At 56.1% G+C, this 114,729-nt stretch carries 106 protein-coding genes, 5 tRNA genes and 1 other annotated feature (2 of these 112 running past the window's edge); of the genes, 77 read left to right on the top strand and 34 right to left on the bottom strand.

Features of this window, described 5'->3' with window-relative positions:
- The 3 genes from ACL2XJ_RS02630 to rlmB form a co-directional block, all read left to right on the top strand.
- On the top strand, positions 1–863 hold the 3' portion of the coding sequence (locus tag ACL2XJ_RS02630) for an adenylosuccinate synthase (RefSeq protein ID WP_132925707.1). The gene continues 436 nt to the left of window position 1, outside the view; only the last 863 of its 1,299 coding nucleotides appear in the window; its start codon lies off the left edge, out of view; it ends in the stop codon at positions 861–863.
- Between the two features lie 461 nt (positions 864–1,324).
- Entirely contained in the window at positions 1,325–3,805 is a 2,481-nt protein-coding gene (rnr, locus tag ACL2XJ_RS02625) for a ribonuclease R (RefSeq protein WP_132925709.1), read from the top strand.
- 111 nt (positions 3,806–3,916) lie between these two features.
- The gene (gene rlmB, locus ACL2XJ_RS02620; RefSeq protein WP_132925711.1) at positions 3,917–4,654 is read left to right on the top strand and encodes a 23S rRNA (guanosine(2251)-2'-O)-methyltransferase RlmB; all 738 of its coding nucleotides are present in this window, start codon (positions 3,917–3,919) and stop codon (positions 4,652–4,654) included.
- A gap of 22 nt (positions 4,655–4,676) precedes the next feature.
- Here rlmB and bsmA read toward each other — a convergent pair whose 3' ends face one another.
- Complete coding sequence (gene bsmA, locus ACL2XJ_RS02615) at positions 4,677–4,985, bottom strand: biofilm peroxide resistance protein BsmA (RefSeq protein ID WP_413725542.1); 309 nt, start codon at positions 4,983–4,985, stop codon at positions 4,677–4,679.
- A gap of 147 nt (positions 4,986–5,132) precedes the next feature.
- Between bsmA and yjfP the strand changes: the two genes are divergently transcribed.
- The 5 genes from yjfP (at position 5,133) to rplI (ending at position 7,776) form a co-directional block, all read left to right on the top strand.
- Positions 5,133–5,882 (top strand): esterase, encoded by a 750-nt coding sequence (gene yjfP, locus ACL2XJ_RS02610; RefSeq protein WP_413725541.1) that lies wholly within the window; start codon positions 5,133–5,135, stop codon positions 5,880–5,882.
- A gap of 451 nt (positions 5,883–6,333) precedes the next feature.
- Positions 6,334–6,729, top strand: a complete 396-nt coding sequence (rpsF, locus tag ACL2XJ_RS02605; protein ID WP_132925717.1) for a 30S ribosomal protein S6 — start codon at positions 6,334–6,336, stop codon at positions 6,727–6,729.
- Positions 6,730–6,735: 6 nt separating this feature from the next.
- Positions 6,736–7,053: a primosomal replication protein N gene (priB, locus tag ACL2XJ_RS02600; RefSeq protein ID WP_165934299.1), complete on the top strand. Its 318-nt coding sequence runs from the start codon at positions 6,736–6,738 to the stop codon at positions 7,051–7,053.
- 4 nt (positions 7,054–7,057) lie between these two features.
- On the top strand, positions 7,058–7,285 hold the full coding sequence (rpsR, locus tag ACL2XJ_RS02595) for a 30S ribosomal protein S18 (RefSeq protein WP_048637617.1): 228 nt from the start codon (positions 7,058–7,060) through the stop codon (positions 7,283–7,285).
- A 38-nt stretch (positions 7,286–7,323) separates the two neighbouring features.
- On the top strand, positions 7,324–7,776 hold the full coding sequence (rplI, locus tag ACL2XJ_RS02590) for a 50S ribosomal protein L9 (RefSeq protein WP_132925721.1): 453 nt from the start codon (positions 7,324–7,326) through the stop codon (positions 7,774–7,776).
- 59 nt (positions 7,777–7,835) lie between these two features.
- Here rplI and ACL2XJ_RS02585 read toward each other — a convergent pair whose 3' ends face one another.
- Entirely contained in the window at positions 7,836–8,354 is a 519-nt protein-coding gene (locus tag ACL2XJ_RS02585; RefSeq protein WP_413725540.1) for an OapA family protein, read from the bottom strand.
- A gap of 319 nt (positions 8,355–8,673) precedes the next feature.
- Between ACL2XJ_RS02585 and ACL2XJ_RS02580 the strand changes: the two genes are divergently transcribed.
- On the top strand, positions 8,674–9,294 hold the full coding sequence (locus tag ACL2XJ_RS02580; protein ID WP_132925725.1) for a peptidylprolyl isomerase: 621 nt from the start codon (positions 8,674–8,676) through the stop codon (positions 9,292–9,294).
- Positions 9,295–9,469: 175 nt separating this feature from the next.
- Entirely contained in the window at positions 9,470–10,216 is a 747-nt protein-coding gene (gene cysQ / locus ACL2XJ_RS02575) for a 3'(2'),5'-bisphosphate nucleotidase CysQ (RefSeq protein WP_132925727.1), read from the top strand.
- Between the two features lie 6 nt (positions 10,217–10,222).
- Here cysQ and ACL2XJ_RS02570 read toward each other — a convergent pair whose 3' ends face one another.
- On the bottom strand, positions 10,223–10,789 hold the full coding sequence (locus tag ACL2XJ_RS02570; protein WP_413725539.1) for a YtfJ family protein: 567 nt from the start codon (positions 10,787–10,789) through the stop codon (positions 10,223–10,225).
- Positions 10,790–11,067: 278 nt separating this feature from the next.
- Here ACL2XJ_RS02570 and ACL2XJ_RS02565 point away from each other — a divergent pair, with 278 nt between their 5' ends.
- Entirely contained in the window at positions 11,068–11,274 is a 207-nt protein-coding gene (locus tag ACL2XJ_RS02565; RefSeq protein ID WP_132925731.1) for a DUF1107 domain-containing protein, read from the top strand.
- 119 nt (positions 11,275–11,393) lie between these two features.
- Here ACL2XJ_RS02565 and ACL2XJ_RS02560 read toward each other — a convergent pair whose 3' ends face one another.
- Together ACL2XJ_RS02560 and msrA are read right to left on the bottom strand one after the other, a co-directional pair.
- Complete coding sequence (locus tag ACL2XJ_RS02560) at positions 11,394–12,725, bottom strand: hemolysin family protein (RefSeq protein ID WP_132925733.1); 1,332 nt, start codon at positions 12,723–12,725, stop codon at positions 11,394–11,396.
- A gap of 303 nt (positions 12,726–13,028) precedes the next feature.
- Positions 13,029–13,667, bottom strand: a complete 639-nt coding sequence (msrA, locus tag ACL2XJ_RS02555; protein WP_413725538.1) for a peptide-methionine (S)-S-oxide reductase MsrA — start codon at positions 13,665–13,667, stop codon at positions 13,029–13,031.
- A 228-nt stretch (positions 13,668–13,895) separates the two neighbouring features.
- On the opposite strand from msrA, the gene tamA reads away from it, so the two are divergent.
- Genes tamA through ACL2XJ_RS02540 form a run of 3 tightly spaced genes read left to right on the top strand, consistent with a single transcriptional unit; the run spans position 13,896 to position 19,791 of the window.
- Entirely contained in the window at positions 13,896–15,632 is a 1,737-nt protein-coding gene (gene tamA / locus ACL2XJ_RS02550) for an autotransporter assembly complex protein TamA (protein WP_413725537.1), read from the top strand.
- On the top strand, positions 15,629–19,441 hold the full coding sequence (gene tamB, locus ACL2XJ_RS02545; protein ID WP_413725536.1) for an autotransporter assembly complex protein TamB: 3,813 nt from the start codon (positions 15,629–15,631) through the stop codon (positions 19,439–19,441). Before tamA ends, tamB begins: the two co-directional genes overlap by 4 nt.
- A gap of 2 nt (positions 19,442–19,443) precedes the next feature.
- The gene (locus ACL2XJ_RS02540; RefSeq protein ID WP_132925741.1) at positions 19,444–19,791 is read left to right on the top strand and encodes a gamma-glutamylcyclotransferase; all 348 of its coding nucleotides are present in this window, start codon (positions 19,444–19,446) and stop codon (positions 19,789–19,791) included.
- Positions 19,792–19,820: 29 nt separating this feature from the next.
- Here ACL2XJ_RS02540 and ppa read toward each other — a convergent pair whose 3' ends face one another.
- On the bottom strand, positions 19,821–20,348 hold the full coding sequence (ppa, locus tag ACL2XJ_RS02535; RefSeq protein ID WP_132925743.1) for an inorganic diphosphatase: 528 nt from the start codon (positions 20,346–20,348) through the stop codon (positions 19,821–19,823).
- A gap of 258 nt (positions 20,349–20,606) precedes the next feature.
- Here ppa and ACL2XJ_RS02530 point away from each other — a divergent pair, with 258 nt between their 5' ends.
- Positions 20,607–22,208 carry a methyl-accepting chemotaxis protein gene (locus tag ACL2XJ_RS02530; RefSeq protein ID WP_413725535.1) on the top strand — a complete coding sequence of 534 codons (1,602 nt, stop codon included), beginning with the start codon at positions 20,607–20,609 and terminating at the stop codon, positions 22,206–22,208.
- A gap of 171 nt (positions 22,209–22,379) precedes the next feature.
- Here ACL2XJ_RS02530 and fbp read toward each other — a convergent pair whose 3' ends face one another.
- Positions 22,380–23,384 (bottom strand): class 1 fructose-bisphosphatase, encoded by a 1,005-nt coding sequence (gene fbp / locus ACL2XJ_RS02525; RefSeq protein WP_132925747.1) that lies wholly within the window; start codon positions 23,382–23,384, stop codon positions 22,380–22,382.
- A gap of 183 nt (positions 23,385–23,567) precedes the next feature.
- Between fbp and mpl the strand changes: the two genes are divergently transcribed.
- On the top strand, positions 23,568–24,944 hold the full coding sequence (gene mpl, locus ACL2XJ_RS02520; RefSeq protein WP_132925749.1) for a UDP-N-acetylmuramate:L-alanyl-gamma-D-glutamyl-meso-diaminopimelate ligase: 1,377 nt from the start codon (positions 23,568–23,570) through the stop codon (positions 24,942–24,944).
- 225 nt (positions 24,945–25,169) lie between these two features.
- On the opposite strand, the gene yhcN is transcribed toward mpl, so the two are convergent.
- A complete protein-coding gene (gene yhcN / locus ACL2XJ_RS02515; RefSeq protein WP_132927999.1) occupies positions 25,170–25,433 on the bottom strand; it encodes a peroxide/acid stress response protein YhcN in 264 nt (87 codons plus the stop codon).
- A gap of 286 nt (positions 25,434–25,719) precedes the next feature.
- Positions 25,720–26,190: a transcriptional regulator ArgR gene (gene argR, locus ACL2XJ_RS02510; protein ID WP_132925751.1), complete on the bottom strand. Its 471-nt coding sequence runs from the start codon at positions 26,188–26,190 to the stop codon at positions 25,720–25,722.
- 443 nt (positions 26,191–26,633) lie between these two features.
- Between argR and mdh the strand changes: the two genes are divergently transcribed.
- Together mdh and ACL2XJ_RS02500 are read left to right on the top strand one after the other, a co-directional pair.
- Positions 26,634–27,572: a malate dehydrogenase gene (gene mdh, locus ACL2XJ_RS02505; RefSeq protein ID WP_132925753.1), complete on the top strand. Its 939-nt coding sequence runs from the start codon at positions 26,634–26,636 to the stop codon at positions 27,570–27,572.
- A gap of 481 nt (positions 27,573–28,053) precedes the next feature.
- Positions 28,054–28,443, top strand: coding sequence for a DNA-binding protein (locus ACL2XJ_RS02500; protein ID WP_413725534.1), 390 nt, complete (start codon positions 28,054–28,056; stop codon positions 28,441–28,443).
- A 41-nt stretch (positions 28,444–28,484) separates the two neighbouring features.
- Here ACL2XJ_RS02500 and ACL2XJ_RS02495 read toward each other — a convergent pair whose 3' ends face one another.
- Entirely contained in the window at positions 28,485–28,748 is a 264-nt protein-coding gene (locus tag ACL2XJ_RS02495) for a helix-turn-helix domain-containing protein (RefSeq protein WP_132928000.1), read from the bottom strand.
- A gap of 190 nt (positions 28,749–28,938) precedes the next feature.
- Here ACL2XJ_RS02495 and ACL2XJ_RS02490 point away from each other — a divergent pair, with 190 nt between their 5' ends.
- Positions 28,939–29,325, top strand: coding sequence for a DNA-binding protein (locus ACL2XJ_RS02490; RefSeq protein WP_413725533.1), 387 nt, complete (start codon positions 28,939–28,941; stop codon positions 29,323–29,325).
- Between the two features lie 50 nt (positions 29,326–29,375).
- Here the strand turns inward: ACL2XJ_RS02490 and ispB are convergent, their stop codons facing one another.
- Entirely contained in the window at positions 29,376–30,347 is a 972-nt protein-coding gene (gene ispB / locus ACL2XJ_RS02485) for an octaprenyl diphosphate synthase (protein WP_413725532.1), read from the bottom strand.
- A 264-nt stretch (positions 30,348–30,611) separates the two neighbouring features.
- Here ispB and rplU point away from each other — a divergent pair, with 264 nt between their 5' ends.
- The 4 genes from rplU to cgtA all read left to right on the top strand — a co-directional run bounded on the left by rplU (position 30,612) and on the right by cgtA (position 33,483).
- Complete coding sequence (gene rplU / locus ACL2XJ_RS02480; protein ID WP_132925761.1) at positions 30,612–30,923, top strand: 50S ribosomal protein L21; 312 nt, start codon at positions 30,612–30,614, stop codon at positions 30,921–30,923.
- A gap of 17 nt (positions 30,924–30,940) precedes the next feature.
- Complete coding sequence (rpmA, locus tag ACL2XJ_RS02475) at positions 30,941–31,204, top strand: 50S ribosomal protein L27 (RefSeq protein ID WP_132925762.1); 264 nt, start codon at positions 30,941–30,943, stop codon at positions 31,202–31,204.
- A 103-nt stretch (positions 31,205–31,307) separates the two neighbouring features.
- On the top strand, positions 31,308–32,288 hold the full coding sequence (locus ACL2XJ_RS02470; protein ID WP_132928001.1) for a DMT family transporter: 981 nt from the start codon (positions 31,308–31,310) through the stop codon (positions 32,286–32,288).
- Positions 32,289–32,304: 16 nt separating this feature from the next.
- Positions 32,305–33,483 (top strand): Obg family GTPase CgtA, encoded by a 1,179-nt coding sequence (gene cgtA / locus ACL2XJ_RS02465; RefSeq protein WP_203523954.1) that lies wholly within the window; start codon positions 32,305–32,307, stop codon positions 33,481–33,483.
- A gap of 53 nt (positions 33,484–33,536) precedes the next feature.
- Here the strand turns inward: cgtA and ACL2XJ_RS02460 are convergent, their stop codons facing one another.
- Positions 33,537–36,164, bottom strand: a complete 2,628-nt coding sequence (locus ACL2XJ_RS02460) for an ATP-binding protein (RefSeq protein WP_413725531.1) — start codon at positions 36,162–36,164, stop codon at positions 33,537–33,539.
- A 141-nt stretch (positions 36,165–36,305) separates the two neighbouring features.
- On the opposite strand from ACL2XJ_RS02460, the gene ACL2XJ_RS02455 reads away from it, so the two are divergent.
- The 5 genes from ACL2XJ_RS02455 to ACL2XJ_RS02435 are packed head-to-tail and all read left to right on the top strand — an operon-like array spanning position 36,306 to position 41,773.
- A complete protein-coding gene (locus tag ACL2XJ_RS02455) occupies positions 36,306–37,817 on the top strand; it encodes a sugar ABC transporter ATP-binding protein (protein ID WP_413725530.1) in 1,512 nt (503 codons plus the stop codon).
- Between the two features lie 9 nt (positions 37,818–37,826).
- Positions 37,827–38,816 (top strand): ABC transporter permease subunit, encoded by a 990-nt coding sequence (locus ACL2XJ_RS02450; RefSeq protein ID WP_132925768.1) that lies wholly within the window; start codon positions 37,827–37,829, stop codon positions 38,814–38,816.
- 23 nt (positions 38,817–38,839) lie between these two features.
- Positions 38,840–39,781 (top strand): ABC transporter substrate-binding protein, encoded by a 942-nt coding sequence (locus ACL2XJ_RS02445; protein WP_132925770.1) that lies wholly within the window; start codon positions 38,840–38,842, stop codon positions 39,779–39,781.
- A 50-nt stretch (positions 39,782–39,831) separates the two neighbouring features.
- Complete coding sequence (locus ACL2XJ_RS02440; protein ID WP_413725529.1) at positions 39,832–40,692, top strand: ketose 1,6-bisphosphate aldolase; 861 nt, start codon at positions 39,832–39,834, stop codon at positions 40,690–40,692.
- Positions 40,693–40,702: 10 nt separating this feature from the next.
- Complete coding sequence (locus tag ACL2XJ_RS02435) at positions 40,703–41,773, top strand: carbohydrate kinase family protein (RefSeq protein ID WP_413725528.1); 1,071 nt, start codon at positions 40,703–40,705, stop codon at positions 41,771–41,773.
- Here the strand turns inward: ACL2XJ_RS02435 and ACL2XJ_RS02430 are convergent.
- Positions 41,708–42,469, bottom strand: a complete 762-nt coding sequence (locus ACL2XJ_RS02430) for a response regulator (RefSeq protein ID WP_132925776.1) — start codon at positions 42,467–42,469, stop codon at positions 41,708–41,710. The genes ACL2XJ_RS02435 and ACL2XJ_RS02430 overlap by 66 nt on opposite strands.
- 123 nt (positions 42,470–42,592) lie before the next feature.
- Here ACL2XJ_RS02430 and ACL2XJ_RS02425 point away from each other — a divergent pair, with 123 nt between their 5' ends.
- Positions 42,593–43,591: a LacI family DNA-binding transcriptional regulator gene (locus tag ACL2XJ_RS02425; protein ID WP_413725527.1), complete on the top strand. Its 999-nt coding sequence runs from the start codon at positions 42,593–42,595 to the stop codon at positions 43,589–43,591.
- 19 nt (positions 43,592–43,610) lie between these two features.
- Here the strand turns inward: ACL2XJ_RS02425 and dacB are convergent, their stop codons facing one another.
- Positions 43,611–45,044 carry a serine-type D-Ala-D-Ala carboxypeptidase gene (gene dacB, locus ACL2XJ_RS02420; RefSeq protein ID WP_413725526.1) on the bottom strand — a complete coding sequence of 478 codons (1,434 nt, stop codon included), beginning with the start codon at positions 45,042–45,044 and terminating at the stop codon, positions 43,611–43,613.
- Between the two features lie 268 nt (positions 45,045–45,312).
- Between dacB and greA the strand changes: the two genes are divergently transcribed.
- Positions 45,313–45,789 (top strand): transcription elongation factor GreA, encoded by a 477-nt coding sequence (gene greA, locus ACL2XJ_RS02415; protein WP_132925781.1) that lies wholly within the window; start codon positions 45,313–45,315, stop codon positions 45,787–45,789.
- A 117-nt stretch (positions 45,790–45,906) separates the two neighbouring features.
- On the opposite strand, the gene yhbY is transcribed toward greA, so the two are convergent.
- Positions 45,907–46,200 (bottom strand): ribosome assembly RNA-binding protein YhbY, encoded by a 294-nt coding sequence (gene yhbY, locus ACL2XJ_RS02410; protein WP_132925783.1) that lies wholly within the window; start codon positions 46,198–46,200, stop codon positions 45,907–45,909.
- A gap of 146 nt (positions 46,201–46,346) precedes the next feature.
- Here yhbY and rlmE point away from each other — a divergent pair, with 146 nt between their 5' ends.
- The 18 genes from rlmE to ACL2XJ_RS02320 all read left to right on the top strand — a co-directional run bounded on the left by rlmE (position 46,347) and on the right by ACL2XJ_RS02320 (position 66,273).
- Positions 46,347–46,976: a 23S rRNA (uridine(2552)-2'-O)-methyltransferase RlmE gene (gene rlmE, locus ACL2XJ_RS02405; RefSeq protein ID WP_132925785.1), complete on the top strand. Its 630-nt coding sequence runs from the start codon at positions 46,347–46,349 to the stop codon at positions 46,974–46,976.
- A gap of 55 nt (positions 46,977–47,031) precedes the next feature.
- On the top strand, positions 47,032–48,969 hold the full coding sequence (ftsH, locus tag ACL2XJ_RS02400; protein WP_132928003.1) for an ATP-dependent zinc metalloprotease FtsH: 1,938 nt from the start codon (positions 47,032–47,034) through the stop codon (positions 48,967–48,969).
- Between the two features lie 161 nt (positions 48,970–49,130).
- Positions 49,131–49,976, top strand: coding sequence for a dihydropteroate synthase (gene folP, locus ACL2XJ_RS02395; RefSeq protein WP_413725525.1), 846 nt, complete (start codon positions 49,131–49,133; stop codon positions 49,974–49,976).
- Positions 49,973–51,310, top strand: a complete 1,338-nt coding sequence (gene glmM, locus ACL2XJ_RS02390; RefSeq protein WP_203523946.1) for a phosphoglucosamine mutase — start codon at positions 49,973–49,975, stop codon at positions 51,308–51,310. The genes folP and glmM overlap by 4 nt, the downstream gene beginning before the upstream one ends.
- A 209-nt stretch (positions 51,311–51,519) precedes the next feature.
- Positions 51,520–51,852 carry a preprotein translocase subunit SecG gene (secG, locus tag ACL2XJ_RS02385; RefSeq protein ID WP_132925791.1) on the top strand — a complete coding sequence of 111 codons (333 nt, stop codon included), beginning with the start codon at positions 51,520–51,522 and terminating at the stop codon, positions 51,850–51,852.
- A 154-nt stretch (positions 51,853–52,006) separates the two neighbouring features.
- Positions 52,007–52,093, top strand: a tRNA-Leu gene (locus ACL2XJ_RS02380).
- A gap of 310 nt (positions 52,094–52,403) precedes the next feature.
- A complete protein-coding gene (locus ACL2XJ_RS02375; RefSeq protein WP_413725524.1) occupies positions 52,404–53,513 on the top strand; it encodes a hypothetical protein in 1,110 nt (369 codons plus the stop codon).
- A 248-nt stretch (positions 53,514–53,761) separates the two neighbouring features.
- Positions 53,762–53,838: transfer RNA gene (locus ACL2XJ_RS02370), tRNA-Met, on the top strand.
- Between the two features lie 214 nt (positions 53,839–54,052).
- Positions 54,053–54,505 (top strand): ribosome maturation factor RimP, encoded by a 453-nt coding sequence (gene rimP, locus ACL2XJ_RS02365; protein ID WP_165934230.1) that lies wholly within the window; start codon positions 54,053–54,055, stop codon positions 54,503–54,505.
- A gap of 21 nt (positions 54,506–54,526) precedes the next feature.
- Positions 54,527–56,014, top strand: coding sequence for a transcription termination factor NusA (gene nusA, locus ACL2XJ_RS02360; RefSeq protein WP_413725523.1), 1,488 nt, complete (start codon positions 54,527–54,529; stop codon positions 56,012–56,014).
- Positions 56,015–56,039: 25 nt separating this feature from the next.
- Positions 56,040–58,754: a translation initiation factor IF-2 gene (infB, locus tag ACL2XJ_RS02355; protein WP_132925797.1), complete on the top strand. Its 2,715-nt coding sequence runs from the start codon at positions 56,040–56,042 to the stop codon at positions 58,752–58,754.
- 231 nt (positions 58,755–58,985) lie between these two features.
- Positions 58,986–59,390 carry a 30S ribosome-binding factor RbfA gene (gene rbfA / locus ACL2XJ_RS02350; protein ID WP_132925799.1) on the top strand — a complete coding sequence of 135 codons (405 nt, stop codon included), beginning with the start codon at positions 58,986–58,988 and terminating at the stop codon, positions 59,388–59,390.
- Positions 59,390–60,337, top strand: coding sequence for a tRNA pseudouridine(55) synthase TruB (truB, locus tag ACL2XJ_RS02345; RefSeq protein WP_413725521.1), 948 nt, complete (start codon positions 59,390–59,392; stop codon positions 60,335–60,337). The genes rbfA and truB overlap by 1 nt, the downstream gene beginning before the upstream one ends.
- 119 nt (positions 60,338–60,456) lie before the next feature.
- Complete coding sequence (gene rpsO / locus ACL2XJ_RS02340; RefSeq protein WP_074012496.1) at positions 60,457–60,726, top strand: 30S ribosomal protein S15; 270 nt, start codon at positions 60,457–60,459, stop codon at positions 60,724–60,726.
- A 302-nt stretch (positions 60,727–61,028) separates the two neighbouring features.
- On the top strand, positions 61,029–63,146 hold the full coding sequence (gene pnp / locus ACL2XJ_RS02335; protein WP_203523943.1) for a polyribonucleotide nucleotidyltransferase: 2,118 nt from the start codon (positions 61,029–61,031) through the stop codon (positions 63,144–63,146).
- 150 nt (positions 63,147–63,296) lie between these two features.
- On the top strand, positions 63,297–64,184 hold the full coding sequence (gene nlpI, locus ACL2XJ_RS02330; RefSeq protein WP_132925805.1) for a lipoprotein NlpI: 888 nt from the start codon (positions 63,297–63,299) through the stop codon (positions 64,182–64,184).
- A 104-nt stretch (positions 64,185–64,288) separates the two neighbouring features.
- Positions 64,289–64,348 carry a protein YrbN gene (yrbN, locus tag ACL2XJ_RS02325; protein ID WP_132928005.1) on the top strand — a complete coding sequence of 20 codons (60 nt, stop codon included), beginning with the start codon at positions 64,289–64,291 and terminating at the stop codon, positions 64,346–64,348.
- An 11-nt stretch (positions 64,349–64,359) separates the two neighbouring features.
- Entirely contained in the window at positions 64,360–66,273 is a 1,914-nt protein-coding gene (locus ACL2XJ_RS02320; protein ID WP_132925807.1) for a DEAD/DEAH family ATP-dependent RNA helicase, read from the top strand.
- A gap of 249 nt (positions 66,274–66,522) precedes the next feature.
- Here the strand turns inward: ACL2XJ_RS02320 and ACL2XJ_RS02315 are convergent, their stop codons facing one another.
- The 3 genes from ACL2XJ_RS02315 to ubiU all read right to left on the bottom strand — a co-directional run bounded on the left by ACL2XJ_RS02315 (position 66,523) and on the right by ubiU (position 69,557).
- On the bottom strand, positions 66,523–67,530 hold the full coding sequence (locus ACL2XJ_RS02315; protein WP_413725520.1) for a luciferase-like monooxygenase: 1,008 nt from the start codon (positions 67,528–67,530) through the stop codon (positions 66,523–66,525).
- A gap of 140 nt (positions 67,531–67,670) precedes the next feature.
- Entirely contained in the window at positions 67,671–68,549 is an 879-nt protein-coding gene (locus tag ACL2XJ_RS02310; RefSeq protein WP_132925811.1) for a U32 family peptidase, read from the bottom strand.
- Positions 68,550–68,561: 12 nt separating this feature from the next.
- Positions 68,562–69,557, bottom strand: a complete 996-nt coding sequence (gene ubiU, locus ACL2XJ_RS02305; RefSeq protein WP_203523941.1) for a ubiquinone anaerobic biosynthesis protein UbiU — start codon at positions 69,555–69,557, stop codon at positions 68,562–68,564.
- Positions 69,558–69,845: 288 nt separating this feature from the next.
- Here ubiU and ubiT point away from each other — a divergent pair, with 288 nt between their 5' ends.
- The gene (gene ubiT / locus ACL2XJ_RS02300; protein ID WP_132925815.1) at positions 69,846–70,370 is read left to right on the top strand and encodes a ubiquinone anaerobic biosynthesis accessory factor UbiT; all 525 of its coding nucleotides are present in this window, start codon (positions 69,846–69,848) and stop codon (positions 70,368–70,370) included.
- The gene (locus ACL2XJ_RS02295; protein ID WP_132925817.1) at positions 70,364–70,873 is read left to right on the top strand and encodes a GNAT family N-acetyltransferase; all 510 of its coding nucleotides are present in this window, start codon (positions 70,364–70,366) and stop codon (positions 70,871–70,873) included. The genes ubiT and ACL2XJ_RS02295 overlap by 7 nt, the downstream gene beginning before the upstream one ends.
- A 5-nt stretch (positions 70,874–70,878) precedes the next feature.
- Here the strand turns inward: ACL2XJ_RS02295 and ACL2XJ_RS02290 are convergent, their stop codons facing one another.
- Positions 70,879–71,178, bottom strand: a complete 300-nt coding sequence (locus ACL2XJ_RS02290; protein ID WP_132925819.1) for a GIY-YIG nuclease family protein — start codon at positions 71,176–71,178, stop codon at positions 70,879–70,881.
- 172 nt (positions 71,179–71,350) lie between these two features.
- Here ACL2XJ_RS02290 and ACL2XJ_RS02285 point away from each other — a divergent pair, with 172 nt between their 5' ends.
- Entirely contained in the window at positions 71,351–71,809 is a 459-nt protein-coding gene (locus ACL2XJ_RS02285; protein ID WP_413725519.1) for a YhbP family protein, read from the top strand.
- Between the two features lie 222 nt (positions 71,810–72,031).
- On the opposite strand, the gene ACL2XJ_RS02280 is transcribed toward ACL2XJ_RS02285, so the two are convergent.
- The 6 genes from ACL2XJ_RS02280 to rsmC form a co-directional block, all read right to left on the bottom strand.
- Positions 72,032–72,553, bottom strand: a complete 522-nt coding sequence (locus ACL2XJ_RS02280; protein ID WP_413725518.1) for a type 1 glutamine amidotransferase domain-containing protein — start codon at positions 72,551–72,553, stop codon at positions 72,032–72,034.
- 351 nt (positions 72,554–72,904) lie between these two features.
- On the bottom strand, positions 72,905–73,999 hold the full coding sequence (locus ACL2XJ_RS02275; protein WP_413725517.1) for a GGDEF domain-containing protein: 1,095 nt from the start codon (positions 73,997–73,999) through the stop codon (positions 72,905–72,907).
- Between the two features lie 240 nt (positions 74,000–74,239).
- A tRNA-Leu gene (locus ACL2XJ_RS02270) sits at positions 74,240–74,326 on the bottom strand.
- A gap of 62 nt (positions 74,327–74,388) precedes the next feature.
- Positions 74,389–74,475 (bottom strand) — tRNA-Leu (locus ACL2XJ_RS02265).
- Between the two features lie 36 nt (positions 74,476–74,511).
- Positions 74,512–74,598 (bottom strand) — tRNA-Leu (locus ACL2XJ_RS02260).
- Positions 74,599–74,759: 161 nt separating this feature from the next.
- Entirely contained in the window at positions 74,760–75,812 is a 1,053-nt protein-coding gene (gene rsmC / locus ACL2XJ_RS02255; RefSeq protein ID WP_413725516.1) for a 16S rRNA (guanine(1207)-N(2))-methyltransferase RsmC, read from the bottom strand.
- A 110-nt stretch (positions 75,813–75,922) separates the two neighbouring features.
- On the opposite strand from rsmC, the gene ACL2XJ_RS02250 reads away from it, so the two are divergent.
- From ACL2XJ_RS02250 to deoD, 10 genes are all read left to right on the top strand, one after another.
- Positions 75,923–76,327: a DNA polymerase III subunit psi gene (locus tag ACL2XJ_RS02250; protein WP_413725515.1), complete on the top strand. Its 405-nt coding sequence runs from the start codon at positions 75,923–75,925 to the stop codon at positions 76,325–76,327.
- Positions 76,305–76,748 (top strand): ribosomal protein S18-alanine N-acetyltransferase, encoded by a 444-nt coding sequence (gene rimI / locus ACL2XJ_RS02245; protein WP_203523935.1) that lies wholly within the window; start codon positions 76,305–76,307, stop codon positions 76,746–76,748. Before ACL2XJ_RS02250 ends, rimI begins: the two co-directional genes overlap by 23 nt.
- A gap of 145 nt (positions 76,749–76,893) precedes the next feature.
- Positions 76,894–78,483 carry a peptide chain release factor 3 gene (prfC, locus tag ACL2XJ_RS02240; protein ID WP_132925832.1) on the top strand — a complete coding sequence of 530 codons (1,590 nt, stop codon included), beginning with the start codon at positions 76,894–76,896 and terminating at the stop codon, positions 78,481–78,483.
- Between the two features lie 513 nt (positions 78,484–78,996).
- A complete protein-coding gene (gene osmY / locus ACL2XJ_RS02235) occupies positions 78,997–79,602 on the top strand; it encodes a molecular chaperone OsmY (RefSeq protein ID WP_132925834.1) in 606 nt (201 codons plus the stop codon).
- A 148-nt stretch (positions 79,603–79,750) separates the two neighbouring features.
- A complete protein-coding gene (locus ACL2XJ_RS02230; protein ID WP_132925836.1) occupies positions 79,751–79,912 on the top strand; it encodes a DUF1328 domain-containing protein in 162 nt (53 codons plus the stop codon).
- 64 nt (positions 79,913–79,976) lie between these two features.
- Positions 79,977–80,168, top strand: a complete 192-nt coding sequence (locus ACL2XJ_RS02225) for a CsbD family protein (protein WP_132925838.1) — start codon at positions 79,977–79,979, stop codon at positions 80,166–80,168.
- Positions 80,169–80,398: 230 nt separating this feature from the next.
- Positions 80,399–81,193, top strand: coding sequence for a TatD family hydrolase (locus ACL2XJ_RS02220; RefSeq protein WP_132925840.1), 795 nt, complete (start codon positions 80,399–80,401; stop codon positions 81,191–81,193).
- Between the two features lie 476 nt (positions 81,194–81,669).
- Complete coding sequence (gene deoA / locus ACL2XJ_RS02215) at positions 81,670–82,998, top strand: thymidine phosphorylase (RefSeq protein WP_413725514.1); 1,329 nt, start codon at positions 81,670–81,672, stop codon at positions 82,996–82,998.
- Between the two features lie 92 nt (positions 82,999–83,090).
- Positions 83,091–84,314: a phosphopentomutase gene (deoB, locus tag ACL2XJ_RS02210; RefSeq protein WP_413725513.1), complete on the top strand. Its 1,224-nt coding sequence runs from the start codon at positions 83,091–83,093 to the stop codon at positions 84,312–84,314.
- A gap of 65 nt (positions 84,315–84,379) precedes the next feature.
- Positions 84,380–85,099 (top strand): purine-nucleoside phosphorylase, encoded by a 720-nt coding sequence (deoD, locus tag ACL2XJ_RS02205; protein WP_132925846.1) that lies wholly within the window; start codon positions 84,380–84,382, stop codon positions 85,097–85,099.
- 26 nt (positions 85,100–85,125) lie between these two features.
- On the opposite strand, the gene ACL2XJ_RS02200 is transcribed toward deoD, so the two are convergent.
- Positions 85,126–85,794, bottom strand: coding sequence for a YtjB family periplasmic protein (locus ACL2XJ_RS02200; RefSeq protein ID WP_132925848.1), 669 nt, complete (start codon positions 85,792–85,794; stop codon positions 85,126–85,128).
- A 111-nt stretch (positions 85,795–85,905) separates the two neighbouring features.
- Between ACL2XJ_RS02200 and serB the strand changes: the two genes are divergently transcribed.
- The 3 genes from serB to nadR are packed head-to-tail and all read left to right on the top strand — an operon-like array spanning position 85,906 to position 89,529.
- A complete protein-coding gene (gene serB / locus ACL2XJ_RS02195; RefSeq protein WP_132925850.1) occupies positions 85,906–86,883 on the top strand; it encodes a phosphoserine phosphatase in 978 nt (325 codons plus the stop codon).
- Positions 86,884–86,898: 15 nt separating this feature from the next.
- Positions 86,899–88,284, top strand: coding sequence for a DNA repair protein RadA (gene radA / locus ACL2XJ_RS02190; protein ID WP_203523929.1), 1,386 nt, complete (start codon positions 86,899–86,901; stop codon positions 88,282–88,284).
- Between the two features lie 15 nt (positions 88,285–88,299).
- A complete protein-coding gene (nadR, locus tag ACL2XJ_RS02185) occupies positions 88,300–89,529 on the top strand; it encodes a multifunctional transcriptional regulator/nicotinamide-nucleotide adenylyltransferase/ribosylnicotinamide kinase NadR (RefSeq protein WP_132925852.1) in 1,230 nt (409 codons plus the stop codon).
- A 23-nt stretch (positions 89,530–89,552) separates the two neighbouring features.
- Here nadR and ettA read toward each other — a convergent pair whose 3' ends face one another.
- From ettA to ACL2XJ_RS02170, 3 genes are all read right to left on the bottom strand, one after another.
- On the bottom strand, positions 89,553–91,217 hold the full coding sequence (gene ettA / locus ACL2XJ_RS02180) for an energy-dependent translational throttle protein EttA (RefSeq protein WP_132925854.1): 1,665 nt from the start codon (positions 91,215–91,217) through the stop codon (positions 89,553–89,555).
- A gap of 138 nt (positions 91,218–91,355) precedes the next feature.
- A complete protein-coding gene (locus tag ACL2XJ_RS02175) occupies positions 91,356–92,876 on the bottom strand; it encodes a hypothetical protein (RefSeq protein WP_413725512.1) in 1,521 nt (506 codons plus the stop codon).
- A gap of 291 nt (positions 92,877–93,167) precedes the next feature.
- Positions 93,168–94,130 carry a glycosyltransferase family 2 protein gene (locus ACL2XJ_RS02170; protein ID WP_413725511.1) on the bottom strand — a complete coding sequence of 321 codons (963 nt, stop codon included), beginning with the start codon at positions 94,128–94,130 and terminating at the stop codon, positions 93,168–93,170.
- A gap of 410 nt (positions 94,131–94,540) precedes the next feature.
- Between ACL2XJ_RS02170 and sltY the strand changes: the two genes are divergently transcribed.
- Positions 94,541–96,460 carry a murein transglycosylase gene (gene sltY / locus ACL2XJ_RS02165; protein ID WP_132928006.1) on the top strand — a complete coding sequence of 640 codons (1,920 nt, stop codon included), beginning with the start codon at positions 94,541–94,543 and terminating at the stop codon, positions 96,458–96,460.
- A gap of 55 nt (positions 96,461–96,515) precedes the next feature.
- Positions 96,516–96,845 carry a trp operon repressor gene (gene trpR, locus ACL2XJ_RS02160; protein WP_132925860.1) on the top strand — a complete coding sequence of 110 codons (330 nt, stop codon included), beginning with the start codon at positions 96,516–96,518 and terminating at the stop codon, positions 96,843–96,845.
- 75 nt (positions 96,846–96,920) lie between these two features.
- On the opposite strand, the gene yjjX is transcribed toward trpR, so the two are convergent.
- Positions 96,921–97,457, bottom strand: coding sequence for an inosine/xanthosine triphosphatase (yjjX, locus tag ACL2XJ_RS02155; RefSeq protein ID WP_132925862.1), 537 nt, complete (start codon positions 97,455–97,457; stop codon positions 96,921–96,923).
- A 50-nt stretch (positions 97,458–97,507) separates the two neighbouring features.
- Here yjjX and gpmB point away from each other — a divergent pair, with 50 nt between their 5' ends.
- Complete coding sequence (gene gpmB, locus ACL2XJ_RS02150) at positions 97,508–98,155, top strand: 2,3-diphosphoglycerate-dependent phosphoglycerate mutase GpmB (protein ID WP_132925864.1); 648 nt, start codon at positions 97,508–97,510, stop codon at positions 98,153–98,155.
- Here the strand turns inward: gpmB and robA are convergent.
- Positions 98,152–99,021 (bottom strand): MDR efflux pump AcrAB transcriptional activator RobA, encoded by an 870-nt coding sequence (gene robA, locus ACL2XJ_RS02145; RefSeq protein WP_132925866.1) that lies wholly within the window; start codon positions 99,019–99,021, stop codon positions 98,152–98,154. The two genes, gpmB and robA, sit on opposite strands and share 4 nt — an antisense overlap.
- A gap of 382 nt (positions 99,022–99,403) precedes the next feature.
- Between robA and creA the strand changes: the two genes are divergently transcribed.
- Entirely contained in the window at positions 99,404–99,886 is a 483-nt protein-coding gene (creA, locus tag ACL2XJ_RS02140; RefSeq protein ID WP_132925868.1) for a protein CreA, read from the top strand.
- 64 nt (positions 99,887–99,950) lie between these two features.
- Here the strand turns inward: creA and arcA are convergent, their stop codons facing one another.
- Positions 99,951–100,667, bottom strand: a complete 717-nt coding sequence (gene arcA, locus ACL2XJ_RS02135; RefSeq protein ID WP_132925870.1) for a two-component system response regulator ArcA — start codon at positions 100,665–100,667, stop codon at positions 99,951–99,953.
- Positions 100,668–101,616: 949 nt separating this feature from the next.
- On the opposite strand from arcA, the gene thrL reads away from it, so the two are divergent.
- The 4 genes from thrL (at position 101,617) to thrC (ending at position 106,451) form a co-directional block, all read left to right on the top strand.
- On the top strand, positions 101,617–101,685 hold the full coding sequence (gene thrL / locus ACL2XJ_RS02130; RefSeq protein WP_132928007.1) for a thr operon leader peptide: 69 nt from the start codon (positions 101,617–101,619) through the stop codon (positions 101,683–101,685).
- Positions 101,624–101,741 (top strand) — a sequence feature (Thr leader region). It overlaps the preceding gene by 62 nt.
- A 26-nt stretch (positions 101,742–101,767) precedes the next feature.
- Positions 101,768–104,227 (top strand): bifunctional aspartate kinase/homoserine dehydrogenase I, encoded by a 2,460-nt coding sequence (gene thrA / locus ACL2XJ_RS02125; protein WP_413725509.1) that lies wholly within the window; start codon positions 101,768–101,770, stop codon positions 104,225–104,227.
- 1 nt (position 104,228) lies between these two features.
- Positions 104,229–105,158, top strand: a complete 930-nt coding sequence (thrB, locus tag ACL2XJ_RS02120; RefSeq protein WP_413725508.1) for a homoserine kinase — start codon at positions 104,229–104,231, stop codon at positions 105,156–105,158.
- 3 nt (positions 105,159–105,161) lie between these two features.
- Entirely contained in the window at positions 105,162–106,451 is a 1,290-nt protein-coding gene (gene thrC, locus ACL2XJ_RS02115) for a threonine synthase (protein ID WP_413725507.1), read from the top strand.
- Positions 106,452–106,716: 265 nt separating this feature from the next.
- Here the strand turns inward: thrC and yaaA are convergent, their stop codons facing one another.
- Entirely contained in the window at positions 106,717–107,502 is a 786-nt protein-coding gene (gene yaaA / locus ACL2XJ_RS02110; RefSeq protein ID WP_413725506.1) for a peroxide stress protein YaaA, read from the bottom strand.
- A gap of 24 nt (positions 107,503–107,526) precedes the next feature.
- On the bottom strand, positions 107,527–108,963 hold the full coding sequence (locus ACL2XJ_RS02105; RefSeq protein WP_413726839.1) for an alanine/glycine:cation symporter family protein: 1,437 nt from the start codon (positions 108,961–108,963) through the stop codon (positions 107,527–107,529).
- 143 nt (positions 108,964–109,106) lie between these two features.
- Between ACL2XJ_RS02105 and tal the strand changes: the two genes are divergently transcribed.
- The 5 genes from tal to dnaJ all read left to right on the top strand — a co-directional run.
- Positions 109,107–110,060, top strand: coding sequence for a transaldolase (tal, locus tag ACL2XJ_RS02100; RefSeq protein ID WP_413725505.1), 954 nt, complete (start codon positions 109,107–109,109; stop codon positions 110,058–110,060).
- 109 nt (positions 110,061–110,169) lie between these two features.
- Positions 110,170–110,757 (top strand): molybdopterin adenylyltransferase, encoded by a 588-nt coding sequence (mog, locus tag ACL2XJ_RS02095; RefSeq protein ID WP_132925882.1) that lies wholly within the window; start codon positions 110,170–110,172, stop codon positions 110,755–110,757.
- 163 nt (positions 110,758–110,920) lie between these two features.
- Entirely contained in the window at positions 110,921–112,231 is a 1,311-nt protein-coding gene (locus ACL2XJ_RS02090; RefSeq protein WP_203523921.1) for an MFS transporter, read from the top strand.
- A 344-nt stretch (positions 112,232–112,575) separates the two neighbouring features.
- Complete coding sequence (gene dnaK / locus ACL2XJ_RS02085) at positions 112,576–114,492, top strand: molecular chaperone DnaK (protein ID WP_132925886.1); 1,917 nt, start codon at positions 112,576–112,578, stop codon at positions 114,490–114,492.
- 109 nt (positions 114,493–114,601) lie between these two features.
- Positions 114,602–114,729 carry the 5' end (the start) of a molecular chaperone DnaJ gene (gene dnaJ / locus ACL2XJ_RS02080; protein WP_413725504.1) on the top strand. It continues 997 nt past the right edge of the window, so the window shows 128 of its 1,125 coding nt (coding positions 1–128); it begins with the start codon at positions 114,602–114,604; its stop codon lies beyond the right edge, outside the window.

The raw sequence follows: 114,729 nt of genomic DNA, 5'->3' as shown, positions 1-114,729 counted from the left end.
GATTACGCGTAGGCGATCTCTTCGATAAAAAAACCTTTGCCGTCAAGCTGAAAGAAATCGTCGATTATCATAATTTCCAGTTAGTGAATTATTATAAAGTCGACCCGGTGGATTATCAGACCATCCTGGATGATATTCTGGCGATTGCCGATATCCTTACCGGCATGGTTGTCGATGTTTCCGACCTGCTGGATAATGCCCGCAAGCGCGGCGAGCTCATCATGTTCGAAGGCGCGCAGGGCACGTTGCTGGATATCGATCACGGTACCTATCCCTATGTCACCTCATCCAACACCACCGCCGGCGGCGTTGCTACCGGTTCGGGCCTTGGACCGCGCTATGTGGATTATGTGCTGGGTATCGTCAAGGCCTATTCCACCCGCGTGGGTGCCGGCCCGTTCCCTACTGAGCTCTTTGATGACGTCGGCGAGTATCTGAGCATCAAGGGCAATGAATTCGGCGCAACCACCGGCCGACGCCGCCGTACCGGCTGGCTGGATGCGGTTGCCGTTCGCCGCGCGGTGCAGATCAATTCCCTGTCCGGTTTCTGCATGACCAAGCTTGACGTATTGGACGGTTTGAAAGAGGTGAAAATCTGCGTCGCTTATCGCATGCCGGACGGACGCGAAGTGAAAATCACTCCGCTGGCCGCCGAGGGCTGGGACGGTATAGTGCCTATCTATGAAACGCTGCCGGGCTGGAGTGAATCCACCTTCGGCGTCAAAGAGTTCGATAAGCTGCCGGAAGCCGCGCGACGCTACATTCGCCGGGTTGAGGAAGTGACCGAAGTGCCGGTGGATATCATCTCAACGGGGCCGGACCGGACCGAGACCATGATACTGCGTGACCCATTTGACGCATAATGGCAGTAAATCCGTCAAATTCTGAAAAACACGACAAACCGGGCAAGTCCCGGTTTGTCTATATTTATTATATGGTTAACCCACATAGCGGCTTTTTTGCCTGTACCGCCCGATGACAAGTCTTATAGCCTGTTCGGTTCCTAAAGGTTACTCTTATTACATCCGTTCCAAGTGCGTGTGGATATGTCGCCAATGCCGGCCAATCATATACCCATTGGATTTCGAGTTTCAGCAAGGCCAACGCACCAGCAACTTGAAGTATGACGGGCATAGCGCGGAATATTGTCCTCATCACTGCCTGCCGGTGGTTACAGGTATTGCTGCGGGCCTTTCGATATTTTTACAGGTCATTAATCATGCCGCCGGTCTGATTTGGTGGTGGAAAATCCACCGCTTTACTTATTATTGCTTGTTGAATGACATCGGCACAGCAACCTGTTTTAGACAATGGAGGTAGCGCAATGTCTCAAGATCCCTTTCTCGAACGAGAGGCGGAAAAATACGAATTCCCCGTGCCGAGCCGGGAATTTATCCTGGACCATTTGGCCAAACGGGAGACGCCGGTCAGCCGCGAAGAGCTGGCCCAGGATTTGGATATTACCGGCGAAGATCAAATAGAAGGTCTGCGCCGGCGTTTACGCGCCATGGAGCGCGACGGCCAGCTTATTTTTACCCGCCGGCAGTGCTACGCGCTGCCTGAGCGCCTGGATTTGCTACGCGGTACGGTCATCGGCCATCGCGATGGTTTCGGCTTTTTACGGGTCGAAGGCCGCAAGGACGATTTGTACCTCTCCGCCGAACAGATGAAAATGGCCATCCACGGCGACGTGGTGCTGGCGCAGCCGCTGGGAGCCGATCGTAAAGGTCGCCGCGAAGCGCGCATAGTGCGGGTATTGGTGCCCAAAACCAGCCAGATTGTCGGTCGTTATTTTACCGACGCCGGCAGCGCGTTTGTGGTGCCCGACGACAGCCGGTTGAGTTTCGATATCCTGGTGCCGCCGGAAAGCACCGGCGGGGCCCGTATGGGCTTCGTGGTGGTGGTGGAGCTCACTCAGCGTCCCACCCGCCGCACCAAGGCCATCGGCAAGGTGGTGGAGGTCCTCGGGGACAATATGGGGACCGGGATGGCAGTGGATATTGCCGTACGATCCCACGATATTCCCTACACCTGGCCGCCGGAAGTGGAAAGCCAGGTGGCGACGCTTGCGGAAGAAGTGCCGGAAGAGGCGAAGCGCGGCCGGGTGGATTTGCGTCCGCTGCCGCTGATGACCATTGACGGCGAAGATGCCCGCGATTTTGATGATGCGGTATTCTGCGAAACAAAACGCGGCGGCGGATGGCGTCTTTGGGTCGCCATCGCGGATGTCAGTTATTATGTCCGGCCGAATACCCCCCTGGACAACGAAGCCCGCAGCCGGGGAACGTCGGTGTACTTCCCCTCGCAGGTGATCCCCATGCTGCCGGAAGTGCTCTCCAACGGTTTGTGTTCGCTGAATCCGCAGGTGGACCGGTTATGCATGGTCTGTGAGATGACCGTCTCGGCCCAGGGCCGGCTTTCATCCTACAAGTTTTACGAAGCCGTCATGAACTCCCATGCGCGGCTGACCTATACCAAGGTATGGCAGATACTGCAGGGCAATGAGGAGCTGCGCGAGCAGTACCGGCCGCTGGTCAAACCGATTCAGACATTGCATGAAATGTATAAGGCGCTGGATCAAGCGCGGATGCAGCGCGGCGGCATCTCGTTTGAAACCGATGAAGCCAAGTTTATTTTTAACGCCGAGCGGCGCATCGATCGCATTGAGCCGGTGACGCGCAATGATGCGCATAAGCTGATTGAAGAATGCATGATCCTGGCCAATATCGCCGCGGCGCGGTTTGTGGAAAAGAATGAAGAGCCGGCCCTTTACCGGGTGCACGATCGTCCCAGCGACGATCATATTACCGCGCTGCGCAGCGTGCTGGGTGAGTTGGGGCTGACTCTGGGCGGCGGAGCGAAACCCGAGCCGAAAGATTACGCCGAAATGATGAATGTGGTGGCTAATCGCCCGGATCACGAAATGCTGCAGACCATGCTGCTGCGGTCGATGAAGCAGGCGATTTACGATCCTGAAAACCGCGGCCATTTCGGCTTGGCATTGCAGGCTTATGCCCACTTTACCTCGCCCATAAGGCGCTATCCGGATCTCTCTTTACACCGCGCCATCAAATATCTGCTGGCGAAACGGGATGGCGAGGCCGTCGGCCGTGCCACCGCCAGCGGCGGCTGGCATGCCGAAATGGCGGAAATGCTGCAATTGGGCCAGCAGAGCTCCATGAGCGAACGCCGGGCCGATGAGGCCACTCGCGACGTGGCGGATTGGCTGAAGTGTGATTTTATGCAGGATCACGTGGGCCAGGTATTTAGCGGCATCATCGCCAGCGTGACCGGTTTTGGCTTTTTTGTCCGCCTGAACGATTTATTCATCGACGGCCTGGTGCATGTTTCCACCCTGGATAACGATTATTACCGTTATGACAATATCGGGCAGCGGCTGATCGGCGAATCGGGCGGGCGGGTCTACCGTCTGGGCGACGTGGTGGAAATCAAGGTCGAAGCAGTCCATATGGATGAACGCAAAATCGATTTCTCCCTGATATCCAGCCGCCGTCAACCCCGTGGCGCGGGTAAAACCGAGCGCGTTCGGACGCAGCAGGCGGCGCGCGGCGCCAACGGCGCCGGCGGTGAGAGTAAAACTCCCCGCCGCCGCCGCTCCGGCAAAAAGCCGGCTAACTTCGAACCGGACAGCGCGTTTCGCGGCAGCGAACGCCAGGACGGCAAGGCTAAAAGCCAGCCCGCCAAGGCCAAGGCCAAGGCGTCCTCCGCCGGGGAACATGCCGCGGGCGGCGAGGCGGCTAAACCAAGACGCAGCAGGAAAAAAGCCGGCACCGCCGGTAAATAAAACAATACCGCGCCTCCAGCGCGCTGCAATCCGCCCCTGCCTTAAACCGGCGGGGCGGATGCCGGAATAAACCTCCGGGCTTGAACATGGCTACTTAACTAAAAGATCAACATGAGCGAAATCATTTACGGCATACACGCCGTTAAAGCTTTATTGGACCGCGACCCGCAGCGTTTTCTTGATGTCTATATCCTGAAAGGCCGCGACGACCGCCGCCTGCACCCCCTGATTGTCGAGCTGGAGGCGGCGGGGATCGTCATCCAGATTGCGAACCGGCAGTGGCTGGATGAAAAGGTCGAAGGGGCGGTACACCAGGGCATCGTGGCACGGGTCCAGGAAGCGCGCCAGCTACAGGAAAACGATTTGCCGGGGCTGCTGCAACAGCATGCCGCGCCGTTCCTGCTGGTGCTGGACGGCGTCACCGATCCCCATAACCTGGGAGCCTGCCTGCGCAGCGCCGACGCCGCCGGGGTGCATGGGGTGATTGTGCCGCGGGATCGGTCCGCCCCCCTTAGCGCCATAGCCAAAAAGGTCGCCAGCGGCGCGGCGGAAACCGTGCCCTTGATTCGCGTCACCAATCTGGCGCGGACCCTGCGTTTGCTGCAGGAACATAATGTGTGGATTGTCGGTACCGCTGGCGAGGCGGATCATGACCTCTACCAGAGCAAGCTTACCGGCCCGCTGGCCCTGGTAATGGGCGCCGAAGGCGAAGGCATGCGCCGTTTAACCCGCGAGCATTGCGATGAGCTGATCAGCATTCCGATGGCGGGTTCGGTATCATCGCTGAATGTCTCGGTGGCCACCGGCGTCTGCCTGTTCGAGGCGGTGCGCCAGCGTCAAATCGGTTGAACATAACGGCATGCCGGCGTCCTTAGCGATACAGGATGACGTCGGCGCGCCACTTGCCCGACGTTATCAGTTCTGATAAAGCGACAATCTGGTAATAGGTGGCATGAGCAGCATTGGCCTTGACGCGAACGACATGCTCAACATCCATGGGACTGCCGCGTCTTTCCACCGAGAATCGGTCGAGGACCTGCAGTGACCCGGTCTGATCGCGCTGGATTTCCTGTGCCTGATGGGTGGGCGGCGGCGGCGGGACCGGTTTGCCTTCCAGTACGCTGCAGCCTGCGAGGGCCAGCAAACCGAGGGCGGTAACCATCACGGATAGCGATTTCATGGGATATAAGCCATTGAGTTAAACACGACAAGTATATCCCAGTATGCGGCCCGGCGATCTTGATGCGCATTAAAAATCAAAAGGCTGCCTATCCATAAAAAACGGTGGTTTCGCCGGGTCGTCACGGGAGAGTGCTAAGGAGATTTTATGGTTGAAATGCATCAGGAAAACATCGGCGGCATAGAAGTGATACACGCGGTACCGGCCGGGCAATACGCGCAGCCGCTGCCGACGATTTTCTTTTATCATGGCTATACCTCCTCCAAAGACGTGTACAGCTATTTTGGCTATGCCCTGGCGAAATCCGGGTTTCGGGTGATTTTGCCGGATGCCCCCATGCACGGCGCCCGTTTTAACGGGGATGAACAGCAGCGTCTCGCGCACTTTTGGGATATCCTGCGCGCCAATATCGATGAGTTGCCGGCGCTGAAAGACTCCCTGGAACGGCAGGGGCTGATTGACCGGGGGCGTATGGGTATCTGCGGCGCATCCATGGGCGGTATGACCGCGCTTGGGGCCATGGCGCGTTATTCCTGGTTAACGGCGGTGGCGGAATTCATGGGCTCCGGCGATTATCTGCGGCTGGCCAGGACCCTCTTTCCGCCGGTCCCGCTGACCTCGTCCGCCCGGCAAAAGGAATTCGAGCAACGAATGGCTCCCCTGGCGGAGTACGAGGTGTTTCACCAATTGGATAAGCTTTGCGACCGGCCCCTGCTGCTTTGGCACGGCGACGCCGACCCGCTGGTGCCGGCAGAGGAGAGTCGCAGGCTGTACCAGGCTCTGGCGGCGCGGGGAAGCGCGGGCCGGGTGACTTATATTACCGAGCCCGGCGTCGGACATAAAATCACGGTGTCCGCCCTGGCGGCGGCGGTGCTGTTTTTTCAGCGCCATTTGTAATGCCGACGGCCTTCTGTGGACGACGGGCAGAAAAAAGCCCCTCTAGGGGGCTGAATACGAAAACATTTCTTTATTTTTGTATATCCCCTGGTGTTGGGATATCTGGCTAAAAGGGGGACGTCCAGCCGGCGTGAGCGCACCGCCGGTGGGAAGTTGAGTCAATGAGTATATGACAGACTGCGATGGCGAGAAATAACACTTTATTGATTAAGTTAATCAGTTTTTTTGATTAAAACCATGATTTTTAGATAGTTTATTTGCTAATTAATTATCATTGAAGTTATTACTCCGCCGCCGCCGGCTTTACCCCACAATCTGCCCTTGTATTCACGCCCCCATAAATGTAAGATTGCGCGTCATTTTTCGACCGCACAAATATCACGTTCCTTGCTTCCATGGGCCGCGGTTGACCCTGACAGGAGGCTGAATAATCCGTAAGGAGCAATTCTGTATGCGTCATTACGAAATCGTATTTATGGTACATCCTGACCAAAGCGAACAGGTTGCCGGCATGATTGAGCGCTACACCGGTGTTATCACCAATGCGCAAGGCATCATTCATCGTCTGGAAGACTGGGGCCGTCGTCAGTTGGCTTACCCGATCAACAAATTGCACAAAGCTCATTATGTTCTGCTGAACGTAGAAGCCACGCAGGAAGTGATCGATGAGCTGGAAACAAACTTCCGCTTTAACGACGCCGTTATCCGCAGCATGATCATGCGCGTTAAGCATGCCGTCACCGAAGCTTCACCCATGGTGAAAGCGAAGGACGAACGTCGCGATCGTCGTGAAGATTTCGCCACCGAAGTCAACGATGATAATGATGCTGGGGATTCTGAAGAGTAATTGATGATGGCGGAAAACCGACTGACGCTGTCCGGCACCGTGTGCAAGACACCGATTAGGAAGGTTAGCCCGTCAGGTATTCCTCACTGCCAGTTTGTGCTTGAGCACCGCTCGCAGCAGCTGGAAGCCGGTTTTTCACGACAAGCATGGTGCCGTATGCCCGTGGTGGTCAGTGGAAAGCAATCACAAGAGATTACTCAAAGTATAACGGTCGGTACGCAGCTCTCCATTCAGGGTTTCATTTGTTGCCATCAAGGCCGCAACGGATTGACCAAAATGGTGCTGCATGCCGAGCAGATTGAATTGATAGATTCTGGAGACTAGCCATATGGCACGTTATTTCCGTCGTCGTAAATTCTGCCGTTTCACCGCGGAAGGCGTAATTGAGATCGACTATAAAGACATCGCTACGCTGAAAAACTACATCACCGAAAGCGGTAAAATTGTCCCGAGCCGGATTACCGGTACTCGCGCCAAATACCAACGCCAGTTGGCTCGTGCTATCAAACGCGCGCGCTACCTGTCTCTGTTGCCGTACACTGATCGTCATCAGTAATCGGTCACTGTCCAATAAGACTTTGAGAGGATAAGGTAATGCAAGTTATTCTGCTTGATAAGATTGCCAACAAGGGCAAATTAGGCGATACGGTTGACGTTAAAGCGGGCTATGCCCGTAACTACTTGGTACCGCAAGGCAAAGCCGTTCCGGCCACCAAGAAAAACGTTGCTGAATTCGAAGGGCGTCGCGCCGAGCTGGAAGCTGAAGTGGCCAAGGTTCAGGCCGAAGCACAGGCCCGTGCCGATAAAATCACTGCCCTGGGCAGCGTCACCATCGCGTCTAAAGCAGGCGACGAAGGTAAGCTGTTCGGTTCCGTGGGTACCCGTGATATCGCCGAAGCCATCACCGCCGCCGGCGTTCCCGTCGCCAAAAGCGAAGTGCGCCTGCCCAACGGCGTTCTGCGTACTATCGGCGACCACGATATCTCCATCCAGGTTCATGGCGAAATTTTCGCTACCCTGGATGTGGTTGTGGTAGCTGAAGCCTGATCTAACGATTAAGCGAGCGACAGTAAAAAAACAACGCCGGCGAAAGCCGGCGTTTTGCATTAATTGCGTATATAGCTGCCGTCGGACTGGCGAATAAACCTGACGCTGGCGGTGGGGCCGGTTTCGATCTCCAGCGATGTCACCACCCCTTGGGCATTGACGTGGATATCCACCTGCTGGCCGGCATGTAAACTGCTGAGCGGCTTATCGTCTCCTTCCGCCTGCGCCATGGCAAAAACATCCGCCACCGGCAGATTGTGCTCGCGGAACAGCTGCGCCAGGGTTTGCCCCTCCGCTATCCGATAGCGCTGCAGCTGGCCGTTGGCGGGTGTTGCCGGGGCGGCGGGAGAGGGGGCGTTGTTGACGATTTCCGCCTGCATCACTCCCCCTTGCTGCCCGGTTTGGTTCGCGGCGACAGGCGGCGGCGGCGCGTTTTCGCTGGGTGAATAGGGCCAGAGTATCGCCAGCAGAATAATCGCGGCGCAAATCAGGATGGCGCGCCGATGGAACAGGGGTAAAGGCCGCATCCACTTGAACTGTTCCGGCAGGTACCATAATTTTTTCAGGGGAGTCAGCATCGGACGGCCTGCTTTGGGATTATCATCGGGTCGCGGGCGTCGTGGCCACTTCCATTTGATCTCGCTGAGCCCTGGCACGGAAAACGCCGGGTTCTTATTTTTCCCGGGCGCAATTCTGCCCATGATAACCTCTCTTGCAATGGTTTTTCTCTAACCCGGGGAAGTATAAAGCGGAGCACACTGAACCTCCATGCTTAATTAACCCTGACTGCGAAGCAATCCGCCGAGGCGGGACACATTATCATCATAGAGGATTTTACCCGAAACGCCCGCGCTGTTATGCTGCGCCTTTCGCTTTTTATCAATTCAAGGATAAATGATGACTACACCTTCTTTAGACAGCGTCGAAGCGCAGGCCAGTTACGGTATTGGCTTACAAGTGGGCCAGCAGCTGCAAGAGTCGGGGCTGGAAGGGCTGTTGCCGGAAGCTTTGCTGGCCGGGTTAACCGACGCCTTGGCGGGTCATGCGCCGGCGGTGCCGGTTGACGCCATCCATCGGGCGCTGCGCCAGATCCACGAGCGCGCCGATGCGGTGCGTCTGGAGCGGCAGCAGCATTTGGCGGTGGCGGGGCAGCAATTCCTCGAAGCCAATGCCAAGGAGGAAGGCGTCCGCCAGACTGAATCCGGCTTGCAGTTCAAAGTGCTGCAGCAGGGCGAAGGGGCGATACCGTCGCGCCAGGATCGGGTTCGCGTCCATTACACCGGACGCTTGCTGGACGGTACGGTATTCGACAGTTCGGTTCAGCGCGGCGAGCCGGCGGAATTTCCGGTCAACGGCGTGATCCCGGGGTGGATTGAAGCCCTGACCCTGATGCCCCTGGGCTCCCGCTGGGAACTCTATATTCCTCAGAACCTGGCCTATGGCGAACGGGGCGCCGGCGCCTCGATTCCGCCGTTCAGCGCCCTGATTTTCGAAGTCGAGCTGCTGGAAATCCTCTGACAGCCCCGGCGGGGGGATTAACATTCCCCCCGCCCCGGCAGGCCGTTAATGGAATAGCTTTTCGCGGTAAATAACACTAGTCTACTATTATGTATACCCATTAGCTTTCAAGCTGCAGCCAACATAGCCGCGGCTTGAAAGATGACGGGTATGGTGGACAAATTCGAGGTATGCAATGATAGAACAGATCAGCCGGCTGGCCCGTGACGCGGGAGCGGCTATTATGCAGGTCTATGCAGGGGATATGCCCCTTGAACTGACCCATAAGCAAGATGCGTCGCCATTAACCGCGGCCGATCTGGCCGCGCATCGGGTGATCGCAGAAGGGCTCGCCGCCCTGGCGCCCGACATTCCCATACTCTCCGAGGAAGATCCCCCCGCATGGGAGGTTCGTCGCGGCTGGGACCGTTACTGGCTGGTGGATCCCCTGGACGGCACCAAGGAATTTTTGCGGCGCAACGGCGAATTCACGGTCAACATTGCGTTGATTGAGGAGGGTTTTCCGGTGATGGGCGTGGTCTATGCCCCTGCTACCGATCTGCTGTACGCGGCGGACAAGGATCATGCCTGGAAAATCACCGCGGACGGCCAGCGACTGGATATCCACTGCAAGGAAGCCCGGCCGCCGCTGGTGGTGATAAGCCGCTCCCACAGCGACGATCGGGAGTTGCAGGATTATCTGGCGCAGCTGGGTGAACATCAGACGGTGTCCATCGGTTCATCGCTGAAATTTTGCCTGGTGGCGGAAGGCAGCGCCCAGCTCTATCCGCGTTTCGGACCCACCAACGTATGGGATACCGCCGCCGGACATGCGGTGGCCGCCGCTGCCGGTGCGCAGGTTAACGACTGGACCGGCCATGCGCTGGATTATCATCCCCGCGAGTCCTTTTTGAACCCGGGCTTTCGGGTATCGCTGTTCTAAAAGGCGTTACATTGCACCGCGGGGTAGCAAGCGGTGCAATAACTCAATAACCTGCTGTACATCCGGCAGCGTCAATGCCCCCTCCTTGATATACCGAACCCGCCCGCCGGCATCCAGCACCACAATTGCCGAGCTTTTGGCCCGTAACCCCCATGCCTGTCGCACGTCGCCGTGGACATCCAGGACAAACTGGGCGGCGGGGGACATTTTTTTATTGTTTTCCAGCCAGTTGCGCGAATAGGCTAGGCTGCCGAACAGGGCATCGTCTCCGTTGACGATGGTAGTCGTTTGGTAATATTTCCCCGGTAAACTGGCTTTCTTGATGGCTTCAACCATCGCGGCGTTCATTTCGCTGGCGGAGGTGCGGGCAGCCATATGCTGTACCAGATGTATTTTTCCTTTTAGCTGCGCGCTATTCCAGGATTTATAGCTAAACTCGTTATTCTGATAAAGCAGCTCTCCTTTATCGGCGACGCCCACTCTGGGCAAGGGCGCGCCGATACGGAGATTATGGGCCTGCAGACCGAACGAGAAAAACAGAGTGAACATCAGCAACAAGAGACGACGGCGCATGGGGCGTTTCCTTCAATTGACCGGGCAAGGCCCGCGGCGTTGAAGAGGCCTTGTCCGATGTCGCGCCCGCGGTCGGGGCGTCTTCAGAATAAAAGTACTGCTTCAAGTGATAGGGCTTTTATAGCGTTCTGTCAAATTATGTAAATCCAGCTCAGCGTCCTGAAACTGCGTGAACTAATGCACATATGGCCACTCTTAATAAGTGGTAGTGTCAGTACTCTTGCCAACTGGCGTTTCGCAGGGCAGGACGATGTTAATTACGGGAGCAACGTAAAAAAATGAGAATCTTCCATCGCTTTAACGCTATCAAGGTAGCAACTTACGTTAAGACCTTATTTCGCGGCAGAATCTACATCAAGGGGTTCGGCGCCTTTGAATTCGATAAAGGTAAGATCCTGGTGCCCAAGGTCCGCGATAAGCAGCACTTCCATGTCATGTCCGAAGTAAACCGGCAGGTTATGCGATTGCAGTCCGAGATGGCCTGACGGACTTGCCCCTGCGGGATGCCTTGCATCGGCAGGGGCAATCCTTCTCCCCCGGCGCTCGCCGTTATCCGCTTTGCCAAATCCCCCGGTCAATCCCTCGCTATGGCGGGCCGTCTTTCCTAGGCTACATGGGTCTTGTCGGAGGTAGGCGCCAGCACCAGGGCGGACTTCTCTTCCAGCCGGGTGACCAGTAATTGATCGATTTTATAGCTGTCGATATCCACCACTTCGAATTTGAAGCCGGCATAGCGGACAAAGTCGGTGCGCTTGGGGATCTTGCGCAGCATGAACATCATGAAGCCGCCGATGGTTTCGTAATTGCCTGCCTGGGGAAACTCATCGATATGCAGCACCCGCATGACGTCGTCGATGGGCGTACCGCCCTCGATAAGCCAGGAGTTTTCATCCCGGGTAACGATTTGCTCTTCCAATCCCTGGCCCACCAGATCCCCCATCAGGGTGGTCATGACATCGTTGAGGGTAATGATCCCCACCACCAGGGCATACTCATTAAGGATCACGGCGAAATCCTCGCCGGCGGTCTTAAAGCTCTCCAGCGCTTCCGACAGCGTCAGCGTATCCGGTACGATCAGCGCCGAGCGGATCTGCACGCCGCTGTTCAGCGCCAGGCTCTGATTGCCCAGCACGCGATTAAGCAAATCCTTGGAATCCACATAGCCGACGATATGATCGATATTGGCGTCGCACACCAGAAATTTCGAGTGAGGATGCGTTGAGATTTTTTCTTTTATACTGTCTTCGGTCTCGCGTAAATCGAAGTAGATAATGCTCTCCCTGGAGGTCATGGAAGAAGGCACCGTACGCGATTCAAGCTCGAAAACGTTTTCTATCAGTTCATGTTCCTGCTTGCGCAGCACCCCGGCCAGCGCGCCGGCTTCCACCACCGCGTAGATGTCGTCGGAGGTAATGTCCTCTTTGCGCACCATCGGCAGTTTAAGCAGGCGGAAGATAAGGTTGGCCAGGCCGTTGAATATCCATACCAGCGGACGGAATACCAGCAGGCAGAAGCGCATCGGGTTGATGATCCGGACGGCGCAAGCCTCCGGTGAAATCATACCGATGCGTTTCGGGGTCAGATCGGAAAAGAGAATAAACATGCTGGTCACCAGGGTGAACGAGCAGATAAAGCTGATTTGATCCGCCAGTTCCGGCGACATGAACCGCACCAGCAGGGCGGCGAAGGAGGGGGAAAAGGCCGCATCGCCCACGATACCGCCGAGGATGGCCACCGCGTTCAGGCCGATTTGTATCACGGTAAAAAATATACCCGGCGTTTCCTGGAGTTTCAGCACGCGTTGGGCATTGATATTGCCCTCGTCGGCCATAAGTTTAAGCTTGATTTTGCGTGACGCGGCCAGGGAGATTTCCGAGACGGAAAAAAACGCGCTCACCGCGATCAATAGTAAAATAAGCAGGATACTGTTTAACATAGTCTGGCCACCACGGGCTGACGTTTACACTCTTTATCTTTCAAGCTGCAGCGGTGTTGGCTTTGTTTCTCGGCTCATCCATGAGTCTCGCCCCATCGGGGCCGCTGCTCGCAGCGTCCGGATCCGATCCGGCGGATTCGTCGCTGCGTTGCCGCCTTGCCGCAACTCGAAATTTCTACAGGGTATTATCAGCGCGCCTTTGAAGGGCAATGTGTCGTGAAAAGATAACATGTTACAAACCGTTACCGTGCTGCACCGGCAGCCCGCATAGTATAACAGCAGCCCCTGCGGGGCTGCTAATGATTACGCTTGCGGCGGCATGCACACGCCGATCCCGCCCAGATTGCAATAACCCTCGGGGTTCTTGTACAAATATTGCTGATGGTCGTCCTCAGCGTAATAAAACGGCGTTGCCGGCTCAATCTCGGTGGTCACCTGGCGTTTATCCCCGGCCTCGGCCATTGCGCGCTGGAATTGCGCTTTACTCTCGAGGGCGGCGCTTTCCTGCGCAGGGGTCAAGACAAAAATCGCCGAGCGATATTGGGTGCCGATATCCCCGCCCTGGCGCATGCCCTGCGCCGGGTCGTGGTTTTCCCAGAACTGCTGCAGCAGTTCTTTATAGGAGATCACGGCGGGATCGAAGACCACCCGTACCGTTTCCGCATGGCCGGTTTTGCCGGTGCAGACTTCCCGGTAGGTGGGATTAGGGGTATAGCCGCCGGCAAAACCGGCCGCCGTGCTATAGACGCCGGGCAATTGCCAGAACAATCTTTCCACGCCCCAGTAGCATCCCATGGCGAATAATGCGACTTCCAGGCCGTCCGGGACTTGGGTCATGGAGTGTCCGTTGACCACATGGGTGGTGGCGACCGGCATCGGCGTAGTGCGGCCGGGTAGCGCGTCACTTTGTGGTACAAGCTCGGATTGGTTGAAAATGTGCATCAGAGTTGTCTCCTGTTTAGGCAAATAATCGTAAATATGGGGCATCGCCTGTTGTTTAACACCTCTTCTTTACAGACAATAATCTTCAATTTTACGTTAAGATAGGTGTAAGGCTGTTATTTTAGGGCAAAAAAAACAAAAACAACCCTAAGGCCGGCAGTTATCAGAATTGAAAGCGATTTTGCGCACAAGGAAGCTACTATCAGGAAAGCAGACTCGGGAGCCAGCTTGCTAAAAAATCGCCTTATATGCCTGGTTTGCATTCTCGCGGCAACGCCTGGGTCCAACGCTGCTAACGTGCGTTTGCAGGTAGACGGACTCAACGGCGAATTGCAGCGTAATGTCCGGGTGCGCCTGTCCACCATCGGCGCGGATGAAATCACCGCCGACGCGCGCTTTCAGGCCCGGGTTGACAGTGCCATCCGCGAAGGCCTCCGCGCACTGGGTTATTATGAGCCCAAAATCGACTTCACCTTTCGCCCGGCGGTCAAAGGCGGCCGCCCCGTACTGGTGGCCGCCGTCAGCCCGGGGCCGCCGGTTAAAATCGCCGCCGCTACCATTATCCTGCGCGGAGACGCCCGCCGGGATGCTTCGTACCAACGGCTGGTTCAACGAAGCCGGCCCGCCGTCGGCACCGTGCTTAATCATGGTGATTATACCGCTTTTATCGACGGCATGACGGGTCTTGCCGTGCGCAATGGCTATTTCGACGCCGAATTCCTGAAACGGCAGCTGGCGGTATCGCCGGCGCGGCGCGAGGCGTTCTGGAACGTGGATTTCGACAGTGGCCAGCGCTACCGCTTCGGGGAGATTCGCTTTCACGGCTCGCAAATCCGCACGGACTATTTGCAGAACATTCCTTCCATCCATCCGGGGGATGAATACAGCGCCACCGCGCTGGCGGAGCTGAACCGTCAGCTATCCGCCACCAATTGGTTCAACTCGGTGGTGGTTTCACCGGATTTAGTCGCCGGGAAAAAAAGCAAAGTCCTTCCACTGGATGCGGTGGTGACGCCTCGAAGCCGGAATATCATTGAAACCGGGGCGGGTTTCGCCTCGGACATCGGACCGAGGGTCAGGACCACCTGGAACCGGCCATGGCTCAATTCCATGGGCCACAGCTTTCAGACCGGCCTCAGCCTGTCGGCGCCTGAGCAGGCGCTGGATTTCAGTTACAAGATTCCGGTGCAGCGCAGCCCGCTGGAGCAATATTACCTGCTGCAAAGCGGTTTCAAACGGGAAGATCTCAATGATACCAAATCAGATTCCACCACCCTTAACGTGGCGCGTTTCTGGGATTTCTCCACCGGCTGGCAACGTTCGGTGAATTTACGCTGGAGCCTTGATCACTTTACCCAGGCCAATGTTACCGACACGACGATGCTGATTTATCCGGGCTTCACCATAAACCGGACCCGGCAGCGGGGCGGGGCGATGCCCACCTGGGGCGACTCGCAGCGTTACTCCCTGGACGTTTCCGATACAGCATGGGGATCGGATATCGATTTTTTCATCCTCCAGGCGCAAAACGTTTGGGTACGGACGCTGGAGGAAAAACACCGCTTTGTGGCGCGCTACAATCTCGGCTGGATTGAAACCAACAATTTTGAGCGCGTGCCCCCGTCGCTGCGTTTTTTCGCCGGCGGCGATCGCAGTATCCGCGGCTACCGCTTCCGCTCCATATCGCCCCGTGACGCCGACGGAAAATTGATTGGCGCCTCGCAAATGGCCACCGGATCGCTGGAATACCAATATAACGTCACCGGCCGCTGGTGGGGGGCCGCTTTTATCGATAGCGGCCAGGCGGTAAACGATATCCGGCACACCAATCTGAAAACCGGCGCCGGGATTGGGGTCCGGTGGCAATCGCCGGTGGGGCCGATTAAATTGGATATTGCCACGCCGGTGGGCGATCCCGACAATCATAGCGTCCAGTTTTATATCGGCTTGGGGACGGAATTATGAGCCGGGGAAGGAAAATCGGGCTGAGCGTGCTGGCGTTTATTATGCTGCTGGCGGGCACTCTGGTTTTTTTTATCGGCACCGCCGGCGGGTTGCATCTGCTGATCAAGGGCGCCGCGCGCTGGGTGCCGGGCCTGGAGATAGCCCATGTCAGCGGCGGCTGGCGGGATTTGACCGTCACCGGCCTGCAATATCGGATGCCCGGCATGACGGTGGGCGCCAAACAATTCCGTCTTTCGCTTAATCCCGCCTGTCTTCGCCACAGTGAATTATGCCTCGATAACCTGTCCCTGCAGGATGTGGATATCGACGTGAAAACGGCGGCATTGGCTCCGCCAGGGCCTGCCGCCGCCGAACCGCAGGATAGCGGCCAGACCGTCAGCACGCCTTATCCGCTTATTTTGCGCCATCTGGCCCTGAGCAATGTCCGGATTCGCATAGATGATACCCAGGTCACCCTCGGCAGTCTCGAAAGCGGCATTGATTTTCGCGCCAATAACCTGACGGTGGCGCCGACCCATATCGATGGTTTGCTGGTCGCGTTGCCCAAGGCTGTCGAGGTCGTGGCGGAACAGGCCGGCAAACAGCTGGTCCAAACCGAGCAGCAAAAGCAAGAGAGCGCCAGGGCAGCGCTGGAAAAGGCCCGGCGGCAGCCGTCGCCGGAAGCGGCATTCAAGGCCTTTTTCGCCCAACCGCTGCTGCCTGATTTGCCCGATGTCCATTTGCCGCTGAATGTTCGGCTGGAGGGGCTGCATGGGGAAAACCTACGCTTGACCGGCGATGTGGATTTCCTCATCTCGGCCATGGATTTGCGCGGCGCCGTACAGGACGGCCACGCCACCCTTGAACGATTGAACGTCAATTCGCCCCAGGGCCTGCTCAACGCCAGCGGTTCCGCGCAGCTGGGCGGCGGCTGGCCGCTGGCGCTGACCCTCAATTCTTCCGTGAACAGCGCGCCCCTGAGGGGCGAAAAAATCCGGCTGACCCTAGACGGAGGCCTGCGGGAAAATCTCAGCGCGGCGCTGAATTTTTCCGGGCCGGTAAAAGCGCAGATAAAGCTGCAAACGCGTCTGGCCCAAACCGGCCTGCCGCTGTCGCTGACCGTCGACAGTCCCGGCGTGCAATGGCCTCTCGTCGGACCGCCGCAGTATCAGGCGCGTAATCTGTCGCTGAGCATGACCGGCAAGGCGGTGGATTACACCCTGTCCATGGCGGCATCGTTAAGCGGAGAAGGCCTGCCGCCGGCGGAGCTGTCATTGGCGGGTAAAGGTACTACCGCACAGTTTATCTTGTCTCGTTTGCACATTGCGGCCCTGCGGGGCCAGGCGGATATCACCGGTCTGGCGGACTGGAGCAATGCCGTCAGCTGGCGCACCGAGCTGACGCTCTCCGGCATCGATACCGCCGGACAATGGCCAGACTGGCCCGCCCGTCTCGACGGCAAGTTATCGGTGCTGGGCAGTTTGCACGGCGGAAGCTGGCAACTGCGTGTACCGGAGCTCCGGCTGGATGGCGAGGTTAAGCAGAACCGGGTGACCGCCAGAGGATCCCTCAGCGGCAATGACGCCGGACAATGGCATGTTTCCGCGTTGCGGCTGGCGTTGGGACGCAACAGCCTGACGGTGAACGGCGATTTGAACAATCAGCTGGCGCTGGACGCCGTTATCGATGCGCCGAATCTGAACGGGACCTTGCCCGGCCTGGGAGGAACCGCCGCCGGTACCCTGAGCGTGCGGGGCGAAAGGCTATCGCCGCAGGTCACCGCCAATCTGACCGCCGCCGGCCTGCGCTGGCAGGATCTGCGGATTCGGCGCATCGCCTTGAACGGTCGCCTGCAATCCCGCGATATCGTGGGCGGCAATCTCAATCTGGACGTTGATCAGCTACAGCAAGGGGCCGTTAGCGTGCGCCGGATGACGCTGGCCCTGACCGGCGACGAACGGGCCCACCAGCTACGGCTGAACCTGCAGGGGGAGCCGGTATCGGGCGGGCTGACGCTGAACGGCGGTTACGATCGCCGGCAGCAGCGCTGGCGCGGCACCCTGAGCCAGACGCAGTTCGGCAGCCCGGTGGGGGAGTGGCGGTTAAGCCGCCCGATGACCCTTGATTATCAGCAGCAGGCGCAAAATGTCATTATCGGCCCCCACTGCTGGCAAAATGCCAACGCGCAGCTTTGCGTGCCCGCCAATATCCAATTGGGGGCCAGCGGGCAGGCCGCCGTGCTCCTTAACCGTTTTGATCTGGCGATGCTCAAACCGTTCCTGCCGGCGGCCACCACGCTGGGAGGGGTATTCAGCGGCCGCGCGCAGGTGAGCTGGCAACCGGGGGGCAGCCTGCCCAAGGCCAGCATTGTCTTGACGGGCAACGGTATCAAGGCGCGGCAAAACATTCAGGGCGGAGTGCTGCCGGTGGACTTCGACCGTGTTACTCTCAATGCCGGACTGGAAAACGACCGCGCCACGCTGAACTGGCAAATCGGCATTACCGGCAACGGGCAATTCAGCGGACAGGTGCAGATAGCGGATCCCCGTAACCGGCGCGCGCTTTCCGGCGTTATTGCCATCAACAATCTTTCCCTGTCGCTGATAAATCCGTTATTGTCAGGCTCGGATCATGCCGCGGGTATGCTTAACGCCAATCTCCGTCTTGGCGGCAGCGCTATGCAACCGCAGCTTTATGGCCGGCTGAGCCTGGACCGGGTTATCATCCGCAGCAATCAGTTGCCGTTCGCCATGACCGAAAGCCAGCTAGCCATGACGTTTGACGGCACCAGCTCGGCCTTGCAAGGGGTCATTCGCACTACCAGCGGGCAGCTCAACTTAAGCGGCAATGCCAACTGGAGCCGTATCAATGCCTGGAACGCCCGCATCGCCGCCCGGGGGAACCGGGTGAGGATCACCCTGCCGCCGATGGTGCGGCTGGACGTATCGCCGGATATTACGGTGGAGGCCGCGCCACAGGTGCTGACCCTCAACGGCAGCGTCACCGTGCCCTGGGCGCGGATCGTGGTGCAGAAACTGCCTGAAAGCGCAGTGGCGGTCTCCCCGGATGAAGTCATCCTCGATGCTCAATTACAGCCGGTGGCCGAGCGGGAGGTGGGGATGGCCATCAACAGTAATATGAAGATTCACGTGGGCAATGACGTGCGATTAGACGCTTTCGGCCTTAAAGCGCGGCTGCAGGGCGATCTTAATGTGATCCAGGATAAACAGGGGCTGGGCCTGCACGGACAAATCTCTATTCCCTACGGACGATTTAATGCTTATAGTCAGGACTTGATCATTCGTCGCGGGCTGTTGATCTTTTCCGGTCCGCCGGCGCAGCCCATGCTGAATATCGAAGCCATCCGCAACCCCGATTCCACCGCGGACGGCGTTACCGCCGGGGTTCGTGTCACCGGCATGGCGGATCAGCCGCGCATCGACGTGTTCACCGATCCGGTGAAATCGCAGCAGGAGGCCCTTTCTTACCTGCTGCGGGGCCAGGGGCTGAATACGCCTGGTGCCGACAGTAGTATGATGACATCCATGTTGATCGGTATGGGCGTGGCGCAAACCGGGCAACTGGTAGGCAAAATCGGCGCGGCGTTCGGCGTCAGTAATTTGACCCTGGATACCCAGGGGGTGGGTGATGAATCCCAGGTTGTGGTGAGCGGTAACCTCACCCCGGGATTGCAGGTTAAATACGGTGTCGGTATTTACGATTCATTGGCAACGCTAACGCTACGTTATCGTTTAATGCCTAGACTTTATCTGGAAGCGGTGTCTGGACTTAACCAGGCATTAGACTTGCTCTATCAGTTTGAGTTTTAACGATGCGAATAATTGTTTACGGTAGTCTGCGGCGCAATCAGGGCAATAGCCATTGGATGACAAACGGCCAGTGGCTAGGCGATCATGTCATATCGGGTTATGAATTATACGATCTTGGCCATTATCCGGCGGTTATCCCCGGCGTTGGGACAGTTTATTGTGAAGTCTATCGCATTGATTCTTCTACATTGGCCGAGCTGGACGCCCTGCGTACCAAAAGCGGTGAATATAAGCGGGCGTTGATCAATACCCCCTACGGCGGCGCCTGGATGTATGTGTATCAGCGTCCGGTGGCGGGGTTGCGTCAGTTGAAGGGCGGTGACTGGCTAAAACGCGCCGACGAGCCTTAAACCCGTCGGACGCTTTCCTCGCCGGGGCGTTATTTCTTGGCGCGTTCGAAAGAGGCGATGATTTCTGCTTTGGCGGCTTCGGCATTTTCCCAGCCCGCCACTTTGACCCATTTGCCTTTTTCCAAATCTTTATAATGTTCAAAGAAATGGGTGATCTGCGCCCGCAGCAGCGCAGAGAGATCCTCTACGTCCTTGATATGGTCATACTCCTTTGACAGCTTGGTGTGGGGCACCGCAACCACTTTGGCGTCCTCTCCGGATTCATCGGTCATTTTCAGCACGCCCACCGGACGGCAGCGGATTACCGAGCCCGGCTGCAGCGGATAGGGCGTGGGCACCAGTACGTCAACCGGATCCCCGTCGAGGGACAGCGTGTGGTTGATATAGCCGTAATTACAGGGATAGAACATGGCGGTGGACATGAAACGATCGACAAACAGCGCACCGGTTTCCTTATCGACTTCATACTTGATGGGAGAAGAGTTAGCCGGGATTTCGATCACCACATAAATATCCTCGGGAAGATCTTTTCCTGCCGGTACCAGATTCAAGCTCATGTCAGTTTCCTTAAAAATTGAGTAATAGCGTGGCGGCTATTATAACAAAAATTCGCACGGTTGTTTCAGTCTCCCTTCAATGTCCTGCCCATAGCCGCCCAATGTGATTAGACTCACATAACCTATTAAAAAAAAACCAAACAGTAAAGAGTTAGCACGGTGCTCCGATAACCGATGCAGGGCGAGGTTACCACGTCGATCCTAACTTCGGTCGGGCGTTTTGAATGGATCAACTTCGGAAAATGCAGGGGCAGCACCATGTTCAAGAATATAACCGTCAAGGTGGGACTACTCACCTGGCTGAGTTTAATGACCATTATTTTGTTTATCGTCAGCGGTATCAGCATCCACACCATCCGGCAAGGCTCAATTTCCCTGCAAGCCATCAACCAGATACAAGGCGAAGAGCTCGGCTACCTCAGCCGCGCCTATAACGCATCGCTGCGGTCCCGTACCGAAGCCTCCCTGGCGGTCAGGCAGTATGAAACCGGTGCGATTAACGAAGGACAGGCCTCCACCGCCAAGGCCGCCGAATTGGCCAAGGAAGCCGACAGCTCCATGGCGCAATTCCTGGCCGCGGGTACTGTGACTACCGAAGGGGCCGACCGCGCGCAGCAAATGAACGTGATTTACCAGCGTTATAACGAACAGGGCATAAAACCGGTTCTCGCCGCGCTGCATAATGTGAATACCGACGCTTATTATCAATTATTGGAAACCACCCTGACGCCGCTGAGCGCCGACATGGATAACCAGCTCGACAGTTTTCAGCACTTTGCCTTGGAAACCGGCCAGGAAATCCAGCAGAAGGCGGCCGACAGCGCCCGTTTACAGTTGGTGCTGGTGATTGCGGCCTGTGTCCTGGCCCTGGTGCTGTCATTCCTGGCCTGGCTGGCGGTACGGCGGTTTATATTGCGCCCGCTGGATGTGGCCATCGTCCATATGGAAAATATTGCCGCCGGTGATTTGTATCACCCCATCCCCCCGGCGCGCAACAATGAACTGGGGCGGCTGAATCGGGCGCTGCAGCTGATGCAAGACGCCTTGGCGGGAGCGGTGAGCGAAGTACGGCAGGCCGGCTCGCAAATAGATATCGGCACCCGTGAACTTTCGGCGGGCAACACCGATCTGTCCCAGCGTACCGAGGCATCCGCCGCCGCGCTGGAACAGACCGCGGCCAGTATGGAACAGCTTACCCAAACGGTAAAACTCAACGCCGAACACGCCCGGCAGGCCCATGAACTGGCGAAAGAAGTGTCTGATATTGCTGACAAAGGCAGCGAAGTGGTGTGCTATATGATTGAGAAGATGCAGGCCATTTCCTCCAGCTCCCACCGCATTGCCGATATTTTGGGCGTGATTGACGGCATCGCCTTTCAAACCAATATCCTGGCGCTGAATGCAGCGGTGGAAGCGGCCCGCGCCGGCGAGCAGGGACGGGGATTCGCCGTGGTGGCCGGAGAAGTGCGTACTCTGGCCCATCGCAGCGCCGAGGCGGCCAAAGAGATCAAGGGATTGATACAGGAATCCCAGGGGCGGGTAACCGAGGGCGCCGATATGGCCCATACCGCTGGCGAAACCATGGACGAAATTTCCGAAGAAGTGATGCGGGTGACCCGCCTGATGAAGGAAATCTCCAATGCCACGGATGAGCAAAGCCGCGGCATTGAGCAGGTCAGCCTGGCGGTCTCGCAAATGGACGCCGTGGCGCAGCAAAATGCGTCGCTGGTAGAGCAATCCAGCGAAGCGACCCGTTCGCTACAGTCGCAATCGCAGCATCTCACCGAGAGTATGTCCCTTTTCCACCTGGAAGAAGCGGCCGGCGAGGAAATGGAAGAGCTGGTGGAAGTGGAGGCCTGATAGCACCGGCCCGCGGATCGAGCCCCCAGGGACGGGTTCACGGCGTGTTTACGATCTGGCAGCCCGTCCCGACCGGACACTTTGTCAACAAGCCAAAGCCCCCTCAAGGGGGCTTTCAAGCGGCTCGGCCCGCTTGGCGGCGGTCCTTCCTATCTCAAGGGCATAGACCTGCTATTGGTCAGGGAAATCGCGCATAAAGCGTTCGGCGTCGTTGACCATGGATTCGGTGCCGACGAAAAAGGGCGCGCGCTGGTGCAGTTTTTCCGGAGTGATGTCTAAAATGCGGTTCTTGCCATCGCTGGCTTTGCCGCCCGCCTGCTCGGCCAAAAAGGCCATCGGATTGCATTCGTACAGCAAACGCAGCTTACCCTCGGGATAGGTTGCGGTGCTGGGGTACAGATAAATGCCGCCCTTAAGCAGGTTGCGATGGAAGTCCGACACCAGGGAGCCGATATAGCGCGATGTGTAGGGGCGATGCGTCGCGGGATCCATTTCCTGGCAATATTTGATGTATTTTTTAACGCCGTTGGGAAACTTGATGTAATTTCCTTCGTTTATGGAATACATATTGCCGGTAGCCGGGAAACGCACGCTTTCATGGGAAAGGCAAAACACCCCGATGGAGGGATCATAGGTAAAGGCGTGTACGCCGCAGCCGGTGGTGTAGACCAGCATGGTTGAAGAGCCGTACACCACATAACCCGCCGCCACCTGTTTATTGCCGGGCTGCAGGAAGTCCGCTTCGGTAATGGGCGTGCCGATGGGGGAAATCCGGCGATAAATTGAAAAAATGGTGCCCACCGACACGTTGACGTCAATGTTGGAAGAACCATCCAGCGGATCCATCAGCACCACATATTTGCCGCTGGATGAACGTCCGCCGTCGAAAATCACGATTTCGTCTTCCTCTTCGGAAGCGATGCCTGCCACCTGTCCCCTGGCTTTCAACGCAGCTTTCAGCTTTTCATTGGCGAACAGGTCGAGTTTCATTTGAACTTCGCCCTGGACATTGGATACGCCGCTGGTGCCCAAAATGTCCACCAACCCCGCGGTATTGATATCGCGGTGAATGATTTTGGCACCCAATTTTATAGCGGAAAGCAGCGCGGTGAGTTCACCGGTGGCATGGGGAAACTCGTGCTGCTTCTCAACAATAAATTCGCCTAACGTTTTCATAACACATTCCCTGAACAAAAGAAGACACTGTTGCCGCAGATGAAAAGCGGTATTATCGGTTACCACTGGATAAGTATTAGCAGTTTAGCTTAAACGAATGCAAGTACATCATCAAATTCGTTTATATCGGCCGGCCGCAGCGGTAGAATGTGCCGCAGTACGTTGTTAAAAAATGGAAAAATTATGCGCATACATATTCTCGGTATCTGCGGCACGTTTATGGGCGGGGTAGCCATGCTGGCCCGTTCCCTGGGACATGAGGTGACCGGGTCTGATGATAATGTCTATCCTCCCATGAGCACCCTGCTGCAAGAGCAAGGCATTCAGCTTATCAAGGGCTATGATCCGTCTCAGTTGGAGCCGGAGCCGGAGCTGGTCATCATCGGTAATGCCATGAGCCGCGGCAACCCCTGCGTGGAAGCTGTGCTGGAACGGGGCATTCGCTATGTTTCCGGTCCCCAGTGGCTGCACGATCAGGTGCTGCAGCAGCGCTGGGTGATAGCCGTCGCCGGTACGCACGGCAAGACCACCACCGCCGGGATGATTACCTGGATTCTCGAGGTGTGCGGCTACCAGCCGGGGTTCGTCATCGGCGGCGTGCCGGGCAACTTCACCGTTTCCGCCCGTTTGGGCAACAGTCCGTTTTTTGTGGTGGAAGCGGATGAATATGACTGCGCGTTTTTCGACAAGCGTTCCAAATTCCTGCACTACTGTCCGCGCACGCTGCTGCTCAATAACCTGGAGTTCGATCATGCGGATATTTTTGACGACCTGAAAGCCATCCAGAAGCAATTCCATCACCTGGTGCGGCTGGTGCCGGGCAAGGGCAAAATCATCCTGCCGGATAACGATCCGCATCTGAAACAGGTCATGGCCATGGGATGCTGGAGCGAGCAGGAATTCATCGGTGAAGACAACAGCTGGCGCGCCAAAAAAGTCGCGCCGGACGCCAGCGTATTCCAGGTGCTGTTGCAGGGCGACGTGGTAGGGGAGGTCCATTGGGATCTGGTGGGGGAACATAACATGCACAATGCGCTGATGGCGATTGCCGCCGCCAGGCACGTGGGCGTGCAGCCGGCTGACGCATGCCGGGCCCTGACCACCTTTATCAACGCCCGGCGCCGTCTGGAGCTGAAGGGCACCGCCAACGGGGTGAAACTTTATGACGATTTTGCCCATCATCCCACCGCTATATTGGCGACCCTGGCGGCGCTGCGCAGCAAGGTAGGCGGCACGGCACGCATACTGGCGGTGCTTGAGCCCCGCTCCAACACCATGAAAATGGGGCTGAACAAGAATGAGCTGGCGCCTTCCCTGGGCAGGGCCGATGAAGTCTTTTTATTCCAGCCGCAGCATATTCCCTGGCAGGTGAGCGAAGTCGCGGAAGCCTGTGTTCAGCCGGCGCACTGGAGCGCTGACGTGGATACCCTCGTGGATATGATTGTGAAAATCTCCCAGCCCGGTGATTACATCCTGGTGATGAGCAACGGCGGCTTCGGCGGAATCCATGAAAAGCTGCTGGCGCAGTTGAATATCAAAGCCGGCCTGGCGGCGGTATAAAGGTTAAAAAAAAGCCCCCGCGTGCGGGGGCGAAGTTCGTCGGATAGGACGACGAGGGAATCATCAGGGACAGTCTGGTTATACCGGACACAGAATAACTGAGGGCGACCAGCCGCTGATGGTGTTGACTTCCGAATGCTAAAACGTGCTTACGGCCGTGGCACAGCCGGTACTACTGAACTCTGGCGCGTCGCGTCATCAATTTGCCGTAGCGACGCACCTGGCTTACTTGTACAGCTCGGCGGTGGCGTGCCAGTTATCGCCCTCGCGAGCCTCGATGATTCGATAGGCTTTTGCGCCTTTGGCATCGGCGGCATCATTCAGCGCCTGATGGATATCGGACGGGGAGGCATCAATCCCGCTGGTGGTCACGGTACCCATGGGTTGTAATCCCTGAGCCTGTTCCAGTGATATGGAATCCGCGGCGAACGCGCCGAAGGACAGGGCGGACATCACCGTCATCAGGGAAGCAGCAGTTTTCATTTTCATCATTTCCACCTCTATTCGTTCTTTACATTTCACATGACTTAATGCAAAGCGTGATATTCATCACGAATCTAAGTATACACTAATAACTGTGGTTACTAGTAGTTTGCTCATAATTATTTATGAAACATTCTGCTTTCTAAGCAAGCTAATATAAGAAAAAGTGATTAAAAGAGGTTAAAAAATAGGCAAATAATGTTAATTATTTGTAAATTCATGGCGATAACCAGCTTTAGCGAAAAGTGCTAACTTTGGCGAAGCTTATTACCGCGCTGGGAAAGGCAATACCTCAGAGCTCCTGTTCGAACAGGACCAGGATGGCTTCATAGAGCTGCTTGACGCTGAATCCACGGGCGGGGGTGGTGAAAATGGTATCGTCGCCGGCGATGGTTCCCAGAATGCCCTCGGATTTTCCCAAGGAGTCCAGCAGGCGGGCAATCAGCTGCGCCGCGCCGGGGCTGGTATGGATAACCACCACCGCATCGTTGTGATCCACATCAAGAACCAGGTTTTTCAATGGGCTGGTGGTGGTGGGAACCCCCAGTTCCGCTGGCAGGCAATACACCATTTCCATTTTCGCGTTGCGGGTGCGCACGGCACCGAATTTCGTCAGCATACGCGAAACCTTGGACTGGTTGATATTCTCAAACCCATCGTTTTGAAGCGCCAGGACAATCTCGCCCTGCGAGCTGAATTTTTCTTCTTTCAGTAATGCCTTAAAAGCTTTAACCAATTCTTCTTGTTTTAAGTGATTGCGCATATTTTACCGGGACAGTCGGGGAAAATAGGGATGATTATGCATAAAAATGCATTTTTATGCAATGGAATTGCCTTGGAGAAGAAAGAAGGGACCGTTTAAGCCACTAATCGCTGCACGTTAACAATATCTATGCACTACAACTTTGACCTGGCTCGCATATTTTTCTCGAGGTGAAAGTAAAGAAAATGTTATCAAATTGCTGTTGTTTTGAGCGCTGCAATCGGTGTAATGTGATTGGCAAGGGCGGTTGATAAGGCATCAAGGCTCTCTATCCAGCACGCCCGTTTCCAGTTGCGAACGGCAATCGGGCAGGTTTAGGTAAATTAATGTGTCAACTCTCAAATTTGCGATCGCTGATTTGTTTTTACCCGTTTATGTCTCTATGATCTTACGCAGATGATTCGTCGGCATTAAATTTTCCCTATTATAATAAGGAGATCCGAATGAAAGTCGCAGTTCTCGGTGCAGCGGGCGGCATAGGCCAAGCGCTAGCCCTGTTGCTTAAAACTCAGCTTCCCTCAGGTTCCGAACTCTCTCTGTATGATATTGCCCCGGTGACTCCCGGTGTGGCGGTTGATCTCAGCCATATCCCGACCCCGGTGAAAATCAAGGGGTTCAGCGGCGAAGATGCGACGCCGGCGCTGGAAGGCGCCGATATCGTATTGATCTCCGCGGGGGTTGCCCGTAAGCCCGGTATGGATCGTTCGGATCTTTTTAACGTCAACGCCGGTATCGTACGCAATCTTATCAGCCAAGTGGCAAAGGCCTGTCCGGCTGCCCTGATAGGCATTATCACCAATCCGGTCAATACCACGGTGCCCATTGCCGCCGAGACGCTGAAAAAAGCCGGCGTCTATGATAAACGCAAGTTATTCGGCATCTCCACCCTCGATATTATCCGTTCCAATACTTTTGTCGCCGAGCTCAAAGGATTGTCGCCGAAAGATGTTGAAGTGCGTGTTATCGGCGGCCATTCCGGTGTGACCATTCTGCCTTTGCTTTCCCAGCTGGAAGGAATCTCATTTAGCGATCAGGAAGTTGCCGATTTAACCAAGCGTATCCAGAATGCCGGTACCGAAGTGGTAGAGGCCAAAGCCGGCGGCGGATCGGCCACGCTCTCCATGGGACAGGCCGCGGCTCGCTTCGGCTTATCTCTGGTACGGGCGCTGCAGGGTGAAAAGGATGTGGTGGAATGCGCTTATGTCGAGGGCGATGGCGAGCATACGCGTTTCTTTGCCCAGCCGCTGCTGTTGGGCAAACAGGGTTTGTCGGAAATACTGCCCATTGGCCCCCTGAGCGCTTTCGAACAGCAGGTCCTGGAGAACATGCAGGATGTCCTGAAAAAAGATATTGAATTAGGCGTGAAATTCGTCAATCAATAACAATCATCCGCGTCCGCCTGCCGGTGGGGCGGATGTGGCCAACCCTTTTTGTCATGGCCGGCTATGGCGGATCAAGATAATTTGCCGCCACGCCGGCTCTGCTATTCCCGCACCCTTTACAGCGCGTATTTTTCATTGGATTTCCTCATTTTGCCCTCCTTCCTCCGCCAATTTCTTCGTGATACGATGGGGTCATTAGTGCTTAGCAAAATTTAGGTGTAAGCACATTATTAGATTGATAAATAATGGTTATTCAGTCTTCTCGCACAAAAAACCAGCATCGATCTCAATTTTCAATGAGCCGTTAGCACTTGCTGCTTTTTTTGTGTTGTAATGAGCGTAACGGGAATCGATAAGTGCTAAACCGTACAGCGCCGTACATAACGGAAACGTGCTGAAGGCTTGTCCCTTTCATAGGGAGGGCCAGGGACGCGAAATAGCGACAGCTTCGGTTTATCGCCATGACAAGGAGGGGGAGAAAATGGCAACAAAAAGGGAATGGGTCGCCACCCACGAGTTAATCGGCGTCGGCGGGTTGCCTAAAACCCGCCAAGGGTTGAATCGGCGCGCCAGGGAAGAAGGCTGGCAAAAAAGGCGGCGCGAAGGGGCGAGGGGAAAAGCTGTCGAGTATTCCTGGTATAGCCTTCCGGACACGGTAAAAAAGACGCTGACGCTGCGCGCCAGCTCAGCCGATTATACCTTGTCGACGCAAGAACCCTGTTCCACCTGGCGACAAATCTATCGGCAGCTTTCCGATGCCGAACGTGATTTTGTCGTGGGGTTTGTCCTGCGCGAAGGGGTGCTTAATCTCCTTAAACGGTTGGAATATCCCAATGAGTCCCCTTCGGAACTGCATCGGGATGAGGGATAGATAGAGCGATATCACGTTCGTCTTCCAATGCGCCATGTCTTTCAGCGCGAGCGTATCAGGCTCTTTCTGTCGATCAGCTGTTTCGTCCTGGGGTCGATATAGCGGCTCGGCCATATCTTAGCCGGATGAATCTCCAAACGATCGGCTATCAGCCACTCGCCTTTGGGCCAGGGCCTTGTCAAGGCGTTTGCCAAGGTGGACGAACTCAGTCCCGCGGCCCGTGAAACAGCCGCAAGGGTGGTGCCGCGTTTACGCAGCGCTGCGATGATATCCGCAGGGTGCCAGTCTTCATTCCATTCAGTCATCTGCATTAATATTCCTTTGCTGAGAGCCGAATAGGGATTGATGTTATAAATAACATATTTTAACCAAACGAAGTGGAAACAAACCGATTATATGGAAAATGTATAGCAACAAATTTCCGAAAATTTTTCAATTATTTTCCAATAAAATTTATTTTTTGCTATGGGCATCCCCATTTTGGAATGCGACAGTATGAAAAATGCCTGGTTTAGTACCAAAGAGCTTTTGGGCGTGGCGGGGCTTCCCAAAACCCGGCAGGGGTTGACGGGTCGAGCCCGCCGTGAAAATTGGCGCGGACGCCCGCGCAGCGGCGGGCAGGGACGCGGGCTGGAATTTTCATTGGAAAGTTTACCCGCGAAGGTCCAGCGGGCGCTGACGCAGCGCGAAATGCAAGAGCAGTCCGCCCCGGATTACCGTGCCGGCGCGGCGCCTTCGTCTTCGGAAGCGGATCCCCTGGCGGCCTGGATGGCCATATACAGGCAATTCCTGCCGGAAGAACGGGACAATGTCATCAGCCTGGTGATGCGGGAAGGGATTGAGAAATTCATGACGCGCCTGGGGATTGCGCCCAGGCGATGAGCGAATCGGAAACAGAGGTGGCGCTGGTTTCCATTAAATGACGAATGTTCCTAAAACTGTCGTTGTACCGCCGAGTGCGCCAAACTTTCCAGTGCCTGCCGGAACGGCGTAGGTTCAAGACAGCCGAGACAGGAAATGGCCTTGTCCGCTTCCGCTTCGGCGCACTGGCGGGTATATTCCAGCGAACCGCATTGATGCATGGTTTCCAGTACCGATTCCAATAAATGCCGACCGTTCCCCTGCTCGATGGCTTCCCGTATCACGGCCGCCTGTTCCGCGTTGCCATGATGCATGGCGTGCAGCAGCGGCAGGGTGGGCTTGCCTTCGTTAAGGTCGTCGCCGGTGTTTTTACCCAAGGTCTTGCCGTCCGAACCGTAATCCAGCAGATCGTCGATAAGCTGGAATGCGGTGCCCAGATACCGCCCGTAGTCCCGCAGGGCGGCTTCCTGCTCCGGCGTGGCGCCGGCCAGTATGGCGGATGCGTGCGCCGCCGCCTCGAACAGCCGGGCGGTTTTGCTGTAAATCACCCGCATATAGCTCTCGACGGTAATATCCGGATCGTTGCAGTTCATCAACTGCAGCACCTCGCCCTCGGCGATTACATTAACCGCCTCGGCCATCAGCGCCAGAACCCGCAGCGATTCAAGACCGGTCATCATCTGGAACGCGCGGGTATAAATGAAATCCCCCACCAGGACGCTGGCCGCGTTGCCGAAAGCCGCGTTCGCCGTGGCTTTGCCCCGGCGCATATCGGATTCGTCCACTACATCGTCATGGAGCAGGGTGGCGGTATGAATGAATTCTATCAACGCCGCCACGGTAATATGCCTATCACCGGTATAATTCAGGGCGCGCGCCGCCAGCACGGCAATCATCGGACGGATGCGTTTACCGCCGCCGCTGATGATATAATGGCCGAGCTGGTTGATAAGCACGACTTCGGAATTCAGTTGCTCCAGGATTATCGCATTGACCTTCGCCATATCCTGCGCGGTGAGTACTGTGATTTGATCAGGGTTCATTATTTTCTTTCGGCTTTATATTTTACCGTTAAGTTGAATAGTAACGCCGCTCATAGAGCCAGATGCTAGAAACTGTGTTACTGATTGTACTTGAAAACGCCAAGAGATAAATGATAGAGACGTAACCAGTCACTTTTTCGCAGTCTGTATGTATTCTGCACTTGTCATAAGCCGGTTTTTTGCGTAGAATTCGCGCCCTATTGTGAATATTTATAGCGCACTGTGGACGAATCCAAGTTGAGTGCGCGGAAAGCGGAGTTTTTTATGTACGCGGTTTTCCAAAGTGGTGGTAAACAACACCGGGTCAGTGAAGGGCAGACCGTTCGCCTGGAAAAACTGGACATCGCAACAGGTGAAACTGTTGAATTCGACCAGGTTATGATGATTGCCAATGGTGACGATATCCAGATCGGCGTTCCTTACGTCAGTGGCGGAAAGGTAAAAGCTGAAGTGGTTGCTCACGGTCGTGGCGACAAGGTGACGATTGTCAAATTCCGTCGCCGTAAGCACTATCGCAAGCAGCAGGGCCATCGTCAGTGGTTCACTGACGTGAAAATTACCGGTATCGGCGCCTAACAGAGAGGAATTCACTCATGGCACACAAAAAAGCTGGCGGTTCGACTCGTAACGGTCGTGACTCAGAAAGCAAACGCCTGGGCGTTAAACGCTTCGGCGGGGAAGAAGTACTGGCCGGCAGCATCATTGTTCGCCAGCGTGGAACCAAGTTCCATCCCGGCACGAATGTCGGTTGCGGCAAGGACCATACTCTGTTTGCTTTGACTACGGGTAAAATCCAGTTCGAAGTTAAGGGACCGAAGAATCGTAAATATGTCAGCATCGTTGCCGTTGCTGCCTAAATTCTTCGCCTTTCTTTAGCACAGAAGTCAGAGTTAAGCCCCGCAATTGTTTGCGGGGCTTTTTACTTTCCTTTCCGGCTACGTTTTGCGTTAGACACTCATGATGACAAATCAGAAAGCGGGGCAGCAAGCGGGAGTGGGCATTGCTTTGGCGCTCACCACCGCCATGTGCTGGGGCGCGCTGCCTATCGCCATGAAGCAGGTTCTCACCGATATGGAACCCTATACCGTGGTGTGGTATCGGTTTCTCATGGCGGGACTCGGACTGCTGTTCATCCTGGCGCCTCGGCGGCAACTGCCGCCCCTGAGACTGTTCTTTCGCTGGCGTTGGCTGCTGTTGCTGCTTGTCGCCACCGGCGGCCTGCTGGGAAACTTTATTCTTTTCAGCTCGTCGCTCCAATACCTTAGCCCCACCGCTTCACAGGTTATAGGCCAGCTTTCGCCGGTGGGCATGATGCTGGCGAGCGTAGTGATCCTCAAAGAGCGGATGCGTATCACGCAGGTGATTGGCGCGGCGCTGCTGATTAGCGGGCTGGTGATGTTTTTCAATACCAGCCTGATAGAAATATTCACCCGGCTGACGGACTACACCCTCGGCGTGATTTTGGGGGTGTGCGCCGCCCTGGTCTGGGTCTGTTACGGCGTGGCGCAGAAAGTTATGCTACGGCGCCTGGCATCACAACAGATCCTGTTTTTGCTGTATGTTTTGTGTACAATAGCGCTAACCACGTTGACAAAACCCCTGGCGGTGCTGCACTTAAGCGGCTGGCAGGTGGCCTGCCTGGTGTTTTGCGGCGCCAACACCATTATCGGTTACGGCGCGCTGGCGGAAGCCATGGCCCGCTGGCAAGCGGCGCAGGTCAGCGCCATCGTGACGTTGACGCCGTTGTTTACCCTGTTTTTTTCAGATGTATTGTCCCTGCTCTGGCCGGAGTATTTTGCCGCTCCGACATTAAATGTCGTCGGCTATATCGGCGCGTTTGTGGTAGTGGCGGGGGCGATGTTCTCCGCCGCCGGCCATCGCTGGTGGCCCGGGCGGGCAAAATCGAGACCGGCGCTGCCAGTTGAGCCGCGCGGCAAATGAATGACGGAGAGTTCCCATGAAGTTTGTAGATGAGGCCGCCATACTGGTGGTCGCGGGTGACGGCGGCAACGGCTGCGTCAGTTTCCGCCGGGAAAAGTATATCCCCAACGGTGGACCGGACGGCGGTGACGGCGGCGACGGCGGCGACGTCTACGCTCTGGCGGACGAAAACCTCAATACCCTTATCGATTACCGCTTCGAGAAATCCTTTCGCGCCGAGCGCGGTCAAAACGGCCAAAGCCGTGATTGTACCGGCAAGCGCGGCAAGGACATCACCATCAAACTCCCTGTGGGTACCCGGATCCTCGATCAGGATACCGGCGAAATCATGGGTGACATGACTCGCCATGGACAGCGTTTGATGGTAGCGAAAGGGGGATTCCACGGTTTGGGCAATGCCCGCTTCAAATCCTCCGTCAACCGGGCGCCGCGGCAAAAGACCGACGGCACCGCCGGCGAGAATCGCCAGCTGCAGCTTGAGTTGCTGTTGCTGGCGGATGTCGGCATGCTGGGATTGCCCAATGCCGGTAAATCCACCTTTATCCGCGCGGTCTCCGCCGCCAAACCCAAAGTGGCTGATTACCCCTTTACCACCCTGGTGCCGAGCCTGGGCGTGGTGCGGATGGATAACGAGCAAAGCTTTGTCGTGGCCGATATTCCCGGCCTGATTGAAGGGGCCGCCGACGGCGCCGGGCTGGGCATTCGCTTCCTAAAGCATCTTGAGCGTTGCCGGGTGCTATTGCATCTGATTGATTTAGCGCCGGTGGATGAGTCGGATCCGGTGGAAAACGCCAAGATCATCGTGAAAGAACTGGAGCGATACAGCGAAAAACTGGCCGAAAAGCCGCGCTGGCTGGTGTTCAACAAGGTCGATCTGCTGGATGCGGATGAAGCGGACCGGCGCGCCAAGGCAATCGCCGCCGCACTGGACTGGAAAGAGCAGTTCTATATCATTTCCGCGGCGAATCGCCATGGGGTGAAGGCGCTGTGCTGGGACGTGATGTCCTTTATCAACGCGCATCCCAAGGAGCAGCCGGCCCAAGAGGTCGAACCGGAAAAAGTCGAGTTCAAGTGGGATGACTACCATCGGGAACAGCTCGAAGAAACGGCCATTGAAGCGGAAGACGACGGTCTTGATGATGATGATTGGGATGACGACGACGAAGAAGGCGTCGAGACTATTTATCATCGTTAAGGCGTAGCGCGGCCTCGCCCGCAAGACGGCTGCCTGGCAGCCGCCGCTGTCGTTTATCTGGCTTTATTGCCGGTGTTGCGGGCCAGGCGCAGCATTTGCGCCAGTTGCCGGCGGGTAAAGGGTTTGCGCAGCAGCGGGATATCCATAAGCGGTCCGATACCGTTCTGATGCAGATCCTGTCCGCTGATCAGCAGCGTTCCCAGCGCCGGATATTCCTTGCGGGCCAGCTGTATAACTTCGGCGCCGTTGTAGTCTCCCGGCAACATCAAATCGCTCACCAGCAGGTCGATATCCGGTGTCTGGCGCAATATCGCCAATGCCTCGGTACTGCTGGTGGTCGCCAGGGTCATATATCCCAACTGGTGTAGCTGCTCGCACAGGGTATCCAGCACATCCTCCTGATCCTCCAGCACCATTACCAGCAGGCTGTCGTCGGCGGGCCGATCCGGTAAAGGCTGGCGCTGAAGCGATGGTGGCGATACGGGCATGGGCGCGCGCGGTAATTGCAGGCGTACGCAGGTACCGGCGCCGGGAGCGGATTCGATTTGTACCCGCCCGCCGGATTGGCGGATAAAGCCATACACCATCGATAGACCCAGTCCGCTGCCGCTGCCGATGGATTTAGTGGTAAAAAAAGGTTCGTAAACCTGCGATTTAATCTCATCCGACATGCCGCAACCCCTATCGATCACTTCCAGCGCCACCATGTCCTGCCGTTTTCCGCCGGTCCGCACCACGTGCTGATTGTAGGTGCGAATCAGAATTTCACCACTTCGTCCTTCCATGGCATCACGGGAGTTCACCACCAGGTTCATGATGGCATTTTCCAACTGGTTGACATCAATCCATGCGGGCCAAACGGGAGCCCGGGACTCAAGCGTCAGTACCAGGTTCGCCGGGAGCAAATGGCATAACAGTTCGTACAGATTTTTCACCAGTTCGGTAAGGTGTACTGCCTGGGGAAACAGCGCCTGTTTACGCGAGAATGCCAGTAGCCGGTGGGTCAGGACGGCGCCGCGTTCGGCGGCCTTGCGGGCGCGGGTGATGCGTTCATTATCGTCGCCGCTGTCTGTGCCGCACAGTTCCAGGCTGCCGATAATCACCGCCAGCAGATTGTTAAAGTCATGGGCCAGCCCGCCGGTGAGCTGGCCGACCGCTTTCATTTTCTGGCTGTGCACCAGCGCCTGCTCAAGTACCTTACGTTCGGTCCGGTCCAGCACCATATTCACCAAACCACGCTCCGCCAGCGGGCTGAACCGCAGTTCCATCGTCCGTCCGTCCGGCAGATAGATTTCCCATGCGTGCGGCTGCTCGTTATGCAGTTGCGTTGCCATGTCTTGCCAGTCGGCATTATCGGATACCCGCACCTGAAGCCGTCGGAGTTCGTCCAACAGTTCATGGTAATGCCGGCCTCGGAACAGCGCCGTGGCTTCCAGCCCCAACAGCAGCGGGTATTGGGGATTCCATACCACCAGATGGCCGTCCCGATCGAACAAGGCGAAACCATCGCGCATGGCTAAAAAGGTATTCTCCAACTGAGTGCTTTTTTCTTTCAGCAGATGCGAGGTTCGTTCAAGCGATGCGGTATTGCCGGCAAACACGTTAAAGGCCCGCGCCAGATCCCCCAGTTCATCGCGCCGCTGCAACCCCGGCACGCTCACCTGGCGTTTCCCCCTGGCCAACTGGGACATGGCATCGGCGATCACCGTCAGATTGGAGCCGATGTTACGGTAGATATACCAGCCGGCAAAGCCGGTAATCACCAGCGACAGCAAAGCGAACAGGCCGATGAGGAAGATGATCGAAGCCAGCTCTTGATGGGTCTGGCGGATATGCAGTGCCGATTCGTTCGCCACTTTTTGCACATACAGGCTGATGTCGCCGTTGAGCATGCCCACCAGGGCCTTGATATGGTAAACGTCATAGCTGATGGCCAGATCGCTGACGGACAACTGCCGGGCCAAAGGTATCAAATGGCCCTGGTTCTGTAAAAAGCGGGAAATTTTATCGCTCAGCGGATAGTCGGTGTAAGTGGCCGGCCAATCATTCATTACCTGCCCCAATTGGGTCAGCACGGCGTAGGGATTGGGGATCTTGATGGCGATATTCAACAGACCGTCGATTTGGCGGCGCAGGGCGGCGGTGGATTGCAGCTGGTTTTCACGGGCGGCGATGCTATCAATCCATTGCAGATACATCTGGCACTGGTAGAGTTCGCTCAGCAGCTGATTACGCTGCAAATGCCGCTGATAGCCGAATTCGAGCAGGCGGGTAACGTCGCCGCCCAGCGCGTTGCTGCGCTGGGCGATCCGTTCAATCAGCGCCGGTTCGCTGCTCGCCAGCGGGGATTGCGCCAATTGACGTAACGAAGACTGCAGCATCAGCTGCGTCTGTTTGAGCCGGGCCGATTCGCTCTGGTATTCCAGGGGGCCCACCACCTGTGAAAGGCGCATCGCCGCAATGGACACATTGGTGGTATCGCGCCCCAGGTTCATGCCGCCGGTCATCTCGCTGAGCGTGCGGGCCTGCGTTAGCGCCTGCAAATTCCCGGCGTGAATAAAACCCGTGATAGCCACCCCGCTCACCATCAATGTCACCGCGACCACCAGCAGATTAAACATCAGCAAGCGTCCGCGCACGCTGGTCAATATCGGGCGAAAGGAAAGCAGGGGCATTGTCATTACACTCCGCAACGGGCCGGATACCAGTATAAACAGCCCGTCCCCCGACATTATGTCAAACATGAACAGACGCTGACATCTTGCATTTATCTGCCGCTGCTTTACTGCCGCTATTCCCGATAACTGTCAGGAGTCAACAGGGTGAGAACCGCGCCCATTCTCGAAATGCGTGACATCGGCAAACGCTTCGGCCAGTTCCATGCCCTCAAATCGGTCAACCTCACGGTCTATCTGGGTGAAATCCATGCATTGATGGGAGAAAACGGCGCGGGGAAAAGCACCCTGATGAAAATCCTGGCCGGCGCCTACGCCGCCAGCAGCGGCGAAATTATTATCGACGGCCTGCCCAGGACCATCAAGGGGCCGAAAGATGCGCTGGCGGCGGGTATTACCCTTATCTATCAGGAACTGAATCTCGCCCCTAACCTGACGGTGGCGGAAAATATCTTCCTGGGCAGCGAGCTGCAGCGTGGCGGCCTGGTACAGCGCGGCAGAATGGCGCGGGAGGCTCAGCAGGTCATCGACCGCCTCGGTACGCGCTTTCGCGCCACCGATCGCGTGATGTCGCTGACCATCGCCGAGCAGCAGCAGGTGGAGATAGCGCGCGCCTTGCATCGCAACAGCCGTATCCTGGTGATGGACGAACCGACGGCGGCCCTCTCTTCCCGGGAAACGGTGCGGTTGTTCGAACTGATTAAACGGCTGCGCCAGGAAGGCATGGCGATCATTTACATCACTCACCGCATGGCCGAAGTGTATGAGCTTTCCGATCGGGTCAGCGTATTACGCGATGGGCAATATGTCGGCGGCCTGACGCGGGATACCCTGTCCGCCGGCGAGCTGGTGCGCATGATGGTCGGCCGGCCGCTGAGGGATTTGTTCAACAAAAATACGCAGGTTGCCATCGGGGATACTCGCCTGGAGCTGGACGGGCTGACGGACGGCCGGAAAATCAAGCCGGCCAGCCTGACGGTACGTTCCGGTGAAATCGTCTCGTTATCAGGGCTGGTGGGCGCCGGACGTTCCGAGCTGGCGCAGCTGATTTTCGGCGTGCGTAAACCCACCGGCGGCACGGTGCGGGTTGACGGCAAGTCGGTCACCATCCATTCGCCCCACGACGCCATTGCCCTTGGCATCGGTTTTCTGGCCGAGAACCGCAAGGAACAGGGGCTGTTCATGGATATGGCGGTCCAGGAAAACATCGTGATGGCGACGCTGACGCGCGACAGTTTTTACGGCCTGCTCAACCGGCTTAAGGCCCGGACCATCGCATCCGAGGCTATCCGCACGCTCAATATCCGCGTTCCCCATGCGCTGGTGCGGGCTGGCGGATTGTCCGGGGGCAATCAGCAAAAGCTGCTGGTATCGCGCTGGCTCGCCATCAAGCCGCGCATTTTGATCCTCGACGAACCGACGCGCGGCGTGGATGTGGGCGCCAAAAGCGAAATCTACCGCATGATGGGTCAACTGGCGCAGCAAGGCGTCGCTATCCTCATGATTTCCAGTGAATTACCGGAAGTGGTCGGCATGAGCGATCGTGTGTATGTGATGTGCGAAGGTCAACTGGTGGGTGAGCTTGGCCGCGAAGATATCTCGCAGGAAAAGATTATGATGCTGGCCACCGGCACCGTCCCGCAACAGGCGTCAGCATAAGGAGCCGCCATGTCCACGAATAGCCCATTACCCGAAGCCAAATCCAGCTCCATTAAACGGGCGCTGTTGAGCGACCTGATGCAAACCGTGGGCATTTTGCCGATTCTGCTGCTGATCATTGCCGTTTTCGGCTTTGCCGCGCCCAACTTTTTCACTGATAGCAACCTGCTGAACATTGCCCGCCAGGCGTCAATCAACATCGTGCTGGCGGCCGGGATGACCTTCGTCATTTTGACCGGCGGTATCGATCTCTCGGTGGGATCGATGCTCGGCGCCACGGCGGTGGTGGCGATGCTCGCTTCGCTGGACCCGGCGCTGGCTTATTTTTCCATACCCCTGGCGCTGATGGCCGGTCTATTGATGGGGCTGATAAACGGGGTGCTGGTGGCCTATTGCGGATTACCGCCGTTTATCGTCACGCTGGGCACCTACACCGCACTGCGCGGCGCGGCTTACCTGCTGGCGGACGGCACTACGGTTATCAATTCCAGCATCAATTTTGAATGGATAGGCAATTCCTACCTGGGCATGGTGCCATGGCTCATCATCATTGCGCTGGCGGTGATTGTAGCGTGCTGGTTTATCCTGCGCCGCACCACGCTAGGCGTGCATATCTACGCGGTGGGCGGCAATATGCTGGCGGCGCGTCTGACCGGCATCAAAGTGAGCTTCGTGCTGTTGTTCGTGTACGCCGCCAGCGGCCTGCTTTCCGGCCTCGGCGGGCTGATGAGCGCCTCGCGGCTCTACAGCGCCAACGGCAACCTCGGCATGGGCTATGAACTGGATGCCATCGCCGCGGTGATCCTGGGGGGCACCAGCTTCGTCGGCGGTATCGGTACGATCACCGGTACGCTGGTGGGCGCGCTGATCATAGCCACGCTGAATAACGGCATGACGCTCATGGGCCTTTCTTATTTTTGGCAATTGGTGGTCAGAGGGGCGGTGATCATCGTTGCAGTGCTGATTGACAAATACCGTACCCAAAATCACCAGGCATAACTGGCAATCACCGGAGAGATACTATGCGATTCAATCCTGTCCATACCGCGCTGTTGATGGCGGCAATCCTGAGCGCCGCTCCGTTGGCGCAAGGGAAAGAACTGAAATCCATCGGCGTGACGGTGGGGGACTTGTCTAACCCGTTCTTTGTACAAATCGCCAAAGGCGTGGAATTGAAAGCCCGCGAGCTGGCGGGGGACAAGGTTAACGTCACGCTGGAATCCAGCGGCTATGATCTTGGCCAGCAGGTGGGGCAGATTGATAATTTTATCGCTGCCAAAGTCGACATGATCGTGCTCAACGCGGCGGATTCCAAAGGGATCGGCCCGGCGGTGAAGCGCGCCAAAGCGGCCGGCATTGTGGTGGTGGCGGTGGACGTAGCGGCTGACGGCGCCGATGCCATTATTACTTCCGACAACATTCAGGCCGGCGTCATTGCGTGCAAATACATGACCGATCGCCTCAAGGATAAAGGCAATGTGGTGATCATCAATGGTCCCCCGGTTTCCGCCGTACAGAATCGGGTGGAAGGCTGTATCTCCGAATTGAAAAAACATCCCGATATCAAGCTGTTGTCCTCTAACCAGAATGCCAAGGGCAGCCGTGAAGGCGGTCTGGACGTGATGACGTCGCTGCTGGCGGCCAATCCGCATATCGACGGCGTGTTCGCCATCAACGACCCGACGGCCATCGGCGCCGATCTGGCCGCCAAGCAAGCCCAGCGCAGCGAGTTTTTTATCGTCGGCATCGATGGGTCGCCGGACGGCGAAGAAGCGCTCAAGCGTCCTAACTCATTGTTTGTCGCCACCCCGGCCCAGGATCCGCAGGTGATGGCCGCCAGGGCGGTGGAGATAGGCTACAACATTCTGCAAGGCAAGCCGGCTCCCCAGGGACCGGTGCTGATTCCGGTGTCGCTGATCGATCGTAACAATATCGGCAGCTACAAAGGCTGGACGGTGAAATAACCCTGAGGAAAACGACGGCGAACGGCTTTTAGCCTGACTGGAGGTAACGAATGGCACTGATCTCTCTTGCCGACGGGTTGGCCCATGCCCGGCAGCATGGCTATGCAATGGGTGCGTTCAATGTACTTGATACGCATTTCCTGCGGGCCATCTTCAATGCGGCGACGCGTACGCGCTCGCCTTTCATTATCAATATCGCCGAGGTGCATTTCAAATACATCGAACTGGAATCCCTGGTGGCCGCGATCAAGGCCGAAGCTTCCCGGCACGCCATCCCGGTGGTGCTCAATCTCGACCACGGGCTGCATTTCGATGCGGTAATGCAGGCGCTGCGGCAGGGTTTTACCTCGGTGATGTTTGATGGCTCGAGTCTGGACTATGAAGAGAATATCCGCCAAACGTCAGAAGTCACGCGGATGTGCCACGCTGTGGGGGTATCAGTGGAAGCGGAACTTGGCGCGGTGGGCGGCGACGAAGGCGGGGCGTTATATGGCGAGGCGGACAGCAGCAAATTTACCGATCCGGCGCGGGCCCGGGAGTTTGTAGCGCGTACCGGCATCGATGCCCTGGCGGTGGCCATCGGCAACGCCCACGGCGCCTATAAAGGCGAACCGAAGCTGGATTTCCAACGGCTGGCCGCCATTGGCCGGCAGACGGGCCTGCCGATGGTATTGCACGGCGGTTCCGGCATCAGCGATGCGGATTTCAAACAGGCCATCAGTCTGGGCATCCACAAAATCAATTTTTACACCGGTATGTCTCAGGCGGCGCTGGCGGCCATTACGGAGCGTATGGCCGATCGCCGGGCGATTTACGATGAGTACGCCGAATTACTGATGGCGGTGGAGGAAGGGATAGCCGGGGTGGTGGCCGGGCAAATGCAGGTCTTCGGCAGCGCCGGACAGGGGTAAAGGGGGCAAAATGACGCAGCGCAGCGGTATTCTGGCCGCGGGCAATATGCTGGTGGACCACGTACATTGCATTGATCAATGGCCGCAGCCGGGCTGGCTGGTGGAAATTGTCTCCAGTGAAAAGGCCACCGGCGGCGCGCCGCTCAATGTCTTGCTGACCCTGGCCAAAATGCAGACCGGCTTGCCGCTGGCGGCGGCTGGCCTGCTGGGGGAGGACAGCGATGGGGATTACATCTGCCGCAACCTGGATGATTTTCACGTCGACCGCACGGCGGTACGCCGCAGCGCGCTGGCCGGCACGTCCATGTCGCTGGTGATGACGCAGAAGAGCGGCCAGCGTACCTTTTTCCATGCCCCCGGGGCCAATCGCCTGCTGGATCTGGATGCGTTTGAAACCCTGCAAACGACACACCGGATTTTCCATCTCGGGTATCTGCTGCTGCTCGACCGCCTCGATAGCCCGGACCCGGCCTTCGGCACGCGCAGCGCCCGCCTGCTGGCGCAGATGCGGCAACGGGGTTACCACACCTCCCTTGACCTGGTTTCGCGGCAGGGGGATCCCCGTTTCCAGACGCGGGTATTGCCCGCGCTGCGCTGGCTGGACTATCTGGTAATAAACGAGCTGGAAGCCGGCGAATTTACCGGCCTGGCGCTGCGCGACGCCGGCGGATGCCTGGATGCGGGGAAGCTGACCGGCGCCGCGCATCAATTGCACCGGCTCGGCGTGCGGCGAAGGGTCGTTATTCATGCGCCGGAAGGCGCTTACGGGCTGGATGAGAGCGGTGAAGGACTGTGGCTGCCGTCGTGGCCGCTGGCGGCCCGTGACATTGTCGGTTCCGTAGGGGCGGGGGATGCGTTTTGCGCGGGAGTGCTGTACGCCAGCCATGAAAACTGGTCGCTGGCGGAAACGCTGGAACTGGCCCATGCCTGCGCCCGCTTCAATCTGCTGTGCGCCAATGCCATTGACGGCGCCCGGCCTTTGACCGAGGTGAAAGCCTTTATCGAACGGGCGCGTTCAGGCGATATTCCTGGCGCCGGGAGCGGCGGCGAGCGCGGACTCCGGCCGGATGACGTCCGCTGAAAAGACATAGCCCAATCCGCGAATGGTGCGGATCAACGAGGGCTGGTGCCGATTTACTTCGATTTTGCGCCGCAGCCGCATGATCAATACATCAACGGTACGATCGAAAACGTCCAGCATTTCGCTGTGGGTCAATTCAAGCAACTGATCGCGGGTAAGTACTTTACGCGCATGGGTAACCAGCGCCAGTAACAAGATGTATTCACCCCTGGTCAGGTCAACCGGATAGTTTTGCGGGTTGAATAAAATACAGCGATCGCTGTCGAGCCGCCAGCCATTGAACTGCCAGCTATTGTCATTATCGCTGCCGGACTCCGTGGCCAGCGCATCGCTGCGGCGCAACACCGCTTTTACCCGCGCGATCATCACCCGGGGATTAAACGGCTTGACGATGTAATCATCGGCGCCCATCTCCAGCCCGACGATAATATCGGCCTCGGATCCCAGGCCGGTCAGCATCACCACCGGTAGGTGCGGTCTGGCCTGCTGGATCTGTTTCAATACCTGCAAGCCATTGATATCCGGAAGCATCAGATCCAACAGGACCAGCGAGACATCCGGTAGTTCATCCAGCACCGTCATTACCGGCTGGCCAAGATGACAGATATGGGTAGTAAAGACATGCTCGCTGAGCGCGTCTTTCAACAGTTCGCAGATGGCAGTGTCATCGTCCACGACGAGAATACTGGGTTTCATGTACTGTCCTCGCGTGTTATGAGCAGGTAAAGAAGTTTAACGTAAAACAAATGGTCGGCGTCGATATTAAGACGGATGTGTGATGCAAAATGCAAAATGATTGCTTAGACTGTGGGGTGCCTTATGGCTGCATCCCGACTTGAAAAAGTCACGCTGGAGAGCGTTGCGGCTCGATTAAATGTGAGCAGAATCACTGTCTCCAGAGCTTTCACGCATCCGGAAAAAGTCCATCCCGACACGTTGAAACGCGTCCTGGCCGCGGCTGAAAGCATGGGTTACATCGTCAATGCCGCGGCCCGGATCCTGCGGGCCAACGCCAGCAAAACCATCGGGATCGTCAATCCCGACATGAGCCATCCTTTCTTTGGGCAACTGGCCAGGGAAATGACGCTGGAGGCGCACAAGGCAGGATATGATACCCTGATTTACGATTCCTTTGAGTCGCAGGAAATAGAAAACCGCATCATTGACAAGCTCATCGGCTACGGCGTCGATGCTATCATTCTTTCCGTTATTTCTTCCGACAGGTCGTACCATCCCGCTTATTTAAAACGGCTGGAAACGCTGGACATCCCGGTGGTGTTGGTGGATCGGGATCTCAGTGCCAGGCACTGCAGCGGCGTGTATATCGATAACCTTGACTGCGGGCTCCAGGCCGGCCGTTACCTGCTGTCCAAACAGGTTAAACATGTGGTGGTGGTTTCCGGACCAAAAGACTCAAACGTATCGCGGGATCGCATCATCGGAATCAGCGCGGCATTACAGGGAGCCATTGAGCGCCTGGACATATTGCACGCCGACTTTTACATGATGCCGGCTTATCGGGCCGCCAGCCGGTACATTGAAAGCTGCCCTTTGCCGGACTACTTTGTCGGTACCAATAGCCAGATTTCCCTGGGCATCATAAAATCCTGTATTGACCATAAACTCACACCGCAAAAAGACGTCTCGCTGCTCAGTATTGACGAAATACCCGATGCAGATATTTATGGGTTCAGTTTCCCGTGCATCGCTCATAATACCCATGAAATTGCCTATCAGGCGCTGAATCTGGCCATCAGAAGGGCCACTGATGCGGATGCTAAGCCCAGCAAAGTGATCATTCGCGGTAAACTGATGTGACCCGGTGCTATGGCCGGCATCAGTTATTCTGATAGATGTCTTTATACAAGCGGCTTTCAAATCGCACCAGTGGAATGCGGCGATCTTTTTGATCCTGCGGCGGCACCGCGTAACCCGAAAGATATTGCACAAACGCCATCCGCTGACCGCTGGCGGTGGTGATAAAACCCGCCAGGTTATAGACGCCCTGCAAGGAGCCGGTTTTTGCCGAGACCTTGCCGTCCACGCCCGCCTCATGCAAGCCGGCGCGATACATCAGCGTTCCGTCATAGCCCGCCAGCGGCAGCATAGAGATGAAATCCAGCGTTTGATCGTGCTGGCCGATGTATTGCAGCACCTGCATCATGGTCGCCGGCGAGAGCAGGTCGTGGCGGGATAATCCCGAACCGTCCACCTGGATGGTATTGCCCAAATCGATGCCGGCCTGCTGGCGCAGGATCTGCCGCACTGCGTCCGAACCGGCGCGCCAGGTGCCGGGCACTTTGAAGCGCTCGTGGCCGATGGTGCGAAAAACCGTGTCGGCTATCATGTTGTCGGATTTTTTCAGCATGATCCGCAGCAGATCGTGCAGCGGGGCGGAATAGGCCTGCGCCAGCACCGTACCGGCGGCTGTGGGATTGGTTTGGCGCCGGAGGGTGCCGCTGATGCTGATGTCGGCCTGCCGCAGTTCATCTTTCAGGATGGCGCCGGCATAACTGGCGCCGTCCTGGATGGCGAAGGCCAGCGGCAAAGGCTCCGCCCGCTGGGGCATGCAGCCGGTCAGGGTAAACCGGTTCAGTTCCCCCGGCACCACGTCAAGCTCGCAATATTGCGCATCGGGGGATCCCTTTTCCAGGGTACGCACCTGGCTGAACATCTGCACCGGGTAATAAGACGCCACGCGGATAAAGGCGGTATCGCCGGTTTTCTGGCCGCTGTAAAGTGAAACGGAAAAACAGTTCCGATCGACAATCGCCGCTCCCGGCGGGGCGCTGAAGCATTCGGTCAAATCATTCCACGGCCAGCCGGGGGCTTTGTCGTGGCTGGCGAAAACCGACGTATCGATGATCAGATCCCCCGATATCTGCCGAATACCCTGCTTGCGCAGTCCGGCAACCATATTGCGCAGCTGCTGGCGGGTCAGGGTAGGGTCGCCGCCAAAGCGGGCCACCAGATTGCCATGCAAAACCCCGTTTGTGACCGGGCCGTAACTTTCCAGGGTGGTGGTGAAACGATAATCAGGGCCTAACTGCAATAACGCCGCCAGAGCGGTAATCACTTTTTGCGTACTGGCGGGCAGCGCCATTTGCTGGCTGTGAAAGTCGATGGCGGGGGCGGTTGCGCCGATTTTTTGCACAATCAACGCCAAATTCGCGCCATCGGGTAATGATTCCATGTAATTTTCAACCGGCGTCGCCTGTGCACAGAGCATGAAAACGCTGGTGAGTCCTATAAGCAAACGTGAAAAACGCATAATTTTCGGCAAAGGCAATGTAACGTGCTGCCATACTACGGTGCAAACAGGGTTAAAGTAAACGATGACCCATGAGGAACTCTGGGTTAAAATACGTATCAAAATGCAAATTGCCCCGGCCTGGAATTTTTCCTCAGGTCAGGATTTTTTTGCTTTCCGCTTAGGTAGTGGCGTAAACCATAGCGCCGTGACTACTGTAAGTCATGTCAAGAATACGGCATGTCTTGAAGGTGGGAAGCTTAGCAGGATGAATTTCAGAGGTATTGCCATGACTCCAGTTCCTATGACCTTGCGTGGTGCTGAAAAATTACGGGAAGAGCTTGAATTGTTGAAAAGCGTTCGTCGCCCGGAAATCATCAGAGCCATCGCCGATGCCCGTGAACACGGCGATTTGAAAGAAAATGCGGAATACCACGCCGCACGTGAGCAACAAGGGTTTTGCGAAGGACGTATCCAGGAAATCGAGGCGAAATTATCCAATGCCCAGATTATCGACGTCACCAAAATGTCGGCTAACGGCCGGGTAATATTCGGCAGCACGGTGAGTATTCTGAACCTGGAAAACGAAGAAGAGCTGACCTACCGTATCGTCGGCGACGACGAAGCGGATTTCAAACATAATCTTATTTCCATCAATTCACCGATGGCCCGCGGCCTGGTGGGAAAGGAAGAGGGCGACGTTGCGCTTATCCGGACGCCCGGCGGCGATGTGGAATATGAAATCCAGAAGGTTGAATATCTGTAAGGGCAATTGCGCTCGCAGATATGACAGTTAAGAAGAATTGTAAAGAAAGGAAAAAGGCCGTAAGCGGCCTTTTCCTGCATTAAAGAGCATGGCACCTTTGCAGATGCGGCAATAGGGTCAGCGCGGTAAAGTGATTTTTCGCTCCTTGGCCGGACGGTAGAGTACCAGGATGCTGCCGATAATCTGAACGCAGACGGCACCGGTCTCGCGCACGATGGCATCGGCGATGAGCTTTTTGGTGTCGCGTTCTTCGGCGGCGATTTTGATTTTGATCAGCTCATGATGCTCAATGGCTTGCTCGATTTCCGCCAGAACGCCTTCCGTCAGGCCGTTATTTCCCAGCATGACGACGGGTTTGAGCAGATGCGCCAGACCTTTCAGGTGCTGTTTTTGCTTGTTGTTCAGATTCATTTGTCTTTTTTGCTTACGTTGGGATTGAAAACGGCACATTCTACCGCCATCTCATGATTATCACCAAATCGGTCGTGATTGTATCCGGCGCAAGAGTGCCTCATTCCTTCACCAATGCCCCACTTTCAGGATAGTTGGATAATAAAATGACCACCAAAAAGCGTTCCGGCAGCTCAAGTCGGTGGCTACAGGAACACTTTAGCGATAAATATGTACTTGAGGCACAAAAAAAAGGACTGCGTTCCCGTGCCTGGTTTAAACTTGAAGAAATACAGCAGGGCGACCGGCTTTTCAAACAGGACATGGCCGTGGTGGATTTAGGCGCCGCGCCCGGCGGCTGGTCGCAATATGTCGCCACGCAAATTGGTAAAAAAGGGCGTATCATCGCCTGTGATATTCTCCCCATGGATCCGATTGTGGGCGTTGATTTTCTGCAGGGCGACTTTCGCGATCCTCTGGTATTAAAAGCGTTGCTGGAGAGAGTAGGCGAAGGAAAAATTCAGGTGGTCATGTCCGACATGGCGCCGAATATGAGCGGTACCCCGGCTGTCGATATTCCCAAAGCCATGTATTTAGCGGAATTGGCATTGGAGATGGGTCGGGATGTGCTGGCACCAGGCGGCAGTTTTCTGGTTAAAGTCTTTCAGGGAGAAGGTTTTGATGAATACCTGCGGGAAATTCGCTCCCTATTTACGAAGGTAAAGATTCGTAAGCCAGACGCTTCCCGCGCACGTTCGCGAGAAGTGTACATTGTGGCGACAGGGCGCAAAGTATAGTACCCTACGCTAATTGTTAACACCGTTGTAATATGAGGTTAATCCCTTGAGTGACATGGCGAAAAACCTGATTCTCTGGTTGGTCATCGCGGTAGTGCTGATGTCTGTATTTCAGAGCTTCGGGCCCAGCGAGTCCAATGGCCGTAAGGTGGATTACACTACCTTTATGTCTGAATTGAATCAGGATCAGATTAGGGAAGCGCGTATTAACGGGCGTGAGATTACCGTTACCAGGAAAGACAGTAACCGTTACACCACGTATATCCCGGTCAATGACCCGCGGTTATTGGATTCCCTGCTGACCAAGAATGTTAAAGTTGTCGGTGAGCCGCCGGAAGAACCGAGCCTGCTGGCCTCTATATTCATTTCCTGGTTCCCGATGCTGTTGCTGATTGGCGTCTGGATCTTCTTCATGCGGCAAATGCAGGGCGGCGGCGGCAAGGGGGCGATGTCCTTCGGCAAAAGCAAGGCCCGGATGCTCACTGAGGATCAGATCAAAACAACCTTTGCCGACGTGGCGGGCTGTGACGAAGCAAAAGAAGAAGTCAGCGAACTGGTGGATTATCTCCGCGAGCCGAGCCGCTTCCAGAAGCTGGGTGGGAAAATTCCTAAAGGCGTGCTGATGGTGGGCCCGCCGGGGACAGGTAAAACCCTGCTGGCGAAAGCCATCGCCGGTGAAGCGAAAGTGCCGTTCTTCACCATCTCCGGTTCGGATTTCGTGGAAATGTTCGTCGGCGTCGGCGCATCCCGTGTGCGCGATATGTTCGAACAGGCCAAGAAGGCCGCTCCCTGCATCATCTTCATCGATGAAATCGATGCGGTGGGTCGCCAGCGCGGCGCCGGCCTCGGCGGCGGTCATGACGAACGTGAACAAACGCTGAACCAGATGCTGGTGGAAATGGACGGCTTCGAAGGCAACGAAGGCATTATCGTGATTGCCGCCACCAACCGTCCCGACGTGCTGGACCCGGCTTTGCTGCGCCCCGGACGTTTTGACCGCCAGGTGGTGGTGGGTTTGCCGGATGTCCGCGGCCGTGAACAGATTCTGAAAGTGCATATGCGCCGCGTGCCGTTATCCACGGATATGGATCCTTCCGTGATTGCGCGCGGTACTCCGGGTTTCTCCGGCGCCGATTTGGCCAACCTGGTGAATGAAGCCGCGTTGTTCGCCGCCCGCGGCAGCAAGCGCGTGGTGTCCATGGTGGAGTTTGAAAAAGCCAAGGACAAAATCATGATGGGCGCTGAACGCCGTTCCATGGTGATGACGGAAGCGCAGAAGGAGTCCACCGCTTACCATGAAGCGGGCCACGCCATTATCGGCCGTCTGGTGCCCGAGCATGATCCGGTTCACAAAGTTACCATTATTCCGCGCGGACGCGCGCTGGGCGTCACGTTCTTCCTGCCGGAAGGCGATGCCATCAGCGCCAGCCGCCAGAAGCTTGAAAGCCAGATTTCCACCCTGTACGGCGGCCGTTTGGCGGAAGAGATCATTTACGGACCGCAGAAAGTCTCCACCGGCGCTTCCAATGATATCAAGGTGGCCACTTCCATTGCCCGTAACATGGTGACCCAATGGGGCTTCTCCGACAAGCTGGGACCCTTGCTGTACGCCGAAGAGGAGGGCGAAGTCTTCCTGGGCCGTTCGGTGGCGAAAGCCAAGCATATGTCCGACGAGACGGCGCGTATCATCGACCAGGAAGTGAAATCCCTGATTGAACGCAACTACACCCGCGCCCGTACGCTGCTGATGGAAAATATGGATATCCTGCATTCAATGAAAGATGCACTGATGAAGTATGAAACCATCGACGCGCCGCAAATCGATGATTTGATGGGACGCAAAACCGTCCGTCCGCCCGCCGGATGGGACGATTCGCCGAGCAACCACTCCTCCGATAACGGCGGCACGCCTAAAGCGCCGACGCCGGTGGATCAGCCCAATACGCCGACGGGCAATACCATGTCCGAACAGTTCGGCAATAACCGGGCGTAACAACCGGTCCCGGCTGCGCACGTTGCCAATCCCTAGAAGCCCCGGCCTAATCGCTGGGGCTTTTTTATTGATGCGACAATCAGACGGGGCCGGCGGGCTTTTTGCCCGGACAGTGATAAGATATGCCGCTATCATAGGTTTCCAAATGGAGGGATCCCACTATGCAACTCATGGTTAATCAGCGCACGCTCGATCTCGGCGCGCCCCAGGTCATGGGCATACTTAACGTGACTCCGGACTCTTTCTCCGACGGCGGGCGCTATACCCATCTTGATGCGGCGCTAAAGCATGCCCAGGAGATGATCGAGGCCGGCGCTACGCTTATCGATATCGGCGGCGAATCCACCCGCCCCGGCGCTGCGGCGGTCAGCGCCGAGGAAGAAGCCGAGCGGGTGCTGCCGGTGGTGGAAGCGCTGGCGCGGCGCTTTGAGGTATTTATCTCGGTGGATACCTCCCGGGCCCTGGTGATGCGGGAGAGCGCGGCGGCGGGGGCGCACATGATTAACGATATCCGCGCCCTGGGCGAAACCGGCGCCATGGAGGCGGCCCGGGACAGCGGCTTGCCCATCTGTCTGATGCATATGCAGGGGGAGCCGCGTACCATGCAGCAGGCGCCTTATTATGAAGATGTGCTGGAGGACGTGAAGCGTTTTTTTGTCCGGCGCATCGCCGAGTGCCAGATGGCGGGCATTGAAAAAAATCGCCTGATCCTCGACCCCGGCTTCGGTTTTGGCAAGAATTCAGCGCATAATTACCGACTTCTGGCCCGGCTGGCTGATTTTAGCCAATTCGGGTTGCCGATACTGGTGGGAATGTCCCGCAAATCCATGGTAGGGCAGCTGACCGGGGCTCCTGCCGGGCAGCGCGTCATCGGCAGCGTGGCCTGTGCGGTCATCGCCGCCATGCAGGGTGCCCGTATTATCCGCGTCCATGATGTCAAAGAAACCATTGAGGCGATGCTTATCGTCAAAGCGACTCTTTCAGCGAAGGAATCACTATTTGTATGAGTAATCATAAATACTTCGGAACGGACGGTATTCGCGGCAAGGTAGGGGACAGTCCCATCACACCGGATTTCGTATTAAAACTGGGCTGGGCCGCCGGCAAGGTACTGGCTCGCCACGGATCGCGCAAGATTATCATCGGCAAGGATACGCGAATCTCCGGTTACATGCTGGAATCCGCCCTGGAGGCCGGTCTGGCGGCGGCGGGTCTATCCGCCGCGTTTACCGGACCGATGCCGACCCCCGCCATCGCTTATCTGACGCGCACGTTCCGGGCCGAGGCGGGGATCGTGATTTCCGCTTCCCACAATCCCTTTTATGATAACGGCATCAAGTTTTTCTCCATAGACGGCACGAAGCTGCCCGATGAGGTGGAAGAAGCCATCGAAGCGGAGCTGGAAAAGAACCTGACCTGCGTGGAGTCCGCCGAACTGGGTAAAGCCAGCCGCATCGTCGATGCGGCCGGCCGCTATATTGAATTTTGCAAAGGTACCTTCCCCAGCAACAGCAGCCTGCGAGGCCTGAAAATCGTGGTGGATTGCGCCAACGGCGCTACCTATCACATCGCCCCCAGCGTACTGCGGGAGCTGGGGGCCGATGTCACGGCCATCGGCTGCCAGCCGGACGGGATGAATATCAACCAGGAGTGCGGCGCCACCGATGTGCGGTTATTGCAACGGCGTGTACTAGACGAAAAAGCCGATCTGGGTATCGCCTATGACGGCGACGGCGATCGGGTGATCATGATTGATCATCTCGGCAATAAGGTGGATGGGGATCAGATCCTCTATATCATCGCACGGGAAAAGCTGCGACAGGGCCAGCTGAGCGGCGGCGTGGTGGGCACCCTGATGAGCAATATGGGGCTGGAACTGGCCCTTAGGCAACTGGGCATTCCGTTTGTGCGGGCGAAAGTGGGCGACCGCTATGTACTGGAAAAATTACAGGAAAAGGGCTGGCGCATCGGGGCGGAAAATTCCGGCCATGTCATCCTGCTGGATAAAACCACCACCGGCGACGGTATTATCGCCGGTCTGCAGGTATTGTCCGCCATGGTGGGGAATCATATGAACCTGCACGACCTCTGCAGCGGCATGCGCCTGCTGCCGCAAATACTGGTGAACGTGCGTTTTGACGGCAGTAATGATCCGCTGGAATCGACGCTGGTGAAACAGGCCTTGGCGGAAGTGGAAAGCGCGCTGGCCGGAAAGGGCCGGGTATTGCTGCGTAAATCCGGCACCGAGCCGCTGATCCGGGTCATGGTGGAAGGCGAAGATGACGAACAGGTCAAACGATTGGCTCATCTGATAGCCGATGCGGTGAAAGCCGCCGGTTGAGGAGAGGGGGCATGGCATGCCGGCGCCTCCAGGCGTTGGCTGTTGCCGCCGTGACGTTTTTTTCCGCAATCAGTTCGTTAGCCGCAATTTACCCTTGCGTGCGCACCTTGCTTTCGTTAGTATTCACACCCGCTTCAGTCGGAGTTTATAATCGCCGAACCGGGGCAGTCGTTTAATGTGCGGTCAAACCCGCAAGGACACAAAAGATTATGTATGAAGCTCTGTTAGTCATATTCCTGTTGGTAGCTGTCGGGCTGGTTGCGCTGATCATGCTGCAGCAAGGTAAGGGTGCTGATATGGGGGCCTCGTTCGGCGCAGGCGCTTCCGCGACCCTGTTCGGATCCAGCGGTTCCGGTAACTTCATGACCCGTGTGACGGCGGTGCTGGCGACATTGTTTTTTATTCTGAGCCTGGTGTTGGGCAATTTGAACGGCAGTCATACCAAGAAAGGCAGCGAGTGGGATAATCTGAGCCAGCCCGTGCAATCGGAAAAAGCACCTGTCCAGGCGCCGGCTAAATCGAATAACGATATCCCGCAATAATCCGTGACGTTCTATCCGCTGTGATAGACGTGATTGAAGTACGCCGGTGTTTTGTCAATGCATAATATCCGGTGTAACCTCAGCCCGCTAGAATCTGCCCGGTATTAGCTGGGTATGCAAAATGGGTTGTGCAGGCAGTAAGCGAATTATCAGTGCCGAGGTGGTGAAATTGGTAGACACGCTACCTTGAGGTGGTAGTGCCCGATTGGGCTTACGGGTTCAAGTCCCGTCCTCGGTACCAATATCGTTTAGTCAGGTTGTTTTCCATTAGGATTTGTTATTACTGATGCGCGTCGGGTAACTCCATATAGAGTGAGTCAGCGCTTTCAGGCCTTTCTGCTTTATCCACATAACCGTATATATTATTTCCCCGCCACAATCCTCAGGAACGCGACTTGCTGGTGAGGTATTCCTGCCGGCAGATAGCTGCGTAAGCGAAATATACAATTTTAAATAATTCCTCCATGCGATAGTGGCGTTATTGAATTCCACATTAATAATCCTTTGAGAATGATGCGTGATTGGCCAGGTAAAGCACCTTGGTTTGGAGCATGCTGAAATTCACCTATTCTGGAGAGATAACTATGAATTTGTTCCCGGCGTTCTTATCTAGGGTCAATGAAGCACCGAAACATAAAAATGCAGAGATCGACAATCAGGGTGAAAAAGACACCAAACCTGTGAGCGCCTCTGCGGCGAGAATGGTCGAAAAATTACGGTCGGCTGGCAATACGGCATTAAGGCCGCTTTTTATGGTGAAAACATTCGTTGTTGCTTTCGCCAAAAGTTTCATGGCTTTCCAGGCAAAGCTTAAATTTCCCGGCAAAACAACGTCCATGCCTGTGAAGGGGAAGGTGCCCTCCGACGATCCGCTTTTAGATATGTTGAAGGATCCGAACACCTATAAAGTCACTCCCGAGGGGGTTTTAAGCTGTCTCACTAACGATGGTAAATCGGATCTAACCGATGACAATGCCAAAGCGGTGAGGGACTTTCTGGCCGCCAATCCCGACTCTGACCTATTTTCGTCCGCTAATATCCGCATTGTAAACAATGGTTCCTCAGACGGCAAAACAATACCCACTAGCTATAAGATGATATTCGCCCAACCACTGCCCGTTTCCGCCGATAGGACTATTTCAGCATTCTTTATAGATGGACGTGCGGGTACGAACGGTGAATTCAGAGGGGCTCATGCCGACAGGGTTATTATGGGCAAGGACATTGGCGACAAGCAATGGACTTTCAAGAGTTTGGCGGAATTGTGCACCAAATTGACCGCGAGCCCGGCGCTTAACTATAAGTCAAAACAAGCAGCTCATTTTTTGGTCAAAACACTGAATGAATTGGGACCAGAGCAGGCGGTGTCATATTGCAAAAAAATTCCCCAATGGGCGCTTGACCTGGTTGAGTACGATCCCGCTACAGCGGAGTATTTTTCCAAATACGCCCCCGACCAATCCGCCAAGCCTACTCATCCGGTAGACGCAGGAAACCCTGCCACTGATGCCGCGCCGGTCGCCGCTCCCTGGACAGTGGCCAAGGCACCGGTTAAGGTTCCCGCCGGGAACGCAGGAACCTCGGACGGACGGAAAGTTCGTGACTTAATTAAAATGTTTGAAAATAATTTAGTCGCCACCGAACCGCAAAAAAAACGATGAGCATTCACTGCTTGCCCTGGTTTTAGACTTATGGAATACTCGGCACCCTCGCACGAATGCCGGGCAGGTTCAAGGGCAGGCGTATCTGTAACGGCCCTCCGCTCCGTGAACGAGAATAGCGTTTGTGGCGTAAAACTTCTTTTCGGCACAGTGGGTTAAACGGATGTTTCTCATTTTATCTCTGTTCCTAACATAATGATAACTTGCTTTTTGGCGGTTATCAGCGTAATATTCGCAACGATTTCAGACGCGGGGTGGAGCAGCCTGGTAGCTCGTCGGGCTCATAACCCGAAGGTCGTCGGTTCAAATCCGGCCCCCGCAACCACTTTCCCTCAGAGTTCTTTTTCAAATATACTGCTTAAGCGTTATACTGATCTTATGGCAGCGGCGTTTGAAAAAAGATTCTATGGAATGTTGTAAAGCCGCTTGCGGCTTACAGGGTCCCAGTCGCAAAAAGCCCCGAATTTTCGGGGTTTTTTGTTATTAAATGCTAGAACTACTGGGCTTTTTAGCCCTTTTTTTATGTCTTGGGGGTGGGCTTGGCCACATTAGAACAAAAATTGACGGAGATGATCAGCGCACCGGTGGAAGCCTTGGGCTATGAGCTTGTGGGCATAGAGTTTATCCGGGGCCGCCAGTCGACATTACGTATCTATATTGATAGCGACAAGGGTATCACTGTCGATGATTGTGCTGATGTCAGCCACCAGGTCAGCGCGGTACTGGATGTCGAAGATCCTATTTCAGTGGCTTACAGCCTTGAGGTCTCTTCGCCTGGGCTCGATCGTCCGTTATTCGCCGCCAAACACTATATGCAGTTTATCGGTGAAGAAGTCAGCGTCGTATTGCGTATTGCGATGCAGAATCGTCGCAAGTGGCAGGGAATCATTAAAACGGTTGACGGCGAAATGATCACGGTGACGGTGGAAGGAAAAGATGAAGTGTTCGCTTTAAGCAACATCCAGAAAGCGAACCTGGTACCCCACTTTTAACGTTTTAATGAGGCAACTAGGATGAATAAAGAAATTCTGGCTGTTGTTGAAGCAGTTTCCAACGAGAAAGCGGTTCCTCGTGAAAAAATTTTTGAAGCGTTGGAAACCGCGCTGGCGACGGCAACAAAGAAAAAATACGAGCAAGAAATCGAGGTTCGTGTCAATATCGATCGTAAAACCGGCGATTTCGAGACCTTCCGTCGTTGGGTCATTGTCGACGAAGTCACGCAGCCGACCCGTGAAATCACCCTTGACGCCGCCCAGTTTGAAGATCCAAGCGCTTCCCTTGGCGGCTACGTTGAAGATGAGATCGAGTCCGTGGTCTTCGACCGCATCACCACCCAGACCGCAAAGCAGGTCATCGTCCAGAAAGTACGCGAGGCCGAACGCGCGATGGTGGTGGATCAATTCCGCCAGCATGAAGGCGAGATAGTCACCGGCGTGGTAAAAAAAGTCAATCGCGACAACATCAGCCTTGATTTGGGCAGCAATGCCGAAGCGGTTATCGGCCGTGAGGACATGCTGCCGCGGGAAAACTTCCGCCCCGGCGATCGGATTCGCGGCGTGTTGTATTCCGTTCGCCCGGAAGCGCGCGGCGCCCAGCTGTTTGTCAGCCGTTCGCGTCCCGAGATGCTGGTCGAGCTTTTCCGCATCGAAGTGCCGGAAATCGGTGAAGAAGTTATAGAAATAAAGGCCGCTGCCCGCGATCCCGGGTCACGGGCCAAAATCGCTGTGAAAACCAATGATAAGCGTATTGATCCCGTGGGCGCCTGTGTCGGCATGCGCGGTGCGCGCGTGCAGGCGGTTTCCAGCGAATTGGGCGGTGAGCGTATCGATATTGTCCTGTGGGACGACAACCCGGCCCAGTTCGTGATTAACGCCATGGCGCCCGCTGACGTTGCCTCCATCGTTGTGGATGAAGACAAGCACACCATGGACATCGCGGTTGAGTCCGGTAACCTGGCGCAGGCTATCGGCCGCAACGGGCAGAACGTTCGTCTGGCGTCGCAGCTCAGCGGTTGGGAGCTGAATGTCATGACGGTGGAGGATCTGCAGGAAAAACATCAGGCTGAAGCCCACGCCGCCATTGATATTTTTACCAAGCATCTGGACATCGATGAAGAGTTCGCCACTGTGCTGGTGGAGGAGGGTTTCTCCTCATTGGAAGAACTCGCCTATGTCCCGATCAAGGAATTAATGGAAATCGAAGGGCTTGATGAAGACATGGTAGAAGCGCTGCGTGAACGGGCTAAAAATGCCCTGACCACGCTCGCCTTGGCGCAGGAAGAGACTCGCGGCGGGGGCAAGCCGGCTGAAGACCTGCTTAATTTGCCGGAGCTTGAGCGTGAGATGGCGTTCAAGCTGGCGGCGCGCGGTGTTTGTACGCTGGAAGATCTTGCCGAACAGGGTGTCGATGACCTGTCGGATATTGAAGGGCTGAGTACCGAAAAGGCCGGTGAGCTTATTATGGCCGCCCGTAATATCTGTTGGTTTGGCGACAACGCGTAATAAACTGTAGCAGGAAAGGAACAGCATGACAGATGTAACCGTAAAATCGCTCGCCGCAGAAATTCAGACTCCGGTCGATCGCCTGGTACAGCAGTTTGCTGATGCTGGTATCGATAAGACCGCGGCGGATTCTGTGACCCAGCATGAGAAACAAACATTATTGGCGTACCTGAACCGTGAGCGGGGCAGCGCGCCGAACAAGTTAACTTTGCAGCGTAAAACACGCAGCACCTTGAATATTCCCAGTACCGGCGGTAAAAGTAAGTCTGTGCAAATTGAAGTCCGCAAAAAACGTACCTATGTGCAACGCGATTCCCAGTCGGCTGAACAGGCTGAAGCGGAAGAGCTGGCAAAACGTGAAGCGGAAGAATTGGCCCTTCGTGAGGCTCAAGAGCGCGCTGCCAGTGAAGCCGCTGAGAAAGCCAAGCGTGAAGCCGAAGAAAAAGCAAAACGTGCGGCCGACGATAAAGCCAAACGTGAGGCCGCTGAGACAGCGAAGCGCGTGGCAGCGGAAAGTGAAAAATTGACCAACCAGCAGACCAATCATATGACCAAGTCACCACAGGCGGCCGAAAAAGCCCGCCGTGAAGCCGAGGCCGCTGAGCTTAGACGTAAAGCGGAAGAGGAAACGCGTCGCAAGGTTGAAGAAAGTGCCCGCCTCGCTATGGAAGAAGCCAAGCGTATGGCGGAAGCAAACGGCGGTACCTGGGTAGCCACGCCGGAGCCGGTGGAAGAAGACTCCAGTGATTATCACGTCACCACGTCCCATCACGCTCGTGAAGCGGAAGATGAAAACGATCGCAAGGTGGAAGGCGAACGCCGTGCCCGCACCCGTGGCGGCAAAGCCACCAAGCAGAAAAAAACCAGCCGTTTGTCTGAATCCAAGGCCGATCGCGAAGAGGCCCGGGCCGTTACCCGCGGCGGCAAAGGCAAGCGCAAACCGAGCACGCTGCAGCAAAGCTTCACCAAGCCTGCCCAGATAGTGAACCGCGATGTGGTGATCGGCGAAACCGTCACCGTGGCGGAGCTGGCCAATAAAATGGCGGTGAAGGGTTCACAGGTTATCAAGGCGATGATGAAGCTCGGCGCCATGGCGACCATCAACCAGGTGATTGACCAGGAAACCGCGCAGCTGGTGGCCGAAGAGATGGGCCACAAGGTGATTCTGCGTCGTGAAAACGAACTGGAAGAGATGGTGCTGAGCGACCGTGATATCGACGCGGTGGCTGAACCCCGTGCGCCGGTGGTGACCATCATGGGCCACGTCGACCATGGTAAAACCTCGCTGCTGGACTATATCCGCTCAACCAAGGTGGCGGCCGGCGAAGCCGGGGGCATTACCCAGCATATCGGCGCTTACCATGTTGAAACCGAGAACGGCATGATCACCTTCCTGGATACCCCGGGACATGCGGCGTTCACCGCCATGCGTGCCCGCGGCGCCCAGGCGACGGATATCGTGGTGCTGGTGGTGGCCGCCGATGACGGCGTGATGCCGCAGACCATCGAAGCCATTCAGCATGCCAAGGCCGCCAAGGTGCCGGTGGTGGTGGCGGTGAACAAGATCGATAAACCCGAAGCCGATCCGGACCGTGTCAAAAACGAATTGACCCAATACGGCGTGATCCCGGAAGAGTGGGGCGGCGAGAGCCAGTTCGTCAACGTCTCGGCGAAGTCAGGGGCCGGTATCGACGAACTGCTTGACGCCATCCTGCTGCAGGCGGAAGTCCTCGAGCTCAAGGCCATTCGTGTCGGTATGGCCAGCGGCGCGGTGATTGAATCCTTCCTGGATAAGGGCCGTGGGCCGGTCGCCACCGTGTTGGTGCGTGAAGGTACCCTTAACAAGGGCGATATCGTCCTGTGCGGCTTTGAATACGGCCGGGTTCGCGCCATGCGTGACGAATTGGGACGTGAGGTCTCTTCCGCCGGTCCGTCGATTCCGGTGGAAATCCTCGGCTTGTCCGGCGTGCCGGCTGCCGGTGATGAAGCCACCGTCGTGCGCGACGAAAAGAAAGCCCGTGAAGTGGCTTTGTATCGCCAGGGTAAATACCGCGAAGTGAAACTGGCGCGCCAGCAGAAATCCAAGCTGGAGAATATGTTCGCCAACATGACCGAAGGCGAAGTCTCCGAATTGAATATCGTGCTCAAGGCCGATGTCCAGGGTTCCACCGAAGCCATCAGCGATGCGCTTGAAGCGCTGTCCACCGCGGAAGTCAAGGTCAAGATCGTGGGCTCCGGCGTCGGCGGCATCACCGAAACCGATGCCACCCTGGCCGCGGCGTCCAATGCCATTATCCTGGGCTTTAACGTCCGCGCCGATGCGTCCGCCCGTAAGGTGATTGACGCGGAAAGCCTGGATTTGCGTTACTACTCGATTATTTATGAGCTGATTGACGAGGTCAAACAGGCCATGAGCGGGATGCTGGCGCCGGAATACCGCCAGGAAATCATCGGCCTGGCTGAAGTGCGCGATGTGTTCCGCTCGCCGAAATTCGGCGCCATCGCCGGCTGTATGGTGACGGAAGGCCTGGTCAAGCGTAACAACAAAATACGCGTGCTGCGTGATAACGTTGTTATCTATGAAGGCGAACTGGAATCCCTGCGCCGCTTCAAAGATGACGTTGCCGAAGTGCGCAACGGCATGGAATGCGGCATCGGCGTCAAGAATTACAACGACGTCCAGCCGGGCGATGTGATCGAAGTCTTCGAAACCATCGAGATCCAGCGCACCATCGAGTAAGAGTAACAGGGGAATAATGTCCCCTGAGCTTGCTGACAAGGTGCTTGGTCGGGACAGGATGCTAGATCGTAAACACGCCCCGTGCATCCATCCCTGGAGGCTCGATCCGCGCCTTCCATGGCGCGGACGGTTTACTCTTCTATCATCCTGTCCCGCCTTATTGACTCCGAGCAGGTTTGTCAGCGGTAAGAGGGGGGCATTATGCCCCCTGTTTTGTCTGGAGAATTTAGAATGGCAAAAGAATACAGTCGCACCCAGCGCGTCTCGCAGGAGATGCAAAAAGAAATCGCCATCATCCTGCAACGCGAAATCAAAGACCCCCGTGTGGGCATGGCGACGGTTTCCGCTGTGGAAGTCTCGCGCGATCTGGCTTATGCCAAGGTATTTGTGACTTTCCTCAATGATAACGAGCCTCAGCAAATCAAAACGGGCATTAACGCCTTGCAGGATGCGTCCGGGTTTATCCGCAGTTTGCTGGGTAAAGCCATGCGCCTGCGGGTGGTGCCGGAACTGACGTTCGCCTATGACAATTCGCTGGTGGAAGGGATGAGAATGTCCAACCTGGTGAGCCAGGTGGTACAGCAGGATCGCGCCCGGCGCACCGAATCGGAACCGGACGAGGACAAGGAGGACTGATGGGGCGTCCCAGTCGTCGCGGCCGAGACATAAACGGTATCGTTCTGGTGGATAAGCCCATGGGGCTTTCCTCTAATGATCTGCTGCAAAAAGTGAAGCGCCTGTTCGCGGCCAACAAAGCCGGGCATACCGGCGCGCTGGATCCCCTGGCCACCGGGATGCTGCCCATCTGCCTGGGTGAAGCCACCAAGTTTTCCCAGCATTTGCTGGATGCGGACAAGCGCTATCGGGTGGTGGCCCGGCTGGGGCAGCGCACCGATACGTCGGATGCGGAAGGGGCGATTATCAGCGAGCGCCCGGTGGACCTGGGCCAGCAGCAGCTGGAGCAGGCCCTGCAGCGCTTTCGTGGGGAATCCATGCAGATTCCCTCCATGTATTCGGCGCTGAAACACCAGGGCCGGCCCCTGTACGAGTATGCGCGCCAGGGTATCGAAGTGGAGCGCGCCGCCCGGCCGATCCGGGTTTATGAGCTGAAGTTGGCGCACTGGGATCAACAGAGCCTCGAACTGGAAATCCATTGCTCGAAGGGCACCTATATCCGCACCATTATCGACGATCTCGGCGAAATGCTTGGCTGCGGCGCCCATGTTATCGAGCTGCGCCGTCTGGCGGTGGCTGATTATCCCACCGAGCGGATGGTGACGCTGGAGCAATTGCGCGCCCTCAGCGGCGAAGACCCGGCCGCCGCCGATACCCTGGCCACCCTTGATAAGCTGCTGCTGCCTATGGACAGCGCGGTGTCCGCCATGCCGGAAGTCAATCTTACCGCGGTGCTGGCCGGTTATGTCAGGCTGGGGCAAGCGGTATCGGTGTCGTCGGGAGATACGCCGCAAAACGCCATGGTCCGATTGACCGAAGGGCCGGAGCGCGCCTTTTTCGGCGTGGGGGAAATCACCGAGCCGGGCATGGTCGCGCCCCGCCGGCTGGTGGCGGAAGCCCGCGGCTGAATGAGTCTGCGCCTTGCTTCCGGCCGAGGCTAAGAGTAGAATAGCGCGGCTTATGAATGGGGTTGCTGAATTAGAGATCGGCGCCTGTGTGTATTTCACAATAATTTTGGAGTGTTATAATGTCTCTAAGTGTTGAAGCAAAAGCAAAAATCGTTACTGATTTCGGCCGTGATGCCAAAGATAGCGGTTCCACCGAGGTTCAGGTTGCTCTTTTAACCGCTCAAATCAGCCATTTGCAAGGCCATTTTGCGGAACATAAGAAAGATCACCATAGCCGTCGTGGTCTGCTGCGCATGGTTTCACAGCGTCGTAAGCTGCTTGACTACCTGAAAGGTAAAGATGTCGCACGTTATACCAGCCTGATCGAGCGTCTGGGTCTGCGTCGTTAAGCCAGACAGTTTTGGTAGAAAGGGGCCTTATGCGGCCCCTTTCTTCTAGGCAGCGATAACCGTTCAAGGTAATGTGTTGTTGCTGATGAAGATTCTTCAATTGCTGAGATTCGCGCGGCTAATGAGAGGCTTTATCCAGGGGGATAAGGATTGTCATTAGTCGCGAGGATGCAATAGGAAGATGGGTGGTACCCTAAATAATTCGAGTTGCTGGAAAGCCAACGCACCTGCAACTTGAGGTATGGCGGGTATTGTTATCGGCGAGCGAGACAGAGAAGCCCGCCCAGAAAAAGGATATCATTTTGCTAAATCCGATTGTACGCAAGTTTCAATATGGACAACATACGGTTACGCTTGAAACCGGAATGATGGCCCGCCAGGCCACTGCCGCCGTTATGGTCAGCATGGACGACACCGCCGTATTCGTTACCGTTGTGGGTGCTAAACATGCCAAACCGGGACAGGACTTTTTTCCGCTCACCGTTAACTACCAGGAACGCACTTATGCCGCCGGCCGTTTCCCGGGCGGCTTCTTCCGCCGCGAAGGCCGTCCCAGCGAAGGCGAAACCCTGATTTCCCGTTTGATAGACCGTCCCATCCGTCCGCTGTTTCCTGATGGATTCCTGAACGAAGTCCAGGTCATTGCCACCGTGGTTTCCGTTAATCCGCAGGTCAGCCCGGATATCGTGGCCATGATCGGCGCTTCCGCCGCATTGAGCCTGTCCGGCATCCCGTTCAACGGTCCCATCGGCGCCGCGCGGGTCGGATATATCAACAAGCAGTACGTATTGAATCCCACCACCGCCGAACTGGCTGGAAGCCAGTTGGACCTGGTGGTCGCCGGTACGGCGAATGCGGTTCTGATGGTGGAATCCGAAGCGCAGCTGCTGAGCGAAGACGAAATGCTGGGCGCCGTGGTCTTTGGCCATGAACAGCAGCAGGTCGTGATTGAAAACATCAAGGCCCTGGCGGCGGAAGCCGGCAAACCGAGATGGGATTGGCACGCGCCGGAAGTCAACGCCGATTTGCAGGCCCGGGTTGCCGAACTGGCCGAAGCCCGTCTGGGTGATGCTTACCGCATCACGGAAAAACAGGCGCGCTACGCCCAGGTTGACGCCATCAAGTCTGACGTTGCCGCGGCGCTGCTGGCTCAGGACCCTGCCCTTGACGACGGAGAAATTCAGGAACTGCTGGGCAGCCTGGAAAAAACCGTGGTCCGCAGCCGGGTGCTGCGCGGTGAACCGCGCATCGACGGCCGTGAAAAAGACATGATCCGCGGTCTTGATATCCGTACCGGCGTATTGCCGCGCACCCATGGTTCGGCACTGTTTACCCGTGGCGAAACCCAGGCGCTGGTAACCGCCACCCTGGGCACCGAGCGTGACGCGCAAAATATAGACGAATTGACCGGCGAGCGTACCGATCGTTTTCTGCTACACTATAACTTCCCTCCGTACTGCGTGGGTGAAACCGGCATGGTCGGTTCGCCGAAGCGCCGGGAAATCGGCCATGGCCGACTGGCTAAGCGCGGCGTGCTGGCCGTGATGCCGAAAGCCAATGAGTTCCCGTACACCGTGCGTGTGGTGTCGGAAATCACCGAATCCAACGGTTCTTCCTCCATGGCTTCCGTGTGCGGCGCTTCGCTGGCGCTGATGGATGCCGGCGTGCCGATCAAAGCGGCAGTGGCCGGGATCGCCATGGGACTGGTGAAAGAAGGGGATAGCTTTGTCGTGCTGTCGGACATCCTGGGTGATGAAGATCATCTTGGCGACATGGACTTCAAAGTGGCCGGTAGCCGCGAAGGCGTCACCGCGTTGCAGATGGATATCAAGATTGAAGGCATCACCCGCGAGATCATGCAGGTGGCGTTGAATCAGGCCAAAGGCGCCCGCCTGCATATCCTGGGCGTGATGGAACAGGCTATCAGTACGCCGCGCGGCGATATTTCTCAGTTCGCACCCCGTATTCATACCATCAAAATCAATCCGGACAAGATCAAGGATGTGATTGGCAAGGGTGGCTCGGTGATTCGCGCCCTGACGGAAGAAACCGGCACGACCATTGAAATCGAAGATGACGGCACGGTCAAAGTCGCTGCCACCGACGGTGAGAAAGCGCGCCATGCCATTCGCCGTATCGAAGAGATTACCGCTGAAATTGAAGTGGGCCGGGTCTATAATGGTAAAGTGACGCGTATTGTCGATTTTGGCGCCTTCGTGGCAATCGGCGGCGGCAAAGAAGGTCTGGTGCATATTTCCCAGATTGCCGACAAGCGTGTGGAAAAAGTGGCCGACTATTTGCAAATGGGACAAGAAGTGCCGGTCAAGGTATTGGAAGTTGATCGTCAGGGGCGCGTGCGTTTAAGCATCAAAGAAGCCACCACGCCCGGTCAGGATGCGGCAGTACCTGAAGTAGAATAAATCGGCACGATAAAAGAGTATAATTACTGTTAGCGCAATTTACAGCTCCTTACGCGGTAGGGAGCTGATCGTATCACAAGGGCGGGACGCCTTGTGTTAAGCCGATGGGGGACAGGACGTTCATCCAATGTTTTTCTTCGGGAGTGGGAAATGAGGCCTTACTTGCGCTGGTGGTTCGTTGCGATGGCGTTTATGCTGGCAGGATGCAGCAACATTGATTGGCGTAGTAAAGATGACGTATTAGCTGTTCCCTTACAGCCGACGTTACAACAGGAAGTCATCCTGGCGCGCATGGAACAAATCCTGGCGAGCCGGGCACTAACCGATGATGAACGAGCACAGCTATTATATGAGCGCGGAGTGCTGTATGATAGTCTTGGGTTGCGTGCGCTAGCGCGGAATGATTTTTCACAAGCGCTGGCAATACGACCCGATATGCCGGAAGTTTTTAATTATCTCGGCATATATTTAACGCAGGCAGGCAATTTTGATGCTGCCTATGAAGCGTTTGATTCTGTACTAGAGCTTGATCCAACTTACAATTACGCGTATTTAAACCGTGGCATCGCCTTGTATTATGGAGGCCGCTACCGTTTAGCGCAGGATGATCTGCAGGCGTTTTATCGCGACGACCCAAATGATCCATTCCGTTCGCTGTGGCTTTACCTGGTGGAGAAGCAAATCGACACCAACAAAGCCAAAGACGCGCTGGCACAGCGCTATCAGAAAGCGAACAGGGGGCAATGGGGATGGAATATTGTCGAGTTCTACCTGGGGGACATCAGTGAAACAACGCTGATGGAGCGCCTTAAGGCGGACGCAACGGATAACACTTCGCTCGCCGAGCATCTCAGTGAAACTGACTTCTATTTAGGTAAACACTACCTGAGTCTGGGGGACAAGAACTCCGCTTCGGCGCTGTTCAAACTGACGGTCGCTAACAACGTACATAACTTTGTTGAGCACCGCTATGCATTGTTGGAATTGGCGCTTTTAGGCCAAGGGCAAGACGACCTATCAGAATCGGACCAGCAATAGCTGACGAACTAAACAACTCAGCCCGATACCTTTTTTTTATCACCTGCGAGGGTGAGGGCTTGTTTGTCCGTTTTTAATCCAATTTGAGCCGGTTCACACTTTTGATGAAAATGACTGAAAGTTTTCACGACGAGGTATGTAGACTGGCCGCCATGATGAAATGAGGCACGTGTACATGTCTGAAGTTGAAACCTCCTTTGCTGATTTGGGACTCTCCACTCCCATCCTCAACGCTCTTCTCGATCTGGGCTACGAAAAACCATCGCCAATCCAGTTAGAGTGTATCCCGCAGTTGCTGGCGGGCCGTGATGTCCTGGGCATGGCGCAAACCGGGAGCGGGAAGACCGCTGCGTTTGCTTTGCCCCTATTACATAATATTGATGCGGAACTGGCCGCTCCCCAAGTGCTGGTTCTGGCGCCGACCCGTGAGTTGGCGGTACAGGTCGCGGAAGCGATTTCCGATTTTGCCAAGCATATGAAAGGCATTAACGTGGTGGCGCTTTACGGCGGCCAGCGTTATGACGTCCAGTTGCGCGCCCTGCGCCAAGGGCCGCAGGTTGTCGTGGGTACGCCGGGTCGTCTGCTGGACCATTTGAAACGCGGCACCCTCGATTTATCCAAACTCAGCGGTTTGGTGCTGGATGAAGCCGATGAAATGCTGCGTATGGGCTTTATCGAAGACGTGGAAACCATTATGGCGCAAATCCCCGCCAAGCATCAGACGGCGCTGTTTTCCGCCACGATGCCTGAGGCGATTCGCCGGATTACCCGTCGTTTCATGAACGATCCGCAGGAAGTCAGGATTCAGTCCAGCGTGACCACCCGTCCCGATATCAGCCAGAGTTACTGGACGGTGCACGGCATGCGCAAGAATGAAGCGCTGGTGCGTTTCCTCGAAGCGGAAGATTTCGACGCCGCCATCATCTTCGTGCGCACCAAAAACGCCACGCTGGAAGTGGCGGAAGCGCTGGAGCACAGCGGTTACAACAGCGCCGCCCTTAACGGCGATATGAACCAGGCCTTGCGTGAACAAACCCTGGATCGCCTGAAGGACGGTCGTCTGGATATTCTGATTGCCACCGATGTGGCGGCTCGCGGACTGGATGTGGATCGTATCAGCCTGGTGGTGAACTATGATATTCCGATGGATTCGGAATCCTATGTGCACCGTATCGGCCGTACCGGCCGTGCGGGCCGCGCCGGACGCGCGCTGCTGTTCGTTGAGAACCGCGAACGCCGTTTGCTGAAGAATATCGAACGTATCATGAAGCTGGCTATTCCAGAAGTGGAAATCCCTACCGGCGAGTTGCTCAGCCAGCGCCGTCTGGAAAAATTCGCCTCGAAGGTCCAGGCCCAGTTGGAAAGCAGCGATTTGGATATGTATCGCGCCCTGCTGGCGAAGCTTCAGCCGCTGGAAGAGCTGGATATGGAAACCCTGGCCGCGGCACTTCTGAAAATGGCCCAGGGCGAACGTCCGCTGATCCTGCCGCCGGATCCGGTTATTGACCGTCGTCCGCGCCGTGAATTCCGCGAACGTGATGAACGCCGCCCGGAAAGCGCCGGTGCCGGTGGTGAACGTCCGGCACGCCGTGAACGTCGCGACGTGGGTGAAATGGATTTGTACCGCATTGAGGTGGGCCGTGACGACGGGGTGGAAGTTCGCCATATCGTGGGCGCCATTGCCAACGAAGGCGATATCAGCAGCCGGTACATCGGCAATATCAAGCTGTTCGCTTCCCACTCCACCATCGAACTGCCGAAGGGTATGCCGGGGGATATGCTGTCGCATTTCACCCGTACGCGTATTCTTAACAAGCCGATGAATATGCAATTTGTGGGTGAAGCCCAGGCCCAACCCCGCGGTGAACGCCGTGGCGGCGCACCTCGCGGCGGTTTCGGCGGCGGTGAACGTCGTGAAGGCGGCAGCGCTCCAGCCGGCGCGCCGGCCCGCCGTAACTTCAGCGATCGCCGTGAAGGCGGAGCAAGCACCGAGCGCCGTTTCAGCCGCGACGGCCAGCGCGCCCCGCGCCGTGATGGCGACAGCGCCGCCGCACCGGCAGGCCGCCGCCGTTTCGGTAGTGATGCATAAGATAGGATGACAAACCGCCCAAGGGCGGTTTCAGACTGCTGGCAAATGTGCTCGGAGTCAATAAGGCGGGATAGGCTGCCAGAAGAGCAAACCGTCCGAGCCATGGATGGCGCGGATCGAGCCCCCAGGGATGGGTTTACGGCGTGTTTACGATCTGGCAGCCTGTCCCGACCAGGCACTTTGTCAACAAAATCAACCGCCTTATCGGCGGTTTTTTTTTGCCCTGAATCCGGCCTCGGCCGGTGAGAATTACACCGTCAGCTCCGACCTAACACTCATGGCGATTTCAAATGAGCGCAGCCGGGCCTGGTGATCAAAAATCTGTCCGTTAATCATCAGCTCATCGGCCCCGGTTTCGGTCAATATTGCCTGCAGACCGGCACGGACCTTTTCCCGGCCCCCCACCACCGACATGCGTAGCGCCTGTTCGACGCCATACTGTTCTCCCGCCGACCATAACGCTTCGATATCTTCCACCGGCGCCGGCAACGGACCCGGTCGGCCGCGGCGCAGATTGGTAAACTGCTGCTGCATTGAGGTGAACAGATAGCGGGCGTTGCGATCGCTATCGGCGGCAATTACGTTGATGCAGACCATGGCGTAGGGTTTTTCCAACGAAGCCGAAGGCTTGAACTGTTCACGGTAGATGTCCAACGCTTGCCACAGCATATCCGGCGCGAAATGGGAGGCGAAGGCGAACGGCAGACCCAGGGCCGCGGCCAGCTGGGCGCTATAGAGGCTTGAGCCCAGCAGCCATATGGGCACATGCAGGCCCTGGCCCGGCACCGCCTGGACGGGCGCCCCGGGCTGCACGTCGTCGAAATACATCAACAGCTCCTGCACGTCGCGGGGGAAATTTTCGGTATCGCCGGCGAGATGGCGGCGCAGCGCCACCATGGTCCGTTGATCGGTGCCGGGGGCCCGGCCGAGGCCTAAATCAATCCGGCCCGGATAGAGCGTCGCCAGGGTACCGAACTGTTCAGCTATCACCAGCGGGGAGTGGTTCGGCAGCATGACTCCGCCGGATCCCAGACGCAGGGTCTGGGTACCGCCGGCGATATAACCCAGCAGGACCGAGGTGGCGGCGCTGGCGATACCGGTCATATTGTGATGCTCCGCCAGCCAATAGCGGTTATAACCCCAGGTTTCGGCATGACGGGCCAGATCCAGGGACGATTCGAATGCCTGACGGGGCGTCGCGCCCTGCGGCACCGGAGAGAGATCGAGAAGAGAAAACGGAACGGGTTGTTGTGCCATAATGTTACTCGCAGTCAATGGCGCCGATAGCTTTGCCGGCTAATGATAACTATGAGTATCAACCAAAATGGAATTTTTCGATACGCATAAAAAGCTGGGCCGTTTGTTCCGTATCCGCCTCCGATCCCGTGACGGGGCTGTCACTCCACCAATGTCAATCCGGCGACCCGGCGCCAATAGCCATTGCAATCGGCATGTTGACTTAGGGGCAACGGCCGCTGTCCCTGCTCATTGGCACGAAAGCGCTCCAGCATCGCCAGGGTATCCATGCCCTGCGGGGACAGGCGCACAACGTCCACCAAATCCACCATGGAGGGCAGCTCATTGATCAGGTTATAGCAATAACCGCTTTGAGTCTGTATGCCGTTCAGCACGAAGACCTGCTGCTGCTCTTGGGACAAGACCCGCCGGCCTTGGGGATATTGGATACAGCAGGTCTGGCATTCATCTTTCGGCCGGTTTTCCGAGCGGGCGGTGAAACAGCGGGCGGAATAGGCCAGGGGCAAATGGCCGTAGCTGAACAGCTCCACTTCGAATTGCCGGCGAAATCCCAATTCCTCGCACTGCAGTAGAATATTTTGCAGCCAGTCCCGCGACAGCTCTACCGGCATACACCAGCGCACCATGCCTTGCCGATGCAAAATACGCAGCGTATAGGCGTTGTAACAGTTCAGGGCCGGACCCGCCGCAAAAGGCAAACCTTTTTCCGCCGCCATTTGGACCACGCCGATATCGTTCGCTTCCAGCAAAAAATCACCGTTGTCGAGATAACGCTTTATTTCCGTCAGCTCGGATGGCGCCTGAATCAGCGCCAGAGTGGAAAGAACCACCTGCTTGCCCGACTGCGCCACGGCGGCCGCCAATTCCAGCCAATCGCCGGTTTTAAGCGCGCGGCGTTTGCTGCAGACGGTTTCTCCCAGATAGATAACGTCGGCGCTGCCGGCGCTGGCGGCGGCGTAAAACGCCTCGATATCGGCTTTAGACCAGTAATAGAGTACCGGTCCTAATGCATATTTCATGTCGGTCTCCTGTTACTGCCAACGACGGTGATAGGCGCCCAAGGTGGTTTGGGTCCCTTCGGATACCGCGCCCAGCGCTTCGTTCCAGGCGGCCAGCGGTTCGAAATGCCGGGGATCCGCCAGGCAGCTGTCGATGGCCTGGCGCCAGACCTTGGTCACCTGGCTGACATAGGCCGGGCTGCGCTGCCGTCCTTCTATTTTCACCGAGGCGATATTGGCGGCCATAAGCTCCGGCAGCAGTGCCAGCGTATTGAGGCTGGTGGGCTCCTCCAGGGTATGGTATCGCTGGCCGTCCACAAAATAGCGGCCTTTGCATAAGGTGGGATAGCCGGCGTTTTCCTCCGGCAGATATCGGTCTATCAGGACATCGTTCAGGCGCGATTCCATCCCCGCCTCGGTTTGCTGCCAGCGGACAAAACGCGCAGGCGAGCAGGCGCCCACCGTATTCGGCGATTCACCGGTCAGGTAAGAGGAGAGGTAACAGCGTCCCTCTGCCATAATACACAGGCTGCCGAAGGCAAAGACTTCCAGCGGTACGGTACTTGTAAGCGCTAATTGTTTCACCTGATGCATGGACAGTACGCGGGGTAGTACCACCCTTGATACGGCGAAATGCTGCTGATAAAAACGGATGGCGGCTTCGTTGGTTGCCGACGCCTGTACCGAAACATGGCGTTCCACCTGCGGATAGCGTTCCGCCGCATACTCAAGCATGGCCGGATCGGACAGGATCAGGACATCCGCGCCGCCCTGTGCCGCGGTGTCAACCGCGCGCTGCCAGCGGGCGTAGCCGTCGGGATGGGCGAAGGTGTTAATGGCCACATGCAGTTTTCGCCGGTGGCGATGGATATACTCCTGCGCTTCATTGAAACGTTTTTCGGTAAAATTAAGACCGGCGAAATGGCGGGCGTTGGTATCGTCCTTAAGGCCGATATAAACCGCATCGGCGCCGTTATCCACCGCCGCTTTGAGGGCCGGCAGGTTGCCGGCGGGACAGAGCAACTCCATATGGCTCCCGATTGCTGGATGAACCTTCCCCAGATTGGGGAAGGCATTAAAAGTTCATTGGCCAACAGCTTGTTTTATCGGCAAATGATCATGCGTGATTGTGGCAATTCTAAATAAGGCGTGCCGCCGGTATTTTGATTTGGGGCAGCTTATGGCGTAATGGCGGCTTGAAAACCATAATTTCCTAAGGGAAATAGGCGATCTTTGTTGGAAAATAATTGATATAGACCCCGATTGGTTTTATTCACTGTGGCAAAATAGCTTAAGGTTCTTAGAGGAGTAGAAACAGTGTTGGATAAACTACGAGCAGACATAGTGCGCCGGGGGCCGTCGCTATTGCGCTTGCCAATCAAATTCACCCCTTTCGCGCTTAAGCGCCAAGTGTTGGAGCAAGTGTTGCGCTGGCAGTTTCGCGAAGCGCTGGCGGAAGGCGAGTTGGAGTTTTTATCCGGCCGCTGGCTGAGAATCGACGTTACCGACATGGCGTTGGAGTGGTATATGACCATCGACGACGGTCAGTTGAAAGTCAGCCGTCAGGCGCAAGCGGAGGTGAGTTTTAGCGGTAATGCCAACGATCTCATCCTGATTGCCGCCCGGAAGGAAGATCCCGATACCTTGTTTTTCCAGCGCCGTTTGCGCATTGAGGGAGATACCGAGTTGGGTTTGTACGTCAAGAATTTGATGGATGCCGTTGATCTGACCACGATGCCTGCGCTGCTGCGCATCGCATTGGCGCAAATGGCCGAGTTTATTGAAGCCGGGTTAAAAGAGGGCGCGGGCGGTGAAGGCATCCGCGTTTCCCCGTCGTGCTGATCAGGGCGGAAATACCGGTTGACGCGCCGGGTATTGATGCTCTGCTGCGCCGCGCCTTTCAACGTGATGCCGAGGCGGATTTAGTGCAACGGCTGCGTGAGGACGGACTTCTCACCCTGGGCATTGTGGCCACCGACCCAGAGGGCGGCGTAATCGGTTATGCCGCCTTCAGCCCGGTGTGGATCGAAGGTGAAGATTGCCAATGGGTGGGGCTGGCGCCGCTGGCGGTGGAAGATGAATTTCGCCATCAGGGCATCGCGCGGCAACTGGTGTATGAAGCGCTGGATATGCTTAACGAGTTCGGCTATCGCGGGGTGGTGGTGCAGGGGGATCCCGCTTATTACGCAGCGCTGGGCTTTGTTCCCGCCGCCCATGGACATTTGCATTGCCAACAGTTCGCCGCCGCCGCCCCCCTGCACATTTTCACCTTGGCTGAAGACGCGATGGCGGACGCAAACGGTCGGGTGGAATATGCCGAGCCTTTCAACCAGCTGTTGAATTGAACACTTCACGCCCGCCGGGGAAACACGCTGGACCACATATCTTCCAGGGCGGATACCGGTGCGGACACTAATTGCTCTTTTTGGCCGTGGGTCAATTGCTTAATCCGATATTCCCATTGCAGAGCATTGCTTCTGTCGCCGGCGGGGCAATGGAATACCAGCGTGAGCGGCCCTCTGCCCCGCAGCGCCTTTGCCCCGACGCCGCGTTCATGCTGCCTTAGCCGTCGCGTTACGTCGGTGGTGATACCGGTATACAGAATACCGTCGCCGGTACGTATTAAATAAAGATACCAGGATGTGCTCATGGCGTAGCGGGAGGCTCCGGGAAATCGTGGTCACGGGGCGGTTATTGTAACCTATTTCACCGGCCCGGGGCTAAATCGGAGAAACGATGAAATTTCCGGCAGAAAAGAAGTGGACAGTCTGTGACGCACCGCTATATTCTGATAAAAACCTTATAGAGAGTAAGCAATTGCCGTGAAGACAGACTCCGACCTTAAAGCCATCGTCGCTTATCTGAAAAAACAGCACGTGTTGTCGATGAGTGTCGGCGATGCCCAAAGCCTCTGGTGCGCCAATTGCTTTTATGCGCTTAATGAAGCCGAAATGACGCTGTATATGCTGACGGATCACGGCACCCGCCACGGAACGTTGCTGGCGCAATACCGGCATGTGGCGGGCACCATCAGCGATCAGACCATCACCGTCAGCCTGATCAAAGGCGTCCAGTACAGTGGTGAAATGACGGTGCTCAGCGGCCCACAGGCGGATGAAGCGCGTAAGCTTTATACCTCGCGTTTCCCGCTGGCGAAAATCGCCAGCACGCCCATCTGGCAGCTAAGATTGGATGAAATCAAATTTACCAACAACAAGCTGGGTTTCGGCACCAAGCTAAGCTGGGTCCGGGAAGCCGGTAATACACCAGAAAGAGTATAGGCCTGATGGTCACCAGGGCTATCAGACTGCTGACAAGCGTACTCGGAGTTAATAAGTAGGGACAGGCTGCCAGAAGAGTAAACCGTCCGCGCCAGGGACGGTGCGGATCGAGCCTCCAAGGATGGATTCACGGCGTGTTTACGATCTGGTAGCCTTTCCCGACCGGTCACATTGCCCACAAGCTCAAAGGCCTGATGGTAACCAGGCCTATGATCGGTACCGTTACTTCTTATTCAGAATACGCAGTGATTCGCGATTGAACGCGGGTAAATCATCCGGCGTACGGCTGGTGACCAGCGTGTCGTTATCCACAACCACTTCTTTGTCAAAGAAATCGGCCCCGGCATTGATCAGATCCACCACGATGGGTTTGACGGCGGTCATTTTTTTGCCGCGCGCCGCGTCGGCGCTGATCAGCAGCTGCGGACCATGACAGATGGCAAAAATAGGCTTGCCGCTGGCGGCGAAAGCGCGGGTAAACTCAACGAAACGATCATCCCCCCGCAGCGAATCGGGCGAATGGCCGCCGGGCAGCAACAAGGCGTCAAAGTCTGATTCATTCACATCGTCTATGGCCTTATCGATGGTAACTTTAGCTTCCCCGCGTTTACCGGTGATGGTGTTGCCGGCTTTTTTCTCTATGGTGATAACCTGATGTCCGGCATTCTGATACGCTTGAGCCGGGGAGGTAAATTCGGCATCTTCAAATTCATCGGTGATCAAAACAGCGATTTTCTTGCTCATCCCGTCCTCCGTTTAGTAAGAATTGAGCTCAACTAAGCCTAGTGCTGAATCAGACAGGCGGCAAGTAAGGCGGTTAAACCGGGAGAATAACAGCGGTTTATTGAGGAGCGGAAAAATGTCACCGAAGAACATAAGCGAACGGCAAAACGGCGCCTAAAGGCCGGTATGAGCAGAATATTCGTTAAATTATAAATAATTGGTCTAATGTTTCAAAATAAATATTTTCTTTGAATCTTATTAATATATTTTATTTTCAGCGGGATATAACCGGGATATTCTTTTCCTCAGTATTCCATGGTTTAAGATAATACTGAGGTATTTATTGGCATGCCGTCGAACAACACCGGCCATTCAGGTTTTGGCGGACAATTTCATCTGCTGCTCGGTTTTATATCCGGCAATTTCAATGGAGTTTCTGCCGCGGTTTTTCGCTAAATAGAGCGCGGTATCGGCGGCGCGCAGCGAGGCCTCAATATCATTGTCGGCCATCACGGCAATACCGGCGCTTAACGTCACGTTAGTGGAAACCTTGTCATTAAACTTATGGGGAATTTTCAAATCCAGCACCGCCTGCCTTACGGCTTCGGCACAGGCGATGGCGATACTTTCGTCGACGTCAATCAGCATGACCAAAAACTCCTCGCCGCCGTAACGCACGACGATATCCCTGGAGCGGACCGTATCACGAATGGCTGCCGCCACGGCCACCAGTGCGCTGTCCCCCATGGTATGGCCGTAGTTATCGTTGTAGGCTTTGAAATGATCGATATCCAGCAGCAGTATATAGTGGCGAACCGGCCGATCGCCGGGCAGATTATTCAGCCTATTATGCAAACCCCGGCGGTTATAGAGTCCGGTCAGCGGATCGATCATGCTCAGATCGCTGAATTTTTCCCTTTCTTCGCTTAACCGTCTCACCAGTTCGGACGTAAAGGCTTCGCTGCGTTTTTGCATGAGGTTATGCAGTGAAAAGCTGACAAGAGGCAACGCGATGGTGAAAAGCAGCGTCAGGATATGGGCAAAATCATCCAGTACGATAACGGTCAAGGCCGACGGCAAACTATGCAGGCAAAACGCGATAAAGTTATCGGTGAGCGAGATGGCGCTGATAAAAAATATCACCATCAGGCTGTATAATAAAAAGTCGCTATCGTTGACGGCGGTGTTATGAAAGCGAATGTCGATATGCCAAGCCCATAACATGCCAATACAAAGTGCAAAAAAATTCAGTTCATGCGCATAGCTTTTCAATTGGAAGTTACAGGCTATTATTGCTGACCCGCAAAATAGCGCCACTATAAGAGAAGGTAAAGTAGCGGAAGCGGAATTATTTAAAGCATTAAGCACATAAAATATCGAAAGTGCGATATTAAGAAGAAGAAACAATAGCAGCGAGAGGCGATGCTTACTCTTACGAAGTTCATCATAACTATAAATATTTATCATGTCCTAACTGGTAAGCTCCATCGATGGAAAATGGCTATAACAGACGACACGAATCCTGGAAAGAGTTTCGTGTTAATAATTTTGTTTGGTTTTTATATTTAAAATTTTAATGCCCGTTAGGATAATTTAACAGTTTTATGGGTTCCTGTCATCCGCCGATGTGCGGGGCCGGCTTATGGGCGGACAGTGCGAATGATTCTAATGAGGGGGATTTATCGGAACATGAGTGATAAAGAAATTTGGTGCGAAGAGAGGGACTTGAACCCTCACGTCCGTAAGGACACTAACACCTGAAGCTAGCGCGTCTACCAATTCCGCCACCTTCGCACAACGTTCTTCATCATGTTGAATTTTACCGCGACTACACTCTATCCGGCATCGCCACCGATTGGTGCGAAGGGAGGGACTTGAACCCTCACGTCCGTAAGAACACTAACACCTGAAGCTAGCGCGTCTACCAATTCCGCCACCATCGCGTGCAAGTCGGTCGTGCCGATAGGCTGTGGTTGTGCTGGTACGAAGAGAGGGACTTGAACCCTCACGTCCGTTAAGACACTAACACCTGAAGCTAGCGCGTCTACCAATTCCGCCACCTTCGCATGACACCGGCCTGGCTTACGCCCTGCCACCACGGAGGCGAATTCTAGAGGTTTTGGCGTCAAGGTCAATAATTATTTGAGCTGAAGCGGGCATTTGACGTAAAAAAAGCGGTGCCTCGCGCAAATTTCCGTCTCCTGTCCGCTTTGGCATTCAATGTGGGTTACGCCCCTTTGCCGGACTTGCCTTTCCCGCGTGAAACGGTATGGATAGCCTGGTAGACCTTGAACCGGCCGGTTTGCGCCAATACGGTGTGGTTACCAAACACCGCGTCCAACAGCGCCGGGTAGGGTAGGAAGGCATTGGCGACGATGCGCAGCTGGCCGCCGATGCGCAGATGGGCCTGCGCGCCGCGAATCAGATTTTCCGCCGCCTGCAGATTGGTGTGCATGCCGTCATGGAAAGGCGGGTTGGACAAAATCATATCAAAACGCCCCGGCAAACCTGAATAGACATCGCTCACCACCACGTTGCCGGTGAGATGATTGCTGTCCAGTGTGGCCTGGCTGGCGGCCAATGCCGGCGCATGCACATCGCCGAGGGTCAGGTCCAGCCCGGGAAACCGGGTGGCCAGCACCGCCGCCAGCACCCCGGTGCCGCAGCCGATATCCGCTATGGCGCCGCTCACCGGCTTTTCAAAGGTGGAGAGTAAAAGCTGGCTGCCCGTATCCAGCCCGTCCCGGCTGAACACCCCCGGCAGGGTTTTTATCGTCAGCCCGTCAAGCTGATAGCCGCTCCAGAACGAGTCCAGATCAAAGTGCGGGGCGTTTTGCAGGCTGCCGTGGTACAAACCGCAGCGGCGGGCGCTGTCGATTTTGGTCAACGGGCAATATTCCGCCAGCATCGGTTCGGCGCTGCGCACGCCGCTGCGGTTCTCTCCCACTACAAACACATCGGCGCCAAGGGGCAGCAACGAGAGTACGTTAAACAGCTGGAATTGAGCTTCCGGCTTGTTTTTCGGCCAGAAATAGATAAGCGTATCGCATTGCCGGACAAAATCGGCTTCCGCCAGCAAACCGTAGCGCACGTTTTCCGCGGGCATTTTCCCTTGCAGCGCCAGACAGTGATGATACCAGGCGGTATGGACCAATACGTTTTCGGCCTCGAGTTCGGCGGGCAGCAAATCCTGTACATCGCCGGCAAACAGTACCCGCTTATTCAAAAAATCGTCTTCGTGACGAAGTATCACTTCACTGGCTGGTGTTAACACTGGCATGCGACAAAGGCTCCTCATTAATCCGAGCGGGGAGTATAGTGCTTTATTGCCCCGTGTTCGATGGGTTTGGTAGCATGGCGGTGTGAATTTACCTCGCGAACGGAAAAGTAATGACATCAAGACGCGATTGGCTGTTGCATCAACTGGGTATCACGCAATGGACGCTGCGGCGTCCCGCCGCGCTGTCGGGGGAGGTGGCGGTGGTGTTGCCGCCGGAAATCCGCCTGTTGATCGTGGCCGAGGCGCCGCCGGCGGCGGAGCATCCTCTGGTGGGGGATGTGGCGCGCAGCCTGGGCCTGTCACTGCATCAGTTATACCGGCTTACGCCTGAACAGGTAGTGATGCTGCCCTCGGAGACCCGCTGCCACAGCTGGTGGATGGGGCTTGAGGCGACGCGTTCCCTGTCCGGGGTCTCTTTTACCACGCCGCCGCTGGCCGCCCTGCTGGGCAACGCCGCGGCCAAGCGCGATCTATGGCAGCAGATTTGTCGTTATGAACAAGATTTCTCCGCTTAGCCCCGCCGATCTACGGGATGCGTGGCATATTGAGCAGGCCAGCCATGCATTCCCCTGGTCGGCAAAGACTTTCGCCGATAATCAGGGCGATCGGTATCTGAATTTCAAGCTTTCCGTCGGGGAACGGCTGGCGGCATATGCCATTACCCAAACGGTGCTTGACGAAGCGTCGCTGTTCAATATCGCCGTTCATCCCGAATACCAGCGCCGCGGCTTAGGGCGAGAACTCCTGGAATACCTTATCGGCGAATTGGAGAACCGGGGCATATTGACGTTATGGCTGGAAGTCCGGAAATCCAATTCCGCCGCCATTGCGCTGTATCAGTCCCTGGGGTTCAACGAGGTCTCGGTGCGACGTGATTATTATCCTGCCGCCGCCGGGCGCGAGGATGCCATCATCATGGCCCTGCCATTGGGATGACGGCGGGATTCGCCGCGCCGCCGCCTTCCTGCAAATCGACGTACTCAGGATATATCAATAGACCCGGTCTCCATGTAGAATCTGGCATCGGCAACATTTTATTAGAAAACGCGTACATCAAGATGTACCCATCGAGAAACAGAAGATGAAGAATGCTTCTTACGCCGCGGAAGTTGCGGCCCGGCGAACTTTTGCGATCATATCGCACCCCGACGCCGGTAAAACCACCATTACTGAAAAAGTCCTGCTGTTCGGACACGCCATCCTTACCGCCGGGACGGTAAAGGGCAGAGGCTCAAGCCACCACGCGAAATCCGACTGGATGGAAATGGAAAAACAGCGCGGCATCTCCATTACCACGTCGGTCATGCAGTTCCCTTATCAGCATGCCCTGATCAATTTGCTGGATACCCCCGGGCATGAGGACTTCTCGGAAGACACCTATCGGACGCTGACGGCGGTGGACTGCTGCTTGATGGTTATCGACGCCGCCAAAGGCGTGGAAGACCGTACCCGTAAGCTGATGGAAGTTACCCGCCTGCGGGATACGCCGATCCTGACCTTTATGAACAAGGTCGATCGCGATATCCGCGATCCGACGGAGCTGCTGGATGAAGTGGAGCACGAGCTTCGTATTGCCTGTGCGCCCATTACCTGGCCCATCGGCTGCGGTAAATTATTCAAAGGGGTTTACCACCTCTATAAGGACGAGACTTACCTCTATCAGACCGGTCAGGGCCATACCATCCAGGAAGTGAGGATTGTCAAAGGCCTGAATAATCCCGATTTGGATAAAGCCGTCGGGGAAGATCTGGCGGCGCAGCTGCGGGAAGAGCTGGAACTGGTGCAGGGCGCGTCCCATCCGTTCGAGGAGCAGGCATTCCTGCGCGGCGAACTTACCCCGGTCTTTTTCGGCACCGCGCTGGGCAATTTCGGCGTCGATCATATGCTGGACGGTTTGGTGGCCTGGGCGCCCCCGCCGATGCCGCGTAAAACCGATACCCGCGTCGTTACCGCCGACGAGGAGAAATTTACCGGCTTCGTCTTTAAAATCCAGGCCAACATGGATCCTAAACACCGTGACCGCGTGGCCTTTATGCGCGTCGTGTCGGGGCGCTATGAAACCGGTATGAAGCTGTATCAGGTCAGGACCGGTAAAGAGGTGTTGATTGCCGATGCCCTGACATTCATGGCCGGCGACCGTTCGCATATTGAAGAAGCCTATCCCGGCGACATCATCGGCCTGCATAACCACGGCACCATTCAGATTGGCGACACCTTCACCCAGGGTGAAAAAATGAAGTTCACCGGTATTCCGAACTTCGCGCCGGAAATGTTCCGTCGTATTCGTTTGCGCGATCCGTTGAAACAAAAGCAGCTGCTAAAAGGCCTGGTCCAGCTCTCCGAGGAAGGCGCGGTACAGGTTTTCCGCCCCATTACCAATAACGATTTGATTGTTGGCGCCGTGGGCGTACTGCAGTTCGAAGTGGTGGTGGCCCGGTTAAAGAGCGAATACAACTGTGAAGCGCTGTACGAATCGGTGAATGTTTCCACCGCCCGCTGGGTTGAATGCAATGACCCAAAAAAACTCGAAGAGTTTAAACGCAAGAACGAGCTGAATCTGGCGCTGGATGGCGGTGATAACCTGTCTTATATTGCGCCGAGCATGGTGAACCTGAACCTGACTCAGGAACGCTACCCGGATGTGCATTTCCACAAAACCCGCGAGCATTAATCCTCCCGCCGTTTTTGGCATAGCAATAGGGGCCGGCATTCTCGAGCATTCGTTAATGCCGGGCTGAACGACAGAAGAGTCAATCCACCGGGCGCGTTGCCAACGGGCCCGGAACCTGGCTTTACCGTCATGCCTATTCCTGCCATGAAGTACGGATTGTTCCTAAATCCTTGCTTATCCATCAATTTTGATGATTTTTAACTTCATAACCATGCAATTTGTTATTTCTGGTCTATAGTTAAATTGTCGCTGACGAAACGGTGTATTTAGCTAGTTAAACCGTTTGAATTAGAGTGAAAAGCTACCGACTGCATTTTGAAAGCAATAACTCTCTATATTGTGCAGAAACATATAGCCATAGCCTTAATCCTGTTAATCGAATGAGTCACCGCCATATCGCGGTGCCCCAAGATTTTGATGCTTTCCCGGTGAATCGGCCGGGTGGCAGTTAGTACGGCCGCATTTGCGGCAAAAAAAACCCTGATTCGGGTAGATAGCGAAAAGGAAACACCTATGAAAAACTTACATATTTCACAGACTCTTACGGCTTTAGTTCTCGGTACCATCCTCGCCGGCACCTCCGCGATGGCCAATGATACCATTAAGACCGATGCCAACAGTACCGCGGCTAAAATCGATAACTCGATGAAGAGCGCCTCCAACTATATGGGCGACAGCGCGGTTACCGCGAAAGTGAAGAGCGCGCTGGTAAGCGATAAAGGCATCAACAGCACCGATATCTCCGTTGAGACCAATCACGGCATGGTGACGTTGAGCGGTTTCGTTAACGATCAGATGCAAGCTGAACGTGCGGTTACCGCCGCCAAATCTGTGGATGGCGTAAGCAGCGTCAGCGATAAGCTTCATGTTAAAGAAGCCGGTACTACCGCCAAATCCTATGCCAGCGACTCCGCCATAACCAGCGAAGTGAAAGCTAAATTCCTGGCCGACAGCGTAGTCCCGTCGCGTAAGATCAAAGTGACCACTGACAATGGCGTGGTTCAGCTCAGCGGCCGCGTGCAAAATGCACGGGTAGCCGATCGCGCTGAAAGCGTTGCAAAAGCCGTTGACGGTGTGAAAAGCGTTAAAAACGATTTGCGGGTAATTCAAAAATCATAATAGTTTGGGGATTAATGTTCCTAGAACATTAATCCCGGGCATGGGCACGAAATAGTAATGTAGCAACCTGCCCGGGGAGCGAGCCGTTCCCCTTAATCCGGGTAGACACGAAAAAAAATATTTCAATTATTTGGGTAAGGAGAGGCTTATGTTTCGTTGGGGCATTATATTCTTGGTTATCGCTTTAATTGCCGCAGCTTTAGGTTTCGGTGGTTTGGCGGGTACAGCAGCATGGGCGGCCAAAATAGTCTTCGTGGTCGGCATTATACTGTTCCTGATCAGCTTGTTTACCGGCCGTCGGCGTTTGTAGCGAGCAATTGTCATAATATTCCTGTAAAGTCTTCACCCATGCGGTGAGTGCCGGGGAGGGGGATATGAATAGCGACATCGTTGTTGGCAGATTGAAGCAGTGGAAAAGCCAGATGTGGTTATTATGGGCGGAGTGGTTTGATAGCGACTGCGCCTGGGTTGCGGGAAGCAACGATTACCTCTCCGGGGTCATACAGGAAGATTACGGCAAATCCATACAACCCGCCACGGCGCCGGAATCAGAGAATCTTCATTGATTCACAGGATATTCTGGCTTTTTTGGCGGATGACAACAGGACCGCATATTCATCAGCGGTCATGTTTTTTTCTTCTGAACAGCCTGTTTTAACTTACTTTTCCTACATCCTCATTAACACTCCCTGTTTTAAAGCAATTATCATTATGTTCTATACTCCTCTGATTCGGCGTTGACGTTTATCATTCCCGTAGGTGAAAGAAAACGACGTGCTTTAGCTTAGGTGGCCTCATGACAAAACCGGTTTTCATCGATACGCATTGCCACTTCGATTTCTCCCCTTTCAGCGGTGATGAAGCCGGCAGTATTGCCCGTGCGAACGAGGCCGGCGTACAGCGGATCATCGTGCCTGCGGTGGAGGCGGATCGTTTCGCCGGCGTGCTTGCGCTGTCCGAGCGTTATCCGGCGCTGTATGCCGCCCTGGGAATGCATCCCATCGCCATACGCCGCCATGACGATGATGGGCTGGCGCTGCTTGAGCACTGTCTTCGTTCTCCCAGGGGCAAACTGGTGGCGCTGGGAGAAATCGGCCTGGATGATTATATCGACGAGCCATTGATGACGCGGCAGGTTGCCTTGCTGGAAGATCAGCTCCATTTGGCTAAACGCTATGATCTGCCGGTTATCCTGCATTCGCGCCGCACCCATGACCGGCTGGCCGCCCTGCTGCGGCGGGTCGATCTGCCCCGTACCGGCGTGGTGCATGGTTTCGCCGGCAGTTATCAGCAGGCGGAGGCGTTTATCAAGCGGGGTTATTATATTGGCGTCGGCGGGACCATCACCTATGCGCGCGCCACCAAAACCCGCGGCGTCATGGCGCGTTTGCCGCTGGAATGGCTGCTGCTTGAAACCGACGCGCCGGATATGCCGCTGTCGGGTTTCCAAGGGCAGCCCAACCGTCCCGAACGCGTGCGGGAAACCTTCCGGGTACTATGCGAGCTACGTGACGAGCCGCCGGAACGGATTGCTGAAATAATCTACCGCAATACCCTCGCTCTGTTTGGATTAGCGCGTTCTAACGCATAAATCTTTATCTACAGGCAGCTAATTTGCGCCAAGTGTGAAAAAATAGAAGCGCGCGTAAGGCAGGGCATTTTACCCCTGCGCCTCTGAGACAGGCTTATGCGGTGAGAGGGATCTCAGATGCCCGGTAACAGGGCCTTCTTCAAGGAACCAAGTCCGCTCGCCAACATGCAAAACCGGAAAGTTGGAGAGTACTATGAATAAGTTGATTGCGGCCCGTCGTGCGTACCATCGCCCTAGCGGCATCTTATCTTGCATCGGCCGGCCCCGTCATGGGACCGGAGCGGGGGGACGCATGCCGTTTCCGCTTCGGCGCCCCAAGCTTGCCGGCTTCTCTGCCCCCGATACCGGGCCACTCCTTGCCCCATCCCGATAGCGGCGATTAACCGCAGAATCAATTTGTAACGGATAAGGCGGATACTCCGCCCGGTGCTTTTTTTGGGGCGTGTTGCCCGCGTTAGCTTTTGCAGGGGGTTACCTTGTACCTGGCTCAAGAAATCATACGAAAAAAACGTGACGGCGAATCGCTGAATGAAGAAGAGATTCGCTTTTTTATCAATGGAGTACGGGATAATTCCGTGTCGGAAGGGCAAATCGCCGCGCTGGCGATGACCATTTTTTTCCACGATATGGATTTGCCTGAACGGGTGGCGCTGACGCTGGCGATGCGGGACTCGGGCCATGTCCTGGATTGGAAAAATTGTTCCCTGGACGGACCGGTGATGGATAAGCATTCCACCGGCGGCGTGGGCGATGTCACCTCCCTGATGCTGGGGCCGATGATCGCGGCCTGCGGCGGTTACGTGCCTATGGTGTCGGGGCGTGGTTTGGGCCATACCGGCGGGACGCTGGACAAATTGGAAGCTGTTCCGGGTCTGAATATCTTCCCGGACGACGACAAATTCCGCGCGCAGATTAAAACAGTAGGAGTGGCGATTATCGGCCAGACCAACTCGCTGGCGCCGGCGGACAAGCGATTCTATGCCACACGCGATATTACCGCGACGGTGGATTCCATTCCGCTGATTACCGCGTCGATATTGGCGAAAAAGCTGGCGGAGGGACTGGATGTTCTGGTGATGGACGTCAAGGTCGGTTCCGGCGCCCTGATGCCGGATTATGCCCGGTCGGTGGCATTGGCCGAGGCCATTGTCGGGGTAGCCAACGGCGCGGGGTGCAGGACCACGGCGCTGCTCACCGACATGAACCAGGTGCTGGCCTCCAGCGCCGGCAACGCGCTGGAAGTGCGTGAGGCGGTGCGCTTTCTTACCGGCGATGGACGCAACCCCCGCCTGTATGAAGTGACCATGGCCTTGTGCAGCGAGATGCTGGTTTCCGCCGGCCTGGCTGTCAGCGATGAAGTGGCCCGGGCGCGGCTCCAGCGGGTGCTGGACAACGGCGAAGCGGCGGAGCGTTTCGGCCGCATGGTGGCCGCCCAGGGAGGGCCCGCCGATTTTATCAGCCGCTATGACAGCTATCTGCCGGCGGCCACCCTGAGCAAACCGGTGCCGGCGCCACGGGGCGGCTATATCTGCGCCATGGATACCCGGCAGCTGGGGATGGCGGTAGTGGCTCTGGGGGGCGGCCGCCGCCGGGCCGGCGATGCCATTGATTACAGCGTCGGCCTGACGGATATGGTGCGGCTGGGGGACGTCGTGGAGGCAGGTCAACCGCTGGCGGTTATCCATGCAGCAAGCGAAGCCGGCTGGATTCAGGCCGCCCAGGCGGTACAGGCGGCGATCGCCATTGCCCCCGAGCCCCCGGCGGCGTTACCGGTGGTTTACCGCCGGATAGTCAACCAGGAATAAGATTTCGGGCGTCTTTGGTGAGACCGGGACGTTCCGTCAACGAATTTATCAGGCGCGGCGCTAGTTGCCGCCGCGCCGCACCAGGAGTGAACATGAAGCGTATCTTTATCATGGTACTGGACTCGTTCGGTATCGGCGCCGCCGGCGATGCGGCAAAATTCGGCGATCAAGGGTCGGATACCCTGGGACATATCGCGCAACGGTGCCAGCGAAACGAAGCCAATCAGGGGCGCAGCGGCCCGCTGGCGCTGCCTAATTTGTCGCGGCTGGGCCTGGGCAAGGCCGCCGAGGAATCCACCGGCCGTTTCCCGCCGGGATTAGATGAGCACGCCGAGATTATCGGCGCTTATGCCTACGCCAGCGAAATTTCCTCCGGCAAGGATACGCCGTCCGGACATTGGGAAATCGCCGGCGTGCCGGTGCTGTTCGACTGGGGATATTTCCCCAGCCCGGAAAACAGTTTTCCGGCGGAACTGCTGGATAAATTGGTGCGGGAAGCGCAGCTGCCCGGCTATCTGGGCAACTGCCACTCCTCAGGCACGGTGATTCTCGACGCGCTGGGCGCCGAGCATATGCGCACCGGTAAACCGATTTTTTACACTTCGGCGGATTCGGTATTCCAGATAGCCTGCCATGAGGAAACCTTCGGGCTTACACGCCTTTACGCGCTGTGTGATATTGCCCGTAGACTGCTCACGGACGGCGGCTATAATATCGGCCGGGTGATTGCCCGTCCCTTCGTGGGCGACGGGCCGGGCCATTTCGCCCGCACCGGTAACCGTCACGATTTGGCGGTGGCGCCGCCTTCGGCCACCGTATTGCAAAAACTGGTGGAAGAGAAGGGCGGCAACGTGGTATCCATTGGCAAAATCGCCGATATCTATGCCCAGGTGGGGATTACCAAAAAGATCAAGGCCACCGGGCTGGAAGCGCTTATTGACGCCGCCCTGGGCGAGATGGCCGCGGCGGGGGACAATACCATCGTCTTCACGAACCTGGTGGACTTCGATTCCTCCTATGGCCATCGCCGCGACGTGGCCGGCTACGCGGCGGCGCTGGAGCTGTTCGACCGGCGTCTGCCTGAACTGCTCGGCCGGGTGACCGGCGAGGACCTGCTGATCCTCACGGCCGATCATGGCTGCGACCCCACCTGGACCGGCACCGATCATACCCGTGAACATGTGCCGGTGCTTATCTTCGGTCATGGAATAACCCCAGGTTCTTACGGGCATCGTGGGACCTTTGCCGATATCGGCCAGACCGTGGCGCGCTACTTTGGCTTGTCGCCCATGGACTATGGCACGGCGATTTTGTGAAGCGGAAAAATTGAACCGGCCCGGCGGCCGGAAATACATGGTTTGCATACAATAAGGAAAATTTTATGGCGACGCCGCATATCAATGCTGAACGAGGGGATTTTGCCGACGTGGTTTTAATGCCCGGCGATCCCCTGCGGGCCCAGCATATCGCGAGCACTTTCCTCAATGGGGCCCGTGAGGTGAATAACGTCCGCGGCATGCTGGGTTATACCGGCAGTTATAAAGGACGCGAGATTTCGGTAATGGGGCATGGCATGGGAATCCCCTCCTGTTCCATATATACCAAGGAGCTGATTACCGAATACGATGTGAAACAAATCATCCGAGTCGGTTCCTGCGGCGCTTTGCGTGCGGATGTGCAGGTCAGGGATATCGTGATCGGCATGGGGGCCTGCACTGATTCAAACGTTAACCGCATGCGTTTCAAAGGCCATGACTTTGCCGCCATTGCCGATTATGACCTGCTGCGCCATGCGGTAGCCGCCGCCAACGCCGCCGGGCTGAAGGTGCGGGTGGGTAACCTGTTCTCGGCGGACCTGTTCTATACCCCCGATCCGCAGATGTTTGATGTGATGGAGAAATACGGCGTCCTGGGCGTTGAAATGGAAGCCGCGGGCATTTATGGCGTCGCCGCTGAATTCGGCGCACGGGCGCTGGCTATCTGTACCGTGTCCGATCATATCCGCAGCGGCGAGGCGCTAGACGCCGCGGAACGCCAAACCAGCTTTAACGAAATGATTGAAATCGCCCTGGAGTCGGTATTGCTGGGAGATGGGGTATAAGGCGGCTTCTATCATCCTGTTCCGTCTTATTGACTTCGAAGATGCTTGTCTGCCGCGTTCTCATCATCGGCTGGGGGTTCGGGCGACGGGGAGCCGGCGGTGAGCAAATAAGGCGATTGCTGCCAGCGGCTGCGGCTGCCCGCAAGCAAAGTGTGCGCCAGGATAATGCCGATGGCCAGCGCCAGCAGCAGCATCAGGCGCAGGATATTGGTGGTGTTATCCACCTGCCTGGCCTCGGTTTGCAGCACATGGGTATCGAGGGTCAGCCGCACGAAACCGCTGGGACCGTCTTTGTCGGCAATGGTGCGCACCAGTTGATGGTTAAAGTAACTGCCGGCCCGGGGGCGTTCTATAGCCAGCCGGTCGCGCACCGGGACATTTTCACCCGAGCGGGCAATCAGACTGCCGTCCATGGCATAGACGCCGGCGTCCAGGATGCGGCCCCCGGCGGTGAGTTGATCCAATACCGCCTGGATTGGCGCGTTATTATCGCCGCCGTCGTCCATCAATGGCGCCAATTGACCGGCCAACTGGCGAATAAGCGTATCCGCCAGTTCGTCTACCTGCGTCGAACGGGCCATTTGATGGCTGAGGCTGAACCAGGATGCTCCCTGCATCAGCATCACCAGCAGGGTCACGCAAATCAGAACGATGGCGGTTCTGTGTAAACGAAACGAAAGTCCGGCACGGGCCATATAATTCCTTCATTTTTTTGGACGCTTTATGTTGCCAGAAGCGCAGGCGATAGGATAGCTTGATGCGCGTCTTTACATCATGCCGGTCCTTTATGCCTACAGGAGTTCTGAATGCCGAATAGTCTGACTTACTGCGATCTCCCCGCCAGGATCTCCCAGTGGCCCGGGCTGCCGCTGTCCCTCAGCGGGGACGAGGTGATGCCGCTGGATTATCAGGCGGGACTCACCGGCTGGCTGCTGTACGGCAGGACTCTTGATAAATCTTCCCTGGCCCTTTTTCAGCGCGCCCTCGGCGCGGCCCTGGTCATCGTTTCCGCCTGGCACGTGGAGGACTACCAGGTGGTCAGGCTGGCGGGAACGCTGAGCAAAGAGGCCGTTCGCCTGGCCCATGAGCAGGGGCTGGATGTGGCGCCTTTTGGCAAAACGCCCCATTTGCGCAAGCCCGGCCTGCTGATAATGGACATGGATTCTACCGCAATCCAGATTGAGTGTATTGATGAAATCGCCAAATTGGCCGGGGTGGGGGAACAGGTGGCTGCGGTTACCGAGCGCGCCATGCGCGGAGAGCTGGATTTCGCCGCCAGCCTGCGCCACCGGGTGGCGACCCTCAAGGGCGCGGACGCGGATATTTTACGCCAGGTGCTCGACGGCTTGCCGCTGATGCCCGGCCTTACCGGCCTGGTGCGCAAACTGCAAAGCCTGGGCTGGCATATTGCCATCGCCTCCGGCGGTTTCACCTATTTTGCCGATTACCTGCGAGACAAGTTGCGCCTGGTTTCGGCGGCGGCCAATGAGCTGGAGATTGTCGACGGCAAATTCACCGGCCTGGTAAAAGGGCCGATCGTCGATGCCGCCTACAAGGCCCGCGAGCTGGCCAGGCTGGCGCAAGAGCTGGATATACCCACCAGCCAGACGGTGGCCATCGGCGACGGTGCCAATGATTTATTAATGCTACAATCGGCAGGATTGGGCATAGCCTATCATGCCAAGCCCAAGGTCAACGAACAGAGTAAAGTCGTTATTCGCTATGGGGATTTGCTGGGAGTGCTGTGCATTCTGAGCGGTAATCTGAAAAGCGAGGAGCGTTAGAATTCCGAGGTAACTGTGGCTAAAGCGGTAAAACGTGCGTTTGTCTGTAACGAGTGCGGTGCCGATTACCCCCGCTGGCAGGGGCAATGCACCGCCTGCCAGGCGTGGAATACCATTACCGAAGTGCGGCTGGCGGCGACGCCGGCGGCGGTGCGCAACGATCGTTTCAGCGGTTTTGCCGGGGAATCCGGCGTCAGCCGGGTGCGCAAGCTGTCGGATATCAGTCCGGAAGAACAGCCACGGTTTTCCACCGGCTTCAAGGAGTTCGATCGGGTGCTGGGGGGCGGTGTGGTGCCGGGCAGCGCCATCCTTATCGGCGGCAGTCCCGGCGCCGGTAAAAGTACATTGCTGCTGCAAACCCTGTGCAAGCTCTCCGAAAATATGAATACCCTGTACGTCACCGGCGAAGAGTCATTACAGCAGGTGGCCATGCGTGCCCACCGGCTCGGACTGCCCACCGGCGGGCTGAATATGCTGTCTGAGACCAGCATCGAGCAAATTTGCCTGGTAGCCGCCCAGGAAAAACCCCGCTTAATGGTGATCGACTCCATCCAGGTGATGCATATGGCGGATATTCAGTCCTCCCCCGGCAGCGTGGCGCAGGTGCGGGAAACCGCCGCTTACCTGACGCGGTTCGCGAAGACCCAGGGCGTGGCTATCCTGATGGTGGGGCATGTCACCAAAGACGGCTCCCTGGCCGGCCCCAAGGTCTTGGAGCACTGTATTGACTGCTCCATCATGCTGGATGGCGACGCCGATTCCCGCTTCCGCACTTTGCGCAGCCATAAAAACCGCTTCGGCGCGGTCAATGAGCTGGGGGTGTTCGCCATGACCGAGCAGGGATTGCGGGAAGTGAGCAATCCTTCGGCCATCTTCCTCAGCCGCGGCGAGGAGCTGACCTCCGGCAGCAGCGTGATGGTGGTGTGGGAAGGCACCCGTCCCCTGCTGGTGGAGATCCAGGCGCTGGTGGACAATTCCATGCTGGGCAACCCCCGCCGGGTGGCGGTGGGACTGGATCAAAACCGGCTGGCCATTCTGCTGGCGGTCCTGCATCGCCACGGCGGTTTGCAGATGGCGGATCAGGACGTCTTTGTGAATGTGGTGGGAGGCGTCAAGGTTTCCGAAACCAGCGCCGATCTGGCGCTGATGCTGGCCATGGTCTCCAGCCTGCGCGATCGGCCGCTGCCGCGGGATCTGGTGGTGTTCGGCGAAGTCGGCCTGGCGGGGGAAATCCGTCCGGTGCCCAGCGGCCAGGAGCGTATCGCCGAAGCGGCCAAACATGGTTTTCGCCGGGCCATAGTCCCCTTTGCCAATGTACCGAAAAAAGCGCAGGACAATATGCAGATTTTTGGCGTTAAAAAATTGACGGATGCGCTGTCCATCCTGGATGAAATGGAATAATCAAAAGGGGCGTTTATGTCGTCATTCGACTACCTGAAGAGTGCGATTAAACAGCAGGGACGCACGTTACAGCAGGTCGCAGAGGGCTGCGACATGACCAAAGGCTATCTCAGCCAGCTGCTTAACGCCAAAATCAAAAGCCCCAGCGCGCAAAAGCTCGAAGCCATCCACCGTTTTCTCGGACTGGAGTTCCCGCGCCGGGTGAAGAAAGTCGGCGTGGTCTTCGGCAAGTTCTATCCGCTGCATACCGGGCATATTTATCTCATTCAACGGGCCTGCAGCCAGGTAGATGAACTGCACGTCATTCTCGGCTTCGACGAGCCGCGGGACAGGCAGCTGTTTGAAGACAGCGCCATGTCGCAGCAGCCTACCTTGAGCGATCGGCTGCGCTGGCTGCTGCAGACCTTTAAATACCAGAAAAATATCCATATCCATGCCTTTAATGAACAGGGCATGGAGCCTTATCCCCATGGCTGGGATGTCTGGAGCAATGGTATCCGGTCGTTTATGCGCGATAAAGGCATTGAACCGGGCTTTGTCTATTCCAGCGAAGCCCAGGATGTGGAGCGTTATCGCGAACACCTGGGGATTGAAACCATTCTGATCGATCCCAAGCGTTCCTTTATGTCCATCAGCGGCGAGCAGATACGGCAGGATCCTTTCCGCTATTGGGAATACATTCCCACCGAGGTCAAACCCTTTTTTGTCCGTACCGTGGCGCTCATCGGCGGGGAATCAAGCGGCAAGTCCACCATGGTGAACAAGCTCGCCAATATTTTCAACACCAGCAGCGCCTGGGAATACGGGCGCGAATATGTCTTCTCCCATTTGGGCGGGGATGAAATGGCACTGCAGTATTCCGATTATGACAAGATTGCGCTGGGGCAGGCGCAGTATATTGATTTTGCCGTTAAATATGCCAATAAAGTCACCTTTATCGACACGGATTTTGTCACCAGCCAGGCGTTTTGCAAACGCTACCATGGCCGCGAACATCCTTTTGTACAGGCCATGATTGACGAGTACCGCTTCGATTTGGTGATTTTGCTGAAAAACAACACCCCCTGGGTGGCGGATGGTTTGCGCAGCCTGGGGAATCCGGCGGATCGGGACGCCTTCCAGCATCTGCTGGAAGAATTGCTCGATGCCAACCGTATCCCGTTTGTGCGTATTGACGTGGCCGATTACGACCAGCGCTTCCTGCAATGCATCGAACTGGTGCGGGATATGCTCGGGCAGCGCTGAACCGCCGCCCGGCGGAGATGGCATCAGGCCATCTTCTTGTATTTGATGCGGTGAGGTTGCAGTGCCTCGGCACCCAGGGTGCGTTTTTTGTATTCTTCGTATTCGGTAAAGTTGCCTTCGAAGAATTCGATCTTGCCCTCATCCTGATAATCGATGATATGGGTGGCGACCCTGTCGAGGAACCAGCGGTCATGGGAGATAACCAGGGCGCAGCCGGGGAATTCCAGCAGGGCGTTTTCCAGGGCGCGCAGGGTTTCCACATCCAGGTCGTTGGTGGGTTCATCCAGCAGCAGCATATTGCCGCCCACCTGCAGCAGCTTGGCCAGATGTACCCGGCCGCGTTCACCGCCGGACAGCTCGCCGATGCGTTTGCCCTGATCGATTCCTTTGAAATTGAACCGGCCGACGTACGCGCGGCTCGGCAACTCAAAATTGCCGATGCGCATAATGTCCTGGCCGCCCGACACTTCTTCCCAAACCGTCTTGCTGTTGTCCATGCTGTCGCGGAATTGATCCACCGAAGCCAGCACCACCGTATCCCCCAGGGTCACGGTACCGGCGTCAGGCTGCTCTTTGCCGGACAGTATGCGGAACAGGGTGGATTTACCCGCGCCGTTGGGGCCGATAATGCCGACAATGGCTCCCTTGGGTACCGAGAACGTCAAATCGTCAATCAGCAGCCGATCGCCGTAGGATTTCCTGAGGTTTTGCACTTCCAGCACTTTATCCCCCAGGCGCGGGCCGGGTGGAATAAACAGTTCGCTGGTTTCGTTGCGTTTCTGGTACTCCACACTGTTGAGCTCTTCAAAACGAGCCAGCCGCGCTTTGCCTTTGGACTGGCGGCCTTTGGCGTTGGAACGCACCCACTCCAGCTCTTTCTCGATGGATTTGCGACGCGCGGCTTCCGACGAGGCTTCCTGCGCCAGACGCTGGTCCTTCTGCTCCAGCCAGGAAGAGTAGTTGCCTTCCCAGGGAATGCCTTCGCCCCGGTCCAGCTCCAGAATCCAGCCGGCGACATTGTCCAGGAAATAACGGTCATGGGTAATCGCCACTACCGTGCCTTCATAGTCGTGCAGGAACCGTTCCAGCCAGGCCACCGACTCGGCATCAAGATGGTTGGTGGGTTCGTCCAGCAGCAGCATGTCCGGTTTTTCCAGCAGCAGCCGGCAGATGGCCACGCGGCGCCGCTCGCCGCCGGAAAGCGTGCCGATTTTGGCATCCCAGGGCGGCAGGCGAAGGGCGTCGGCGGCGCGCTCAAGCTGATTATCCAGATTATGGCCGTCATGGGCCTGGATAATGGCTTCCAGTTCTCCCTGCTCTTTCGCCAGCTTGTCGAAATCCGCATCCGGCTCCGCATAGGCGGCGTAAACCGCGTCCAGACGGGTCAGGGCGTTTTTCACTTCTTTCACCGCCGCTTCGATTTCTTCCCGCACGGTCTTCTCCAGATCCAGCTGCGGTTCCTGCGACAGGTAACCTATATTGATGCCCGCCTGGGGCCGGGCTTCGCCTTCGATATCGGTGTCGATGCCCGCCATGATGCGCAACAGGGTGGATTTACCCGCGCCGTTCAAACCCAGCACGCCGATTTTGGCTCCCGGGAAGAAGCTTAGCGAAATATCTTTAAGAATATGGCGTTTCGGCGGTACGATTTTGCCGACGCGGTGCATGGTATAGACGTATTGAGCCACGTTGTTATAAGCCTCTTTCAACTCATAGGGTATATGCTCCTCTGCTTATGCGGAGCATGTTTGGGGCAGTTTAGCCGGTTTTAGGGCGCGATCCCAGCGATCCTCGCCCGTTAGCACGGTAAGTACGCCATACCCATTTTAAAAAGGTAAAAAACGTTGTGAAAACATACGGATGCGTATAACGCGCCTATGACGGAATATAATTATGAATGAAATAATAAAAAAGGAAATGATGCTAACCATCATCGGCACAACGACAATATTTCGCTCATAGAGCAGGCTGACCCGATGCTCGCCGTCGGTAAGTTTTACCCCCACCAAACCGTTATCGAGCCGGCTGACGTCGGTTTTTTTATCGTCCACCAGCAGATAATAGCCGGCATACATGATGTAGGGTAACGTCACGGTTTGTTCTCCCCGCACGGTGATAATCATGTCTGGGTAGCCGTCGGTATAGCCGGTGGTGGTTATTGACGCGTTTTTATTGGCGAAATAGGCGAAGTCATTGTTATAGAGATGGGCAAAGTTATCCTCGCGAATATTGCTGTTATTGAGATAATCATCCCACAGCCCCATATGCTCAAGCCGGGTATGGCGCTCGGTCAGCGCTTGATTCATCGGGAAAAACATGGATGCGATGCATAATGCCGCCGCTAAGAGGATGGCCAGCGGCCGGCGTTGCCATATGCCGGCCAGCATTCCCGAAGTGAAAAGGGCGACGATGGCCGTGGCGCAGGAGAGCAGACGCCAGGGGAACTGCATGATTTTCAGGAAGGAGAAACGATCCGGCAGTAGATACCAGGGTAGCAGGTGGGTTGCAGCCAGGATGAAAAACAGCGCAACCAGGATGACTTTTTTGGCCGGGGCAGAGCGGCCGTAGCGTAGATAACCGATGGCGATGAGAAGCTGGATAACGCCCACCGAAAGGTACATGCCGTGATTGGATACGCCGTATTTTGACGGCAGGGAAAACAGATTTTCCATGATGCCGCTGCTGAATCGGAATACATCTTCATAGCTAAGCAATTTAGCGTGAGTGGCGAAAATATCCGAATGCCGCATATGATATAGCAGTGGTATCCAATAAAATGCGCTCAGCGCCATGAAGCAGATCAGTGATTCCAAAAAAAATCTGATATTGATCCGATTAATGAGCCTTTTGATATTGATAATAAAAAACAGTAAAAAGAAAATAGCGGTAACGATCAGGCTGGGCATATTGGACAGGGCAATTGCCAACGCGATGAAGGGTATCAGCCAGATATCCCTGCGGTCCCCCAGCAGCGAACTGCATCCTCTGAGGAACAGGGGCATGAAGGCCATGGCCAACATTTCACCCAGCGCGAACCGGATGAAAATATTGGTTAAAAAATACCCGGACGTGATAAACAGGATCGTACATAGATACCCGGCCGCGGATGAGTTATGTTCTCTTTTCCCTGCATAAAAGGCACAAATAAACGCAATCACAAAAATAATAAACAGCACGATTTTCATCTGCAGGATATTATCGGTACTATTAAAGGTAATGATTCTCGCCAGCAAAAATAAAAATGAGGTCAGGGGCGGGTAAAAAAGCTGCCAGGAGTAGCCGAATTGCCCTGGCAGCCAGTAATTAAATAACGGGGGGAATTGTTGGGCGTCCAATTCCTCGTTCAACGAGATCAATCTTTGGAAATGCGCCAGCCAGTCGTGACCTCGCCAAATGCCATTTTGGAGCAGGGCGTAACAAAGTATAAAAAATATAATTAAATTGAGTATAATTAGAGCAAAGTTGTTTTTGTTTTTCATGGAACGCTACCCTGTGGCAGGACCGGTCTTTACCAAACGGTGTTATACCCGTCATACTTCAAGTTGCAGGTGCATTGGCTTTCCTTTCTCACCCCGGTCACTTACCTCGGTAAGCTCCCGGGGTTCGCTGCGTCGCCGCCTTCCTGCAACTCGAATTATTTAGGGCATAGTCTCATTCTTTAGGCTTGTGTCTTCTTCTCTGCCTCTAGAGGGGCTTTTGAGGACGTATCGTGGCCTTCTTTTACTCTCGATATAGATTCTGCCTATATATTCCCCCAGCACGCCGATACCGATAAGCTGTATGCCGCCTAAAAACAGTATCGCCGTCATAAGCGACGGATAACCCGGCACCGGATTGCCGTTCACCAGCTTGTCGATAATCATCCATATGGCATAACATAAAGCCAGCGAGGCGACCCCCAGTCCGAGATAGGTCCAGATGCGCAGCGGCACGGTGGAGAAGCTGGTAATGCCTTCAAGGGCCAGGTTCCATAGCTTCCAGCCGTTGAACTTGGACGCTCCGGCTACGCGGCCGGCGCGAACATACTCCACCACCGCTACGTTGCCGCCCACCCAGGAAAGTATGCCTTTCATAAACAGGTTGCGCTCCGGCAAACGCTTGATGTTGTCCACGATTTCCCGGGACATCAAGCGGAAATCCCCGACGTTTTCTTCAATTTTCGGGGTGCTTATTTTATTATGCAGTTTATAGAACCACTCGGCGGAAGTTCGCTTCAGGGCACCGTCGGAAGATCTGTCTTTGCGTTTCGCCAATACGATATCCGCACCGGCCTGCCATTTTTGAATCATCTCGGGAATGACGTCTATGGGGTCTTGCAAATCAACGTCAATAGGGATGACCGCATCGCCGGTAGCGAATTCAAGCCCGGCAAAAAGTGCGGGTTCTTTACCAAAGTTGCGGGTGAAATTGACCAACACGACATTTTTATCGTTACCGGCCAGCTCGTCCGCTATCTCCCTGGTGTTGTCCGTGCTGCCGTCATTGATAAATACAATTTCCACTTCATATTGTTGTAATGGTTCAAACTCTCTTACGGCCTGATAAAAAATCCGTATAGTCGCTGCCTCGTTTAACACGGGGACCACTAAAGAAATTCTCACGCTTCACTGACCTTGATAGAAAACGCTCGGAAACATGAATCCGCGCCGGCGGATTCAAACCAGAAAAACGGCAGGGAACCGCCGGTGAAAAGGCCCTCGGGTCCACCCCCTTATCCACCCATGGCTCGCAGGATTTAAAATATAGACATAAATCGGTATTTTTACTGAGATCCAGACCGTGCAATGAAAATAATACCGGTGCGGTATTGAATCGGTGCTTCATCGCCTTTCTGCAACCCGAATTATTTAGGGTATAGTTGCGACTGCCGCTGGCGTAGTCCGGGCCGCTTAGCTAGCATGGTGGCTATATCGGTATCTTGTCATTGTCCGGCCGGTTTGGCCGGAGCCCGGCGCCCGGCGTCAGGGCAAAAATGAAGGCTTTTTTTGAGGAAAGAGAGGAAATGGTCAAGGTGGACAGATGGCGATACTTTAGCGCGGTAGTATGCCTGGTGGCGGTATCCGGCTTAGCGCGGGCGGATTCAATCGACGCGCAGCGTCAGCGCTATCTTCAGATTAAACAGGCTTGGGACGGTAATCAGATGGATGTGGTGTCGCAGCTGATGCCGACCCTGCATGATTATCCCCTTTATCCCTATCTGCAATACCGGGCGCTGACGCAGGATTTATCCCAGGCGGACATGGGTGAGATCAAATCCTTTATCGATGCCAATCCCACCTTGCCGCCGGCCCGTTCCCTGGCCCCTCGTTTCGTTAATGAGCTGGCCCGTCGCCAGGACTGGCAAAGCCTGTTGGCGTTCAGTCCGCAGCCGCCCAGACCTATGGCCGCGCGATGCAATTATTATTATGCCAAATGGGCCACCGGCGATTTCCAGACGGCCTGGGACGGCGCCAAAGCGCTGTGGCTCAACGGCCATTCGCTGCCGGACAGCTGCAACAAGCTGTTCGGCGTCTGGGATCAAGCCGGCCAGCGCGGCCCGCTGGCGACGCTTGAGCGTATGCGGCTGGCCATGCAAGAGGGCAACACCGGCCTGGTGAATTACCTGTCCAAGCAGCTGCCTATTGAATATCAGACCATGGGCGCGGCGCTGGCGGCGTTGCAGGATAATCCCGCCACTCTGGAAGGGTTCGCCCGCAGCGTGGGTCCCACCGATCTTACCCGTCAGGCCACCCTCATTACCTTTGCCCGTTTGGCCCGGGACGATGTGGAAAATGCCCGCTCCATGCTGTCTACTTTGGTCCGCCTGCAAAAAATGAGTCCCGAGGAGCAGTTGGAGATGGAGGAGGCCGTCGCCTGGCGGCTGATGGGCAGCGATGCCACGCCGGAACAGGCCAAATGGCGGGATGATGTCATACTGCGCGGTCATTCCACGGCATTGCTGGAACGCCGTATCCGCATGTCGCTGGGGCAGGGGGACCAGCAAGGCGTGTCGGCCTGGTTGGGTCGATTGCCGGATGACGCCGGCCAGAAGGATGAATGGCGTTACTGGCGGGCGTCGATATTGCTCGATAAGGGCCGCCGGAGCGAGGGTGAATCCATCCTGCGGGCCTTGATGCAGGAACGTGGCTTCTATCCCATGGTGGCGGCGCAGAAGCTCGGGGTAAATTATGTGATTAACGTTGCCCCGGCGGTTGCGCCGGATCCCGCGCTGCTGCAGCGGCCGGAAATTGCCCGGGTGCGGGAGCTGATGTATTGGAATATGGACAACCTGGCCAGGAACGAATGGGGCGGCCTGGTGGCCAGCCTGAGCCCGGCGCAGCAGGAGGGGCTGGCACGCTACGCCCTTTTGCAGCAGTGGCCGGACATGAGCGTACAGGCCACTATCGTGGGCAAACTCTGGGATCATCTTGAGGAGCGCTTCCCCCTGGCCTGGAGCAATGAATTCCGCCAGTCCACGGAGGACAAAGGCATCAGCCAGAGCTACGCGATGGCCATTGCTCGCCAGGAGAGCGCCTGGAACCCAAAGGCCCAGTCGCCGGTGGGCGCGGCCGGGCTGATGCAGCTGATGCCCGTCACCGCTAAGCATACCGCCCAGATGTTCAATATCGGCAGTTACACCAACCCAAGCCAGCTGCTGGATCCGCAAACCAATATCAATTTGGGCACTACCTATCTGGAGTATGTGTATCAGATGTTCGGCCGCAACCGTATTCTGTCCAGTGCCGCTTACAATGCCGGTCCGGGGCGGGTAACCACTTGGCTGGACAATAGCGCCGGGCGTATCGACGCCGTGGCGTTCGTTGAAAGCATCCCCTTTTCGGAAACCCGCGGTTATGTGAAAAATGTGTTGGCGTACGACGTTTTTTACCGTTATTTCCTGCGGCAGCCGGCTAAGGTGCTGACCGATGCCGAGTGGGAGCGGCGCTACTGAATCCTTTAAAAATAGGATAGACTGCTGTACTCGTTAATGGGTATGGCGGTCCGATATGATCCAAACATCACATTCCGATTCAGCCGGCCAGGAAAAGCAGGATCCTGACTGGCAGCATTTCGCCGCGTTGCTGGGGCAGGCGTTTGCCGATGGGGTGCATGTACCGTTATTACAGCTCATGCTAACCGCGGACGAACGGGAAGCGATAGGTATGCGCATTCGAATCGTCCGGGCGCTTTTGGCGGGGGAGAAGAGCCAGCGGGAGCTGAAAAACGAACTGGGCACCGGTATTGCCACCATCACCCGCGGTTCCAACAGCCTCAAAGCGGCGTCGCCTGAATTGATAGGCTGGCTGAAACGGCATTTGCTTGAATTACCGGAATAGCTTCCGGCCTCAATGAACCGGAACAGGGCCGGACCGGAATATCGGCGTTCTGCGGGCATAAACAGTGCCGGGGCGCTATTCCGGATGGTGGCCGCGGATTTGGTAAATATCGTTGTGAAACGGAACCAGCGCAAGTATCAGCGCCTGATGATAGACGCTGCTGCGGGTCAGTTTCCCGGCGGTAAACACGCCGATCGCGCCGCCTTGACGTTTTATATCCTTTATTCCGGTTAATCTCGCCATTTCCTGCCCCAATTCTCGCCCCTCGGTGATTCCCTGTAATATACTTTCTGGTAATATTAAACTGGCAGAGCGCGATTCGCCCCGCAAATGCGTATTTTCGATCACCATCCAGGCAAAGGTCATATTATCTTCAATACCAGCCTCAACGCCGACCCAGAAATCAGCCTCGGGACAAACCTGGCGCGCGGCCATTACCCGATTGCGCGCGCCGCTGCGCGTTTCAATATTGCCCATCGGCTGGGAAGGCACGCCGCTATCGACATCTATCCCCTCCACCCGGCAGCTTTCAAGCCCGTAGGTGTCGTTGAAGGCCTGGGCAATGGCATCGATTTTAGCCGGATTGGTCGTTGCAGCTACAACATGAAACATATCGTTTTTATTACTCCAGTCATTTTCACGCAGTATAACGGAAAAACACCATGTTACAGGTCTATCTTGTTCGCCATGGCGAAACAGAGTGGAATGCCTTGCGCCGAATTCAGGGGCAGTCCGACAGTACATTAACCGCCAATGGCGAACGTCAGGCACGGCAAGTTGCTGAGCGCGCTAAGTTATTAGGAATCACTCATATTATCAGCAGCGACCTTGGCCGTACACGCCATACCGCCGAAATTATCGCCCGGGCATGCAATTGCGATGTTTTGCTGGATCCCCGCCTGCGGGAGCTGGACATGGGCGTACTGGAAATGCGCGATATCGATACCTTGACCGCGGAAGAAGAGAGCTGGCGCAAACAGCTGGTGGACGGCACGCCGGACGGTCGTATTCCCCAGGGAGAGTCGATGACCGAGCTGTCGCTGCGGATGCAGGCGGTACTGGACGGTTGCCGCGATTTACCGCCGGGCAGCCTGCCTTTGCTGGTGAGTCACGGCATGGCGCTGGGCTGTCTTATCAGTACCGTACTGGGGTTGCCCCCCTACGCGGAGCGCCGGCTGCGGCTGCGTAACTGCTCGCTCTCGCGCATGGATTACCAGCAGAGCCCGTGGCTTGCTCCCGGCTGGGTGGTGGAAACCGCGGGCGATGTCTCGCATCTGGACAGGCCCGCGCTGGATGAGGTTCAGCGTTAGCGCCGGACCGGGATCAGATATTCGCACCGTATGGAGAGGGGCCGTGGCGCATCCGGCGCGCGTTCTTGCGGATAGAACCGCTCTATGTCATGACCTTTGCGCCGGGTCATCCTCAGCGTCGGCAGGCAGGTGCCGTATAAGGCCAGGATAAAGCTTTGCAAACCGTCCGCCGGTCCTTCATAAATGAACTGGGCATAGTCGCCGCCCTCCAGGTCGATAGGTTGCCCGCTCAGTATGTTTTCCGGCACGTCCTGCGGCTCGATGGCGGTAGTGTAAAGGACCTCCTGTTCATCATCCTTTTCATGGCTGGGACGGGAGTGATGCAAACCATACAGTATCGGCGGGATGCATTTCGCCTCCCCCAGATATTGCCGCCAGAAGTGGATACGCAGCTCGCTGCGAAAGGAGCTGATTTGCTCCAGGGTACAGGAGTAGCTTTGGGTCATTCCCACCAAATGCATCGGCGGCAAGACAATGAACTCCGGCGTGGGCATCTCATACTTCTCCAGCCGGATCGGGGGGCGAATGCCGCTGGAATCCCACTCTTCCGAGCGGCGATACAATGCCGGCGTCTGAATAAACTGTTTTTTGAACGCCCGGGTAAAGGTTTGTTGCGAATCGAAGCGATATTGCAGAGCAATATCCAGGATAGGCCGGCTGGTAAGGCGTAACGCCACCGCCGCTTTGGATAGCCTGCGGGCTCTGATGTACGCACCGATTGCATGACCTGTTACTTCTTTAAACATCCGCTGCAAATGCCATTTGGAATAACCTGCTTTCGCGGCGACATTGTCCAGGGACAACGGCTGGTCCAAATGGCCCTCCAACCAGCTTAACAGATCACGTATTATACCGGCTTGATCCATAGATCATCCTCAAAAAGCGTTTATACCCTTCATCTTCAAAGCCGCAGCTGTGCTGGCTGCACTCGCTCACCCCAGTCGCTTAGCCACCTAAGCTCCTGGGGATGATGAACCTCTTATCTGAGGTTCACCCTTGCGGGCCGGCGCAAGCGCTGTTCAAATCTGTTCGAACAGATTTGTCACGATTTCGCCGCCTTGCTGCAACTCGGCATAAATAGGGTTTAGGGCGAGAAAATTAAAAAGTTGACGCATGATACCAATTTTTTTGCACATAGATCGTCAAAGATTTATTAGCTTATTATTCTGAGCCATGTTAGCAGTACAGTGACAACGTCAAAAAAGCCTGCCACAGGGCAGCATCAACCAGATAAAGAAGCCTAATCCCATGAAAAAATTGTTGTTATCGGCATTATTCCTCAGCCTGCTGGGTTCAAGCGTCGCCCGTTCCGAAGAAGTCGGTTCGGTGGACACGGTATTCAAACTCTTCGGTCCGGACCATAAGATTGTGGTGGAAGCGTTTGACGATCCCGACGTCAAAAATGTTACCTGTTATCTCAGCCGCGCTAAAACGGGCGGTATCAAGGGCGGTCTGGGCCTGGCCGAGGATACGTCCGATGCGGCGATTTCCTGCCAGCAGGTCGGACCGATTACCCTGACGGATGAAATCAAGAACGGTAAGGAATCGGGTAGCGTGGTCTTTCAAAAGCGTACGTCGCTGATATTCAAGCGGTTGCAGGTGGTTCGTTTTTATGATGCAAAACGTAATGCGCTGGTCTACCTGTCATATTCTGACCGGGTGGTTGACGGGTCGCCGAAAAACGCCCTGAGCGCGGTGCCGATTATCCCATGGTCCACACAGCATCCTTAAGGCAAAGCCGTCGTAACACCGGCGGCGGTCGCCCGCGTCCGGTATTAGGACGGGAACGCCAAGGCTATTCTTCCAGATCGCCGCAAAAACGATAGCCTTCGCCATGAATGGTGGCGATGATTTCCGGCGTATCGGGGGTGGATTCGAAATGTTTGCGAATGCGTCTGATGGTGACATCGACGGTGCGATCGTGGGCTTTGAGTTCGCGGCCGGTCATCTTTTTCAACAGTTCGGCGCGGGACTGGATTTTGCCCGGATTTTCGCAGAAGTGCAGCATGGCGCGAAATTCGCTACGGGGGAGTTTATAGTGATCGCCGTTGGGGCTTAACAATGAACGGCTATTGATATCAAGTTCCCATCCGTTGAATTTATAGCTTTCCACCAGCTTGCGCTCTTCGCCGCCGCTGCCAAGGTTCATGGTGCGCGACAACAGATTACGTGCGCGGATGGTGAGTTCCCGCGGATTGAACGGCTTGGTAATATAATCGTCGGCGCCGATTTCCAAACCGAGAATTTTATCCACTTCATTATCGCGTCCGGTTAAAAACATCAGCGCGACACTCGCATGCTCCCGTAATTCCCGGGCCAGCAGTAAACCATTTTTACCCGGCAGGTTGATATCCATGATGACCAGATTGATGTCGTTTTCCGACAGAACCTGATGCATCTCTGCACCGTCGGTGGCTTCATGAACCATATAGCCCTCGGCTTCGAAAATGCTTTTGAGGGTATTGCGGGTGACTGACTCATCTTCAACAATAAGAATGTGCGGGGTCTGCATGTTTGCTACCTAAATTACCAACAAATTGAAAGAGGAAGTACAAAAGCCGCGGTCATCTTCATCATGGCCAGGAGAATAACGCCAAACCCCCCGTGCGATGAGGCTAAAGTACATAAACGTGCTCCAGGTGATTAACTTTGGATAAACCTTGGCACCGCTAACCTGATTCTGGGCCGCTTTTCTCAAGCTCAAATGCCCTATAGCTTACCCTTATTAACAACACTATAACAGTGCTAACCGAATTTAACACTCAAGAAAATTTCATTTTGCTGACATATATCAAATTACCGACAAACATTAAATGCATTAAGGGGAATTCCTTTATATACCAGCATATTCGATAACTTTCCTCAGGGGAATATCCTCGATTCAGCTGAGTGTATCAAGCCTTATGCCCTAGGCAATGAAATCTAAAATGGACTCAAAATAACTGGCTGAAAAATAAGGACATGTGATAATTTTTTCTTATATACGGCCATTACCTGCCTGTGAAGGACGAGTCAGCCATTTTGCCGTTATGCTCCGGTCCATGCCATTGTTAATATCCTGTGACTGCCGTCCCGGCTCATTTCAGCGCGCTGCCGCCAGGTAAAATAGCGTCCCCGCCTCAATGTTCTTGCCATGCTCAGGCGGGCGACATCTTACCGCGCCGGGATTGGTTTTATCGCGCGACGGGCCGGGCACGTTTTCGCCTGTCCCGAATTCTTTGCCGCAGGCTACGGAAAATCATGCGTAGCCTATGATGCCGATTCGCGCCATGTTTGTGGTGTATAAAACTGTATCAAATGATGTTATTAACTATTTTACCGGCTAATTAATCAAAATGGCGGGTAAAAATAAGGTGGGTGATGCTGTGCAATAAAGCAGCAAACACAAAAATAAAATTGACTTTATAGCCTGATTGCTTTAACCAATAGGGCATAGAAAAATACTATAGATTGTTCCATACATGCGTACTATCAGCCCGAGCACCATTATTATTACCACCACCGATACCACAGGTAGCGGTGCGGGCTGACGCATACAGGATAAACAGAAAAAAGCCCGCACCTTGACAGTGCGGGCTTTTTTTTAAGCTTCAATTCAGGAGAAAAAAACAAATGCGAGTACTGAAATTCGGTGGTACCTCGGTGGCCAACGCTGAGCGGTTCAGCCGGGTGGCCGATATCATTGAAAGCAATGCAGGGCAGGGACAGGTCGCCACGGTGCTTTCCGCACCCGCCAAAATCACCAACCATCTGGTTTCGATGATCGAAAAGACGCTCGCCGGCATGGATATCCAGCCCACCATGCATGATGCCGAACAGATCTTCGCCGACCTGCTGCTGGGTTTGTCCCAGACGCAGCGAGGGCTCGACTACATCGCTTTACGGATATTGGTGGAGCAGGAATTCGCCCAAATCAAACAGTTGCTGCACGGCATCAGCCTGCTCAAGCAGTGCCCCGACAGCATCAACGCCGCCATCATTTGCCGCGGTGAAAAGCTGTCCATCGCCATTATGGAGGCGGTATTTATCGCCCGCGGTTTTGCCGTGACGGTCATCAATCCGGTGGAGAAGCTGCTGGCACAGGGCGGATTCCTGGAATCCACCGTAGACATCGTGGAATCTACCCGGCGTATCAATGATGCCGCTATCCCGCCGGATCATATTATTCTGATGGCGGGTTTTACCGCCGGCAACGAGAAAGGGGAACTGGTGGTGCTGGGGCGTAACGGCTCCGACTATTCCGCCGCGGTATTAGCCGCCTGTCTGCGCGCCGATTGCTGTGAAATATGGACCGACGTGGACGGGGTTTATACCTGCGATCCGCGCCAGGTGCCGGATGCGCGCCTGCTGAAATCCATGTCCTATCAGGAGGCGATGGAGCTCTCCTACTTCGGCGCCAAGGTGCTGCATCCCCGCACCATTGCCCCCATCGCCCGCTTCCAGATTCCTTGTCTGATAAAAAATACCGAAAACCCGCAGGCGCCGGGAACGTTGATCGGCCGTACCGATCCGGACCTGTCCAATCCGGTGAAGGGAATTACGCACCTTAATAATATGGCGATGATTAACGTATCCGGTCCAGGCATGAAAGGGATGATCGGCATGGCCGCGCGGGTTTTCGCCGCCATGTCCCGCGCCGGCAGTTCGGTGGTGTTGATAACCCAGTCCTCGTCGGAATACAGCATCAGCTTCTGCGTGCCGCAAAACGAATTAAACGGCGCCCGCAAGGCCCTGGAAGATGAGTTCTACCTGGAGCTTAAGGACGGCCTGCTGGAACCGCTGGATATTATGAACAAACTGGCGATCATTTCGGTCATTGGCGACGGGATGCGCACTCAGCGCGGGCTGTCCGCCAAGCTGTTCGCGGCGCTGGCGCGGGCCAATATCAATATCATCGCCATCGCCCAGGGCTCATCCGAACGGTCCATCTCGGTGGTGGTGGATAATGATCTTACCACCACCGGGGTGCGTGTCGCCCACCAGATGCTGTTCAATACCGATCAGGTTATCGAAGTGTTCGTCATCGGTTCGGGCGGGGTTGCCGGCGCATTGCTGGAGCAAATCCGCCGCCAGCACCAATGGCTTAAAGAGAAGCATATTGATCTGCGGGTGTGCGGTATCGCCAATTCAAAGGCGCTGCTCACCAATGTCCACGGCATCGCGCTGGATAGCTGGCAGGAAGAGCTGGCGCAGGCCCGGGAGCCTTTTAATCTGGGACGGCTTATCCGCCTGGTGAAAGAGTATCATCTGCTTAATCCGGTTATCGTTGACTGCACCAGCAGCGCGGCGATTGCCGATCAATACGCCGATTTTCTGGCCGACGGTTTTCATGTGGTGACCCCCAATAAAAAGGCCAACACCTCATCCATGCAGTATTACCGGCAAATGCGCGGGGCGGCGGCGGGATCGCGCCGTAAATTCCTTTACGATACCAACGTCGGCGCCGGTTTGCCGGTGATCGAGAATTTACAGAATCTGCTGAATGCCGGCGATGAATTGACGCGGTTTTCCGGTATCCTTTCCGGATCCCTGTCCTATATTTTCGGCAAACTGGATGAAGGACTGTCGCTGTCGGCTGCGACGCTGGCGGCGAAAGAACTGGGGTTTACCGAGCCCGATCCGCGGGATGACTTGTCAGGTACGGATGTTGCGCGTAAGTTACTGATCCTTGCCCGTGAGGCCGGCCATCAGCTGGAACTGGCGGATGTGGAGGTGGAGCCCGTGTTGCCGGAAGGGTTTGACGACGGCGGCGACGTGGAGACGTTTATGGCCAGGCTGCCGGAGATTGACGATGCCTTCGGCGCCAAAGTGGCGGCGGCCCGTGATGAGGGCAAGGTGTTGCGTTACGTCGCCAGTATCGACGATGGCCGATGCCGGGTGAGAATCGCCGCGGTGGACGGTAATAATCCGTTATACAAAGTGAAGGATGGTGAAAACGCACTAGCCTTTTACACCCGTTATTATCAACCGTTGCCGCTGGTATTGCGCGGTTACGGCGCCGGCAACGAGGTAACGGCCGCCGGTGTCTTTGCGGATCTTTTGCGTACGCTGTCATGGAAGCTGGGAGTTTAAAATGGTTAAGGTGTATGCGCCGGCATCAATAGGTAATGTCAGTGTCGGCTTCGATGTGCTGGGGGCGGCGGTCTCGCCGGTGGACGGTACGCTGCTGGGGGATTGTGTGACGGTGGAAGCCGCGGCGCAGTTCAGCCTGACCAATCAAGGTCGCTTTGCCGGCAAGCTGCCGGCGGATCCGCAGCAGAACATCGTTTATCAATGCTGGCAGCGATTTTGCCAGGCGGTGGGTAAAACCGTTCCGGTAGCCATGATGCTGGAAAAAAACATGCCTATCGGCTCCGGCCTGGGCTCCAGCGCCTGTTCAGTGGTGTCGGCGCTGGTAGCGATGAACGCCTACTGCGATTATCCCCTGGACGAAAACCATATGCTGACGCTGATGGGAGAAATGGAAGGGCGCATTTCCGGCAGCGTCCATTACGATAATGTGGCGCCCTGTTTTCTCGGCGGCATCCAGCTGATGCTGGAAGAGAACAGTATCATCAGCCAGCAGATTCCCGGTTTCAGCGAATGGCTGTGGGTCATGGCCTACCCGGGCATCAAGGTCTCCACCGCCGAGGCGCGGGCGATATTGCCGGCGCAGTATCGCCGCCAGGACTGTATCAGCCACGGCCGTTTCCTGGCGGGGTTTATTCACGCCAGCCATACCCAGCAGCCCGCCCTGGCGGCCAAGCTGATGAAGGACGTCATCGCCGAGCCGTACCGTACCCGTCTGCTGCCGGGATTTATCGAGGCGCGCCATGCGGCGACCCAGATAGGCGCGCTGGCCTGCGGCATCTCCGGATCCGGTCCGACGATGTTCGCGGTGTGCGATCGGGAGGATACCGCGCAGCGTCTGGCGGATTGGCTGGCGCAGCACTACCTGCAAAACGACGAAGGATTTGTTCATATCTGTCGCCTGGATACCACCGGCGCGCGAGTGATGGGATAACGCATGAAACTGTATAATATTAAAGATCACAACGAGCAGGTCAGCTTCGCGCAGGCGATCAAGCAAGGGCTGGGGCGTCAGCAGGGATTGTTTTTTCCGCGAGACCTGCCGGAGTTTACCCCGACGCAAATCGATGAGCTGCTTAAGCTCGATCTGGTGACCCGCAGCGCTCGCATTCTGTCGGCCTATATCGGCGATGAGCTGCCCCTGGAAATCATCTACAAGCGCGTGAACGCCGCTTTCGAATTCCCGGCGCCGGTGGTGAATATCTCGGCGGATATTGCCGCCCTGGAGCTGTTCCACGGGCCGACCCTGGCGTTCAAGGATTTCGGCGGCCGTTTTATGGCGCAGATGCTGACCGAGGTGGCCAAAGGCGAGCCGGTGACCATCCTCACCGCCACCTCAGGCGATACCGGCGCCGCGGTGGCGCACGCCTTTTACGGACTGGATAACGTGCGGGTGGTGATTCTTTATCCGAAGGGTAAAATCAGCCCGCTGCAGGAAAAGCTGTTTTGCACCCTCGGCGGCAATATCCACACCGTTGCCGTTGAAAGCGATTTCGATGCCTGCCAGGCGCTGGTGAAACAGGCGTTTGACGATGAGCCGTTAAAACGCGAGCTGGGCTTGAATTCGGCTAACTCCATTAATATCAGCCGTCTGCTGGCGCAGATTTGTTACTATTTTGAAGCGGTATCGCAGTTGCCGCAGGAAGCGCGCAATCAGCTGGTGGTCTCGGTGCCCAGCGGCAACTTCGGCGATTTGACCGCCGGTTTGCTGGCTATGTCGCTGGGTCTGCCCGTTAAGCGTTTTATTGCCGCCACCAACGCCAATGATACCGTGCCGCGATTTTTGTCCGGCGGCCGGTGGTTGCCCAATCCTACCGTTACCACGCTGTCCAATGCGATGGATGTCAGCCAGCCGAACAACTGGCCGCGGGTGGAGGAGCTTTTCCGTCGCAAGAACTGGCGCCTGGACAGTTTGTCCTATGGCAGCGTGAGCGATGATATTACGCGGGAGACCATGCGTGAGCTGGCGGCGCTGGGCTATATTTCAGAACCCCATGCCGCTATTGCCTATCGGTTGCTGCGGGATCAACTGAAGCCCGGCGAGTTCGGTTTGTTCCTCGGCACCGCCCATCCGGCGAAATTCAAGGAGACGGTGGACGAGGTGCTGGGCAGTTCCTTGCCGTTGCCGAAGGCGCTGGCGCTGCGGGCTACGCTGCCGCTGCTGTCGCGGCAGCTGCCGGCGGATTTTGCGCAATTGCGCCGGCTGCTGATGGATTTGCCGGCGTAAAACGCCGGGAGTCCGGCATGTGGCGGGCCTGCACGATCGGCGCTGGCGGGCCTACCATGCCATGGGGCGCTCGGGCAGGCGGGAAAACCACGCCTGCTTCGACCCCATCGGCATGCTCTCCCTTTAACGCGATCGCTGCACGATCGGCGCTGGCGGGCCTACCATGCCATGGGGCGCTCGGGCAGGCGGGAAAACCACGCCTGCTTCGACCCCATCGGCATGCTCTCCCTTTAACAGGCTCGTTGCACGATCGGTGCCGGCGTGCCTACCGCTCTGCGGGGCGCTCCGGCCGTTTGAAGATAAATTCGGTTTCGCTGGATTGCGCGGCGTCATAAACATAGCCGCCGTCATGAAATTCGGTAAGCTGTTCCGGGCGCGATAGCCTGCCGGTAATGATAAAGCGGCTCATCATGCCGCGGGCCTTTTTGGCGTTGAAGCTGATGACTTTGTATTTGCCGTTTTTCTGATCGAGAAAGACCGGCTTGATGATGCGTCCCGCCAGTTTTTTCTCATTGACCGCTCTGAAGTACTCTTCCGATGCCAGGTTAATCAACACGTTGTCTTGTTGCTCCTCCAGCGCTTCCTGCAATGTGTCGGTCAGCGTATCCCCCCAGAACCGGTATAAATCGGCTCCCCGCGGATTGGCAAGTTTGATGCCCATTTCCAGCCGGTAGGGCTGCATCAGATCCAGCGGGCGTAATATGCCGTACAGCCCGGACAGAATGCGCAGATGAGTCTGGGCGAAATCAAAATCCTCTTCGTCGAAGGTGTCGGCCCGCAAGCCGTTATAAACATCGCCTTTAAACGCCAGAATCGCCTGGCGGGCGTTGTCGGGGGTGAACTCCTCCTGCCATGACTGGAAGCGCGCCACATTAAGACTGGCCAGTTTATCGCTGATGCCCATAAGCGCGGACAACTGAGCCGGCGTTAGCTTCCGGCATATCGCCATGATCTGTTTTGAGCTTTCCAGCAGCGCCGGCCGGCTGTAGCGCCGGGTAGCCGGCGGGCTTTGGTAATCCAGCGTTTTGGCTGGAGAGATAACGATAAGCATATTTTTCCGGTCCTGTGTCTCTTCTCATTTAGGCGCTGCCGGCCGGTCCCAGATTCCCGGTGACAGCTGGTCGGCGATAGCGGGGAAATTAGCGGCGTAGAAGGTCGGTAATTTACCGATATTGCGCTGGCTATTGTAATCACGCGCCAGCATTAACGCGATACGCGACAGCAGCAGCAGCGCGATGAGATTGGTGAGGGTCATCAACCCCATCGCCATATCCGCCAGCCGCCACAATACCGGCATGTCGGCCAGGCAGCCGAACATCACCATCGTAAGCGTCAGCAAGCGAAACAGCCATATCAGCCCTCGGGGGCAGCGGCGGAAGAATCGCAGGCTGCTTTCCGCATAGGCGTAGTTGCCGATGATGGAAGTGAAGGCGAATATAAAAATAATGATCACCATGAACCAGGTGCTCCATGCGCCGCCCACGGAGGCGATGGATTGCTGGATCAAGGCGAAGCCCGGCTGCGGGGGCGTGGCCTGATCCAACGCCCCGGACGTGAGGATGATGGCGGCGGTGGCGCTGCATATCACGATGGTGTCGATAAACACCGCCAGCATTTGTATATAGCCCTGGGAGGCTGGATGCGGCGGCCAGGGGGTGGCGGCGGCGGCGATATTGGGCGCCGAACCCATGCCGGCCTCGTTGGAGAACAATCCCCGCTGCACCCCCAGGAAAATCGCCTGGGATATCCCGTAGCCGGCTACCCCTGCGGCGGCCTGGCGCAGTCCGAACGCGCTGCTGAACACCAGTTCGGCTACGTCGGCCAGCCTGCCTATATTATGGGCCGCCGTCCAACCCGCCAGGATAACGTAGAGCAGCGCCATGGCCGGTACTATCCATTGCGACAGGCGGGCAATGAACCGCACCCCGCCGAAGATGGCCAGGGCGGTCAGCGCCACCAGCCCCAGGCCGATCTGGTAGGATTTATAACCGAACGCGCCCTGCAGCGATTGGGCAATCGCCCCGGCCTGTACCGAGTTGAATACGCCGCCGTAGCCCACCAGCAGGAAGCAGGAAAACAATATGCCCATCCAGCGCAGGCCCAGGCCTTTCTCCATGTACCAGGCCGGACCGCCGCGAAAATTGCCCTGCGCGTCGCGTACTTTATAGAGCTGCGCCAGCGTGCTTTCCACAAAGGCGGTGGCCATGCCGATAAACGCCGCCAGCCACATCCAGATGATGGCGCCCGGCCCGCCCACCACCAGCGCCAGGACCACGCCGGTGAGATTGCCGCAGCCGATACGCGCCGCCAGGGTGGTGCACAAGGCTTGAAAGGGCGAGATGCCGGCGCGGTCGGCCTGGTTCGATCCTTTCAGGATGGAGAAGATATGAAAAAAGTGGCGGAACTGGATAAAACCGGAGCGCAACGTAAACCAAAGCCCGGTCCCTATCAGCAGATATATCAGGACGGAATTCCAGATAAGATCATTGATGAAATTAAATAGCTCGGCCATTTCCGCCTCTTCTTCCATGATAAACGGCGGCGGCGGATAATCCACCGGTGTGAGCCTTGCGCCGGTCCCCACGCGTGGTATTATCGGAAAAGGCCGTGCAATGCCACCTTATAAGCACACCCTTCACCATGAGACATCTCAACATGACAGATAAATTAAGTGCCCTACGCAAAATGACCTCCGTTGTCGCCGATACGGGTGATATCACCGCCATTAAACTGTACCAGCCACAGGATGCGACCACCAACCCCTCATTGATTCTTAATGCGGCGCAGATTCCTGAATATCGCCGATACATCGATCAGGCCGTCACCTGGGCCCGCGACCAAAGCAGCGATCCGGCCGAGCAGGTTAAATACGCCACCGACAAGCTGGCGGTGAATATCGGCGTCGAAATTCTGAAGCTGGTCCCCGGCCGCGTTTCCACCGAAGTGGATGCCCGTCTTTCTTATGACACCGAAGCCAGCGTCGCCAAAGCCAAACGGCTCATCAAGCTTTATAACGATGCCGGTATCGGCAACGATCGCATCCTGATTAAACTGGCCTCTACCTGGCAGGGCATCCGTGCGGCGGAAGAGTTGGAAAAAGCCGGCATCAATTGTAATCTGACGCTGCTGTTTTCCTTCGCCCAGGCCCGCGCCTGCGCCGAAGCGGGCGCTTTTCTGATTTCGCCGTTCGTCGGCCGCATTCTTGACTGGCACAAAGCCAACGGCAGCCAGAAAGAGTTCAGCCCCCAGCAGGATCCCGGCGTAGTGTCGGTTACCGAGATTTACCGCTACTACAAAGAGCATGGCTATGAAACCGTGGTCATGGGCGCCAGTTTCCGTAACATCGGCGAAATCATCGAACTGGCCGGCTGCGACCGCCTGACCATCGCGCCGCCGCTGCTCAAAGAGCTGGCGGAAAGCGAAGGCCCGCTGGAACGTAAACTATCCTATACAGGAAATATCAAGGCGCGTCCCGCAAAAATGACCGAAGCCGAGTTCCTGTGGGAGCATAACCTCGATCCGATGGCGGTGGATAAGCTGGCTGACGGCATCCGCAAGTTTGCCGTCGATCAGGAAAAGCTGGAAAAGATGATCAAAGAATTGCTGTAACGCGCGACAACAGCGAATATGGCCCGCGTTGCGGGCCGTTTTTTTAGCGGCTGGCCTTTAATGGGCAACTTGATATCATAAGCGGAATATTCGCTGCAGGATGATATCCATGAATACATGTCGCATAGGGCTGGTTTCCATCTCCGATCGCGCCGCCAAAGGTGTCTATCAGGATCAGGGTATCCCCGCGCTGGCCGCCTGGCTCACCGGGGCGCTGGTTACGCCGTTCAAACTGGAAACCCGTTTGGTGCCCGATGAGCAGCTGTTGATTGAGCAAACCCTTTGTGAACTGGTGGATGAAATGGGTTGTCATCTGGTGCTGACCACCGGCGGCACAGGTCCGGCCCGCCGCGATGTGACCCCCGATGCGACGCTGGCGGTGGCGGATCGTGAAATGCCCGGCTTCGGCGAGCAGATGCGGCAAATCAGCCTGCATTTTGTACCCACCGCCATTTTATCCCGGCAGACCGCCGTGATTCGTAAACAGGCCCTGATCCTTAATTTGCCGGGCCAGCCCCGCTCAATAAAAGAAACCCTGGAAGGGGTTAAGGATGAACAGGGCAAGGTGCTGGTGACCGGCATTTTCGCCAGCGTGCCCTATTGTATCCAACTGTTGGAGGGGCCGTATCTGGACACCGACCCGGCCGTCGTATCCTCCTTCCGTCCCCGAAGCGCCCGCCGCCCCGCCGACAGCTGATGGGAAACGTGCCGGGGGCATGTAAGTCCTGCCTTCCTCCATTTACTACTTATTACCTCCCCGGCCCGCTCACGGCGGTGAAAAGGGTTTCCAGCCAGTAAAAATATCTTTACAATAAGGTTTGTATTTTTTTCTTATTTTATCTGGCGTTAAGTGAAAAATTATGAATGGCGATCCTCGGCGTCGTTTGAATCCGCAAGATTATAAAACCCTCTCTCTGGCCGCCCTGGGGGGCGCTCTGGAGTTTTATGATTTTATCATTTTTGTGTTTTTCGCCGGCGTTATGGGCAAGCTGTTCTTCCCGGCCGATCTGCCGGAATGGCTCAGGCAAATGCAAACCTTCGGTATTTTTGCCGCCGGCTACCTGGCCAGGCCCCTGGGGGGCATCGTTATGGCGCATTTCGGCGATAGGGTCGGGCGCAAAAAGATGTTCAGCCTGTCGATACTGCTGATGGCGCTGCCTACCCTGCTGATGGGGCTGCTGCCTACCTATGCCGCGCTGGGCGTTGCCGCGCCGCTGCTGCTGTTACTGCTGCGGATCCTGCAGGGAGCGGCCATTGGCGGGGAAGTGCCCGGCGCGTGGGTTTTCGTGGCCGAACATGTGCCGCGGCGGCGTATCGGTTTCGCCTGCGGCACCTTGACCGCCGGACTTACCGTCGGCATATTGCTCGGCTCGTTTGTCGCCACCCTGATCAACGCCTTGATTTCTGGGCAGGACATCGTCCGGTGGGGCTGGCGCATTCCCTTTTTCCTCGGCGGCGTTTTCGGACTGGCGGCCATGTACCTGCGGCGCTGGCTGCGGGAAACACCGGTGTTTCTGGAGATGCAGGCCCGGCAAATGCTGGCGAAGGAACTGCCGCTGAAATCGGTCATCGTCAACCACCAAAAGGCGGTGATCCTTTCCATGCTGCTGACCTGGCTGTTGTCCGCCGGCATTGTGGTGGTGATCCTGATGGCACCCCTGTGGCTGCAACAGCAGGCAGGGGTGCCGGCGGCCCTGGCGCTGGAAGCCAATTGCCTGGCCACCATTGCCCTGGCGGCGGGGTGCGTGGTCACCGGCGCGGTCATCGATACCCTGGGCGCGGGTAAGACCTTTACGTACGGCTGCCTTATGCTGGCCGTTTTCAGCTGGCTGTTCTACCACGCCGGCGGCGGCCACCCGCTGCAGCTATTTGTCGCCTATGGGCTGGCGGGTTTCAGCGTCGGCGTGGTGGGCGGGGTGCCTTACGTCATGGTGCATGTTTTTCCCGCCGCGGTGCGTTTCAGCGGTATTTCGTTCTCCTATAATATTGCTTACGCCGTGTTCGGCGGCCTAACGCCGATATTCGTCACACTGCTGATGAAAATCACTCCCATGGCCCCCGCCTGGTATGTGTTGGGTCTGGCATTGATGGGGGTAGCCCTCGGGATATTCCTGCCGGCGGATCTGCGCCGCATATTGCCGTTGGGCGACAGGATCAATTCCGCCGCCTGATCAGGCGGTGATGTCCGCTGGGGCCGGACGCGGTTTTTTCGCGCCGGCTCTCGCTTTTATCTCGTTCGGGCCTGAATTTTTATCGTACGGCATAAAATCCATATCTTTCATAATGATATAGCTATTTGACTGTTTTCAATAGCAATACGGCGGGGCTAAGGGACGGGAAAAACAGCTTTTTTTTCCCCTTACCCCTTGATGCACGGCGTAGCGGCCCCATCTTATCTGCAACCAACGTTGTTAAACCTGCAAACAAATAGCAGTCGGTAACTTGAAAACAGCTTAACCGGCCACATATCAGGTTTACGACCACAACGAATATGACTTTTAGTGGAGATGTTTAGATGGGTAAAATTATTGGTATCGACTTGGGTACGACCAACTCTTGTATCGCAATCATTGAAGGCTCCAAACCTCGGGTGCTGGAAAACAGCGAAGGCGATCGTACTACCCCTTCCATTATTGCTTACACGCAGGACGGTGAAATTCTGGTTGGCCAACCAGCTAAACGTCAGTCCGTCACTAATCCCAAGAACACGCTGTTCGCCATCAAACGTTTGATCGGACGCCGTTACGAAGACGAAGAAGTACAGCGTGACAAAAACATCATGCCGTACAGCATTATCGCATCCGATAACGGAGATGCCTGGCTGGACGTGAAAGGCCAGAAAATGGCCCCGCCGCAGATCTCCGCCGAAATCCTGAAAAAAATGAAAAAAACCGCGGAAGATTACCTGGGTGAACCGGTTACCGAAGCGGTTATCACCGTGCCGGCGTATTTCAACGATACCCAGCGCCAGGCCACCAAGGATGCGGGACGTATTGCCGGTCTTGATGTTAAACGCATCATTAACGAACCCACCGCCGCGGCGCTGGCCTACGGTCTGGATAAAGAAGTCGGCAACCGCACCATCGCGGTGTATGACCTGGGCGGCGGTACGTTCGATATCTCGATTATCGAAATCGACGATGTGGATGGCGAAAAGACCTTTGAAGTCCTGTCCACCAATGGCGACACTCATTTGGGTGGCGAAGACTTCGACAGCCGCCTGATTAATTATCTGGTTGATGAATTCAAGAAAGACCAGGGCATCGATCTGCGCAATGATCCGCTGGCGATGCAGCGTCTGAAAGAGTCCGCGGAAAAGGCCAAGATCGAGCTCTCTTCCGCTCAGCAGACCGACGTGAACCTGCCGTACATTACGGCGGATGCCACCGGTCCGAAACACATGAACATCAAGGTCACCCGCGCCAAGCTGGAATCCCTGGTGGAAGACTTGGTTAAACGCACCATGGATCCGCTGAAGATGGCCCTGAAGGATGCCGGGCTGTCGGTGAGCGATATCAAGGACGTTATTCTGGTGGGCGGCCAGACCCGTATGCCGCTGGTGCAGAAGACCGTTACCGATTTCTTCGGCAAAGAACCGCGTAAAGACGTCAACCCCGATGAAGCGGTGGCTATCGGCGCCGCGGTGCAGGGCGGCGTATTGGCCGGTGATGTGAAAGACGTGCTGCTGCTGGACGTAACGCCTTTGTCCCTGGGTATCGAAACCATGGGCGGCGTGATGACGGCGCTTATCGCCAAAAACACGACCATCCCCACCAAGCATAGCCAGGTGTTCTCCACTGCGGAAGACAACCAGTCCGCCGTGACCATCCATGTGCTGCAGGGTGAACGTAAACGCGCCGCCGATAACAAGTCCCTGGGACAGTTCAATCTGGACGGTATTTCTCCGGCCATGCGCGGCATGCCGCAAATTGAAGTGACCTTTGATATCGATGCCGACGGTATCCTGCATGTGTCCGCCAAGGACAAGAACAGCGGCCGCGAACAGAAGATCACCATCAAGGCCTCTTCCGGTCTGAACGAGGAAGAAATCCAGAAGATGGTGCGTGAAGCCGAAGCCAACGCGGAATCCGACCGTAAGTTCGAAGAACTGGTCCAGACCCGCAACCAGGCCGATCACCTGCTGCACAGCACCCGCAAGCAAATGGAAGAAGCTGGCGATAAACTGCCGGCGGATGACAAGACCGCTATCGAGACCGCGCTGAACGGTCTGGATACCGCGCTGAAAGGCGAAGACAAAGCGGAAATCGAAGCCAAGATGCAGGCGCTGATCCAGGTCTCCGGCAAACTGCTGGAAGTGGCGCAGCAGCAGGCGCAGGCCGGGGCAGGCGCAACGGATGCCGGCGCCGATGGGGCCAAGAAGGACGATGACGTGGTCGATGCCGAGTTTGAAGAAGTCAAAGATAAAAAATAATCGCCCTTGATGGGGCACAGCGGCGATAGCTGATATCGTGGCTGGCAACAGGCACGGGCGTAGGGGTAACCTTGCGCCCGTGCAAGCATGTCGAGGGCAGGAAGAGACAATGGCGAAGTCAGACTATTACGAGATTTTAGGCGTCCCCAGAGACGGGGATGAGCGTGAAATCAAAAAGGCCTATAAACGCCTGGCAATGAAATACCACCCGGATCGTAACCCCGGGAACGCGCAAGC

The sequence above is a fragment of the Sodalis sp. RH16 genome (genome assembly GCF_047324245.1).
In the GTDB taxonomy this organism is placed as follows: Bacteria; Pseudomonadota; Gammaproteobacteria; order Enterobacterales; family Enterobacteriaceae; genus Acerihabitans; species Acerihabitans ligni.
Note: the sequence above shows the minus strand (reverse complement) of the source record. Positions and strands in the feature narration are given on the sequence as shown.

Excerpts from the sequence above, each read along its gene's own strand:
- rnr (WP_132925709.1), top strand. The coding sequence starts at position 1,325 with ATGTCTCAAGATCCCTTTCTCGAACGAGAGGCGGAAAAATACGAATTC.
- rlmB (WP_132925711.1), top strand. The coding sequence starts at position 3,917 with ATGAGCGAAATCATTTACGGCATACACGCCGTTAAAGCTTTATTGGAC.
- bsmA (WP_413725542.1), bottom strand. The coding sequence starts at position 4,985 with ATGAAATCGCTATCCGTGATGGTTACCGCCCTCGGTTTGCTGGCCCTC.
- yjfP (WP_413725541.1), top strand. The coding sequence starts at position 5,133 with ATGGTTGAAATGCATCAGGAAAACATCGGCGGCATAGAAGTGATACAC.
- rpsF (WP_132925717.1), top strand. The coding sequence starts at position 6,334 with ATGCGTCATTACGAAATCGTATTTATGGTACATCCTGACCAAAGCGAA.
- priB (WP_165934299.1), top strand. The coding sequence starts at position 6,736 with ATGGCGGAAAACCGACTGACGCTGTCCGGCACCGTGTGCAAGACACCG.
- rpsR (WP_048637617.1), top strand. The coding sequence starts at position 7,058 with ATGGCACGTTATTTCCGTCGTCGTAAATTCTGCCGTTTCACCGCGGAA.
- rplI (WP_132925721.1), top strand. The coding sequence starts at position 7,324 with ATGCAAGTTATTCTGCTTGATAAGATTGCCAACAAGGGCAAATTAGGC.
- ACL2XJ_RS02585 (WP_413725540.1), bottom strand. The coding sequence starts at position 8,354 with ATGCTGACTCCCCTGAAAAAATTATGGTACCTGCCGGAACAGTTCAAG.
- ACL2XJ_RS02580 (WP_132925725.1), top strand. The coding sequence starts at position 8,674 with ATGACTACACCTTCTTTAGACAGCGTCGAAGCGCAGGCCAGTTACGGT.
- cysQ (WP_132925727.1), top strand. The coding sequence starts at position 9,470 with ATGATAGAACAGATCAGCCGGCTGGCCCGTGACGCGGGAGCGGCTATT.
- ACL2XJ_RS02570 (WP_413725539.1), bottom strand. The coding sequence starts at position 10,789 with ATGCGCCGTCGTCTCTTGTTGCTGATGTTCACTCTGTTTTTCTCGTTC.
- ACL2XJ_RS02565 (WP_132925731.1), top strand. The coding sequence starts at position 11,068 with ATGAGAATCTTCCATCGCTTTAACGCTATCAAGGTAGCAACTTACGTT.
- ACL2XJ_RS02560 (WP_132925733.1), bottom strand. The coding sequence starts at position 12,725 with ATGTTAAACAGTATCCTGCTTATTTTACTATTGATCGCGGTGAGCGCG.
- msrA (WP_413725538.1), bottom strand. The coding sequence starts at position 13,667 with ATGCACATTTTCAACCAATCCGAGCTTGTACCACAAAGTGACGCGCTA.
- tamB (WP_413725536.1), top strand. The coding sequence starts at position 15,629 with ATGAGCCGGGGAAGGAAAATCGGGCTGAGCGTGCTGGCGTTTATTATG.
- ACL2XJ_RS02540 (WP_132925741.1), top strand. The coding sequence starts at position 19,444 with ATGCGAATAATTGTTTACGGTAGTCTGCGGCGCAATCAGGGCAATAGC.
- ppa (WP_132925743.1), bottom strand. The coding sequence starts at position 20,348 with ATGAGCTTGAATCTGGTACCGGCAGGAAAAGATCTTCCCGAGGATATT.
- ACL2XJ_RS02530 (WP_413725535.1), top strand. The coding sequence starts at position 20,607 with ATGTTCAAGAATATAACCGTCAAGGTGGGACTACTCACCTGGCTGAGT.
- fbp (WP_132925747.1), bottom strand. The coding sequence starts at position 23,384 with ATGAAAACGTTAGGCGAATTTATTGTTGAGAAGCAGCACGAGTTTCCC.
- mpl (WP_132925749.1), top strand. The coding sequence starts at position 23,568 with ATGCGCATACATATTCTCGGTATCTGCGGCACGTTTATGGGCGGGGTA.
- yhcN (WP_132927999.1), bottom strand. The coding sequence starts at position 25,433 with ATGAAAATGAAAACTGCTGCTTCCCTGATGACGGTGATGTCCGCCCTG.
- argR (WP_132925751.1), bottom strand. The coding sequence starts at position 26,190 with ATGCGCAATCACTTAAAACAAGAAGAATTGGTTAAAGCTTTTAAGGCA.
- mdh (WP_132925753.1), top strand. The coding sequence starts at position 26,634 with ATGAAAGTCGCAGTTCTCGGTGCAGCGGGCGGCATAGGCCAAGCGCTA.
- ACL2XJ_RS02500 (WP_413725534.1), top strand. The coding sequence starts at position 28,054 with ATGGCAACAAAAAGGGAATGGGTCGCCACCCACGAGTTAATCGGCGTC.
- ACL2XJ_RS02495 (WP_132928000.1), bottom strand. The coding sequence starts at position 28,748 with ATGACTGAATGGAATGAAGACTGGCACCCTGCGGATATCATCGCAGCG.
- ACL2XJ_RS02490 (WP_413725533.1), top strand. The coding sequence starts at position 28,939 with ATGAAAAATGCCTGGTTTAGTACCAAAGAGCTTTTGGGCGTGGCGGGG.
- ispB (WP_413725532.1), bottom strand. The coding sequence starts at position 30,347 with ATGAACCCTGATCAAATCACAGTACTCACCGCGCAGGATATGGCGAAG.
- rplU (WP_132925761.1), top strand. The coding sequence starts at position 30,612 with ATGTACGCGGTTTTCCAAAGTGGTGGTAAACAACACCGGGTCAGTGAA.
- rpmA (WP_132925762.1), top strand. The coding sequence starts at position 30,941 with ATGGCACACAAAAAAGCTGGCGGTTCGACTCGTAACGGTCGTGACTCA.
- ACL2XJ_RS02470 (WP_132928001.1), top strand. The coding sequence starts at position 31,308 with ATGACAAATCAGAAAGCGGGGCAGCAAGCGGGAGTGGGCATTGCTTTG.
- cgtA (WP_203523954.1), top strand. The coding sequence starts at position 32,305 with ATGAAGTTTGTAGATGAGGCCGCCATACTGGTGGTCGCGGGTGACGGC.
- ACL2XJ_RS02460 (WP_413725531.1), bottom strand. The coding sequence starts at position 36,164 with ATGACAATGCCCCTGCTTTCCTTTCGCCCGATATTGACCAGCGTGCGC.
- ACL2XJ_RS02450 (WP_132925768.1), top strand. The coding sequence starts at position 37,827 with ATGTCCACGAATAGCCCATTACCCGAAGCCAAATCCAGCTCCATTAAA.
- ACL2XJ_RS02445 (WP_132925770.1), top strand. The coding sequence starts at position 38,840 with ATGCGATTCAATCCTGTCCATACCGCGCTGTTGATGGCGGCAATCCTG.
- ACL2XJ_RS02440 (WP_413725529.1), top strand. The coding sequence starts at position 39,832 with ATGGCACTGATCTCTCTTGCCGACGGGTTGGCCCATGCCCGGCAGCAT.
- ACL2XJ_RS02435 (WP_413725528.1), top strand. The coding sequence starts at position 40,703 with ATGACGCAGCGCAGCGGTATTCTGGCCGCGGGCAATATGCTGGTGGAC.
- ACL2XJ_RS02430 (WP_132925776.1), bottom strand. The coding sequence starts at position 42,469 with ATGAAACCCAGTATTCTCGTCGTGGACGATGACACTGCCATCTGCGAA.
- ACL2XJ_RS02425 (WP_413725527.1), top strand. The coding sequence starts at position 42,593 with ATGGCTGCATCCCGACTTGAAAAAGTCACGCTGGAGAGCGTTGCGGCT.
- dacB (WP_413725526.1), bottom strand. The coding sequence starts at position 45,044 with ATGCGTTTTTCACGTTTGCTTATAGGACTCACCAGCGTTTTCATGCTC.
- greA (WP_132925781.1), top strand. The coding sequence starts at position 45,313 with ATGACTCCAGTTCCTATGACCTTGCGTGGTGCTGAAAAATTACGGGAA.
- yhbY (WP_132925783.1), bottom strand. The coding sequence starts at position 46,200 with ATGAATCTGAACAACAAGCAAAAACAGCACCTGAAAGGTCTGGCGCAT.
- rlmE (WP_132925785.1), top strand. The coding sequence starts at position 46,347 with ATGACCACCAAAAAGCGTTCCGGCAGCTCAAGTCGGTGGCTACAGGAA.
- ftsH (WP_132928003.1), top strand. The coding sequence starts at position 47,032 with ATGGCGAAAAACCTGATTCTCTGGTTGGTCATCGCGGTAGTGCTGATG.
- folP (WP_413725525.1), top strand. The coding sequence starts at position 49,131 with ATGCAACTCATGGTTAATCAGCGCACGCTCGATCTCGGCGCGCCCCAG.
- glmM (WP_203523946.1), top strand. The coding sequence starts at position 49,973 with ATGAGTAATCATAAATACTTCGGAACGGACGGTATTCGCGGCAAGGTA.
- secG (WP_132925791.1), top strand. The coding sequence starts at position 51,520 with ATGTATGAAGCTCTGTTAGTCATATTCCTGTTGGTAGCTGTCGGGCTG.
- ACL2XJ_RS02375 (WP_413725524.1), top strand. The coding sequence starts at position 52,404 with ATGCTGAAATTCACCTATTCTGGAGAGATAACTATGAATTTGTTCCCG.
- nusA (WP_413725523.1), top strand. The coding sequence starts at position 54,527 with ATGAATAAAGAAATTCTGGCTGTTGTTGAAGCAGTTTCCAACGAGAAA.
- infB (WP_132925797.1), top strand. The coding sequence starts at position 56,040 with ATGACAGATGTAACCGTAAAATCGCTCGCCGCAGAAATTCAGACTCCG.
- rbfA (WP_132925799.1), top strand. The coding sequence starts at position 58,986 with ATGGCAAAAGAATACAGTCGCACCCAGCGCGTCTCGCAGGAGATGCAA.
- truB (WP_413725521.1), top strand. The coding sequence starts at position 59,390 with ATGGGGCGTCCCAGTCGTCGCGGCCGAGACATAAACGGTATCGTTCTG.
- rpsO (WP_074012496.1), top strand. The coding sequence starts at position 60,457 with ATGTCTCTAAGTGTTGAAGCAAAAGCAAAAATCGTTACTGATTTCGGC.
- nlpI (WP_132925805.1), top strand. The coding sequence starts at position 63,297 with ATGAGGCCTTACTTGCGCTGGTGGTTCGTTGCGATGGCGTTTATGCTG.
- ACL2XJ_RS02320 (WP_132925807.1), top strand. The coding sequence starts at position 64,360 with ATGTCTGAAGTTGAAACCTCCTTTGCTGATTTGGGACTCTCCACTCCC.
- ACL2XJ_RS02315 (WP_413725520.1), bottom strand. The coding sequence starts at position 67,530 with ATGGCACAACAACCCGTTCCGTTTTCTCTTCTCGATCTCTCTCCGGTG.
- ACL2XJ_RS02310 (WP_132925811.1), bottom strand. The coding sequence starts at position 68,549 with ATGAAATATGCATTAGGACCGGTACTCTATTACTGGTCTAAAGCCGAT.
- ubiU (WP_203523941.1), bottom strand. The coding sequence starts at position 69,557 with ATGGAGTTGCTCTGTCCCGCCGGCAACCTGCCGGCCCTCAAAGCGGCG.
- ACL2XJ_RS02290 (WP_132925819.1), bottom strand. The coding sequence starts at position 71,178 with ATGAGCACATCCTGGTATCTTTATTTAATACGTACCGGCGACGGTATT.
- ACL2XJ_RS02280 (WP_413725518.1), bottom strand. The coding sequence starts at position 72,553 with ATGAGCAAGAAAATCGCTGTTTTGATCACCGATGAATTTGAAGATGCC.
- ACL2XJ_RS02275 (WP_413725517.1), bottom strand. The coding sequence starts at position 73,999 with ATGATAAATATTTATAGTTATGATGAACTTCGTAAGAGTAAGCATCGC.
- rsmC (WP_413725516.1), bottom strand. The coding sequence starts at position 75,812 with ATGCCAGTGTTAACACCAGCCAGTGAAGTGATACTTCGTCACGAAGAC.
- ACL2XJ_RS02250 (WP_413725515.1), top strand. The coding sequence starts at position 75,923 with ATGACATCAAGACGCGATTGGCTGTTGCATCAACTGGGTATCACGCAA.
- rimI (WP_203523935.1), top strand. The coding sequence starts at position 76,305 with ATGAACAAGATTTCTCCGCTTAGCCCCGCCGATCTACGGGATGCGTGG.
- prfC (WP_132925832.1), top strand. The coding sequence starts at position 76,894 with ATGAAGAATGCTTCTTACGCCGCGGAAGTTGCGGCCCGGCGAACTTTT.
- osmY (WP_132925834.1), top strand. The coding sequence starts at position 78,997 with ATGAAAAACTTACATATTTCACAGACTCTTACGGCTTTAGTTCTCGGT.
- ACL2XJ_RS02230 (WP_132925836.1), top strand. The coding sequence starts at position 79,751 with ATGTTTCGTTGGGGCATTATATTCTTGGTTATCGCTTTAATTGCCGCA.
- ACL2XJ_RS02225 (WP_132925838.1), top strand. The coding sequence starts at position 79,977 with ATGAATAGCGACATCGTTGTTGGCAGATTGAAGCAGTGGAAAAGCCAG.
- ACL2XJ_RS02220 (WP_132925840.1), top strand. The coding sequence starts at position 80,399 with ATGACAAAACCGGTTTTCATCGATACGCATTGCCACTTCGATTTCTCC.
- deoB (WP_413725513.1), top strand. The coding sequence starts at position 83,091 with ATGAAGCGTATCTTTATCATGGTACTGGACTCGTTCGGTATCGGCGCC.
- deoD (WP_132925846.1), top strand. The coding sequence starts at position 84,380 with ATGGCGACGCCGCATATCAATGCTGAACGAGGGGATTTTGCCGACGTG.
- ACL2XJ_RS02200 (WP_132925848.1), bottom strand. The coding sequence starts at position 85,794 with ATGGCCCGTGCCGGACTTTCGTTTCGTTTACACAGAACCGCCATCGTT.
- serB (WP_132925850.1), top strand. The coding sequence starts at position 85,906 with ATGCCGAATAGTCTGACTTACTGCGATCTCCCCGCCAGGATCTCCCAG.
- nadR (WP_132925852.1), top strand. The coding sequence starts at position 88,300 with ATGTCGTCATTCGACTACCTGAAGAGTGCGATTAAACAGCAGGGACGC.
- trpR (WP_132925860.1), top strand. The coding sequence starts at position 96,516 with ATGATCCAAACATCACATTCCGATTCAGCCGGCCAGGAAAAGCAGGAT.
- yjjX (WP_132925862.1), bottom strand. The coding sequence starts at position 97,457 with ATGTTTCATGTTGTAGCTGCAACGACCAATCCGGCTAAAATCGATGCC.
- gpmB (WP_132925864.1), top strand. The coding sequence starts at position 97,508 with ATGTTACAGGTCTATCTTGTTCGCCATGGCGAAACAGAGTGGAATGCC.
- robA (WP_132925866.1), bottom strand. The coding sequence starts at position 99,021 with ATGGATCAAGCCGGTATAATACGTGATCTGTTAAGCTGGTTGGAGGGC.
- creA (WP_132925868.1), top strand. The coding sequence starts at position 99,404 with ATGAAAAAATTGTTGTTATCGGCATTATTCCTCAGCCTGCTGGGTTCA.
- arcA (WP_132925870.1), bottom strand. The coding sequence starts at position 100,667 with ATGCAGACCCCGCACATTCTTATTGTTGAAGATGAGTCAGTCACCCGC.
- thrA (WP_413725509.1), top strand. The coding sequence starts at position 101,768 with ATGCGAGTACTGAAATTCGGTGGTACCTCGGTGGCCAACGCTGAGCGG.
- thrB (WP_413725508.1), top strand. The coding sequence starts at position 104,229 with ATGGTTAAGGTGTATGCGCCGGCATCAATAGGTAATGTCAGTGTCGGC.
- thrC (WP_413725507.1), top strand. The coding sequence starts at position 105,162 with ATGAAACTGTATAATATTAAAGATCACAACGAGCAGGTCAGCTTCGCG.
- yaaA (WP_413725506.1), bottom strand. The coding sequence starts at position 107,502 with ATGCTTATCGTTATCTCTCCAGCCAAAACGCTGGATTACCAAAGCCCG.
- ACL2XJ_RS02105 (WP_413726839.1), bottom strand. The coding sequence starts at position 108,963 with ATGGCCGAGCTATTTAATTTCATCAATGATCTTATCTGGAATTCCGTC.
- tal (WP_413725505.1), top strand. The coding sequence starts at position 109,107 with ATGACAGATAAATTAAGTGCCCTACGCAAAATGACCTCCGTTGTCGCC.
- mog (WP_132925882.1), top strand. The coding sequence starts at position 110,170 with ATGAATACATGTCGCATAGGGCTGGTTTCCATCTCCGATCGCGCCGCC.
- ACL2XJ_RS02090 (WP_203523921.1), top strand. The coding sequence starts at position 110,921 with ATGAATGGCGATCCTCGGCGTCGTTTGAATCCGCAAGATTATAAAACC.
- dnaK (WP_132925886.1), top strand. The coding sequence starts at position 112,576 with ATGGGTAAAATTATTGGTATCGACTTGGGTACGACCAACTCTTGTATC.